General features: G+C 70.5%; 86 protein-coding genes and 8 pseudogenes (1 of these 94 running past the window's edge). 53 read left to right on the top strand and 41 right to left on the bottom strand.

What is annotated here, in order from left to right; genetic code table 11:
* The 8 genes and pseudogenes from ACIPSE_RS42975 to ACIPSE_RS43010 form a co-directional block, all read left to right on the top strand.
* Window positions 1–229: pseudogene (locus ACIPSE_RS42975) on the top strand (methylmalonyl Co-A mutase-associated GTPase MeaB); the annotation flags it as partial.
* A 443-nt stretch (window positions 230–672) separates the two neighbouring features.
* Window positions 673–1,974, top strand: a complete 1,302-nt coding sequence (locus ACIPSE_RS42980) for a hypothetical protein (RefSeq protein ID WP_401674603.1) — start codon at window positions 673–675, stop codon at window positions 1,972–1,974.
* Between the two features lie 148 nt (window positions 1,975–2,122).
* Window positions 2,123–2,468, top strand: a pseudogene (locus ACIPSE_RS42985) (hypothetical protein); the annotation flags it as partial.
* Between the two features lie 456 nt (window positions 2,469–2,924).
* Entirely contained in the window at window positions 2,925–3,392 is a 468-nt protein-coding gene (locus ACIPSE_RS42990; RefSeq protein ID WP_401674606.1) for a DUF1348 family protein, read from the top strand.
* Window positions 3,392–3,958 carry a TetR/AcrR family transcriptional regulator gene (locus ACIPSE_RS42995; RefSeq protein WP_401674609.1) on the top strand — a complete coding sequence of 189 codons (567 nt, stop codon included), beginning with the start codon at window positions 3,392–3,394 and terminating at the stop codon, window positions 3,956–3,958. Before ACIPSE_RS42990 ends, ACIPSE_RS42995 begins: the two co-directional genes overlap by 1 nt.
* 254 nt (window positions 3,959–4,212) lie before the next feature.
* Window positions 4,213–5,052: an alpha/beta fold hydrolase gene (locus ACIPSE_RS43000; protein WP_401674612.1), complete on the top strand. Its 840-nt coding sequence runs from the start codon at window positions 4,213–4,215 to the stop codon at window positions 5,050–5,052.
* Window positions 5,053–5,291: 239 nt separating this feature from the next.
* On the top strand, window positions 5,292–5,762 hold the full coding sequence (locus tag ACIPSE_RS43005; protein ID WP_401674615.1) for a hypothetical protein: 471 nt from the start codon (window positions 5,292–5,294) through the stop codon (window positions 5,760–5,762).
* 235 nt (window positions 5,763–5,997) lie between these two features.
* Window positions 5,998–6,921, top strand: coding sequence for an LLM class F420-dependent oxidoreductase (locus ACIPSE_RS43010; RefSeq protein ID WP_401674618.1), 924 nt, complete (start codon window positions 5,998–6,000; stop codon window positions 6,919–6,921).
* A 262-nt stretch (window positions 6,922–7,183) separates the two neighbouring features.
* Here the strand turns inward: ACIPSE_RS43010 and ACIPSE_RS43015 are convergent, their stop codons facing one another.
* From ACIPSE_RS43015 to ACIPSE_RS43045, 7 genes are all read right to left on the bottom strand, one after another.
* The gene (locus tag ACIPSE_RS43015; protein ID WP_401674620.1) at window positions 7,184–8,323 is read right to left on the bottom strand and encodes a phosphotransferase enzyme family protein; all 1,140 of its coding nucleotides are present in this window, start codon (window positions 8,321–8,323) and stop codon (window positions 7,184–7,186) included.
* The gene (locus ACIPSE_RS43020; RefSeq protein WP_401674623.1) at window positions 8,320–9,123 is read right to left on the bottom strand and encodes an ABC transporter ATP-binding protein; all 804 of its coding nucleotides are present in this window, start codon (window positions 9,121–9,123) and stop codon (window positions 8,320–8,322) included. Before ACIPSE_RS43020 ends, ACIPSE_RS43015 begins: the two co-directional genes overlap by 4 nt.
* Window positions 9,120–9,878: an ABC transporter permease gene (locus tag ACIPSE_RS43025; protein WP_401674626.1), complete on the bottom strand. Its 759-nt coding sequence runs from the start codon at window positions 9,876–9,878 to the stop codon at window positions 9,120–9,122. Before ACIPSE_RS43025 ends, ACIPSE_RS43020 begins: the two co-directional genes overlap by 4 nt.
* Window positions 9,879–10,054: 176 nt before the next feature.
* Window positions 10,055–11,125 carry an ABC transporter substrate-binding protein gene (locus ACIPSE_RS43030; RefSeq protein ID WP_401674629.1) on the bottom strand — a complete coding sequence of 357 codons (1,071 nt, stop codon included), beginning with the start codon at window positions 11,123–11,125 and terminating at the stop codon, window positions 10,055–10,057.
* A gap of 83 nt (window positions 11,126–11,208) precedes the next feature.
* Window positions 11,209–12,168, bottom strand: a complete 960-nt coding sequence (locus ACIPSE_RS43035) for an ABC transporter substrate-binding protein (RefSeq protein WP_401674632.1) — start codon at window positions 12,166–12,168, stop codon at window positions 11,209–11,211.
* 41 nt (window positions 12,169–12,209) lie between these two features.
* On the bottom strand, window positions 12,210–13,622 hold the full coding sequence (locus ACIPSE_RS43040) for an LLM class flavin-dependent oxidoreductase (RefSeq protein WP_401674635.1): 1,413 nt from the start codon (window positions 13,620–13,622) through the stop codon (window positions 12,210–12,212).
* 661 nt (window positions 13,623–14,283) lie between these two features.
* Entirely contained in the window at window positions 14,284–15,006 is a 723-nt protein-coding gene (locus ACIPSE_RS43045) for a GntR family transcriptional regulator (protein ID WP_401674638.1), read from the bottom strand.
* 196 nt (window positions 15,007–15,202) lie between these two features.
* Here ACIPSE_RS43045 and ACIPSE_RS43050 point away from each other — a divergent pair, with 196 nt between their 5' ends.
* A complete protein-coding gene (locus ACIPSE_RS43050; RefSeq protein ID WP_401674641.1) occupies window positions 15,203–16,192 on the top strand; it encodes a sulfurtransferase in 990 nt (329 codons plus the stop codon).
* Between the two features lie 207 nt (window positions 16,193–16,399).
* Here the strand turns inward: ACIPSE_RS43050 and ACIPSE_RS43055 are convergent, their stop codons facing one another.
* Entirely contained in the window at window positions 16,400–16,996 is a 597-nt protein-coding gene (locus ACIPSE_RS43055) for an NADPH-dependent FMN reductase (RefSeq protein ID WP_401674644.1), read from the bottom strand.
* A gap of 111 nt (window positions 16,997–17,107) precedes the next feature.
* On the opposite strand from ACIPSE_RS43055, the gene ACIPSE_RS43060 reads away from it, so the two are divergent.
* Window positions 17,108–17,947 carry a helix-turn-helix domain-containing protein gene (locus ACIPSE_RS43060; RefSeq protein ID WP_401674647.1) on the top strand — a complete coding sequence of 280 codons (840 nt, stop codon included), beginning with the start codon at window positions 17,108–17,110 and terminating at the stop codon, window positions 17,945–17,947.
* Window positions 17,948–18,048: 101 nt separating this feature from the next.
* Here ACIPSE_RS43060 and ACIPSE_RS43065 read toward each other — a convergent pair whose 3' ends face one another.
* From ACIPSE_RS43065 to ACIPSE_RS43085, 5 genes are read right to left on the bottom strand one after another with little or no spacing between them, the layout of a single operon-like run.
* Window positions 18,049–19,368 carry an NtaA/DmoA family FMN-dependent monooxygenase gene (locus ACIPSE_RS43065; protein ID WP_401674650.1) on the bottom strand — a complete coding sequence of 440 codons (1,320 nt, stop codon included), beginning with the start codon at window positions 19,366–19,368 and terminating at the stop codon, window positions 18,049–18,051.
* Window positions 19,365–20,036, bottom strand: coding sequence for an amino acid ABC transporter permease (locus ACIPSE_RS43070; protein ID WP_401674653.1), 672 nt, complete (start codon window positions 20,034–20,036; stop codon window positions 19,365–19,367). Before ACIPSE_RS43070 ends, ACIPSE_RS43065 begins: the two co-directional genes overlap by 4 nt.
* Complete coding sequence (locus ACIPSE_RS43075) at window positions 20,033–20,671, bottom strand: amino acid ABC transporter permease (RefSeq protein WP_401674656.1); 639 nt, start codon at window positions 20,669–20,671, stop codon at window positions 20,033–20,035. The genes ACIPSE_RS43070 and ACIPSE_RS43075 overlap by 4 nt, the downstream gene beginning before the upstream one ends.
* 2 nt (window positions 20,672–20,673) lie before the next feature.
* On the bottom strand, window positions 20,674–21,456 hold the full coding sequence (locus ACIPSE_RS43080; RefSeq protein WP_401674659.1) for an amino acid ABC transporter ATP-binding protein: 783 nt from the start codon (window positions 21,454–21,456) through the stop codon (window positions 20,674–20,676).
* Between the two features lies 1 nt (window position 21,457).
* Window positions 21,458–22,717, bottom strand: a complete 1,260-nt coding sequence (locus tag ACIPSE_RS43085) for a Zn-dependent hydrolase (RefSeq protein WP_401674661.1) — start codon at window positions 22,715–22,717, stop codon at window positions 21,458–21,460.
* Window positions 22,718–22,920: 203 nt separating this feature from the next.
* On the opposite strand from ACIPSE_RS43085, the gene ACIPSE_RS43090 reads away from it, so the two are divergent.
* Window positions 22,921–23,760 (top strand): ABC transporter substrate-binding protein, encoded by an 840-nt coding sequence (locus tag ACIPSE_RS43090; protein ID WP_401674664.1) that lies wholly within the window; start codon window positions 22,921–22,923, stop codon window positions 23,758–23,760.
* Window positions 23,757–24,497 carry an aspartate/glutamate racemase family protein gene (locus tag ACIPSE_RS43095; protein ID WP_401674666.1) on the top strand — a complete coding sequence of 247 codons (741 nt, stop codon included), beginning with the start codon at window positions 23,757–23,759 and terminating at the stop codon, window positions 24,495–24,497. The genes ACIPSE_RS43090 and ACIPSE_RS43095 overlap by 4 nt, the downstream gene beginning before the upstream one ends.
* Before the next feature lie 89 nt (window positions 24,498–24,586).
* Here ACIPSE_RS43095 and ACIPSE_RS43100 read toward each other — a convergent pair whose 3' ends face one another.
* The 3 genes from ACIPSE_RS43100 to ACIPSE_RS43110 form a co-directional block, all read right to left on the bottom strand.
* The gene (locus ACIPSE_RS43100) at window positions 24,587–25,747 is read right to left on the bottom strand and encodes a helix-turn-helix domain-containing protein (RefSeq protein WP_401674669.1); all 1,161 of its coding nucleotides are present in this window, start codon (window positions 25,745–25,747) and stop codon (window positions 24,587–24,589) included.
* A 75-nt stretch (window positions 25,748–25,822) separates the two neighbouring features.
* Window positions 25,823–25,939, bottom strand: coding sequence for a putative leader peptide (locus ACIPSE_RS43105; RefSeq protein ID WP_401674672.1), 117 nt, complete (start codon window positions 25,937–25,939; stop codon window positions 25,823–25,825).
* Window positions 25,940–26,190: 251 nt separating this feature from the next.
* Window positions 26,191–27,078 carry a LysR substrate-binding domain-containing protein gene (locus tag ACIPSE_RS43110; RefSeq protein ID WP_401674675.1) on the bottom strand — a complete coding sequence of 296 codons (888 nt, stop codon included), beginning with the start codon at window positions 27,076–27,078 and terminating at the stop codon, window positions 26,191–26,193.
* A gap of 232 nt (window positions 27,079–27,310) precedes the next feature.
* Between ACIPSE_RS43110 and ACIPSE_RS43115 the strand changes: the two genes are divergently transcribed.
* The 3 genes from ACIPSE_RS43115 (at window position 27,311) to ACIPSE_RS43125 (ending at window position 30,935) form a co-directional block, all read left to right on the top strand.
* On the top strand, window positions 27,311–28,651 hold the full coding sequence (locus ACIPSE_RS43115; RefSeq protein ID WP_401674678.1) for an MFS transporter: 1,341 nt from the start codon (window positions 27,311–27,313) through the stop codon (window positions 28,649–28,651).
* Window positions 28,652–28,722: 71 nt separating this feature from the next.
* On the top strand, window positions 28,723–29,832 hold the full coding sequence (locus ACIPSE_RS43120) for a RidA family protein (protein ID WP_401674681.1): 1,110 nt from the start codon (window positions 28,723–28,725) through the stop codon (window positions 29,830–29,832).
* Window positions 29,829–30,935 (top strand): C45 family autoproteolytic acyltransferase/hydolase, encoded by a 1,107-nt coding sequence (locus tag ACIPSE_RS43125; RefSeq protein ID WP_401674684.1) that lies wholly within the window; start codon window positions 29,829–29,831, stop codon window positions 30,933–30,935. The genes ACIPSE_RS43120 and ACIPSE_RS43125 overlap by 4 nt, the downstream gene beginning before the upstream one ends.
* Before the next feature lie 287 nt (window positions 30,936–31,222).
* Here ACIPSE_RS43125 and ACIPSE_RS43130 read toward each other — a convergent pair whose 3' ends face one another.
* Window positions 31,223–31,939, bottom strand: a complete 717-nt coding sequence (locus ACIPSE_RS43130) for a TAXI family TRAP transporter solute-binding subunit (RefSeq protein WP_401674687.1) — start codon at window positions 31,937–31,939, stop codon at window positions 31,223–31,225.
* Between the two features lie 227 nt (window positions 31,940–32,166).
* Here ACIPSE_RS43130 and ACIPSE_RS43135 point away from each other — a divergent pair.
* Window positions 32,167–32,426 (top strand): annotated as a pseudogene (locus tag ACIPSE_RS43135) (MFS transporter); the annotation flags it as partial.
* A 318-nt stretch (window positions 32,427–32,744) separates the two neighbouring features.
* On the opposite strand, the gene ACIPSE_RS43140 reads toward ACIPSE_RS43135, so the two are convergent.
* The gene (locus tag ACIPSE_RS43140) at window positions 32,745–33,617 is read right to left on the bottom strand and encodes a LysR family transcriptional regulator (RefSeq protein WP_401674690.1); all 873 of its coding nucleotides are present in this window, start codon (window positions 33,615–33,617) and stop codon (window positions 32,745–32,747) included.
* Between the two features lie 123 nt (window positions 33,618–33,740).
* On the opposite strand from ACIPSE_RS43140, the gene ACIPSE_RS43145 reads away from it, so the two are divergent.
* Together ACIPSE_RS43145 and ACIPSE_RS43150 are read left to right on the top strand one after the other, a co-directional pair.
* Window positions 33,741–34,739 (top strand): NADP-dependent oxidoreductase, encoded by a 999-nt coding sequence (locus tag ACIPSE_RS43145; protein ID WP_401674693.1) that lies wholly within the window; start codon window positions 33,741–33,743, stop codon window positions 34,737–34,739.
* Window positions 34,740–34,779: 40 nt separating this feature from the next.
* Window positions 34,780–35,055 carry a hypothetical protein gene (locus ACIPSE_RS43150; RefSeq protein ID WP_401674696.1) on the top strand — a complete coding sequence of 92 codons (276 nt, stop codon included), beginning with the start codon at window positions 34,780–34,782 and terminating at the stop codon, window positions 35,053–35,055.
* 83 nt (window positions 35,056–35,138) lie between these two features.
* Here ACIPSE_RS43150 and ACIPSE_RS43155 read toward each other — a convergent pair whose 3' ends face one another.
* Window positions 35,139–37,952: a PQQ-binding-like beta-propeller repeat protein gene (locus ACIPSE_RS43155; RefSeq protein ID WP_401674698.1), complete on the bottom strand. Its 2,814-nt coding sequence runs from the start codon at window positions 37,950–37,952 to the stop codon at window positions 35,139–35,141.
* Window positions 37,953–38,449: 497 nt separating this feature from the next.
* Window positions 38,450–39,139, bottom strand: a complete 690-nt coding sequence (locus tag ACIPSE_RS43160) for a DUF6338 family protein (protein WP_401674701.1) — start codon at window positions 39,137–39,139, stop codon at window positions 38,450–38,452.
* A 298-nt stretch (window positions 39,140–39,437) separates the two neighbouring features.
* Here ACIPSE_RS43160 and ACIPSE_RS43165 point away from each other — a divergent pair, with 298 nt between their 5' ends.
* Entirely contained in the window at window positions 39,438–40,430 is a 993-nt protein-coding gene (locus ACIPSE_RS43165; RefSeq protein WP_401674704.1) for a caspase domain-containing protein, read from the top strand.
* 38 nt (window positions 40,431–40,468) lie between these two features.
* Window positions 40,469–40,720 carry a hypothetical protein gene (locus tag ACIPSE_RS43170; RefSeq protein WP_401674706.1) on the top strand — a complete coding sequence of 84 codons (252 nt, stop codon included), beginning with the start codon at window positions 40,469–40,471 and terminating at the stop codon, window positions 40,718–40,720.
* A gap of 51 nt (window positions 40,721–40,771) precedes the next feature.
* On the opposite strand, the gene ACIPSE_RS43175 is transcribed toward ACIPSE_RS43170, so the two are convergent.
* The 4 genes and pseudogenes from ACIPSE_RS43175 to ACIPSE_RS43190 form a co-directional block, all read right to left on the bottom strand.
* Entirely contained in the window at window positions 40,772–42,616 is a 1,845-nt protein-coding gene (locus ACIPSE_RS43175; RefSeq protein ID WP_401674709.1) for a hypothetical protein, read from the bottom strand.
* 614 nt (window positions 42,617–43,230) lie between these two features.
* Window positions 43,231–44,283 carry a toll/interleukin-1 receptor domain-containing protein gene (locus ACIPSE_RS43180; protein ID WP_401674712.1) on the bottom strand — a complete coding sequence of 351 codons (1,053 nt, stop codon included), beginning with the start codon at window positions 44,281–44,283 and terminating at the stop codon, window positions 43,231–43,233.
* Window positions 44,284–44,687: 404 nt separating this feature from the next.
* Window positions 44,688–46,440 (bottom strand): annotated as a pseudogene (metE, locus tag ACIPSE_RS43185) (5-methyltetrahydropteroyltriglutamate--homocysteine S-methyltransferase); the annotation flags it as partial.
* 235 nt (window positions 46,441–46,675) lie between these two features.
* Window positions 46,676–46,887 (bottom strand): annotated as a pseudogene (locus ACIPSE_RS43190) (IS5/IS1182 family transposase); the annotation flags it as partial.
* A gap of 506 nt (window positions 46,888–47,393) precedes the next feature.
* Here ACIPSE_RS43190 and ACIPSE_RS43195 point away from each other — a divergent pair.
* The gene (locus ACIPSE_RS43195) at window positions 47,394–48,182 is read left to right on the top strand and encodes an alpha/beta hydrolase (protein WP_401674715.1); all 789 of its coding nucleotides are present in this window, start codon (window positions 47,394–47,396) and stop codon (window positions 48,180–48,182) included.
* On the opposite strand, the gene ACIPSE_RS43200 is transcribed toward ACIPSE_RS43195, so the two are convergent.
* Together ACIPSE_RS43200 and ACIPSE_RS43205 are read right to left on the bottom strand one after the other, a co-directional pair.
* Window positions 48,141–49,142 (bottom strand): alpha/beta hydrolase, encoded by a 1,002-nt coding sequence (locus ACIPSE_RS43200; RefSeq protein WP_401674718.1) that lies wholly within the window; start codon window positions 49,140–49,142, stop codon window positions 48,141–48,143. The two genes, ACIPSE_RS43195 and ACIPSE_RS43200, sit on opposite strands and share 42 nt — an antisense overlap.
* A gap of 94 nt (window positions 49,143–49,236) precedes the next feature.
* On the bottom strand, window positions 49,237–51,411 hold the full coding sequence (locus ACIPSE_RS43205; RefSeq protein WP_401674721.1) for a hypothetical protein: 2,175 nt from the start codon (window positions 51,409–51,411) through the stop codon (window positions 49,237–49,239).
* 383 nt (window positions 51,412–51,794) lie between these two features.
* Here ACIPSE_RS43205 and ACIPSE_RS43210 point away from each other — a divergent pair, with 383 nt between their 5' ends.
* Complete coding sequence (locus tag ACIPSE_RS43210; RefSeq protein ID WP_401674724.1) at window positions 51,795–52,871, top strand: rhamnogalacturonan acetylesterase; 1,077 nt, start codon at window positions 51,795–51,797, stop codon at window positions 52,869–52,871.
* A 65-nt stretch (window positions 52,872–52,936) separates the two neighbouring features.
* Here ACIPSE_RS43210 and ACIPSE_RS43215 read toward each other — a convergent pair whose 3' ends face one another.
* The 3 genes from ACIPSE_RS43215 to ACIPSE_RS43225 all read right to left on the bottom strand — a co-directional run bounded on the left by ACIPSE_RS43215 (window position 52,937) and on the right by ACIPSE_RS43225 (window position 58,974).
* Window positions 52,937–54,829: a hypothetical protein gene (locus ACIPSE_RS43215; protein ID WP_401674727.1), complete on the bottom strand. Its 1,893-nt coding sequence runs from the start codon at window positions 54,827–54,829 to the stop codon at window positions 52,937–52,939.
* 184 nt (window positions 54,830–55,013) lie between these two features.
* Window positions 55,014–56,126, bottom strand: a complete 1,113-nt coding sequence (locus ACIPSE_RS43220) for a substrate-binding domain-containing protein (protein WP_401674730.1) — start codon at window positions 56,124–56,126, stop codon at window positions 55,014–55,016.
* A 109-nt stretch (window positions 56,127–56,235) separates the two neighbouring features.
* Complete coding sequence (locus ACIPSE_RS43225) at window positions 56,236–58,974, bottom strand: Tat pathway signal sequence domain protein (RefSeq protein ID WP_401674733.1); 2,739 nt, start codon at window positions 58,972–58,974, stop codon at window positions 56,236–56,238.
* A 436-nt stretch (window positions 58,975–59,410) separates the two neighbouring features.
* On the opposite strand from ACIPSE_RS43225, the gene ACIPSE_RS43230 reads away from it, so the two are divergent.
* The 7 genes from ACIPSE_RS43230 to ACIPSE_RS43260 all read left to right on the top strand — a co-directional run bounded on the left by ACIPSE_RS43230 (window position 59,411) and on the right by ACIPSE_RS43260 (window position 67,866).
* A complete protein-coding gene (locus ACIPSE_RS43230) occupies window positions 59,411–60,037 on the top strand; it encodes an SGNH/GDSL hydrolase family protein (RefSeq protein WP_401674736.1) in 627 nt (208 codons plus the stop codon).
* A 98-nt stretch (window positions 60,038–60,135) separates the two neighbouring features.
* Window positions 60,136–61,086: a hydroxyacid dehydrogenase gene (locus ACIPSE_RS43235; protein ID WP_401674739.1), complete on the top strand. Its 951-nt coding sequence runs from the start codon at window positions 60,136–60,138 to the stop codon at window positions 61,084–61,086.
* Window positions 61,087–61,314: 228 nt separating this feature from the next.
* Window positions 61,315–62,169, top strand: a complete 855-nt coding sequence (locus ACIPSE_RS43240) for an ABC transporter permease (protein ID WP_401674742.1) — start codon at window positions 61,315–61,317, stop codon at window positions 62,167–62,169.
* The gene (locus ACIPSE_RS43245) at window positions 62,166–63,053 is read left to right on the top strand and encodes a carbohydrate ABC transporter permease (RefSeq protein WP_401674745.1); all 888 of its coding nucleotides are present in this window, start codon (window positions 62,166–62,168) and stop codon (window positions 63,051–63,053) included. The genes ACIPSE_RS43240 and ACIPSE_RS43245 overlap by 4 nt, the downstream gene beginning before the upstream one ends.
* A 91-nt stretch (window positions 63,054–63,144) precedes the next feature.
* A complete protein-coding gene (locus ACIPSE_RS43250; RefSeq protein ID WP_401674748.1) occupies window positions 63,145–64,794 on the top strand; it encodes an extracellular solute-binding protein in 1,650 nt (549 codons plus the stop codon).
* A 48-nt stretch (window positions 64,795–64,842) separates the two neighbouring features.
* A complete protein-coding gene (locus ACIPSE_RS43255; protein WP_401674751.1) occupies window positions 64,843–65,889 on the top strand; it encodes a LacI family DNA-binding transcriptional regulator in 1,047 nt (348 codons plus the stop codon).
* 18 nt (window positions 65,890–65,907) lie between these two features.
* The gene (locus ACIPSE_RS43260) at window positions 65,908–67,866 is read left to right on the top strand and encodes a DUF2264 domain-containing protein (protein ID WP_401674754.1); all 1,959 of its coding nucleotides are present in this window, start codon (window positions 65,908–65,910) and stop codon (window positions 67,864–67,866) included.
* Window positions 67,867–68,120: 254 nt separating this feature from the next.
* Here the strand turns inward: ACIPSE_RS43260 and ACIPSE_RS43265 are convergent, their stop codons facing one another.
* A complete protein-coding gene (locus tag ACIPSE_RS43265) occupies window positions 68,121–69,140 on the bottom strand; it encodes a zinc-binding dehydrogenase (RefSeq protein ID WP_401674757.1) in 1,020 nt (339 codons plus the stop codon).
* The gene (locus ACIPSE_RS43270; protein ID WP_401674760.1) at window positions 69,133–69,570 is read right to left on the bottom strand and encodes a 4-oxalocrotonate tautomerase family protein; all 438 of its coding nucleotides are present in this window, start codon (window positions 69,568–69,570) and stop codon (window positions 69,133–69,135) included. Before ACIPSE_RS43270 ends, ACIPSE_RS43265 begins: the two co-directional genes overlap by 8 nt.
* An 80-nt stretch (window positions 69,571–69,650) precedes the next feature.
* Between ACIPSE_RS43270 and ACIPSE_RS43275 the strand changes: the two genes are divergently transcribed.
* Window positions 69,651–70,232 carry a TetR/AcrR family transcriptional regulator gene (locus ACIPSE_RS43275; protein ID WP_401674763.1) on the top strand — a complete coding sequence of 194 codons (582 nt, stop codon included), beginning with the start codon at window positions 69,651–69,653 and terminating at the stop codon, window positions 70,230–70,232.
* Window positions 70,233–70,265: 33 nt separating this feature from the next.
* Here the strand turns inward: ACIPSE_RS43275 and ACIPSE_RS43280 are convergent, their stop codons facing one another.
* From ACIPSE_RS43280 to ACIPSE_RS43290, 3 genes are all read right to left on the bottom strand, one after another.
* Window positions 70,266–71,291, bottom strand: a complete 1,026-nt coding sequence (locus tag ACIPSE_RS43280) for a LacI family DNA-binding transcriptional regulator (RefSeq protein ID WP_401674837.1) — start codon at window positions 71,289–71,291, stop codon at window positions 70,266–70,268.
* 214 nt (window positions 71,292–71,505) lie between these two features.
* Window positions 71,506–74,193, bottom strand: a complete 2,688-nt coding sequence (locus tag ACIPSE_RS43285; protein ID WP_401674766.1) for a DUF4832 domain-containing protein — start codon at window positions 74,191–74,193, stop codon at window positions 71,506–71,508.
* Window positions 74,194–74,675: 482 nt separating this feature from the next.
* The gene (locus ACIPSE_RS43290) at window positions 74,676–75,701 is read right to left on the bottom strand and encodes a LacI family DNA-binding transcriptional regulator (protein ID WP_401674769.1); all 1,026 of its coding nucleotides are present in this window, start codon (window positions 75,699–75,701) and stop codon (window positions 74,676–74,678) included.
* Between the two features lie 684 nt (window positions 75,702–76,385).
* On the opposite strand from ACIPSE_RS43290, the gene ACIPSE_RS43295 reads away from it, so the two are divergent.
* The 6 genes from ACIPSE_RS43295 (at window position 76,386) to ACIPSE_RS43320 (ending at window position 86,375) form a co-directional block, all read left to right on the top strand.
* Window positions 76,386–79,151 carry a family 78 glycoside hydrolase catalytic domain gene (locus tag ACIPSE_RS43295; RefSeq protein WP_401674772.1) on the top strand — a complete coding sequence of 922 codons (2,766 nt, stop codon included), beginning with the start codon at window positions 76,386–76,388 and terminating at the stop codon, window positions 79,149–79,151.
* Window positions 79,148–80,464: an ABC transporter substrate-binding protein gene (locus tag ACIPSE_RS43300; RefSeq protein ID WP_401674775.1), complete on the top strand. Its 1,317-nt coding sequence runs from the start codon at window positions 79,148–79,150 to the stop codon at window positions 80,462–80,464. Before ACIPSE_RS43295 ends, ACIPSE_RS43300 begins: the two co-directional genes overlap by 4 nt.
* 70 nt (window positions 80,465–80,534) lie before the next feature.
* Complete coding sequence (locus ACIPSE_RS43305; RefSeq protein WP_401674777.1) at window positions 80,535–81,461, top strand: carbohydrate ABC transporter permease; 927 nt, start codon at window positions 80,535–80,537, stop codon at window positions 81,459–81,461.
* Entirely contained in the window at window positions 81,458–82,285 is an 828-nt protein-coding gene (locus ACIPSE_RS43310) for a carbohydrate ABC transporter permease (RefSeq protein WP_401674780.1), read from the top strand. Before ACIPSE_RS43305 ends, ACIPSE_RS43310 begins: the two co-directional genes overlap by 4 nt.
* Window positions 82,282–83,856, top strand: coding sequence for a glycoside hydrolase family 31 protein (locus tag ACIPSE_RS43315; RefSeq protein WP_401674783.1), 1,575 nt, complete (start codon window positions 82,282–82,284; stop codon window positions 83,854–83,856). Before ACIPSE_RS43310 ends, ACIPSE_RS43315 begins: the two co-directional genes overlap by 4 nt.
* 170 nt (window positions 83,857–84,026) lie before the next feature.
* Window positions 84,027–86,375 carry a glycoside hydrolase family 28 protein gene (locus tag ACIPSE_RS43320; RefSeq protein WP_401674786.1) on the top strand — a complete coding sequence of 783 codons (2,349 nt, stop codon included), beginning with the start codon at window positions 84,027–84,029 and terminating at the stop codon, window positions 86,373–86,375.
* A gap of 129 nt (window positions 86,376–86,504) precedes the next feature.
* On the opposite strand, the pseudogene ACIPSE_RS43325 reads toward ACIPSE_RS43320, so the two are convergent.
* A pseudogene (locus tag ACIPSE_RS43325) lies at window positions 86,505–86,747 on the bottom strand (DUF1566 domain-containing protein); the annotation flags it as partial.
* 221 nt (window positions 86,748–86,968) lie between these two features.
* Here ACIPSE_RS43325 and ACIPSE_RS43330 point away from each other — a divergent pair.
* The 5 genes from ACIPSE_RS43330 (at window position 86,969) to ACIPSE_RS43350 (ending at window position 96,536) form a co-directional block, all read left to right on the top strand.
* Complete coding sequence (locus ACIPSE_RS43330) at window positions 86,969–87,406, top strand: AbfB domain-containing protein (RefSeq protein ID WP_401674788.1); 438 nt, start codon at window positions 86,969–86,971, stop codon at window positions 87,404–87,406.
* Window positions 87,407–88,283: 877 nt separating this feature from the next.
* Window positions 88,284–91,526 (top strand): family 78 glycoside hydrolase catalytic domain, encoded by a 3,243-nt coding sequence (locus ACIPSE_RS43335; protein ID WP_401674791.1) that lies wholly within the window; start codon window positions 88,284–88,286, stop codon window positions 91,524–91,526.
* A gap of 497 nt (window positions 91,527–92,023) precedes the next feature.
* Window positions 92,024–94,042 (top strand): ABC transporter ATP-binding protein, encoded by a 2,019-nt coding sequence (locus ACIPSE_RS43340; RefSeq protein WP_401674794.1) that lies wholly within the window; start codon window positions 92,024–92,026, stop codon window positions 94,040–94,042.
* Window positions 94,039–95,778, top strand: a complete 1,740-nt coding sequence (locus tag ACIPSE_RS43345) for an ABC transporter ATP-binding protein (RefSeq protein ID WP_401674796.1) — start codon at window positions 94,039–94,041, stop codon at window positions 95,776–95,778. The genes ACIPSE_RS43340 and ACIPSE_RS43345 overlap by 4 nt, the downstream gene beginning before the upstream one ends.
* Before the next feature lie 32 nt (window positions 95,779–95,810).
* Window positions 95,811–96,536 carry a TetR/AcrR family transcriptional regulator gene (locus ACIPSE_RS43350; protein ID WP_401674799.1) on the top strand — a complete coding sequence of 242 codons (726 nt, stop codon included), beginning with the start codon at window positions 95,811–95,813 and terminating at the stop codon, window positions 96,534–96,536.
* A 192-nt stretch (window positions 96,537–96,728) separates the two neighbouring features.
* On the opposite strand, the gene ACIPSE_RS43355 is transcribed toward ACIPSE_RS43350, so the two are convergent.
* Window positions 96,729–98,192 carry a helix-turn-helix domain-containing protein gene (locus ACIPSE_RS43355; protein WP_401674802.1) on the bottom strand — a complete coding sequence of 488 codons (1,464 nt, stop codon included), beginning with the start codon at window positions 98,190–98,192 and terminating at the stop codon, window positions 96,729–96,731.
* A gap of 277 nt (window positions 98,193–98,469) precedes the next feature.
* Between ACIPSE_RS43355 and ACIPSE_RS43360 the strand changes: the two genes are divergently transcribed.
* From ACIPSE_RS43360 to ACIPSE_RS43400, 9 genes and pseudogenes are all read left to right on the top strand, one after another.
* On the top strand, window positions 98,470–100,335 hold the full coding sequence (locus tag ACIPSE_RS43360) for an SIP domain-containing protein (RefSeq protein WP_401674804.1): 1,866 nt from the start codon (window positions 98,470–98,472) through the stop codon (window positions 100,333–100,335).
* Window positions 100,336–100,365: 30 nt separating this feature from the next.
* Window positions 100,366–101,373 carry an ABC transporter substrate-binding protein gene (locus ACIPSE_RS43365; RefSeq protein ID WP_401674805.1) on the top strand — a complete coding sequence of 336 codons (1,008 nt, stop codon included), beginning with the start codon at window positions 100,366–100,368 and terminating at the stop codon, window positions 101,371–101,373.
* Window positions 101,370–102,413, top strand: coding sequence for a FecCD family ABC transporter permease (locus tag ACIPSE_RS43370; RefSeq protein WP_401674807.1), 1,044 nt, complete (start codon window positions 101,370–101,372; stop codon window positions 102,411–102,413). Before ACIPSE_RS43365 ends, ACIPSE_RS43370 begins: the two co-directional genes overlap by 4 nt.
* On the top strand, window positions 102,410–103,468 hold the full coding sequence (locus tag ACIPSE_RS43375) for a FecCD family ABC transporter permease (RefSeq protein ID WP_401674810.1): 1,059 nt from the start codon (window positions 102,410–102,412) through the stop codon (window positions 103,466–103,468). The genes ACIPSE_RS43370 and ACIPSE_RS43375 overlap by 4 nt, the downstream gene beginning before the upstream one ends.
* Window positions 103,465–104,319: an ABC transporter ATP-binding protein gene (locus tag ACIPSE_RS43380; protein ID WP_401674812.1), complete on the top strand. Its 855-nt coding sequence runs from the start codon at window positions 103,465–103,467 to the stop codon at window positions 104,317–104,319. The genes ACIPSE_RS43375 and ACIPSE_RS43380 overlap by 4 nt, the downstream gene beginning before the upstream one ends.
* Window positions 104,312–105,508, top strand: coding sequence for an alpha/beta hydrolase-fold protein (locus ACIPSE_RS43385; RefSeq protein ID WP_401674815.1), 1,197 nt, complete (start codon window positions 104,312–104,314; stop codon window positions 105,506–105,508). The genes ACIPSE_RS43380 and ACIPSE_RS43385 overlap by 8 nt, the downstream gene beginning before the upstream one ends.
* A complete protein-coding gene (locus ACIPSE_RS43390; protein ID WP_401674817.1) occupies window positions 105,505–107,265 on the top strand; it encodes an ABC transporter transmembrane domain-containing protein in 1,761 nt (586 codons plus the stop codon). Before ACIPSE_RS43385 ends, ACIPSE_RS43390 begins: the two co-directional genes overlap by 4 nt.
* Window positions 107,262–109,004 carry an ABC transporter ATP-binding protein gene (locus ACIPSE_RS43395; RefSeq protein ID WP_401674819.1) on the top strand — a complete coding sequence of 581 codons (1,743 nt, stop codon included), beginning with the start codon at window positions 107,262–107,264 and terminating at the stop codon, window positions 109,002–109,004. The genes ACIPSE_RS43390 and ACIPSE_RS43395 overlap by 4 nt, the downstream gene beginning before the upstream one ends.
* Before the next feature lie 85 nt (window positions 109,005–109,089).
* A pseudogene (locus ACIPSE_RS43400) lies at window positions 109,090–109,386 on the top strand (ISAzo13 family transposase); the annotation flags it as partial.
* A gap of 62 nt (window positions 109,387–109,448) precedes the next feature.
* Here ACIPSE_RS43400 and ACIPSE_RS43405 read toward each other — a convergent pair.
* Both ACIPSE_RS43405 and ACIPSE_RS43410 read right to left on the bottom strand, forming a co-directional pair.
* On the bottom strand, window positions 109,449–109,772 hold the full coding sequence (locus ACIPSE_RS43405) for an STAS domain-containing protein (protein WP_401674822.1): 324 nt from the start codon (window positions 109,770–109,772) through the stop codon (window positions 109,449–109,451).
* 296 nt (window positions 109,773–110,068) lie between these two features.
* Window positions 110,069–110,461, bottom strand: a complete 393-nt coding sequence (locus ACIPSE_RS43410; RefSeq protein WP_401674825.1) for a hypothetical protein — start codon at window positions 110,459–110,461, stop codon at window positions 110,069–110,071.
* 53 nt (window positions 110,462–110,514) lie between these two features.
* Here ACIPSE_RS43410 and ACIPSE_RS43415 point away from each other — a divergent pair, with 53 nt between their 5' ends.
* Window positions 110,515–110,850, top strand: coding sequence for an ArsR/SmtB family transcription factor (locus ACIPSE_RS43415; protein WP_401674828.1), 336 nt, complete (start codon window positions 110,515–110,517; stop codon window positions 110,848–110,850).
* Window positions 110,850–111,578, top strand: coding sequence for a cation transporter (locus tag ACIPSE_RS43420; RefSeq protein WP_401674830.1), 729 nt, complete (start codon window positions 110,850–110,852; stop codon window positions 111,576–111,578). The genes ACIPSE_RS43415 and ACIPSE_RS43420 overlap by 1 nt, the downstream gene beginning before the upstream one ends.
* Here ACIPSE_RS43420 and ACIPSE_RS43425 read toward each other — a convergent pair.
* The 3 genes and pseudogenes from ACIPSE_RS43425 to ACIPSE_RS43435 all read right to left on the bottom strand — a co-directional run bounded on the left by ACIPSE_RS43425 (window position 111,510) and on the right by ACIPSE_RS43435 (window position 113,657).
* Window positions 111,510–112,268: a hypothetical protein gene (locus ACIPSE_RS43425; RefSeq protein WP_401674840.1), complete on the bottom strand. Its 759-nt coding sequence runs from the start codon at window positions 112,266–112,268 to the stop codon at window positions 111,510–111,512. The two genes, ACIPSE_RS43420 and ACIPSE_RS43425, sit on opposite strands and share 69 nt — an antisense overlap.
* A 115-nt stretch (window positions 112,269–112,383) precedes the next feature.
* Window positions 112,384–112,623: pseudogene (locus ACIPSE_RS43430) on the bottom strand (ATP-dependent DNA ligase); the annotation flags it as partial.
* Window positions 112,624–112,691: 68 nt separating this feature from the next.
* Window positions 112,692–113,657, bottom strand: a complete 966-nt coding sequence (locus ACIPSE_RS43435; RefSeq protein WP_401674832.1) for a pentapeptide repeat-containing protein — start codon at window positions 113,655–113,657, stop codon at window positions 112,692–112,694.
* A gap of 533 nt (window positions 113,658–114,190) precedes the next feature.
* Between ACIPSE_RS43435 and fxsT the strand changes: the two genes are divergently transcribed.
* Window positions 114,191–115,343, top strand: partial view of an FxSxx-COOH system tetratricopeptide repeat protein gene (gene fxsT / locus ACIPSE_RS43440; protein ID WP_401674835.1) — the beginning only. The gene runs 1,391 nt beyond the window's last position; the window shows 1,153 of its 2,544 coding nt (coding positions 1–1,153); it begins with the start codon at window positions 114,191–114,193; the stop codon falls past the right edge of the window.

The following is a 115,343-nucleotide window of genomic DNA, read 5'->3' on the forward strand; positions in this document are numbered from 1 at the left end:
CCGCCTCGAACAACACCGCACCCTCCTCGACACCACCGGACGCCTCCAAGCCAGACGCCGCGACCAACAAGTCGACTGGACCTGGACCATGGTCCGCAACGCACTCCTCACCCGCCTCCACGCCGACCCCGAGGTACGCGCCCTCACCCCCGGCCTCGAACAGCAGGTCAGAGCAGGCGAGTTGACGGCCACCCTCGCGGCAGAACGCATCCTGAACGCCTTCGGGTGACCGGAGCGCGAACGGCCGGGGAAGGGCGGTCGAGTGCCCTGAACGGGTGCCAGGGGAGTCAGAGTCGGAGCGCGGTTCCGTGCACGGCGTGCTGGTCACCTCGGGGCGCCGTGGTACCCGTTGGAGCGCGAGTTGCGCGAGCGACTGCCCGCGCCCGAGGGCGATCTCGTTGAGGGCGGTGACGCGTCGGCGGTAGATGTTGCCGATGGCGTCGGGGGGCGACTGGCCCGATGCCTGGGCGGGCGTCCCGCAGTCGAGGGGCAGGAGACAGCCGCCGTCCGTGGTCGGTCCTCTCAAGGTGTGGCGAGAGCCTGAGCAGGGAGTGTCAGTGGCCTGCGGCATGATGCGGCGCATGTGACTGCCCGTCCGATCAAGGGTGTTCGAGGGCGTCGGCTGCAAAGGGGAGGAGCGCTGTGCGCAGGCCAGTCTCAGGTCAAGTTCACGTGCACTACAGGCAGATCTACGTCGAGAGCGATCCGGACATGGGCACCTCGGGCCTCTCCGAGGCGTTCGCAGGTCAGAGCGGAGGGTTGTGCGGGGCGGCGGTCCCGGGTGAGCTGTTCCTGGTCACCGGACTGCACACGGGCAGCGTCGGCTTCGTCGTGGAGGTCCACGACGAGGAACCTGCGCTGGACCCCGTCTGGGAAGACGTGGTGGAGGTGTCCTTCCAACCGGTATCGGACCGCACCCACTTGGTTCAGTGGGCGGGCGAGGCCGCGTGGGACTTGCACCTTGACCGCACCGACTACCGGGTGCGGTACTGCGCCCAGGGGATGGACGAGGGCCACGAACTCGACACCAGGGTGGCCGGGGAACCACAGACCGAACGCTATCTCCTGCAGTTCTGGCCGGCGCCGCCCGGCCCGGACCGTGTGATCCGTCAGACCTCGCAGAGCGCCGCCTACTGGCACCGCTTCGCGCGTGAGCTTCCCCCACCGCCGACACCGCAGCAGCGCGCCGAGACCGAACGCCTGGCCCGTCAGACGGAGGAGCGGGCCGCGGAGGAGCGGCGACTCGACGCCGAGAGATGGAAGTGGGGCGGCAGGCTGCCCAGTGAGAGGTTGCGCGGCGTCGGGGGCAATGTCCAAGGACTGCTCCGCTTCGACAGCGACCTGGTGCACACGCTCGATACAGCGGGATCCGAGGTCCAGCGGGCAGCAGCGTTGTTGGCCGCGCGGAGGGCCTGTGAGGCGGCGGGCTTGACCGGTGTTCTATGGGTCGACCAGGCGCTCGACGCCTTGACGCGGGGACATCCGCTGCCGCCGCCGTTCGACGACACGGATCGGATGTGGGCGGCCCTGGGCTGTGATCCACAGGTTCCGGAGCGGTCGGTGCCCGCGGCGGTACCTCCAGAGCAGCCGCCCTACCGTCCACCGACGGGTCCGGCGGAGGCAGGGGCGGTGTGGATCCCGGCTGAGGGGCCTGAGGACAGTGCGAGGAGTCGGCAGGGCCTCGGTCGGGTATTGGGTGCGCTGGTGGCAGCAGCGCCGGCCGAGAGGCTGACATCGAAGAGGGAAGTGCGGTGCGGCGCCGTCGCGGCGGAGCGCGTCGTCGGCGCTTCGCGTGGCCCTGAGCAGATCTCACAGCCGTACTTCGCGCTCCCCGCCGTACTCGCTGCCGCCGAGCCCGACCCGCTCAGGGCGTCACTGGACGCGGTATGGCACGCGGTCGCAACGTTCGGAGAGGACTACCCGGAGCTGCTGGAGGAAATCCGGTCGGTGTGCGTCGACAAGGTGGGGGAGTAGGCGGGAGCTGTTGTCCTGCCCCAGGTGCTTCCCCGAACGGGCTCAGGATCGCACGAACGAGGTCAGGCTCGTACAGCGGTGAGCCCCGAGCGGCGAGAGGTCGCCACCAGGGGTTTCCGTCCCGTCTATGCGGTGGGCCGTCGAGAGAGGGGAGGACCTGATCGACCTTGAGCTTCACGGGGCCGCTTCGCACCGGTCCCGGAGCTCGCCCGGTCGGCCTGGGAGAGGTGGCTCGCGGGACCACCGGCCGCCATGAACGCTTGGGCCGGCCTCGATACCCGCCGATAGAGGCCTGGCACGGTTTCGCGCGTGAGCGAGGCTGCCAGCGATCTCACTGCGACCAGCCGACCGGCCATGACTACGTACTTGACGGCCGATACGTCACCGATACACCGGGCCTGCACCTGGCACTCGGCGAGGCGGTCAACGGCCCCGGCGGCTGCCTCGCCGCCCTGGACGACTGCCGGGGCGGCATCGTCGGTTACTCCGCCCCGCCGCGCAAGCGTTCCAGTTGGCGAACGGGTGGACGCGCCGTCGCATGGTCGCGGTACCCGCCGATCCGCCTGCAACGGGCGTGAGCGCGTTGCCCGTCGAGCCGGGGGACACGCTCTGGCTAATTGTCCCACGGTCGCCGCCTGCGCCGTCCGGCAAGCCTTGCCGGACGGCGCCCCGATCTGATCCGCGGCCGGAAGTGTTCGCCGGGACCCCCTCGCGAGTCAGCGTCGAGTGTGGTGAGCCGACTGTCCTGCTGGGCAGGACGCCGACCGCCTGGGTGGGCGGAGCTCCCGGCGCGGGCGGCGGTGGAGACCTTGGGGGCGAGGCGAGGTGCGGGCATCTGTGACATCCGGTGTTGACGGTTCCACGAGCTCTCTGTACCGTTAGGTACACACTGTACCGAGCGATACACGCTGAACCTATCGGTACACTCCTTGCTCGTGAAAGGCGCAGAAATGTCTCGTCCTCCGCTTCCCCCGTTCACCGAGGCCACCGCGATCCAGAAGGTCCGCGCCGCCGAAGACGCGTGGAACACGCGTGACCCCGAGCGCATCTCCCTCGCGTACAGCGAGGACAGCTGGTGGCGTAACCGCTCGACCTTCGTGCAGGGCCGCGCCGCCATCGTCGACTTCCTCGCCGGCAAGTGGGACCGGGAACTCGACTACCGGCTCATCAAGGAGCTGTGGGCGTACACCGGCGACGTGATCGCCGTGCGCTTCGCCTACGAGTACCATGACGCTACTGGCCAGTGGTTCCGCGCCTACGGCAACGAGAACTGGCACTTTGACAAGGACGGCCTGATGACCCACCGCCACGCGAGCATCAACGACGTCGCCATCGATGAGTCCGAGCGCAAGTTCTTCTGGGACGCATCCGGCCCGCGCCCGGCGGACCACCCCGGCCTGAGCGAACTCGGACTGTAATGGCACGAACGGTCCTGGACCGCTCGGACGTCGTCCGAGCCCTCGCGGGCGTCTTCCGCAAGCGGGGTTTCGAAAGCGGCTCACTGTCGGTCATCCAGCAGGAGACCGGCGTCGGCCGGGGCAGCCTGTATCACTTCTTCCCCCAGGGGAAGACGGACATGGCCGCTGCCGTCCTCGAACAGGTCAGTGAGTGGTTCGAGGAACGGATCTTCACCCCCCTGCGCACCGCCCACGACGCCACCGAGGCGATCGAGGCGATGTCGCGGGAGGTGGGGCAGTACTTCACCTCGCGTGAGCGCGTGTGCCTGTTCGCCGCGATGACTTTGGGTGAAGAGCAGGACACGTTCGCCGACGCGGTGCGCACCTACTTCACCGACTGGGTCGACGCTCTCGCGGGAGCATTGCGCACCGGCGGTCTTTCACCGCAGGAAGCGGCGGACCGCGCGCTGGACGCGGTCGCGGCAATACAGGGCGGGCTGATCCTGGCCCGTGCATACGGCGACGACGCGACGTTCCTCGGAATCGTCGCCCGCACCGAGCAGCACCTGCTGGCTCCCGCTCGCTGAGCGGACACCCCGAACCGACGTCAGCCGGGCGATCGGTCCCGTCCGCCCCCCCCACGTAACAGCACCCGCATGCGGCTGATCGCTCGGCCGCTTGCCGCCTCCACCTCCGACCGGCCCCTACTTCCTGCCCGCCGGCTCCCCTGGCCGGCACACCTCGCCGCTGTCGTCCTACCGGCGAGGGTCACCGTCGCGGCGAAGTCGCCGAGACGCCATGCGTGCCGCCACATCCCTGCGGCACAGACAAGGAGCAGCACATGCCGTTCGTCACCACGCAAGATGGCACCGAGATCTTCTACAAGGACTGGGGCCCGCGCGACGCCCAGCCCATCATGTTCCACCACGGTTGGCCGCTGTCCTCGGACGACTGGGACGCGCAGATGCTGTACTTCCTCACCAATGGCTACCGCGTGGTCGCCAGCGATCGCCGCGGACACGGGCGTTCCTCCGACATCGGCTCCGGTCACGACATGGACCACTACGCCAGCGACGCCGACGCCGTCGTGCAGCACCTGGACCTGCGCAACGCTGTGCACATCGGTCACTCCACCGGCGGCGGACAGGTCGCGCGGTACGTGGCGAAGTTCGGCCAGCCCCAGGGCCGCGTCGCCAAGGCGGTACTCGTCGCAGCGGTACCCCCACTGATGGTGCAGACCGCCGATCACCCCGACGGTGTTCCCGTCTCGGTCTTCGACGGCTTCCGCGAGGCCCTCGCGGCCAACCGGGCAGAGTTCTTCCACGCGGTGGCCTCCGGCCCCTTCTACGGGTTCAACCGTGACGGCGTCACGCTCTCGCAGCAGGTCGTGGACAACTGGTGGCGCCAGGGGATGACCGGAAGCGCCCTTGCCCACTACGAGGGCATCAAGGCGTTCTCGGAGACCGACCAGACCGAAGACCTCAAGGCCATCACCGTGCCGGTGCTCGTCCTGCAGGGCGACGACGACCAGGTCGTTCCGTACCAGCAAGCCTCCCTCAAGCAGGCGGAGCTCCTGAAGGACGCGACCCTGAAGATCTACGAGGGCCTGTCGCACGGAATGCTCACCGTGAATGCCGGCGACATCAACCCTGACATCCTCGCCTTCATCCAGCAGCCCTGACCGCACCAGCGCCGAGACGTTCACGATCGTCACCCGCCAAGGGCCCGATGACCGTGAACGTCTCAGCTCAGCCGCCACCCCCAGGCACGTCCAAGCGGCTGCGTTCAGCTGGTTCCGGTTCGCGTCCCATCGGCGCCACGGGGACACGCCAAGTGCGCTTCCGGAAGCGGCTGTTCACCAGCTGGCTGGGCGGTACGTTCCCTAGCGGGATCGTGTGCCAGCACTGAGGGGGGATGCGTATGGACTGGAGTTCAGCGGTTTCGACGTCCATCGGCGCCGCGATCGGCATCGCGGCCACGCTCATCGCCGACCGCAATCGCTGGCGCCGGGATGCGTCCGACCGGGCACTCGAAGTGCGGCGGGAGGCGTACACGGAGTTCATGTCCGCCATGAACGAGGCCGGTGAGGCCATCCGCGCCGTCAGCCTCGGCGATCATCCGAGGGACGCTGCACTGGACTCCGTGGTTCGTGAGGCATTCCGGTCCTCCGGCGTTCACACCTCCCTTGAGCGCCTGCGGCTGGTGGCCCCGCCGGCAGTGGAGAGCGCTGCGGATGCCGCGTTCCGTTCCATGCGCCGCCTCCGCGATCACTATGCCGCAGGCAGAGCGCCCGACGAAGCCACGGCGCACTCCGCGCGCGGAGAGCTTGAACGGAACTTCCGGACCGCGCGCGACCTGATGCGCAAGGACTTGGGCGCGGCAACGGACTAGGCCTCGGCTGGAGAAGGCCTGCGGCCCGCGTCCGTTTGCAGGTTGCCGGCGCTCGGGATGGGCTTGGGCTTCGTCTCCTCCTGCCCTCAAGCGGGTTCATGCGACGGGGAGTTCCGTATGCGGTGCCGGTGTCGGTGGGCGCGCTCCTTTCAGGACGGCAGGTTGTGCACAAGACTGAAAGACAGCCGTAACACCCGAGGGAATGGGGCGTCCTGGGCCTCTGGTTCTCGCTGGTATGAGCATCGGAGTAGCACTCAACGCCAGCGACGCCGCCAACCAGGTCGATGCGACCGTTGTTCTGGCGCGGGAAGCCGCGGAAGCGGGGCTGCGGTCGGCGTGGTTCGGCCAGACCTTCGGCGCGGATTCGCCGCAGCTCGCCGCACTCGTCGGCAGGGAGGTCCCGGGCCTCCACGTGGGCACCTCGGCGATCCCCGTCTTCGGCCGCCATCCACTGCTGGTCTCCAGCCAGGCCCAGACCGCCCAGGCCGCCACCCACGGCCGCTACCATCTCGGACTGGCGCTCGGTACGAAACTCCTGACCGAGACCGCATTCGGAGTCCCCTTCGAGCGGCCGGTCCGGCGACTGCGTGAATTCCTCACCGCTTTGCGGCAACTGACCGAGACCGGAAGCGCCGACTTCCACGGCGAACTCCTCACCGCCACCACTCCCATCCCCGCCCGGGTTCCGGGCGCCGAGGGCGGTGTGCCGCTGCTGGTTGCCGCGATGGGTCCGCAAGCGCTGCGCGTCAGCGGTGAACTCGCCGACGGGATCCTGCCCTACCTGGCCGGTCCGCGCGCGCTGAGCGAACACATCGTCCCGGCCCTCACCGCGGCGGCCGAGGCCGCGGGCCGTCCCGCGCCCCGCGTGGTGGCCCTGGTGTACGGGGTGGTCACCGACGACGTCGACACCGTTCGTGAGAAGGCCGCCGAACAACTCGCCTTCTACGAGCAGTTCCCGTCCTACGCGCGGGCCATCGAGCTCTCCGGCGGGCAGCACGCCATCGACGTGGCAGTGATCGGTGACGAGCGGGTGGTGGCCGCCGAGGTGCAGCGCTACCGCGATGCCGGCGCGACCGAGGTGGTGTTCTCCGGCACCGACATCGCAGGCGAGGCCGACCGGCGCCGAACCTGGGCTCTCCTGGGAGAACTGGCGAACTGACCGGCATGCGGGCGCCCGCATGCCAGGCGGCCATCAGGCCACCGACACTCCGGTCCGCCCTGATCGAACAGGTCCCGGAACGTCTCGGTGTGCGCCAACGCCGGTGTCGACGGCACGAGCGTATGCGCGACCGTGATCGTTCGACTGGTCCCGCCGGCGGTGTGGATCGTGGCAGGCCGGTGCATCCCCACCCGCCCGTCGATCGGCAGGCCGCTCAGCCGGGGCGCCCGCGACCGTGCGCTCTGCCGGGGGTCGGGAGCGGTCATCGTGCGACCAGATCCCTTGCCGTCCGCCGTACATGCTCCAGCGCCCCACGCCCTTCCTCCGTGGTGAACCACCGTGTGTGTTCGGTGAAGTAGGCGCGCGCCAGCGCCGTGTTGGCCGTGGACCGGGTGACCTCGTGGAAGTAGTGCATCTCGGACAGGGCGAACTCGGCGTTGATCAGCGGGAGGAGAGCGGGCAGGGCTTCGGCCTGCGCGCTGGTGAGGGAACGCACGGACGCGTAACCCTCCAGCAGTGCGGTCATGTGTGCGCGCTGTGCGCGTACCTGGCCGTCAGGCAGATCGAGCCAGTTGAAGGTGTTGCGCTCCAGCGCCACCGCGAGGTCGTGTACGGCCGTGGTGCGGTCGCTCAGGTTGAAGTCCAGCACGGTGGAGACCGTGGACGTCTCGCCGCTTCCGTCCCACAGCAGGTTGGAGGCGTGCCAGTCGTTGTGGGTCCACAGGGGTTCCAACTCGCCCAGGTACGGCACGAGTTCCGCATGGAGGGGGAGGTGCCAGCGTTCCAGGTCGGGCTGGAGAGGCGCGGTTTCGAGGGCGTCGGCCAGGGCCGGGCGGTGTGCCGTGTAGGCGGCGAGGGCGGTCGCGGCGTCGCTCGAGTTGAAGATGGTGAAGGAGGCGACCAGGGGTTGCGGCCGGCGGACCGGGGCGTCGTAGCCCTGGGCGGCGAGGTGGCAGCGGGCGAGTGCTGCTCCGGCCTCGCGCGCGTGGGACGTGGAGGTGAACGGTGTCCAGGACAGGGCGTCCTGGTAGAGGTCGTGGCCCGCGCCGAGCGTGTGCACCTCGTAGGTCCACTCACCGCGCGCGGCGGTGGCGAGCACGTCGACCACCGGTGCGCCCCGGGAGCGCAGATGACGCAGGAAGCCGTGCTCCTCCCTGAGGCCGTCCAGGGTGCGGACGGTGACGTGGTGCCGTTTGAGGAAGACGCGTCGCCCGTCGTGCTCGACGACGGCCGCGGCGGAGAGCGGGCGGGGGCTGTGCCAGTGGAGGCGGGCGGGCCCGCCGAGGATGTCGGCTGCTTCCTCGGCGGTGATCGGCGCCCAGTCGGGTGCGACGCGTTCGTAGCCCAGTCCATGGGTTGCCGGCGGGGGAGGAGAGGGGGCCGGGGTGGAGGCGCGGGTCATGGCTGGGCTCCTGCGGGGGCGGCGAGTGCGGTCAGGACCTGTTCCTCGACCGCGGCGGCGGTGACCGGGTCCAGGGTGCGGGCGGCGCCGTCGGTGTGCGCGGGGCGGGGCACCTCGATGCGGGCGGTCACCGAGGCGGGGCGCGGGGACAGGACATGGATGGTGTCCGCGAGGAGTACGGCCTCGCGGATGTCGTGCGTGACCAGGACCACCGTCCAGCGGTATTCCTGCCACATGCGGGCCAGCCAGCGCTGGAGGTCGGAGCGGGTCAGCGAGTCCAGGGCGCCGAAGGGCTCGTCGAGCAGCAGGAGGGGGCGGTCGAGGACGACCGTGCGCAGGAGCGCGGCGCGCTGGCGCATACCGCCGCTGAGCTGGGAGGGGTAGCTCTTCTGGAACCCGTCGAGGCCGAACGCCTCGAACAGCGCGGCGGCACGGAGGCGCGCCTGCGCTCTGGGGACGCCCTCGGCCTCAAGTCCCAGAGAGGTGTTGGCGAGGACCGTGCGCCAGGGGAAGAGCAGATCCTTCTGCGGCATGTAGGCGACCCGGCCGGACCGGGTGCGCGGAGGCTCGCCGTCGATGAGGATCTGCCCGGAGGTGGGCTGCTCCAGCCCGGCGACGAGATTCAGGAGGGTGCTCTTGCCGCTGCCGCTGGGGCCGATCACGGCCGCGAACTCGCCTGCGGCGACGTTGAGTTCGAGTCCGCTGAGGACGTCGAGCCCGTCGTAGTCCTTGTCGACCCGGCGCAGGTGCAGCCGGGGGACGGGCGGTTCGGCGGCAGGACGGGGGCGGGTGTCGCTCATGAGTGGTGGTCCTTTCGCCGGGCGGTCCGTTCCCAGGGCAGCACCAGGCGCTGGAGGAGATAGGTGCTCGCGAACAGGGCGATGCTCAGGGCGGCGGTCACCGTGATCGAGGCGAAGACGAGGTCGGTGCGGAAGGCGCTCTTCTGCGCCTGCATGTAGATGCCGAGCCCGTTTTCGGCGCCTGCGTACTCGGCGAACACCGCGCCGATCACGGCATAGGTGACGCTGACGCGCAGCCCGGCGAAGAAGTACGGCATCGCGCTCGGCACCCGCACCATCGTGAACGCCCGGATCCGGCCCGCCCCGAGGGAGCGCAGCAGCCGCATCGCCTCGGGGTCGGCCGAGGCGAACCCGGCGGCGAGGTTGGCGGTGAGCGGGAAGAACGTGCAGAGGGTGACCACCAGCATCTTGGGGAACAGGCCGAAGCCGAACCAGATGATCAGCAGCGGGGCCACGGCGACGACGGGGATCGTCTGGGAGGCGACCAGGAGGGGGTACAGCCCGCGGCGGGCCCAGGTGGAGAAGTCGAGGAGGGTGGCGACCAGCCAGGCCGCCACGAACGACATGCCGAATCCGGCCGCGGTCTCCTGGAGCGTGGGCAGCGTCGCCGTCCACAGATCCTGGCGGTTCTCCCAGCCCTGCACGACGACGCGCCACGGGCTGGGCAGGACGGTCGGGTCGACGGCTGCCGCGGTGGTGTAGATCTGCCAGACGGCCAGCAGCACCGTCACCACGACGAGCGGGGGCAGGATCACGGCCGGGGAGCGGATCGCCCCGCGCCCGGCCGCGCGGCGTGCCGGTGCGGACGGTTCCGGCTTCGGGCCTTGGCCCGTTTCCGCGGCTGCGGTTTCGCCGGCGTGCTCGGCCGTCCCGGGATCTGCCGGCTGGGGCGCTGCCGTTACGGTCGGTGGCCGGGTGGCCGGGGCGCCGGTCACGACGACTCCGGCAGGTAGTCGTTGGTGAACCACGACGAGGTGTCGGGAGCGGAGGTGAGCTTCTTCCCGTTCGCGTCGCTCAGCAGGCCGGACTTGTACTCGAAGTCGGCGAAGGCCTGCCAGCGTTCGGCGCTTTGGGTCCCCAGCGTTCCGTCGGCCGTGCGGTAGTAGGAGTCGGCGAGCAACTGCTCGCTCTCGTGCACCAGTTCGGTGTTGGTCAGCACGCTCTTGTTCGCCTTGATGAGGAGATCGGCGGCCTTCGACGGGTTCTTCACGGCGTAGGCGTAGCCGCGCTCGACGACGGCGAGGAACTTCTTGGCGGTCGCGCCGTTCGCCTTGAGGTACTGGTCGGAGGAGGCGAGGAGGGTGGAGTAGATCTGCGGGAAGCCGTAGTCGGTGAGCTGGAAGTCCTTGAGCGGCTTGCCCGTCAGCTTCGCCTCCAGGCCCTCCCAGGTGGGCATCGGCATGGCGAAGTCCGCCTTGCCCGCGTAAAGGGCCGTGTAGGCGGCGGTGTTGAGCGCGACGGAGGTGAACTCTCCCTTGCCGCCGTCGTTCTTGATGACGGCCTGGAGCAGAGGCTTCTCGTAGGCGGCGCCGAATCCGGCGTACGTCTTGCCGTCGAGGTCCTTGGGAGAGCTGATGTCGTCCCGGTCGGCGGAGACGGAGATCGTGACGTTGGTCTTCTGCGTCACGGCATAGACCGAGGTGATGTCCTGTCCGGCCGAGCGGGCCGCGGTGATGCCCTCCTGGTAGGAGATGCCGAAGTCGGCCTTGTGGCTGGCGATCAGCGTCTCCGGTGACGTGCTGCCGTAGGGAAGGATCTTCAGGTCGATGCCCGCGTCCTTGAACCAGCCGAGCTGCTGGGCGACGTAGATGCCGGTGTGGTTGGTGTTCGGGGTCCAGTCGAGAGCGACGCTGACCTCCTTGAGGTTCTGCTTACCGTTCTCGGAGGCGGCCGTGCCGGAGCCGCACGCGGTGACGGTGAACAGGGCGCCGGCGGCGGACACGGCGAGGGCCAGACGGGTCGTGCGGCGCGATATGCGCCGGGCGGGCTCGGAGTTGTTCATGGGACGGGCTCGTTTCCGGGAGGGCGGGAGGGCGGGAGGGCGGGAGGGCGGGAGGGCGAAGAGGGGCAGGGGAGGAGGCGTGCTCAGCCGTGGGAGTGGGCTGTGATGGCCTGGCCGTCCAGTGGCTGGTCGGCGGCGGGCAGGAACTCGGTGGTGTAGGAGCCGCGCCAGCCGTCGGCGGAGGGCAGGATCCCGTGGGACGCCAGCCAGTCGGCGTAGGGGCCTGTGCGGTCCTCGCCGATGACGCCCCAGCGTCCGTCGGTGCCGGTCCAGGTGGGGGCGACGAGATCCAGGGAGCGGGCGATGAGGGGGCGCGGGAAATAGGGGATGACGCGTTCGAGGAGCGTCAGCGTGCCGGTCCGGTCCGAGGCGGCCGCGGCGAAACCCCGGGCCGTGGCGGCCAGGAACCGCTGGACGGCGCCCGGGTCGGCGGCGACGGTCGCCTCGTGCGCTCCGAGCAGGTAGCTGTGATAGCGGGGGGCGCCTATCTCGTCCACGGGCCATGTCACCCGGCGTTCCTCGGGCAGGTCGCCCCGTAGCGCGTCCCACGACCAGTACACGCCGAACGTGGCGTCGGCCTCGCCCGACTCCAGGTCGTCGACGGTCAGTTCACGGTGCCCGGCGTCCACGGTGATCACGGCGTCGGGGTCGCCGCCGTCGGCCGCGACCAGATGCCGCACCAGGGCGCGGCCCCGGGGGGTCGGGTTGTAGGCCAGGCGGCGCCCGGCCAGGTCGCGGGGGCGCTCGATACCACGGCCTGTGACGGTCTGTACGGCCTCCAGCGCCCGGTGGTTGACAGCGGCCAGACCGAGCAGGGGCTGCCCCTGCGCCCGGCGCACCAGCAGACGGTTCGGCGGGAAGAGTCCGAAGTCGGCCTGACGGGTGGCCAGATACTCCAGGGTGTCCCCGCGTCCGGGGTCCTGCACGGACAGTTCGACTTCCAGTCCGGCCTCGCGGTACCAGCCGCGTTCTCGCGCGACGAACAGACCTGCGGAGTTGGGCCAGGGGTGGAAGTAGTCGAGCATGACGCGGATGTGGGACATGATCTCGCTCCGGTTCGGGGGTGGGGCGGTCGCGGGGGTGGTCAGCTGTGCCGGTGGCGGACGCCGGGATGGTCCTCGGGCAGGCGCGTGCGCCCGGCGCCGTGTACGTGCTCGCGCAGAGTGGCGCCGTCGTACTCGGTCCACACCCGTCCACGGCGCTGGAGTTCGGGGACGACGAGGTCGACGAAGTCGCGCAGGGTGACGGGTGGCACCGGGTCGGCGATGTTGAAGCCGTCCAGGTCCGCTTCCTCCGCCCACCGCTCCAGCGCGTCGGCGACCGTCGCGGGGGAGCCGACGAAGACCGGGCCGCCGCCGCCCACGCCCACGAACTCGGCGATCTCACGGGGTGTCCAGGTGCGGTCGGGGTCCAGCCGGGTGAACACCTCCAGCAGTCCCCGGATGCCCTCGGTGTCCGCGTACTTCAGAGGTGTGTCCGGGTCCAGGGCGGAGAGGTCGATGCCGAGCAGCGCGCTGTAGCGGGCGAGGCTGCCCTCCAGGGAGGTGTAGGAGCGGTACTCCTCGTACTTGGCGGCGGCCTCGGCGTCCGTGGCGGCGACGATCACCGTGGCGATGGCGAAGAAGCGCAGCCCCCGCGGGTCGCGGCCGGCGTCCGCCGCTTCGGCGCGGACCGCGTCGACGAGTGTGCGGGCGAGGGCGGGACTGTAGGCGGACAGGAAGACACCCTCGGCGTGCCGTCCCGCGAAGCGCCGGCCGGCCGGTGAGGTCCCGGCCTGGTAGAGCACCGGTGTGCGCTGGAGGGACGGTTCCGACAACGCGATGTCGGGGACGGAGAAGTAGGTGCCCTCGTGGCGCACCGGACGGACCTTGGCGGGATCGGCGAAGACACCCGAGGCCGCGTCCCGCACGACCGCGTCGTCGTCCCAACTGTCCTCCCACAGCCGGTAGACGACATCCATGAACTCCTCGGCCACGGCGTAGCGTTCGTCGTGCGGGATCTGCTGCCGCAGACCGAGGTTGCGGGCCGCGCTGTCGAGCGCGGACGTGACGATGTTCCAGCCGATCCGCCCCTGCGTGAGATGGTCCAGCGTCGTCATCTTCCGGGCGAACGCGTACGGCAGCTCGTAGGTCGAGGAGACGGTGACCGCGAAGCCGAGGTGGGTGGTCGCGGCGGCCAGCGCGCTGACGAGGAGCAGCGGGTCGCCGCCGGGAGTGTTGATGCCGTCGCGCAGGGCGGCGTCCACGGACCCCTGGTAGACGTCGAGCGGACCGAGAGCGTCGGCGATGAACAGCGCGTCGAACCGGCCCCGTTCGAGGAGCCGGGCCGTCTCGGTCCAGTGCGCGAGCTCCCGGTAGCGGTGCGCCTCGCTGTCGGGATGACGCCACAGCCCCATCGCGGTGTGGCCGACGGTCGACTGACGGAGGCCGTTGAGACGTAGGCGGCGGGGAGCGTCGCCACCGGAGGCGTCCGGGGCGGCGGGGACTGCGGAAGGCATGAGGGTGCTCCGTATCAGGGCGGGTGCAGCGTGGGGCGCGGAGGAGAAGAGCGTCCGTGGCGGCCCGGACTACCGCCCGCAAGGCGGGGCGGTGTCGGGTACGGCTCTGGGGCGTGGGGATTCGGCCGAGTGATGGCGCGGAGCCACAGGCGTGCGGTGGCCGGGAGCCACGGCTCACCGGGGCGGCGGAAGAGGCCGTTCAGCCGGTGGTACAGCAGGAACTGGCGCAGCGCCCGAGATCGACGTGGCGGCGCACGGTGAGAAGCAGGGCGCGCCCGGGGACGGCAGAGCGGGTCAAGGGCGGGCGGACGACGGCGATCGGGTTCATCCGGGGGCTCCTTTCCCGCTGTGCGGTCGGTGGTGGTGGTCGTGCCGTGGGCTTACGGGAGGACGCGATGTCCGTCGGGTCCCGGGGCGGGGCGCGTGCGGCCGGTCACCTGGCCTTGTGCGCTGGGGTCGCGGCTGCGGTTGTGTGTCACACAGAGGTGACGAAATGCCTTATGGATCGGATTGTCACTAGATCATGCGATGTGGTGGCGGGAGCGTAACACCTTTCGGGAATCGGCCGGCCCGGTGTCCAGCCCGCGTCCCCTGCGCCTGCGCGCGGCTCCCTTGAGGGGCCCGCACTCCGTTCCGGCGCCCGGAGGGACGGTTGCGTGTGTCACGGCGAATCGCCTCCGTCCTGCTGGATCAGCACGTTGATCCGCTGCTCCAGGCTGCGGCGCAGATGCGTGCGGACGGCGGTGTGGGCCCGTTCGGGATCGTGGTCGTGCAGGGCGCCCAGAATCGCGTCGTGCTCCTCGCGCAGCGGCTCGATCCCACCGAAAGGCGACGGAGGCCCGCTGTCGTAGATCCGCAGCCGCGCGGTGAGCTTCACCAGCAGTTCGGTGATGGTGGCGTTGTGGCCCGCCTGCCAGAGCAGTTCGTGGAAGCGGAAACTCGCCGCCCGTGCCGCGGCCTCGCCACCGTCCTGGGAGGCCGCTTCGATGACGACGTCCTGCTGGCGGCGAAGGCGCGCCAGGTCCAGCTCAGTGGCCCGCAGGGCGGCCGAAGCGGCAGCCTCCGCCTCCAGGGCGATCCGGGCCTCGTAGATCTCCACGACGTCCTCCGCGGTACCGGACCGCACGCGGAAGCCGCGCTGCGCCCGTTCCAGCAGACCGTCGTGCTCCAGCAGCGCCAGCGCCTCGCGCATCGGCGTGCGGGAGACGCCGTACTGGCCGCTCAGCGCGGTCTCCATCAGGGACGACTCGGGCGGGAAGCGGCCGTCCATCACGTCACGGCGCAGCCGCCAGTACAGGTCCGACCCGACATCGGTCGGTGATCCCTGTGGTGCCGGATCGAGCTGAGGCGTCGGTTCGGGCGCAGTGGGCTTGGGCTTGGGCATGACGTCCCTCGGTCGCCCGCTCTGCGGCGACACGGCTGGATGGAGCGGATACGGACAACCCCACAGTACAGGACGCGTATACCTGCGTATACGCTGAGCGGGAACAGAGTGTTCACCGGACCACGGCAACATCGGGGCCGCCCGGCAGATCGCTTCCGGCCGGTCACGCGAGCCGGACACCACGAAAGGCGGGCCTGTGCCCTCACACGCTTCCGGTGCACCGCAGAGCGAGATCCTCATAGGCCCGGACGAACTCGCCGCACTGCTCGGCGCGCAGGGCCGTACGCCACTGCCGGGGGACTCCCACCTGTCCCGCCCCGCGCCGGTTCTCCTGCTGGACACCACCGTCGTCCTGGCGCCGCCCGAGCACGACGGCGACTACCGCTCACGCTCCGGGCAGGAGGGCTGGCGCGAGGTGCACATCCCGGGATCCCTGCACGTGGACCTCCTCACCCGCTTCACCGACCCCGGCGCGCCGTACCACTTCGCCCACCCCTCGCGGGACGCCGTCCGCCGGGAACTGGCCGCGCTGGGCGCCACCGAAGACACCGTCGTCGTCCTCTACGACCAAGGCGCCACGCAGTGGGCGGCCCGCCTGTGGTGGGTTCTGCGTGACGCGGGAATCCCCGCCCGGGTGCTGGACGGCGGCCTCCCCGCATGGACCCGGGCCGGACGTCCCACCGTCGCCGCCGAGGGGCGCGACCGCACCGAGGTGTCGCCGGGTCAACCCCCCTCTCACGCGCAGCGGGACCCCTTCCCGCGAGCCGCCGCGGCCGACGCCTCCCGGCAGTCCCTGTGGGCCGGCAAGCACGAGGTCTTGGCCATCAGCGAGGGGCGCGCCGTCGGCACCCTGGTGTGCGCGCTGGGGCCGGCACACTTCGACGGCACGGCTCCCACCCGGTACAGCAGGCGAGGCCGCATCCCGGCGAGTGTCAACCTGCCTGCCCACGACGCGACCGTCCCCGATGGACGCCTGCTGACCGGCGGCGCGCTCACGTCGTATGCCGACCGGCTGCGCGTCGACGATCGCGGCGGTCCGGTGGTCATCTACTGCGGCGGAGGAATCTCCGCCTCCCTGACCGCACTTGCCCTCACCCTCGCAGGAGCCGGTGAAGTCCTGCTCTACGACGGCTCGTTGGAGGAGTGGACGGCCGATGAGCGGCTTCCGCTCCTCACCGGTCCATGACGGGCACTGCCCTTCCGTGCACGGCATCGATCTCTGTGTCCCGATCCCCGGTCGGCCCGAGAACGCGAACGGCTCTGGTCCCGATCCGAGCATGCAGACCAAGGAGACTCTGGCCCGACCGGGGTGCTCGCTCCGCCGGATCCGTGCCCCGGCCGTCCGTCGGAAGGCCCGTCGTCTACCGCCCGGGGCAGGCCACGGAGACCGCTCTCACGCCGGGTAGGGGGCGGCCTCGCGTGCCGACTTGAGCGCGCCCGCCCACCAGGCCAACTGGTCGAGCACCGTTTTGGCGTACCCGGGGGCCTGGGGGTCGAGCGGACGGCCGTCCTGCCAGACCTTGTAGTAGTGGGGGAAGGCGAGACCGTCGCGGATGGTCACCGCATGCAGCTCGGTCAGTACGTTCTCCAGGTGCAGAACCGCGTGCCGGCCGCCCGCCGCGCCCCCGTAGCTGACGAAGGCGACGGGCTTGGCGGTCCACTGGGTGAAGTGCCAGTCGATGGCCGCTTTGAGGGAGGCGGGGTAGCTGTGGTTGTACTCGGGTGTGATCACGACGAACGCGTCCGCGCTCGCCAGCGCGGTCGTCAGCGGCCGCATCCCGGCCGGGCGGGGGTAGTCGTCCCCGGCGTACTTCGGCGATGCCGCGGGCAGTGACAGCGGGATCTCGAAGTCGGCCAGATCCACGATCTCCGCGTCGAAACCACCGTGCAGGCCCACCTGTTCGACGACCCAGGAGGCCACCACCGGGCCGAACCGTCCCTCCCGGACGCTTGCGACGATGACCACCAGCTTCAGCGTGTTGATGTCCATGCCCACACCCTTGCGGCGGCCCCCGGCCACAGCCAGACCGGGCTCAGGCTGGCCCCAGCAGGGCCACCGTGCGCCCGCCGTGAGCGGCCCGGACCGCCCTATTCTCAAGGGATGGGTACGCCGTTGGGGGACTTCATCCGGGCCAAGCGCGACAGCATCCAGCCGCAGACACTGGGTTTGCCGGACCGAGGCCGCCGACGCGCACCCGGGCTACGGCGCCAGGATCTCGCGGCGCGCGCCGGCATCAGCGTCGAATACCTGACCCGCATCGAACAGGGACGTGACCGCAACCCCTCGGTGGCGGTGGTCAACGCCCTTGCCGACGCCCTCAGTCTCTCCCCCTCGGAGCGCGACCACCTGCGTCACCTCACAAAGATCACGGGCGGGGAATGCACCGCTCATCCCTTGTCCCCGCTCTCGTCCCGGCATGTGCGAGCCGGCGTTGTGCAGACACTCCGTCTCCTCGAACCGGGCATGGCCGTGCTCACCAATCGGCTGGGCGACATCCTCGCCCACACCCGCGCATACGAGTCGGTGGTCGACGGGAGCGGACTGCTCGACGCCGAGGCCCCGAACCTCACCCGCTACGTCTTCACCGATGCCCGCGCCCGCAGCCTCTTCGCCGACTGGGAGGAGGTCGCCGACGAGCAGGCATTCGATCTACGGCTCTCCTACTCCGCCGAGAACGCCGAGCGGTTCACCGCGGAACTGGCATCCTTCGCCGGCTCCGACCTGACCCGCCGCCTGAACCGGCACGTCGTTCCGCCACGTGGCGTGCTCCGTCTCAGTCATCCAGCCGGATGCGAGCTCCGGCTGGAGCGTGAAACCCTTGAGCTCCCCGCGGAACAACAACAGTTGATCGTCTATCTCCCCGCGGATGACGCGACCGCCCAGGCGGTCGAACGGCTCCGCCACCTGCCTCGGCACGGCACGCTTCGAGTCATCTCCTGAGGCGTCACACCGACCTCCATGAGCGCAGGTGAGCGAGGGAGCCTTGAGATGGGGACGTCAGGCGTAAGGCCTCGCCGTCGGCGAGGACGACCCGCGCCAAGTCAGAACTCGCGGAGCGCGTCGCGGAGATGGCGGCCGGTGCGGTCGGTGCCTCGGTCGTCCCGGACCAGGCCGCGACGGCGTAGTTCCGGGACCAGCCCGTCGGTGACCTCGATGACGTACTTGCGGCTCACGCGCAGGCCCGGGGCGTGGAACAGGAAGCCGTCGCCGCCGACCGCTTCGGCGATCTCTTCCAACCGGTCGGCGACGGTGGCCGGGGAACCCACCAGGTCGCCCTTGCGTCGACCGACGTCGCCCGTGATGAGTTCGCGCAGCGTGCGGCCCCGTCCGCCCTCCACCATGGCGCGCAGCGTGCCGCGTTCGCCGTTGGTGACCAGGTCGTCGGGGAGCGGCTGGTCGAGATCGAAGGCGGAGAAGTCGATGTCCGTGACATCGGAGATGCCCACCAGGCTGCGTTCGATGAACAGCGGGTCCTCGACGCGGGCCTGGACGCGCTGCCAGGCGTGTTCGTCGGTGTCGCCCAGCGTCGGGGACACCAGGAACAGCACCTTCACGTCGTCGGGATCGCGGCCGGACTCGGCGGCGCCGCGGCGGATGTCGTCGCGGTAGGCGCGCATGTCCTCCACGGTGGAGGCGGGCGCCACGACGGTGTCGGCGTACTTGGCCCCGAGAGCCCGGCCCTTGGGGGAGCCGCCCGCCTGGGCGAGGACGGGGAAGTGCTGCGGGGAGGGCACGGTGTTGAGCGGACCGCGAGAGCGGTAGAAGCGGCCCTCGAAGTCGATGTCGTGCACCTTGGTGTGGTCGATGTAGGTCCGGGTGGTCCGGTCGCGGACCACGGCGCCGGGTTCCCAGGAACCCCACAACCGCCGTACGAGGTCGACGTATTCGTCGGCCTTCTCGTAGCGCAGGTCGTGCTCGGGGAGGGTGTCGTGGCCGAAGTTCTGGGCGGCGCGGTCCTCGGCGGAGGTGACGATGTTCCAGCCGACACGGCCCCGGGAGAGGTGGTCCAGCGTCGACACCAGCCGGGCCAGCAGATACGGCGGGTAGAACGAGGTGGACAGGGTGACGATGAAGCCGAGGCGGTCGGTGGCCTGCGCGAGCAGCGGGACCAGCGGGGCGGGGTCGAGCTTGGGTGAGTGCTGGGCGTGGCGCAGTTCGGCCTCGAAGGAGCCGCCGTAGGTGTCGGCGACCATGAGCTTGTCCTCCAACAGGACGTAGTCGAAGCCGGCGCGGTCGAGTTGGCGGGCGATGTCGACGTAGACCTCGCCGGACCAGTCGTGGCCTCCGTCGGACCATTGCTCGTCCCAGCCGTCGACGGTGTAGTTGAGGAACCAGCCCAGGTGGAAACGGCGGTCGGTCATCGGGGGCTTCCTTTCGTGCGGAGTCCGGCGGCGCCGGAGCGTCTCTCGAGGGTGGCGACCAGCCGCATCACGGGCAGCGCGACCACGGCGTAGAAGATGCCTGCGACGGCGAGGACTTCCACGTACTGGAAGGTGGTGGAGCCGATCGCGTAGGCGCGGCCGGTGAGTTCGGGTACGGAGACGGCGAAGGCCAGGGACGTCGCCTGGAACATCTGGACGGACAGCCCGAGCAGCGGGGGCAGCGCCACGCGCAGAGCCTGCGGGAGGATCACATGGCGTAGGGCGTCCGTACGGGTGAGGGCCAGCGCGTCGGCCGCCTCGCGCTGTCCGTGCGGGACGGACTGGAGGGCGGCGCGGATGATCTCGCTGGAGTAGGCGGCGACGCTGAAGCCGATCGCGAGCCAGACCGTGGGGACGGCGTCGAGGCGGACTCCGGCGCCGGGCAGCCCGTAGTAGACGAACTGGAGCGCCACCACGACGGGTGTGCCGCGGCCCGTCTCGACCAGGGCGATCGCGGGCCAGGCGACGGCCCGGCGGCGGGCCGAGGAGAGCAGGGCGAGCAGGAGCCCGGCGGGCAGGCCCCAGGCGAGGCTGACGCCGGTCAGCCGGAGAGTGACCCCGAGTCCGTCGAGGAGGTCGGGGAGCCAGTCGGTGACGCCGGTGTTCATCGCGCCACCTTCTTGCGCAGCCGGTGGTCGAGGTAGCGGGAGAGCAGGGCGACGGGGACGCTGATCGCGATGTAGAGGGCGACGGCGACGCCGTAGGCGGGCAGGCCGTGGCCGGTGGACCGGGCCTCCTCGACCGTGTGGAAGGCGATCTCCGTGACCCCGATGACGCTGGGGATGGAGGAGTCCTTGAGCAGGGTGAGGGCGAAAGTGGTGACGGAGGGCAGCGCGATCCGGGCCGCCTGCGGGGCGACAACGGTGACGAACGCCGCGGTGCGGGGCAGGGCGAGGGCGCGGGTCGCCTCCCACTGGCCGGGATCGACGGCGGCGACGGCTCCCCGGTAGGTCTCGGCGAGGTAGGCGGCCGACACACCCGCGAGCGTGAGGATCGCGGCCTGGACGGCGTCGAGGCGTATCTCTCCGACGGACAGACCGAAGTAGAGCAGGAACAGCCAGACCAGGATGGGTATGGCCCGCACCAGGTCGACGACGGCCCGCACGGGCAGGCGCGCGAGGGGGTGGCCGGCGCGCAGGCCCGCCGCGAGGGGTACGGCGAGCAGGGCGCCGAGGGTGAAGGAGGCGGCCGTGATGCCGAGGGTGAGCGGGACGCCCTGGAGGACGGCGGTGAACAGGTCCATGGTCAGCGGCTCTTGACGGAGGCGAGGAAGCGGCGGGCGCGGGCATGGGTGGGGGAGCCGAAGACCGCGCGGGGTGTGCCGGCCTCGACGACTCCTCCGTCCGCCATCACGACGACCTGTTCGGAGACCTCCTCGGCGAACCGCATCTCGTGGGTGACGACGAGCATCGTGCGGCCCTCGGCGGCGAGCGAGCGCATCACCGCCAGTACGTCCAGGGCGAGTTCGGGGTCGAGCGCGGAGGTGGGCTCGTCGAACAGGAGGACCCTCGGGTCCAGGGCGAGGGCGCGGGCGATGGCCACGCGCTGCTGCTGGCCGCCGGAGAGGGTGTGCGGAGGGGCGTCGGCCTTGTCGGACAGCCCTACCCGGGCGAGGAGTTCACGGGAGCGGTGTTCGGCGTCGGCGCGGGGGCGGCCCAGGGCGCGGCGCTGGGCGAGGGTGATGTTCCGTTCGGCGGTCAGGTGCGGGAAGAGGTTGAAGGACTGGAAGACCATGCCGACGGTCCGGTTCAGAGCGGTGCGCCGGGTCCGGTCCAGCCGGTCGTGCGCGGAGTAGTCGACGCCGTCGACGGTGACGGTGCCCGCGTCCGGGGTCTCCAGGCGGTTCACGCAGCGCAGCAGGGTGCTCTTGCCGGAGCCGCTCGGGCCGATCACGGCGGTGACGGTGCCGGGGCGGACGTCGAGGTCGATGTCCTCGAACACGGGTTGCCCGTGGAAGGACTTGGTGAGTCCGCGCAGGCGCAGGGAGGCACCGGTCTCCGTCGCGCCGTCCTTCGCGGGTGCGGTCATGTCAGTCCTCGCTCTCCTGGGCCGCGTCCAGCGCCGCGTGCAGCAGCGCGTTCGCGCCGTCGACGGCCCACTGGTGGCGGATGTCCTCGCTCTCGTGGTGGCTGATCCCGCCCACACAGGGGATGAAGATCATCGCGGTGGGCGTCACGCGCGCCAGGTGCACGGAGTCGTGTCCGGCGCCGGACACCAGGTCCCGGTTGCTGAGGCCGAGCCGCTCGGCGACCGCGCGGACGCCTGCGACGGCCCTGGGGTCGAACACCGTGGGCGGCTGGGAGAGGACCGGCTCGATGGTCACCTCGGTGCCCGTGGCGCGGGCGACGTCGGCCGTCAGCTCCTCCAGGGCCCGCTCGGCGCGGTCCAGGACGGCGTCCTCGGGATGGCGTACGTCGAGCGCGAGGCGTACCGAACCAGGTATGGAATTGCGGGAGTTGGGCGAGACGACGATCTCGCCGGTGGTGGCCCGCAGCTCCGGGGAGAGCCGGTCGGCGAGTTCGCTGACGGCCCGCACGACGGCACCGGCGGCCACCAGGGCGTCCCGGCGGAGCGCCATCGGGGTGGTGCCGCTGTGGCCGCCCTCGCCGCGCACCGACACGTCGTACCAGCGGATGCCGTACACCCCGGTGACGACGCCGATGTCGACGCCCTCGGCCTCCAGGACGGGCCCCTGTTCGATGTGCACCTCCAGGGCGCGGTGCAGCCGCCGGGGGACGCCGCCCCAGGCGCCGGCGTAGCCGATGCGGGCGAGCTCCCCGCCGAGAGTGGCTCCGGAGGTGTCCGTGCGGGCGAGAGCGGCGTCGAGGTCGTGGGCGCCGGAGTAGACGGCGGAGCCGAGCATGCTGGGGCTGAACCGCGATCCCTCCTCGTTGGTCCAGTCGGCCAGGACGAGGGAGCGACGGGTGGCCACCCCGGCGTCGTCGAGGGCACGCAGCACCTCCAGTCCCGCGTGGACGCCGTAGGTCCCGTCGTAACGGCCGCCGAGCGGCTGGGAGTCCAGATGGGAGCCGATCAGGACGGGCGGCAGGTCGGGTTCGGTGCCCTGCCGGGTGACGAAGACGTTGCCGACGGGATCCACGGCGACCGCCCAGCCGCGCTCGCGTGCCGCCGCGACGAGATGGTCGCGGGCCGCGCGGTCGTGGTCGCCGAGCGCGAGCCGGTCGAGGCCGCCGCCGGGGGTGGCGCCGAATGCGGACACCTCGCGCAGCGAATTCCACAGGCGCTCGGAATCGACGGCGAGCGCCGATTCACAGGTCTTCTCGGTCACGTGCCTGACTCTTTCCGGGGCGGATGCATGACATGGGGTACCCGAATGACACTACGGGCCCGTGCCGCTCTTTTTCCATGGACATTTGTTGAAAGATTGTGTCTTCGACGATTGTCTATTTACCTCTCCGTCGGCGGCGGGTCATGCTGCTCGTACAGCCGGTCGGACCGTCCGGTAGTGGAGCACTCGGAGAGAGCACGCACATGAGATCGAGAACGTCGTTCAGGGCCTTGGCCACCGCCGTCGGAGCGCTGCTCGTGGGGACGCTCACCGCGTGCGGCGGTGCCTCGTCCTCGGACTCCGCGAGCAGCTCCAACGCCCCCTTCGACACCATCAGCGCTGGTGAACTCACCGTCGGCGTACCGACGTTCCCGCCGTTCTCCAGCATCGAGGACGGCCGGATCGTCGGCCCGGACGGCGATGTCGTCTACCGGATCGCCAAGAAGTACGGACTGAAGGTGGTGGCCCGCCCGTACGAATTCTCCGCCCTCATTCCGGCCGTCCGGCAGAAGCGGATCGACATAGCGATCGGTTCCATTTTCCGGACGAAGGAACGCGCGAAAGTGGTCGACTTCACCGATCCCATCTACCTGGAACCGGGCTCCGTCATCTCGAAGACCGGAATCTCCACAGTGGCCGGACTGAAGGGGAAAAAGGTCGGCACGGTCCAGGGTTACAACTGGGTCGAGGACATCGACAACGAACTCGGCGGTGAATTGAAGCAGTATCCGTCGTCGGTGGAACTCAAGCAGGATCTGGAAGCCGGACGTCTCGACGCCGGTCTGGACAGCTACGGCACCGCCCTGCACCTGTACGGCGACTCCGGTCTCACGGTGAAGGCCCTGGAGAAGGACGACCGGCTGGCCGCGGCGACCACGCCCGGACAGGTCGCCTTCGTCCTCGCGAAGAACGACGCGGACCTCAAGGACGGCCTCGACAAGGTGATAGCCACCCTGCACGAGGACGGCGGGATCGCCGCCGCCCTGAAGAAGGCGGGCCTGGACCCGGCCAAGGCCGAGACCGGGAAGCCGGCGTACCTGTGAGCGATCCGTCGCGCGCATCGGGCCGGGCGGACGCCGCGCGGGGGGCGGCGTCCGCCCGGCCGGTCCCGGCCGAACCGCCGCGGGTCGCCGTCCTGGTCCCGGCCACGGACACCGCGGTCGAACTGGAGCTGCCGGGTCTGATCGAGGGCCGGGCGAGCCTGCACATCGCCCGGATGCGGTTGCCGTCGGTGACGCCCGCCGACCTGATCGCCATGGAGGAGGACGCGGTCCGCCAGGCGGAAGCGCTCGCACCGATCCGGCCCGTGCTGACCGTGTTCGCCTGCACGAGCGGCAGCTTCGTGCGGGGCCGGGCGGACGAGGCCCGGCTGGTCGACCGGCTGACGGAGGCCGCCGGAGCTCCCGTGATCACCGCCGCCGCAGCCATGGTGGCGGCGCTGCGGGCCCAGGGCGGCCGGGTCCGGCTGCGGGCGTCGTACACCGACGATCTGGTGACCGCCGAGCGCCGGTACCTGGAGGATCACGGACTCACGGTCACCGATGCGCGAGGGCTGGGTATCACCGAGGACGAGGAGACGGCGCGGGTCACCGCCGAGGAGCTCGTCCGGTTCGCCCGGGACGTGCCGGACGGGGACGACGCCACGGTGACCATGCTCAGCTGCACCAATCTGCGGACGGCGCGGGCCCACACGCAGCTGCGGCGCGGGATCGGGCTGCCGGTGGTGAGCAGCAACCTGGCGTTGGCGCAGGCGGTACTGGCCGCGCTGCCGCACGGGTGAGAGGGCCTGGTGCGGGCCGTGCCCGGCGACGGACGGGGCCCGGCGCGGCCCGCGCCGCAGAGCCGACCGGGCCCGGTGCGCGCCGCGGGTCACAGCTCACCCCGGAGCTCGGCGAAGGTGAGCCCCAGGTGGAGCCGGAGGCGGGCCACACCGTCGTGGAGCGAGAGACCCGTCAGCTCCGACGCCTGATCGAGCCGGTAGTAGAGCGTGCCCCGGTGGACGTTGAGGGACTCGGCGGTCCGCTTGTGGTTCCCTCCCGTGTCGAGGAACGCCTTCACCGTCCTTGCCAGGGCCAGGCCCCGGTCGTTGGCGAGCAGCGTCCTTACCTCGGAGGGCGGTTGGAGGTCCTGTCCGCCGAGGGAACGGCGTAGTTCTCCGAGGAGTTCGTAGGCGGGGACGTCGTCCGCGAACCGCACCGCGGGGCTGTCGGCGCGCTGCTCGGACACGGTCAGCAGGTCGCGCAGGGCGTCGACCGAGGGGCTCTCCGGTTCCTCCGGCAGGCAGCGGGGCGACACCGCGAGGCGAGGCACCAGATAGGCGGGCAGCGTGTCAGGTCCGAGTCCGGCCACGGCCCTGGTCAGTGCCGGGCCCAGCCGGTGCCGCTCCAAGGCGTCCGCACGTCCCGCGAGCGTGAGCACGACGTCGCCGTCCGAGCGGATCTCCGCGCTGACCCGGAGGCCGGGCGCGACCGCGCTCAAGGCGTCGGCGAGCGCGGCACCGAATCCCTGCTGTCCTGCGGCTGCCGGATCGATGACCCCGGTGGGCACCGCCCGGGCGACGGCCAACCGGTAAGGAGTGTCAGGCTTGAAGGGCTCGGGCCGGGTGCCGGCGCCGAGGTCGCCCGTGCGCCGGGCGTGGTCGGCGGCCGGTTCGGCGAGCAGGTTCCCGACGGTGCGACCGAAGGAACGCAGCCGGTCCCCGGTGAACGTCGCGTCCGGGTCGATCACCCACACGTGCCCCACCAAGGTGCTGTGCCGGTCCCGGACGGGCACGTACACCCGGCCCAGTTCGAGGCCGTCGAAGGGTGCGATCCGCTGGGGGTGCAGGGCCTCGTTGATGCGCTGGTCCCGCAGCAGCCGCGTCCGTACGTGGGGCGCGGCCGGGCGGCCGAGGAGCAGTTGCATCCGGCTGCTGTCGATGAGGCCGTGGTGCGGGGTGGAGGCGATCGGGATCATCCGGGCGTCGTCGAGCGCCACGGGGCGCCGGATCAGCCCGGCGAGCGTGTCCAGGGTGTGCGTGAGGTCAGCCATGTGCCTGAGGTTTCGGGGTTCATGTGAGGGATGAGGAGCAGCGCGGAGCGCTCCGTGGTGTGCCGGAAGCGGCGATCAACACATGGAGGAGGAGACACGCAGCAGGTCGACGTAGCGTCGGCCGTAGAACCCCTGTGGCATGAGCGGCACGATACCTCCCCTTTTCCGGCGGGCCGGGGGGCGTCCCAGCATCCGGGCGGGACACGTCGGACGCGGGCACCGCTGCGCAGGGATGGGACGCCTTCCCCGCCAGAGGCGCGAGGTCACCGCCGGCGGTCACCGTGGAGCAGGTCGGCGGACAGTTCCGGATGCCCCTGCACACCGAGGGGGCCCTCCTGCGGCAGAAGCCGCTCCTTGGAGAACCTCGCCCATGGAGCCGGACCTGACCTCTGCCCGTGAGGAGTGTCAGGGAGACCGGCGGCCTCCCGTGAGCCGCACGCGGCTCACGGGAGGATCTGCGGGCCGTAGCGGGCGACGCAGAAGGACCGCAGCCGCCGTGCCGTCTCCGCGAGCGCCTCGGCGGCGTGGTGACGGGGGTCCCAGGCGGCGAAGAGCCGGATGTCCAGGGGGTGGTTGCGCGCGGTCACCGGGATGCCCACCAGGTCGTAGCGGGGATCGTCCGAGACCACGGCCACACCCCGGCCCGCCGCCGCCAGCGCCTGCGCGACCTGCGCGTTGCCGCACTCGATCGCGTCGGTGACCACCAGCCCCTCCGCGGTGAGTGCCTCCTGGAGCAGCAGCCGGGGGCGGAAGGAGCGGTCGAGCAGGATCAGCGGCAGGTCCACCAGCTCGTCCAGACGCACCCCGGCCCGGTCCGCCAGGGGGTGCCCCCGGGGGATGTAGGCCAGCATCGGCAGCACGGCCAGCGCGAGGGTGTGCCACTCCGCCGCCGGTGTGTGGGTGACGATGGCCAGATCCGTACCCTTGCGCAGCGTCTCCAGCGCGCGTGGCCCGTCCGTCTCGACGACCTCGGGCAGCGGGTCGTCGGCCCCGAGCGTCGCGATGAACGGCGCCACGATGTCCGTGAGGGTCGTCGTCGGCGCGGCGATCGTGAGGGTGACGAGCCGTCCCGCCGCGATGGTCGCCGCCGCCGTGCGCGCGGCATCGGCGCTGTACAGGACGGCCCGCGCGTGCCCGAGGAACTGCTTGCCCGCCGCGGACAGGTGCAGCCGGCCCGCGCGGCGGTCGAAGAGACCCACGCCCAGTTCCCGTTCCAGCTCCTTGACCTGACGGGACAGCGCGGGCTGGGTGACCCTGACCCGCTCGGCCGCCGCGCTCACGGAACCCGCCTCGGCGACGGCCACGAAATACGTGAGGGTACGCAGTTCCATCCTCCGAGTATGCCGTGTGGGCATGGGGTGCAGAAAAAAACGGCACTGGTGTGCATAGATGAACGTGGGTCAACCTGTCCGTGCGGATCAGTTTCCGGCCATGTGAACCCACGGGTACCCGCGGCCGGTGACGGGATCCTCGGCACCCCGCGGCACCCCCGTGACCCGGTCCCGCCCCGTACGCCACGGCAGGCGTCCGCTGCGGGACCGCCCTCACAGAAAGCACACGACGGTGGAATCCTCCCTCGCCCCACCCCCCGCTGCCCGCCCCCGCAAAGTCGCTCTCGCCTCCCTCGTCGGCACCACCGTGGAGTGGTACGACTTCTTCATCTACGCCACAGCCGCCGCCCTGGTCTTCCGGGAGGTGTTCTTCCCCCAGGGCATGAACCCGGTCGTCGGCAGTGTCGTAGCCTTCGGCACGACCTCCTTCGGCTACGTGGGCCGGCCCATCGGCGCCCTCCTGTTCGGCCACTTCGGCGACCGCGTCGGACGCCGCACCACCCTGGTCATCACCATCCTGACGATGGGCGTCGCCACCTTCGGCATCGGACTGCTCCCCAGCTACGCCACCCTCGGCATCGCCGCCCCGCTGCTCCTGGTCACCCTGCGGCTCGTGCAGGGCATCGCGGTCGGCGGAGAGTGGGGCGGTGCCGCCCTGATGTCCGTCGAGCACGCCCCCGAGCACCGCAAGAGCTTCATGGGCTCCTTCACCCAGGTCGGCTCCGCGGTCGGTGCCCTCCTGTCGTCCCTGATGTTCGCGCTCTCCTCCGGAATCGCGGGCCCCATGGAAGACGGCAGCTGGCGCATCCCGTTCCTCTTCTCGGGCGTCCTCGTCGTCGTCGGACTGCTGATCAGGACCCGCGTCGAGGAGTCCCCGGTCTTCACCGAACTCGCCCGCACCGACGACCTGGCCGTGGCCCCGGTCAAGGAGGCCGTGCTCCGCCACCGCGGCGTCATCCTGCTGGCCGCGGGCGCCATGGTGGTCGCCACCGGCGGCTACTACGTCACCTCGTCCTTCTGGCTGGTCTACGCGACGGGCAGCGGCGGACTACCGGAGACCACCGCGCTCAACGTCCTCAGCGTCGAGGCGGCTTTCGAGATCCTGTGCACCGTCGGCGCCGGCTGGCTCGCCGACCGCCTCGGCACCAGCCGGGTGGTCGTCACCGGCCTCCTCTCGGCCGCCGTGATCGCCCCGGTGTGGTTCCTCGCCGCGCACAGCGGATCCCTGCTGTTCGTCCTGCTCGCCTCGGCCCTCATCGCGATTCCCACCGGACTGCACTACGGCCCCATGGCCCGCCTGCTCGTCGACCTCTTCCCGGGCCGGGTCCGCTACAGCGCCATGTCGATGGCCTACCAGCTCGCCGCGCTGACCGCGGGCACCCTCACCCCGGTCGCGGTATCCCTGCTGTACGGCTCCGGCGGCACCGGACCCGTCACCCTGGTCCTCCTCTACCTCGCCGTGCTCTGTGCCCTGTCCACCTGGTGCGTCCTGGCCCTCGGTCGCCGCACCCACGGCGCCGCGACCGGCAAGCCGGAACCGAGCGGCACCCGGCGCGCACCGGCCACGCCGTGACACCGCCGTCCGGCCCCTCGACCTCATCACCGCACCACGGAACCACCCTCGTTCGAAAGGACCGCAAGGCGATGACAGCCTCGCTGACCGAACCCACCCCCCAGTCCGTCTCCCGTGACCTCGCCGGACTCCTCTTCTTCGGCACCCTGCCCGCCCCCGACGCCGCGGAGGACGCCCTCGCGCCGGGGGAGCGCTGCCGCCTCGAAGTCGAACGCGTGGCGCGACACCTGGCCGGGAGCGACCGGACACCGGACTCCCTGCTCGTCCTCGACGCCGTCTACGACCCCTCGTACGCCGACGCCGGCCTCGTCGAGAAGGCCCTCGCGGACGCCCTCCCCGACGGCGCGCGCCCGTGTCTGACCCTGATCCCGGTCCTGCCCGGCGCGCTCGGCGAACGTGGCCTGGCCCTCCAGGGCGCCTCGGCCGTCGAGCCGGTCACCACCGTCGACACCGCGCGCTTCCCGAGGGCCGCGACGGCCGGGAACCTCGTCGCCGTGGCCGGGCACGCCGTCGACACCGACGACGACATGGTCACCCAGACCTCCACGGTCATGGACCAAGTCGCCGAACGCCTCGCCGAGTACGGCGCCGCCTGGGACGACGCCGTACGCTTCGACGTCTTCTACCGCGCCGAGGGCACCAAGGAGGGCTGGGCGGTCAACGCCCGGGAACGGGCCCGCCGCTTCACCGAACCCGGGCCCGCCACCACCGGCATCCCTGTCGGCCACCTGCCCGGCCGCGCCAAGATCCTGCTGCGCACCCTGGCCGTGCGCGGCGCCCGCCCGCTCGGGCTGCGCGCCGAGTCCTGGCCCGAGGGCCACTGGGACTGGCCGTTCCACCTGCCCTACAAGCACGGCATCGGCGCCGCCGACACCGCGTTCATCGGCGGCCAGGTCTCCCTGGGGCCCAGCGCCGAGGTCCTCGACCCGGACGACCTCGCCACCCAGACCGAGACCAGCATCCGCAACATCGTCAAGGTCGCCGCCGGACTCGACAAGGGCCCCGACTCCGTGCTGCGGCTCATGGCCTTCTACCAGCACCGGGGACCCGAGTCGGCGCGGACCGTCCGAGAGGCCGCCGACCGCGTCCTCGGCGACCACCCCTACGAGCTGAGCCTTATCGGCCTGCCCTACCTGGCCTACGAGCGGATGATCGTCGAGATCGAGGCTGAACTCCGATGACGACGACCGCCTCCCCGCCCGTCCTGGACTGCGCGGGCAGCGGCCTGGAGATCGGCCGGGCCCACGGAGAACAGGCACGGGACGCCGTACGGCAGGCACTGGAGCGCTGGCGGGAACGGACCGCCGGGCCCGCTGGACGATCATCCGCAGCCGCGCTCGTCGGCGCCTCCCCGCTGCTGGACACCGTACGGCGGCTCACCCCCGCGATCGCCGACGAACTGCGCGGAATCGCGGAGGGCGCGGGCGTGCCGTTCGCGGACGTCGTCGCCTACAACTGCATGGACGAACAGTGGTGGATGCAGCGCCACGACCGGCTGCACGGATGCAGTGTCATCGGCGCGTGGACGGCCGCAGGCGGCCACCTCACCCAGAACATGGACCTGCCGCCGTTCATGGACGGCTCCCAGGTGGTGCTGCGAGTGCGGCCGGACGACGGTCCCGCGCAACTCCTGCTCAGCGCGGCGGGACTGGTGGGCCTGACCGGGGTGAACGAACACGGGGTCGCCGTGTGCGTCAACACGCTCGGCATGCTGCGCACCGACCCGCGCGGACTGCCGGTCGCCGCCGTCATCCGCAGCGCGCTCGGCCATCGCACCCGTACGGAGGCGGTGGCGTTCCTGCACCGGGTCCCGCACGCCAGCGGGCAGCACTACGCGGTGGGCGACGGGGACGGCCTCGACTCCCTGGAGTGCTCGGCGGGCGGCACCGTCCAGGTGCCTGCCTCCGTCCCCGGCGGCGTACGCCTCGCGCACACCAACCATCCGCTCACGAGCGGAGACCTGGACCCGGACGCCCTGCGGGAGGTGGACCAGGAGGGCCGGCTGCGCGACTCACGGGCCCGGCTGCGGTTCCTGGCCGACCGGCTGGGGTCCACGACCACCCGCTCCGGCGCCGAGGCCCTGCTCGCCGACGACACCGTGCCCATCCGCATGCCGGGCACGGGTGGCCTCCCGCTGCGGACCTTCGGGACCGTCTCCTACCGGCTGGGCGAACACCCGCACGCCCGCTTCCGGCTCGGCGGCCCGGTCCCCGCAGGCGACGGCGGTCCCTGGCTGGTTCCCGGCTGGCACTTCGCCGACTCACCCGAGGCCGCGGTCCGCTGACCGCGCCGAGCGGCGGGAGTGGGCCACCGCGGCAGTGCGGTGGCCCACTTCCGCACCGTGACCACGCCGTGCGTGAGGGCGACCTGGGAGAGGGGGGTGCCCACGCTCTCGCCGCCCCGCCGAGGAAGCCGCCGGGGCGCGAAGTGCGCGTACTCGTTCCGCGGGATTGAGACCGGGTGCACCGCGTGGGCGCGGTGAGGCGCGTCCTCGTCGGCAGGGCAGGTGGCGACTTCGACGTCCGGCCGGACACAACAGCCTCCGCGCGCTTGCCCCGCACTGCTCGTGGCTCAGCCGCGCAGCCCTCGATACGCCGCCTGCGCCCCGGGGTGCAGGGCGATGCCTCCCATGCCGATCAGGCTGCAGACGTCGAGGAACTGGGTGCCGACGGCGTTGCCGGGGACGAGGGCCGAGGCACGCAGGACCAGCAGGTTGGACATGCCGGTGGTGCCGGCGCCGCCCGCGGTGCGGTAGGCGCCCTGCGGCAGGGAGACCTCCTCCAGGCCGGAGCCGGCCCGGGCGTCACGGTCGCCGAGCCGGGGCAGCAGGTCCGCGAGCGGCGGGAAGCGCAGCCCGGGACTGTCGTCGACGTCGGTCAGGGCGGGCAGCGGGACGCCGCCCGCGACCAGCCGGGAGCCGACCGTCCCGGCCTTGATCGCGTCGGCCGCCTCGGCGAGGGGGAGGTGGAGCACGGAGACGTCGCTGCCGGGGACGAGGCCCGCGGCGTGCAGGATGAGCTCGCCGAGTTCGGCCGCGCCCGATCCGGCCGCACCGAGGGACACGGTGTGAGCGGCCAGGTCGGACACCGTCCGCACGGACGAATCGGCGCGGACGACGAACTGGAGGTAGGTCTCGTACACCCGCCCGATCGCCCGCAGCGGAACCGGGCGCCGGAGCAGGGCGGTGCCCTGGGCGGCGCGCGCGGTGGCGGTGAGGACCAGGGCGAGATCGGCCTCGCCCTCACGCAGCATCTCGATGTTGGCGACGCTGCCCGCGGTGGTGTGCACACGGCAGTGCAGGGGGGATACGCCGGTTCGAGCTCGGCGGCGACGAGGCGGCCGAACACCTCGTAGAACGCCGTGGGCTCCCCGGTCGCGAACCGCAGGACCCCGCTCGGTTCGGGGCGCTGCCGGGAGACGTCCGCCGTGAGCGCCCCGCCGAGCACGGCGACGCCCGCCCCGGCGCGGGCGGCGCGCAGGGCGGTGCGACGCGAGAGGTTCAGCGGGTTGGTCATGCGGTACCGCCGGAGCTCTTCGACACCCGCAGCCGCTCCCTGGGTACGAGCGTCTCGTACGGCCTGGGCAGGCTGTCGAGCGCGGCAGGCCCGCTGATCGTCGCGTCCCTCTCCACCGGCCACGGTTACCGGAGCGTCTTCTGCTTCATCGCCGGTACTTGGCTGTTCGGCGCGATCGTCCTGGCGGTCTTCGGCACCCGGACCCGCTCGGCGCGCCTCGCGGAGGGGGGGAACGGCAGCAGGAGACGGTGCCGGCCTGACCAGGTGCTTCGCGGTCGGGCATCGGGTGAGGCGGCGGCGCGGACGAGGGGTGACACGCCCGTCGTCCGCGCCGCCGCGTCGATGAGTCCGTCGTTGCGCGCCGAGGCTCCCGAACCCCCAGGCGCCGCGCCGCACCTCATGTCAGAGGCTCGGAGAACTCCTGGGAAACCACGGAGAGAGCGGTCCGAGCGGGCGGATCGCGGGCCTGTCGGCCACGGCCGCGACGGCGGTCGGTGACCGAACCTCGACCAGGCCCGGCCTGGCCGGACTGGGGTGGACGGGGCTTTGGTCCTGCGCGGCGTGCGTGCCGCTCCCGGTCAGGCCGCGGGAGCGGTCAGGACGGTCTCGGCGGCCAGCCGGAGACCCCTGATCATCGGATTCGGGTCACCCTTGCGGCTGACCAGGACGACCTGGCTGGGAGGGGCGTCCTCGATCGGGACGGTGACGAGGTCGGGGCGCAGTGAGCTACGCCGGTCCCCGACCGGCAGTACGGCGATCGCCCTGCCGCTCGCAACGAGTTCGAGCTTGTCCTCATAACTCTCGATCGGCGGCACGTCGGCCCCGAGGAGCCGGTAGGAAGTCCAGTCCGCGGTCTCGAACGCGCACGGCGCCGACTCCTGGTCGGCCAGTTCTCCGGCGGTCACCGACACACGGTCGGCGAAGGCGTGGCCACGCGGAACCGCGAGCATCCGCGGCTCCTCGTACAGCGGGGTGGTGACCACGTCGTCGGCCGGCGGCAGCGGGGCCCGTGCGATCAGCGCGTCGACGCGCTCGTCTGACAGCGCCCCGACGTCGCGGCAGCTCAGGTGCCGCGTGGTGATCTCGGCGTCCGGGTGGCGCCGGCGCAGTTCCCGTACGGCGGCAGTGATCACCAGGTCTTCGACGTAGCCGATGGTGATGCGCTCGGTCCGCGCGTGTTCGCGGACGGCGAGTTCGGCTTGGCGGGCCGCATGCAGCAAGGCGTGGGCCCGGGGGAGGAACGTCTGGCCGGCCGCGGTGAGCCGAGCGCCCTGGGGCGTGCGGTCGAACAGGGGGGTGCCGAGACGTCTTTCGAGCCGTTGGATCTGGCGGCTCAGCGCCGGCTGGGCCACATGCAGTTCGGCGGCGGCCCGGCCGAAGTGCTGGTGTGCCGCGACCACGGTGAAGTAGCGCACCAGCCGCAGTTCCAGGTCCTGCCCGAGATCGTTCATCCGTGCAGCGTACGCGCCATGCCGTTTCGGAATGATCAGGTTGCCGAACCGGTCTTGGACGGCCGCGGCGTACCGGGACTTGACTGAGGGAGCCATGTTTCCCCCAGGAAAGCGACAGGCGCGATGAAGGCGATCCAGATCCACGAAGCGGGCGGCCCGGACGTTCTGCGATACGACGAGGTGCCGGTTCCCGGGATCGGTCCGGGCGAGGTCCTCGTGCAGGTGCGCGCGGTGGGGATCAACCCGCCGGACTGGTACCTGCGGGAGGGGATGAAGGTCTTGCCGGCCGAGATGAGGCCGACGCTGGAGTTCCCCCTGACCCCCGGAACGGACATGTCGGGCGTGGTGCGGGCCGTCGCTCCGGACGTGCGGGGGTTCGCCGTCGGCGACGAGGTCTTCGGCATGCTGAGGTTCCCCGGATTCGACGGCCGGACGTACGCCGAGTACGTGGCCGCCCCGGCCGCGGATCTGGCGCGCAAGCCGGCCGGCATCGACCACGTGCAGGCGGCCGGGGCGCCGATGGCTGTGCTGACGGCCTGGCAGTACCTGGTTGATCTCGGCCATGACGTTCCGTCTCCGTTCACCGGCCGGGTGCACCGGCCGGTGCCGATCACGCCAGGCATGACGGTGCTGGTGAACGGGGCGGCCGGCGGAGTGGGCCACTTCGCGGTGCAGCTGGCGAAGTGGAAGGGTGCGTACGTCATCGCGGTGGCCTCGGGCCGGCACGAGCAGTTCCTGCGCAGCATCGGCGCCGATGAGTTCATCGACTACACGGCAACGCGGGCCGCGGACGTGGTCAGTGATGTGGACCTGGTGATCGACACCGTCGGCGGCCCGGACAGCTCACGTTTCCTGACCGTGCTCAAGCGCGGCGGCACCATGCTTCCCGTGTTCTTCGCCGAGTACGACCCGGAAGAGACGGCGCGTCTGGGCATCACCGTCTCCACCATCCAGGTGCGGTCCCACGGTCCCCAGCTCGCCGAGATCGGGCGCCTGTTCGGCGAGGGCGCGCTCCGGACCGGGGTGGACAGCACTTATCGGCTGTCCGAAGCGGGCATGGCACACGCACGAGCAGCTCAGGGCCACATCCAGGGCAAGATCGTACTAAAGGTGGAACCGTGATCGCCGGACTCCGGCAGGCGGTGGTGGTGCCGGTGATGTCGTGCTCACTGCCGGCGGCGACGGCCTTGCCGTGGGACATCAGGACGAGGCGGTCGCGCTGCTGGGCATCCCGCATGGAGTGCGTGGTGACCAGGACACCGACGCCTCGGTCGGCCTGATCGTGGAGGGTGTCCCACAGCCGGGCACGGGGCAGGGGCTCGACGCCGAAGGCGAAGGAGAAGTTCTCGGTGACGGTCAGCGTGGGCCACCGGCCCAGGCCCGGGTCTCGCGCGTGCCGTACCCCCGCTCCACCTGGAATCGCGCGATCAAGGCGTGACCTGCTGCACGGCCGGGGCACGTGCCCCGGGTCGGGGCCGTCCGACCGGCCCCGACCCACGGGGTGCCCCCTCACGGCCCGCGTCAGGGATACCGGGTCACCCGTCCCGTCCCGAAGCCCACTATGACGGCGCCGTTCCGCTGCACGACCAGCGAGATGAAGGACGAGTCGGGCAGGGGGAGCCGGCGCAGTGTTCCGTCGGGCTTGATCACGGTGACGCGTTCCATGCCCTGGACGGCGAGCCAGCGTCCGTTCCCGGACAACTGGGCCGTCTGGTCGGACAGCAGCAGCCGGCGCCCGGCGGGGGAGCCCGGCCGGGGGTTCACCACCTGGAGGACGTGGTCCACACCCGAGCGCACCCACACCTGCCCGCCCCGGGAGGTCAACTGGAGCGGGCTGCGCGGAGCTTCGAGGCGAGCCAACGGGCGCAGGCCCTCGACCGCCAGCTCGACCACGCGGTCGCTCCCGGCGAGGCTGACGAAGACGTGTCCGCCGTCGGCGGTGATGCCGTACGGAGATCCTGCCAGCGCCCGGCGCGCGACGAGCCGACCCGCCCTCGCCGACAAGGAGTCGACCCGGCCGGCCGCCGGTGACGTCACCACCACCCTGTCGTTGACGAGCGCGAGTGCGCGTGCGCCGCCACCCGCCGACTGTCTCCACACGGTGCGGCCGGTGCGCAGATCGACGCGGCCCACGTGCCCCGAAAGCGTCGAGACGTAGTACGCCGCGGTGTCCCGTACGACCAGGTCGTCCACGAAGTCGTCGAACCTGGCGACGACGCGGTCACTGGGGTCGTCGAAGTCCAGACGCACCAGCGCGCGGCCACCCAGCACGGCGTAGGTCGCGTCCGAGGCCTGGTCCTGGACGACGCTCGTCACCGCGGCGCCGTACTGCACGGTCTGAGAGTCGCTGAAGGCGTCGCCGAGGACCGTGGTGATCGTTGCTGTCATCACGCCGAGGACCAGCCAGGGCAACAACCACTTCCGGCGCCACCACAGACGGTAGACGGGCGCCTCACCGGGCCGGTGGATCTTCACCTCGGGCATCCTGCGCCCGCTGCGGTCGGCGGGCCGGACGGTGCCGGCCGAAGGGGCGTGCGCAGAGGCGACGTAGGCCTCGACCGTCTGCCGTACGTCGGCCGAGTGGGCGCGTTCCGGCCCCGTGACGGCCAGCGCGGCGATCTCCACCGCTGCTTCGTAGGCGACGTCACTGGGTGCTCGCCCCACGATCACCACGGGGGTGCCGAAGGGAAGGGTCACGGCCAGCACCTCCGTGCCGGGGCGCGCGCGGCCCAGTACCGACCAGTCGATGCGCAGAGCGTGGGCGAGCACCGCGAGCCGCAGCCGCTGCTCACGGCGGCCGGTGGGTGGAAGCACGAAGATCGTGCGTCCGAGAGCGCCGGCTCGACGGATCTCCGCGATCTCCCACAGCAGCGACTGGGACCGACCGACCGTGACACAGATGAGCTGGGAGCGGGCGATCAGTTCGCGTACCCCGTCCTGCCAGTCGTCCATGGAGAAACTGCGCCGCGCGGCGCCCAGGGGAGGAGGCAGTTTCTCGCCCACCTGACTGAGTGTCTCCACCGGGCCGTGCACGGAGAGCGCGGAAGCCGCGACCTCCTCGAAGCGCTCGAAGCGGCGCATGCAGAGCCGTTCGACGATCGAGGCGCGATCCAGCCGTCGGGCCCTGAGCACGCGCCGGTCGTCGGCGAAGGAACGCAGCATCAGGGTGGGCGGGCGCCGGTCCTGCTCGGCCTGCTGACGCAGAGCCCGCATGCCCAGCCGCCGTGTCACGGTGAACGGCAGCAGGGCGAGCAGTACCACGAACACGCCCGCGACCCGGACGACGGTTCCGAAGCCCGTCGCGACGTAGTCGGACGACGCGGGGCTGGTGCCCATGGCCTGGAGGCCCGACCCCAGGACCACCATCAGGAGGCCGATCAGGGCCACCGCCACCGTGGCGGCCAGGCCGAACAACGCCAGGACCTGCCCCCATCCCCGGAAGACGGCCGGTCGCCACCGGCCGGAATGCCGTCTGCGCAGCAGCCGTTCGACGATCAGGACGCACGCCACGGCACCCAGTGCGACGGTCACCGTCGCCCAGACGCCCAGCGAGAGCTGCTCCGTGAGGCGCATCGTCCAGGCGTACACGCAGAACCTGACGACGACCGCCGCCGTGCTGCGCGCCAGGCGCAGGTTCACCAGCCGGTCCACACGGAAGACCCCGTCCGAGCGCGGTCGGGAGAAGACGGAGCGCAGCCGACGCCAGATCGCGGGGTCGAGGACCAGGATCAGCGCACCCAGTGCCAGGGGCAGGCCCAGCGCAGTGCTCATGGCCTGGGCGTTGAGCGCCGTGTGCGTGGTGCTCTCGCGCCACGGCCTCGACGGAAGGTCCGGCAGCGCCGTGATCCGCGGCCGTTGCGACCGGACCAGCTCGGTGATCAGCTGCCGCGTGGCCTGTGCGGCCGAACTCCCGTCGGATCGGGCGAAGACGGTCACCGCGGTGCGTCCTTCGACGAGGACCGCGCAGGCGGAGGCGTAGTGGTCCTCGGTCTTGGTGAATCCCGCCCGGTCGGCCCCCGGTGTGCTGAAGGACGTCGACGGGGAGCAGGAGTCGGCCGTCTGGGCCTGTGCGAAGTCGGACCGGATCATCTCAAGGGCTCTCACCCCGACGGCGGTTCTGGCGTCCGCGGTCTCCCAGGTGCGCTGCCAGGCGCCCACGACCGTCATGTCGCGCAGATCGGCCCGCAGCCTGCCGGTCCCGATGAACAGGCCGATGTCGGGTGGCCCGTCCTGCTTGCTCAGCCAGACGTCGCCCGGACGCAGGGGGAGATCCGCGTCCGTGAGGAGCCGCTGCGCGACGGCGGGTGTGGTGTATGGCGGAACGACGGTCTTCACCGGCGGCGGAGCCCAAGTGCGATTCCACAAGACCGCGGTGGCGGCCAGAAACAGACACAGCAGTGTCAGGGCTCTCCAACCCGCTCTGCGCAGCCGATACCGTCGCATGCCGCCCCCGATCGGATCCGGATCATTCGCACCATTCGCTGTCGAAGCGACTGTGGCAGGCGTGTCCCCGGCGGGAGGCCGGATCGGGCAAACCGGAGACGCCGTGTGCGACGGTTCGTACACGCGGCCGGATCGTGGAACGTCTGGACGGCATCGGACGGCATCGGACGGCATCGGACGGCATTGGATGGCGCTGCGGAGAGTGGCGAGCCGGCAGTAAACTGATCGCGTCGAGCGCGCGCTTGACGACCCGTCAGAGTGTGACTGCCCCTCAGGGAGGCCGTTGATGGCCCAGAGGCCGACCGTGGCCCAGGAAGACCATGCGGAGACGCCCCAGGAGGATCTCCGGCCCAGCCTTTCCGGATCCGGCGGAAGCCGGGGACACAAGACTACGAAGCAGCCGGGGCGGACCCCGGCGCCGCCGCCCCCTCCCCCGCCCTCGCCTGCTCCGGGGCAGGGGGGTAGCTGACGAACATCGAAACGATCCGCCGCGCCGAGACGCACACGGAGCCCCAGGGGAAGTCCAGCGTCTCCACCGCGCCGGGCGCCCGGTACTTCAACGGTTCGACCAACACCAGGTCCCGGTCCGGCAGGTCGTCGGAACTCACATTGAACGACGCGAGGTGGCCCTCGACATAGGAACCGTCCTCCAGGACGCAGCCCACGCGAGGGTTTTCTCCCGGGTACCACTTCTCGAACATCACCCACCACGCCGACATCGCCGAGGAATGCGGCACACCGGCCGTCAACAGCGCCACCACGGCCGCGAGGGCGCAGGCGGCGGACAGCAGACCGCCTGCCCACCACAGGAGTTCGGCGTAGTGCAGCTGCGCGTAGGGTGAGCCCTCCCGCACCAGCCGTCCGACATCCGGTGTGTGACGGGGCATCAGCCCACGCACCGCCGCGAAGACCACGAGCACGGCGAGCTCGGTGACCACGCTGCCGAAGACCACCGTGCCGGTCTCCCGGAACGGTGTGGGGCGGCGCTCGCTGCCTTGGCGTTCACGGACGAGGACGAACGTGAGGCCCGGCAGCAGGAGGACGACGAGGAGAACGAGACCCGTGATGGTCGTCGGCATGACAGATCCAGATGGCGGGGGAGGGGTGGGCGGGAAGGTCACGGTACCTTGCCGGCCCGGCCCGCCACCGGGGCTCACGGGGCAGCGCCGGTCGTCAGCGGGCGCTCACCGTGATGCCTTTGAGCGCTGTTGGGGCGAATGCCGATCCGGATCGGTGCAACCGCTAGTACCGTGAGTGGCCGGATCTTCGGTGACGGCGTGCATACACAACGTGATCACCGTCGTGTCCGCGGGCAGCGGGTGTCATATCAACCGGCCCGGAACATCCGCCGCTTCGTAGATCCGCTGGGGGAGTGCCATGCGCAAGGCGTTGATCGTCGGCATCGACCATTACGACCACCTGGACCGGCTCACAGGGTGTGTCAACGACGCCTTCGCGGTCCGAGGGGCCCTCGAACGCAACTCGGACGGGACGCTGAACTTCCCCTCCCCCGCGGTCCTGGCGGGCACCAGCGCCGACCAGCACGTTCTCAAAAGGGACTTGAAGGAGGCCGTGAGGAAACTGTTCGCGGACGACGCGGACATCGCCCTGTTCTACTTCGCGGGGCACGGATACATCGAGGACACCGGCGGGTTCCTGTGCGCCGGCGACTCCGAGACCGGTGACGACGGCCTGGCCCTGTCCGACCTCATGCAGATGGCGAACCGGTCCCGTGCCCGCAACAAGGTGATCGTGCTGGACAGTTGCCACAGCGGGGCCGCCGGGAACAGCGCAACGGCCGGGGGTATCGCCGAGATCTCGGACGGGGTCACCATCCTGACCGCCTCGACCGCGGACCAGGAGTCCTACGAGACGCCCGACGGCGGCGCGGGCGTTTTCACGAGCCTGTTCGTCGACGCGTTGAACGGCGCGGCGGCCAATCTCGTCGGCGACATCACGCCCGGCAGTGTCTACGCCCATATCGACCAGTCCCTCGGGCCGTGGGCGCAGAGGCCGGTGTTCAAGACGAACGTCAAGACCTTCGTGTCGTTGCGCAGGGCCGAGCCGCCAATCGCGCTGGCGGATCTCCAGGCCCTCACCAGGCACTTCCCCGCACCGGACGGCAGGTTCCCGCTGGACCCCTCGTACGAGCCGGAGCGTTCCGCGGGCGAGGAGAACGACACCTCGATCCTTCCGCCCGACCCCGCCCACACAGCCGCGTTCGCCGTGCTGCAGCGATACGTGAAGGTCAACCTCGTACGGCCGGTGGACGCCCCGCACATGTGGCATGCCGCGATGCAGAGCACGTCCTGCGAGTTGACCGTACTCGGACAGCATTACTGGGCCCTCGTGCACAAAGGGCTGATCTAATGCCGATACATTCCGAAGTCTCACCGGAGGTGCACGGTATGGACCAGCTGATGGAGGAACTGGCCGACGTCGAACACGAGCGGTGGTCGCACTGGCAGCGCTACGTGCACTCGCGGTGCGTGCGTCACAGCGACGGATCGCTGACCATCCCCGCCGAACTGGTCCAGCGGTGGGAATCGCAGATGGCCACGCCGTACGCCGAGCTGTCGGAATCGGAGAAGGAAAGCGACCGGGAACAGGTCCGCCGCTATCTTCCCCTCCTCGTCCGGGCGTTCGGACCCGGCGCCTGACCACGGTCGCCGGGTCGGCCGATCCGACCTCGGCGGCGGCTCGCGCGATGCTCATGTGACGCGCTGACGGTCCGCGCGGGTGAGCGCTTCCCGGGCCTCACCCCAGGCCGTCGCGTAGGTGAACTCCGTGCGTCTGCGCGCCCCCCACGCCTGCCATTCGGTTCCCCCCGTATTGAGCAGGACCAGCGCGCCGGTCACGTCGTCCCTGTGCTGACGCAGCCCTTCGAAGCGCGAGGGCTGCTGGGGCGAGGTGCCTTGGACGGTGAGGGCGGCGTCGATGAACGCGTGCCACCGTCTCGTCAACTCCCCCTGTGCCAGCGGCGAGAGGACGAGGGCGACGGGAACCGACGGATGCCTGCCGAGGATCTCCAGCTCCTGTGAGAGGCCCTCGTTGAGCGTCTCGGGGGTGGCGCCCACCACCACGAGCCGCGATTCCAGCGCCTTGGCCTCGATCTCCGACTGCCAGTCGTGTCCCAGCCGCATCCTGGCCGCGCCGATGTCGGATCTCTTCCTGGTGTCCGCCGGGTGGGAAGCAGCGATCACCGGTCCCAGCGCCCACACATGACGGACCGTGATCTCCTCGAAGGGCTGTCTCCAGGCGAAGAAGCTGGCGCGTTCCAGCACACTGGTCCGGGCGATGGCGCTCGACGGCATCGTGGCGGAGTCGTCGGTGAAGCTGCGCAGATAGAGCACCGGCGGCTCGGCGCTGTCCTGCTGGGCGGCTTCGGCGCTCTTCAACGCATAGGAGCGCCCCAGCCTGCGGAGCAGCACTCCGCCGACCATGAGCAGCCCGGACAGCACGATCACCGCATTGCTCGCCCCCACGCCGACCACGGCCAGCACCAGGAAGGCCATCAGGTGGCCGAAGGACTGAACTTGCAGATAGCGGGCGGTGGGCAGACCGCCGTCCATCAGCGGAGAGTTGCCGATCCCGGATAACTGGGCGACATAGAAGACGAAGAACAGGGCGATACCGGCCGCGTAGAGCAGGAGGCTCGCCACGCTGCAACCGCGCACGATCCAGGCGCGCCCGCCCCGCACATCCCAGCGACCCCGCACCGGACGCGGCTGCCACGCCCGCTTCACCAGGCGGCTTCGGCCGGGGACGAGCCAGCCCCCGACGAAGGCGACGGTCAGCATGACGACCGGCTCCATGGTCAGGTTGCGAGTCGTGACGAGGATGAACAGCACCAGGAAACCGAAGACGCGGAACGCCGCCCTGATGCGGACCAGCGCGCCGAGTTTGAGCGCCGCGCCGGACACGTTCCGCCAGGCCGGGTCCTTGCGCCGCACCCGGTAGGGCCGCCAGACGTGCCAGGTGCGGAACAACCGCCAGGGCAGGATGTAGAGGACGTACCCCAGCGCGGGCATCGTCAGCAGGGCCGCCATGCCGTGCGAGTAGTCGGGTTCTTTCAGTACGGCCCTCTCACCCGGGACGAGAGCGGTCTGCCGGGAGGCCATCGCGGTGACACGTTCGGTGAGCGCTCCGAGGCGCCCCTGCGCCGACGTCCGCAGGGACACCCGTACCGCCCGACTGCCCTGGGCGAACAGCGCCTTCTGGCTTCGTGCGCCGCTGACGTAGCGCACCTGGGGAGCGAGCCAGACGCCGGGCAGCGCGCGCAGGTTCGTGGAGTGCTGGAAGAAGTCCGGGTCGAAGGTGTCGAACCACACGAGGGTGGCCGCGTCCCTGTTGCCCGGGCAGCTCCACACCACCGCCTGCGCTTCGTCGCCGCCTGGGGTACGCCACGTGCGCTGCCAGCCCTCGCACACGGCCATCAGCCACTTCGTCTGCGTCGTTCCCTGCCATGGCCCGTCGGAGACCAGCCGCTGCGAGGACCCCAGCCCGGGGTCCGTGATGACCAGGGCGGCGAGAGACGAGGCGGCGTCACGTGCCACGGGGTCCGGGATCGCGGCCCGGGAACGGGATGGTCCGGCGGCATCGGCCAGGAGGAGCAGCATCACGAGTACGGGCAGCAGCACTTGTGTCGGCAGGCCGAAAGCTCGCCAGGAGCGCGGCGGGGTCCCGCGTGGCTCATGTGCTGTGTGCCGGGTCGGATGTGTCGTGGGGTGGGGACGCACCGTTCGCGCTCTTGCCTTCGCAGTGGACGACCGTAGGGGTGGGCTGAAGCGCACTCCCCTTGTGGGCACCGACGTTAGGCCCGGGCACGCGCCAAGCAGGGGCTTTGTCCCGGATCTCTGTCTGCCCTTGGGAAGAAGTACGTCAATGGGACGACATGCGGGCGGACACCGGAGCGAGCCGGGCCGCGGCTTGTCGTGAGCACCGTCCGTAAGGCAGCTACGGACTGGGCCTGCTCTTCGCCACGCAGGCCAGCGTCCTTGATGACCCGCAGCCTCGCAGCCTCGCAGACCCGATGCCCCGCAGACCCGCAGATCGTTCCTCCCCTGCCTGTGGGGCGGCCGGGAGGCAGCGGTCACCGGCCTTCGGATGGCACGCACTCAAGCGCGGTGCACGGGGGCGACCACCCCTGGCGTGCCTGCCGGGAGGCTGCTCATACTTCTCGGCGTCTGCTGCGCCATGCGTGGACACCTGGCAGCAGTGACGAGTCCTCACCGACTCCTCGCCCCTCCAGGACGCCCTCGACGTTGTCGAAGAAGCCGACGGCGAAGCGACGTTGCCATGCCAGATAGGCGGGCGTGGCCACCAGCGAGAGTCCGTTGGTCAGCGGCGCCAGCATGGCGGAAAAGCCTGCGACCGCCCCGGTCTTGACGGAGGGCAGCTTCAACAACACGGTCGAATAGCCCGGTTCGGCGTCGACGATGTCGGCGGAGACCGCTCCACCGCGACGAGCGTGGAAGCTCACCCTCGCTGCTTCCGGCCGTACCTCGATGATCGGGTATCGCAACAGTTCGACGGTCCCCGTCAGCGCGTCGAACGCCCGGCGTCGGGAAGCCTGGAGCCGACGCTCGTAGCGCCTCTTGGCCAGGAGCGTCGACTCACTCGGAGGTGCCGTGTCCGGTTCCGAAGCGGGAACCACCGCATGCCGTTCAAGGGTCTCCAGGAGCAGCCCGAAGTCGTACGGCCAGTCCGTGTCGTCGATCTTGACCGCTTGCAGGTGGGAGAGCGTCTCGATCGAGCGGGGCAGTTCATGCCCCGGTGGCATCGTCGCCCCACCCACGAGCACCGGTATGAGGGCTTTGCCGTGCCGCAGAGCGGTCTCCAGTTCGAGACGCACCAGGTCGTCCGGATCGTCCAGCCGCCGCTGTCCCTGGCCACCGGGGCTGATCAGCCATTGAGGTCCCAGGACCGCGATCACCACGCGAGACGAGAACAACGCCTGTTCCAGTTCCGCCACGTAGTCCCGGGCGGGCAGGTTCGAGTCGATGTCCAGGTAGACCCGTTCCTTCCCGAAGTATCTTCTCAGGTCGGAGGCCAACCGCCCGGTCCACGGAGACGAGTCGGAACGGCGGTAGGAGAGGAAGATCGCCCGTCGCTCCGGCGCGGGTGTCCGATCCTGAGATGCGTGCATACCTGTTCCCCCCTGTCCGTGCGGCTCATGTGGAGGGGACCACAAGGGCGCTGGAGGCAGCCTTCCGACAAGCATCCCGGGAAACAAGGGTTGCGAAGGAGCACGCGGACGGCGCGCTGTCGCTGCTTGCGCTCCTCACTCGACGGTGGGTCGACACGCGCGGTTCTCCGCCCTTTCGCGTTGAGCACGAGGTCGGTGCAGCCGGTCCGGTGGCCGTCGAGAGGGCGGTCCAGGCTTCGGACTCGGTGGCCGGGGTGCGGGACGGCGTGAGCTCGTGCGAGGTGGATCGGCCTCCTCGGTGAAGGAGGTCACGGACGGACCCCGCGCTGTCCGGTCCGGTGCCGGGCATTCCAACGGCCCTGGCTGATGCGTTCTCCGATGCCGATGCCGATGCCGATGCCGATGCCGATGCCGATGCCGATGCCGGGGACCGGGGAGGGGCGGCAGGTGCGGCCCTCCCCGGCCGGGCGGGCCTGGCGTCAGGACGAGGTGAGTTCCTCGCGGACCGTCCGGGCGGCGGCGACCAGGTTCTCCAGCGAGGTGCGGGTCTCCGGCCAGCCCCGGGTAATCAGTCCGCAGTCGGGGTTGACCCACAGCCGTTCGGCGGGAATCGCCTCAAGTCCGGTGCGCAGCAGGGCCGATGCTTCCGCAGCGCTGGGGACGCGAGGTGAGTGGATGTCGTACACGCCGGGTCCGGCTTCGCGCGGATAGCCCCGCGCGGCCAGTTCCCGGGCCACCTGCATGTGGGAGCGTGCGGCTTCCAGGCTGATGACGTCGGCGTCGAGGTCGTCGATGGCCTGGACGATGTCGCCGAAGTCGGCGTGGCACATGTGGGTGTGGATCTGGGTGTCCGGGCGGACTCCGCCGGTGGTGAGCCGGAACGCCTCGGTGGCCCACGCCAGGTATCCGGTGTGGTCGGCGGTGCGCAGGGAGCGTCTCGCGCAGCGCGCGCTCGTCTACCTGGATGACGGACGTCCCGGTGGCCTCCAGGTCGTTGACCTCGTCGCGCAGGGCGAGGGCGACCTGGCGTGCCGTCTCGGCGAAGGGCTGGTCGTCGCGGACGAAGGACCAGGCGAGCAGGGTGACCGGCGCAGTGAGCATCCCCTTGACGGGCCTGGCGGTGAGCGACTGCGCGTACGACGTCCAGCGCACCGTCATCGGTCCGGGGCGGGAGATGTCACCGGCGAGGACCGGCGGGCGGACGTACCGGGTGCCGTAGGACTGGACCCAGCTGTGGCGGGTGGCGAGGTAGCCGGTCAGCTGCTCGGCGAAGTACTGGACCATGTCGTTGCGTTCGGGCTCGCCGTGCACGAGGACGTCGATGCCGGTCTTCTCCTGGAAGGAGATGACCTCGCCGATCTCGGCCTTGATGCGTTCCTCGTAGCCGGCCGTGTCGATCCGTCCGGCCCGAAGGTCGGCGCGGGCGGTGCGCAGCGCCCCGGTCTGCGGGAAGGAGCCGATGGCCGTGGTCGGTAGCAGCGGCAGGCCGAGGCGGGCGCGATGGGCCGTGGAGCGCTGCGCATAGGGCTGGGAGCGGCGGGCGTCCGCCTCGGTGACGGCGGCGGTGCGGGCCCGGACAGCCGGGTCGCGGGTGATCGGTGAGTTCGCGCGGGAGGCCAGGTCGGCTCGGTTGGCGCCGAGTCCGGTGCCGATGGTGTCGGTGCCGCGGGCAAGTCCCTTGGCGAGGGTGGCGAGGGTGGCGAGGGTGGCGATCTCGGCGGTCTTCTGCCGGGCGAAGGCCGGCCAGCGCAGGATCTGCGGCGGGATCTCCCGCTCCCGCGCGGCGTCGAGCGGCACATGGAGGAGGGAGCAGGAGGCCGATACATCGACCTGTCCGGCCAGCCCGAGCAGGGTGGCGAGGATGGACAGGGACTGCTTGAGGTCGTTGACCCAGATGTTGCGGCCGTTGACGACCTCGGCGACCAGTCGCTTGCCGTGCAGCCCGCCGACGGCGGCCAGCGCGTCGAGGTTGGCGGCGCCGGAGCCGGTGAAGTCGAGGGCGAGACCTTCGACCGGGGCCTTGGCCAGCACGGGCAGGGCGTCGCCGAGCCGGTCGAAGCAGGAGGCGACCAGCAGCTTGGGTCGGTCCGTCGGGGCTCCGAGGACGTCATAGGCGCGCGCGGCGGCGTTCAGTTCGGTGGGGGTGCGGTCCTGGACCAGGGCAGGTTCGTCGAGCTGCACGCACTGCGCGCCGGCAGCGCGCAGGTCGGCCAGGACCTCGGTGTACACGGGATGGACCGCGGTCGCGGGTGACATCCCTAACGCCCTAGAGCAGTTTGAATCGGTTCTGACCGACTTCGAACGAACCCTGGGCCCAGCACACGAACTCACTGCCGAGTGCCGCGAACGTCTTGATCAGTGGCGAACTGTGACGTATTGAGGGGGTGTTCGAATCAAGGTCGAATGCTATATATCCCGCTGAGAGCTCGTAACACGATCATGACCGTGTCTTCTTCAGGCTTCACCAGCCTTGTAACTCACCATTTAGGTGGTGTGTGGAGCCGGGGTGGGCGCGGTCGACGGGTGAGGGGCCGACTTGGTCCCCCCGTTGAGGGCGCGCACGCGTGGTCCGTCTGCGGAGCAGTCGCCCAGGTCCAGCAGGTCGGCGCGGCGAAGCACGGTCAGCAGGGCGTGCAGGTGTGGCCAGACCCCTGCCTCGGTCCAGTCCGGCACACTTCGCGTCATCTTCTGAAGCCTCACACTGGCACTCGTGAACCGATCGAATGGCCACCCGCGGCTCGTCCTGCGCACACCGATGCACAGGTACTGCTCAGTCCCGTCCGTCCCGGAACGCAGCCACACCACGATTACCCCCTCCAGCAGGCTCCTCACCAAGACCCAGGCCCCCTCCCGCTCACACGTGCTCCTCGGAGGCGCCTCCCGGGGCAGAACTCGCGGAGCGCGTCGCGGGGATGGCGGCCGGCTCTGCGTTCTCGGTTGCCTCGACGAGGCCGTGCGCTACGAGGTCGCCGGGCTGATCGGCCCGGGCGCCACCTTCTCGTCGTCGCGGAAGACCGGACTATGCTTCGAATTGGTTCAGGCTGAGGCACCGGCGGGGACGGAGCGGTTGTGCGTGATCGTAGGACATCCATCGACCCGGGCGATCGGCCATGAGCGGTGAGGAGACGGTGACCGTTCGGCGGCCGCTCGATCGGAGCCTCGGTGAGGGTTGGGAATCGGTGAAGGTGGAGGACCGTCACGTCCCCGGACCGCACGGCCCGGTGCCGGTACGGCTGTACCGGCCCGCGACGGCTCCGCGTACCGCCCTGCTGTGGATGCACGGCGGAGGCTTCAGAGCCGGCTCGCTCGACATGCCCGAGGCCCATGACGTGAGCCTCGCCCTTGCCGCGCGTGCTCAGGCGCTCGTGGTCTCCGTCGGGTACCGGCTCGCCTCCGCGGACGTCGTCTACCCGGTGCCGCTGGACGACGTGTTCGCCGCATGGCGCTGGTTGTGCACGGATCCCGGTCACGGGCACCTCGCTGTCCGGGCCCTCGGGGGTGCCAGTGCCGGAGCCGCCCTTGCCCTGGGCGCGGCGATCCGGGGCCGGGACGACGGACTGCCCGCCCACCGCGTGCTCCTGGCCTATCCCTTCGCCCACTACCCCAACCCGGCGCTGGACGAGGCCACCGTGCTCGCGCTCGCCGAGCGGTCCGGGATCCCCCGCATTCTCCCGCCCACGGTCGAGTCGATGGTGGCCGAGTACGTCGGCCGGACCACCGATCTGCCCCGGCTCGCCCTGCCCGGCGCGGCGAGGCTTGACGGCCTCCCTCCCACCACGCTGCTGCTCTCCCAGTACGACGACCTCAGGCCGTCGGGTGAACTCCTTCACCGTCAGTTGGAGTCCGTCGGCGTACCAGTGGCCGCCCTGGTGGCGCTGGGCGCGGCCCACGGGCATCTCAACTCCGCTGACGAGCCGCCTGTGGTGGTCGACTCACTGCGGTTCCTCGCCGACGCGCTCGCCGGTTCGGGCTAGGGCCCGCAGGAGCCAGTCGAGCCGGGCGGCGCGGCAGGACCGGGACAAGGCGGCGTCGGGCGCGAAGTTCTCGAAACTGTGGAACCCGCCCGGCCAGACGTGGAGTTCGGCGGCCCCGCCGCTCTGCCAGATCCGGCCGGCGTACGCGACGACCTCGTCCCGGAACGTCTCCGCGGACCCCACGTCCAGGTACGCGGGCGGCAGGCCGGAGAGGTCGCCGGCACGCCCGGGTGCGGCCTGGGAGGGCGTTGCCGTGTCCGGGGTGGTGGAGCCCAAGTAGGCTGTCCAGCCAGTTGAGTTCGACGTACGGTCCCAGACGCCCATCCCGGCCATCTGCCGGCTGGACAGGCTCGTGCCACGGTCGTCCAGCATGGGTGCGAGCAGCATCTGTCCCGCGGGTTGCGGCTCCCCACGGTCACGGAGCGACTGCGTGAGCGCGGCGGCGAGCCCGCCTCCGGCGCTGCTGCCGCACACGATGGTCTGCGTGGGGTCGGCGTCGAGGTCCGGCGCGTGTTCCCTGGCCCACAGCAGACCGGCGTCCACGTCGTCCAGGGCCGCGGGATAGGGGTGTTCCGGGGCCAGCCGGTACTCCACGGACACCGCCACGGCGCCCGTGGCCTGTGCCCAGTCGAGGATCTTCGCCATGCCGGACCTGCGGTTGCCCATGATCAGGCCTCCGCCGTGGACGTGGTACAGCAGCGGCCGCGGCGTCGTGACGGGCCCCGTGGGGCGGCACACCAGCAGTCGGACCCCTGGCCGGCCCGCCCTGCCGGGCACGAGCGGCTCCTCGACCAAGAAGGCGCCGTCCCGGGTCAGTTCGGCGTCGGTGAGGGGGCGTGGGGCGAGGTCGGCCCGCATCCGGGCGAGGTCGGACAGGCGGTAGTCCGGACGTACGGTGGCAGCGGTCTGTCGGAGGACATCAGCGAGCTCGGGGTCGAAGGGTGGCGGGGTCAGTGGCACTCAGGGCTCCCTGCGGTGGTGCGGGCCGGTCTCGGGACGGATGGGGGCATGGCTGGGAGCGGGCTCTCTCGTGGAGTACGGGGGCGAGGTGCGTTCAGGCGACCGGTTCGACCTTGTGCCGCGGAGCGGCGGACACGACCGGCCCCCCGCGGGCGCGTTCCGCGCGCAGCCAGAGCACCAGGTGCCAGTCCTGGTCGTTGGCGAGTGGATCGGCTCTGTGGGCCGGACGGCCGTCCACCGTTGAGGGCATGACGAAGGCGCAGGTGGCGGAGCCGTCCGCACCGTAGTTCGCCATGTTCGCCCGGAGGACGGACTCGGCGAGGCGGTCCGTGTCGGGGGTGCGCAGATCGGGCGGCAGTCGCAGCAGGGTCGTCGCGGTGAGGGCACTCCAGTAGTGGGGGAAGACGTCACCCCACTGCCGGTTGGCGCCGAACCAGTAGCCGTCCCAGTGGCGCAGCGGCACGCCGTGCAGGCGGGCGTGCGGCTGGGGTCCACCGAAGGCCAGCAGCCAGGGCAGACGTTCGGCGAGGGCGTCATGGAAGAGCTGGTCGCCGGTGAGGGCGAAGGCATCGATCAGCAGGTCCAGGAGTGGGGCGACCATGGACTGCTCGTAGGACACCTCGTGTCCGGGCAGACGGCGGCCCAGGGACGTGAAGTGCCGCGCCGCGGTGACCACTTCCGCGCGCAGACGCCCGGCCCGGTCGTGCTCTCCCTCGGCGTCGAGGGCGGTGGCGATGGACACCGAGACCTCGGATGCCATCAGCGACAGATGCCGGCCCGAGCCCAGAGCGCCCGCACGCTCCATGATGCGGGCCGCCTGGTCGAGGTCGGCCGGGTCCCCGGTCAGCCGGTGCCGGTCGTCGAAGAACTGCGCCAGCCAGGGAGCGTCGTACAGGCGGGGCGCGAGATGGCGGTGGCCCGAACCGCGGCACGGAGCGCCGGTCGCGTCGAGCAGGTGGGTGCGGGCGAACGTGGCCCAGCCGTCCAGCAGCGGGCGGATCTCGTCCGGGTCCGTCCACCCCTGGGCCAGGGCGTGCTGGAGCAGCAGTGGCATCGCGATCCGTTCGGAACCGTCGCTCCAGTCGGCCCATCCATTGGTCGGCTGGGACAGCAGGGTGCGGGTGTCGACGGGTACGAAGGCGTGGCCGAGCAGGCCCGTGCGATGCCCTGCCCGGTGATGGCGCACGATGTAGGAGGCCCGGCGGCGGACCACCTCTTCCAGGGGCAGATGGAACAGCACCTCGGTGCGGGCCCGGCCGCCGTTCAGTTCCAGGGTGCGGGTGCCGTGTCCTGAGCACTCGACGCGGTGGTGCCCCCTGTCCTCGTCGATGACACGCACGTCGGGTTCCGGGCTGGTCACCTGTGCCGCGTCCACGTGGAGGGAACGGCCGGTCTCCGTGGCGTAGGCGGAGAGCGATGCCGGGGCATTGGTCGCCGCGAGGAAGTGTTCCTGGTCCGCGTACCAGCCCAACTCCCATTCCAGTACGGACGATTCGCCCGGGGCGAGGCGCAGTGACGGCTGGCCCCCGAATGCGCTGGGGTTGCGGGCGTGGTCCGTCACCAGCAGGGAGAGATGGCCGCGTGCGTCGGACAGGGAGTCCTTGTTCCGGGACTCGACCGCGTAGGCCCACAGGGCGCCCTGTCGAACGATCAGGCCGAGGCTGTCGCCCTCGCCCGACATCGGCACCGCCAGGGCCCAGGCCCAGGTCCCGCCGGTGAAGAGATGGGCGTGGACCTGCCGTCCCAGGCTCGACTCGGCGTCGGCGTACAGGTCGGCGAAGGGGGTCTGGATGCCGAAGCCCGTGACGGTGAGGGGCAGGCGACCGGTGTTGGTGAGGGTGTATGTCTCTCGCAGCGCGGACCCAGCCGTACCGCCCGACCCAGCCATACGGCCCGACCCAGCCGTACCGCCCTCACCAGCCGTGCCGCGCCGAACAACTGTCAGGCGCACACCCTCCAGCGGCGTGTGCACGGCCCGCACGCCGTCGTCCACGTCCGCGTGCAACTCGACCGGCGTGAGCCACCGGCCCGCACCTCGGTCGGTGACCAGATGGCCGGACCCCCACTGGTGTTCCTCGTGATGCCAGGGCACCTCGTCGTCCAGCAGGAAGCGGCGTTCCGGTGCCGCGTCATCGACGAACTGGACCGGGGCTCCGGTGACCGGGTCGAGGATCGCCGTGCCCTGCCCGAATCGCAGGTGTCGTGGAATGCCGGAAAAGGGCGTGTGAGGGGTGCCGCCGTAATCGGAGCGAGGTTGTGCGGTCGTCACCACGAGTTCCCTTCGGGGAGGACGGGCAGGGAACGTGCGCTGGGAGCGCTCCGTCGCGAACCGATATGGAGAATATGAATCAATCAGTTGGGGTGTCAATGACCGTGCAACCGTCCTGAACTAGCTACTGAGCGACTCCGACAAGGAGAATCGCGTCAATCATCAAGCGCAGTCGGCGAGTGGATGAGTGAAGCATTATGAAGAGTATGGACGCTCTCTGTCCGAACCGTTGACGCGGCATCCCGGTTGCTCCACAGTGCAGTTGCGCGGATCGCCGCAGGCGTCCGCCCGGTCGAGCCGCCCGGGCCGCGAGATCGCTGTCCGCTCTCGCCGACGGCCGACCGCCCTCTTCTGACGCTCCAGTACGGGAAGGGACTTCCGTCATGCGCTCACACCCCCTGCCTCACAGACGCACAGGCGGCATCGCGCTGCTGACCGCTCTGACCGCCCTGTCGGGAGTGCTCGCCACCCCGGCCTCCGCCCACGGCCGCGGCGAACACCCGGTACCGGGGGCGACGCTCCCCTCGGCCTGCTCCGGCACCGCGCCGATCGTGTGCCACTTCGACGTGCCCCCGGGAAACTACGACGTCACCGCGTTGCTCGGCGGCGCCACGACGGCGGCGACCGACGTGACCGCCGAGCAGCGTCGTACCGTGCTCGCCGAGACGGCGACGGAAGCGGGACACCCGGTCCGGCGTGGCTTCACCGTCAACGTCCGTGCGGTGGAGGGCGAGCCGACCGGCGACGTCGGCAGCGAGGGACTCGACCTCGTCTTCGGAGGGTCGGCACCCCTGCTGTCCGGGCTGCGGGTCACCCCCGCCCGGCACACCCCGCAGATCCTCCTCGTCGGGGACTCGACCGTGTGCGACCAGCCCGCCGATCCGTACGTCGGGTGGGGTCAGGAGCTGCCCCAACGGCTGCGCCGCGGCGTGGCGGTGGCCAACTACGCGGATTCGGGGGAGAGCACGGTCTCCTTCCTCGACAACCCGCTTCTCTTCGATCAGGTGGAGTCGAAGATCCGACGCGGCGACCTGGTCCTCGTCCAGCTCGCCCACAACGACAAGACGACCACCGCCGAGGAGTACCGCGCGAACCTGACGGAGATGGCGCAGCGGGTGCGGGCGCACGGCGGCGAACCCGTCTTCGTCACCCCGATGGTGCGCCGGCGGTTCAACTCCGACGGCACGCTCAACTCCGTCGCCCTGCACGTCATGGCGGCGAACCTGCCGGTGGAGATGCGGGCACTGGCGGCCGAGCTGGAGGTGCCGCTGGTCGATCTCACGCAGTTGTCGAAGGATCTCGTCGAGGGCCTCGGTGTGGAGAAGTCCAAGGACATCTACCTGACCGACATCAACGGCGACAACACCCATCTGTCCGCCTACGGCGCGACCACGTACGCGGAGCTGGTGCTGGGCTCCCTGCGGGACCAGGGGCTGGTGTCCGAGCGGCTGGTGCGCTGACCTCACGCGTTCTGTGGGCCGCCCCGCCGAGCAGCGGGGCGGCCCACGGGCGTTCTTCGCGTAGGTCAGTCGGCGTACACGATGTCGGGCACGGGTGGAGTAGTCATGTCCCTGCCAAGGTAGTAGTCGAGTTCATGGGACTGCAGGTAGCCCTTGACGGTCATGTCGTTGCGGTAGGCGGGGTTCTGGGCGAGCGTGTAGATGCGGTGCTCGGTGGCGGTCCCCGTGGTGAAGACGATGAGTTCGTCGTTGTCGGCGTCCGGGTAGACGGCCTCCTCTCGCCAGTCGCCGAGGATGTCGCCGAAGAAGGCGGGGTTCTTGGGGCTGCCTGTGCCGACCGCTCCGTACTTCCACGTGGACACCAGGCGCGGCTGGCTGGAGCTGTCGGCGGGGTTCTCGAAGTCCCACTTCTCGATGCGGCCGCTGTTGAGGAGTTCCATGCCGCGGTCGCCGTCCCACCACAGGCCGATCGCAGGCCAGGGGCTCTTGGTGGTGTCGGCCTCGACGAGCTTGTTCGTGGCCGCGTGGTGGATGCCGTAGAAGGACCAGGCTTCCATGCCGCGGTGCCGGGGATCGATGTCCCCCACCAGGCCGCGTCCGACGTCGGTCACCGTGTCAGAGGTGTGCTGCCACAGGATGGTGCCGTCGGTGGCGTCGTAGTAGTACTCCAGCAGGCCGCTCGGGTTGTCCTGCTGGATCCCGTAGCCCTGGAGCCCTGGCCGGTCGGGGTCCATCTTGGCGATGTAGTAGCGGTCGCCGTGCACGATGCCCTTCTCGCCGAGGCTGTAGCGCAGGGTGCCGTCGCCGTTGAGCACGAACCCGATCTCGACGACCTCGTCCTTGCCGTCACCGTCGACGTCGATGATCCGTGACTGGTGTCCGTCCGGCGCGTTCTGATCGCCGCGCAGCCACTTCCACTGCCGGCTCAGGGTGGTGCCGTCGAACCGCCAGGCCGTCATCATCAGGTTGAAGTTCCCGTCACCCACCCGGTTCTTCATGTAGGCGACCAGGCTGGGCGTCCTGCCGTTGAGGTAGCCGACCTCGAAGCGGGCGTGCATCGGGCCGTCGGCGATGTAGTCGTCCGGAACGGCCGAGGTCGCCCGCTCCGCACCCGTCATGCCGTCGACGACGGTGATGAACTGGTGGTCGTCGTCGGAGGAGGTGAACGTCCTCCCGTTGCCGAAGGTGACGCCGTTGGCGATGCGCACGGCGACCTCGGAACGGCCGTCGCCGTCCAGGTCGTAGACGGTGACACCGTCCACGGAGCCGACGTCGATGGCGGAGGAGCCGCCCTCGATGTTGTCCTGGTCCTCGCTGTTGGGTCCGAGGTCCATCGACCACAGGAACGTGCCGTCGCTGAGATAGGCCTCCAGTGACTGCTGGGTGCTGTGCCGGTCGACGACGTAGTCGTACTCCCCGTCACCGTCGAGGTCGCCGACCCAGACGTACTTGATGGCCGCGCCCGCGCGCAGAGGGATCCGCACCACGGGTTCCGTGGCGTGGTCCGCGGAGAGGGCGAAGGCCCCGCTGGCGGCCTGTTCGGTGCCGTTCACCACCGGACGTACCCGGTAGGTGTTCGTCTCGGTCGGATCGGCGGTCGTGTCGGTGTAGTTGGTGCCGGCCATGAGCACGGCGCTGTTCAGTTTCTGGTAGCCGCCGCCCGCGGTGGAGCGGTAGACGTTGAAGCCGATCCCCTGCGGGTCCAGGGCGAGCAGTCGCCAGGAGACGAAGACCGAGGAGTCTCCCGTGCGGACGGCCACCACGCCCCGGCCGAGGCGTTCCATCTCCCGGGGGCCGTTCGCGGCGGCGGCCACGGCACGCGACGATCCGAGGGCTATGGCGCCGGGTCTGTCCGGTGAGGGAAGTCCGGTCAGCAGGGCGGCCGTCAGGGCGAGCCCCGCCAGGAGGGCGAGGGGGGATGTGCGGAGTGCGGTCTTGTGACGATGCGGAATGTGCATGAAGACCTCCGTCCCGTTGGTTCAACATGCATCGTTTCGGCGCATCGTGCAGCGATTGGAATCATGTGTCAATGGATTGCGCATCGCGCGCACGGATCGCTCACAAACGGCCGGCACCTGTACGTGCCGGCAGAGCGCCATGGGTGGGACCGCGGTCTTCCGCAGCGTCCGTCCCGCCGACGGGTCAGTTCCGGACGGCCTCGGTCGAGCCGCGCAGGACCAGCCTGGGCTGGAGGTAGGTCTGCCGCACGGGCAGACCGCTTCCGCGTTCGGAGAGCCGGTCCAGCAGCATGTGGGCGGCCTGCTCACCGAGTTCCTGCTTGGGGGGCGCCACAGCCGTCAGCGGCACGTCGGCGAGGCCCGCGATCTCGTCGTCGTACGCGATCAGGGCCATGTCCTCCGGCACTCGCAGACCGCGGGTGCGCAGCTGGCGCAGCACCTCGATGGCGTCGTGGTCGGAGTGGATCAGGGCGGCGGTCACTCCCTGCGCCAGACACGCGTCGACGAACCGGGTGTAGTGCGCCTCGGCGCTCGTCCGGTCCTGGGAGGGGCGTCCGCTGTCCACGACCGGCACGGGGCGGCCCGCGCACAGTTGCTCCACGGCGGCCTGGTGGCCTTGGGCGACGAGATCGGCCGTGGGGCTGCCGTTGGTGAAGAGCGCCACCCGCTCGTGCCCCAGCCCGACCAGATGCCGCACCGCCGCGTACGCGCCCTGCTGGTGGTCGGTGACGACGAACTCGCAGGCGGAGTAGGGGTCCTGGGGCTGGCGTTCCATCAGTACGAAGGGCAGGCCGGAGCTCTCGAAGGAGCGGATCGCCGCGTCCGGCAGATCGTGGCCGCCGGGGGAGGCGATGAGCAGGCCGGCCACGCCCGATTCGGCGAGTTCCTCGATGCGCCGGGCGTCCTCGTCCTGGGTGTAGTCGCTGAGACTGATGATGATGCGGGCACCGCGCCGGGCCGCGGCGGCCTGGACCCCGGCGACCACCCGCGGGTAGTAGTAGGTCGCCGACGGGACCAGCAGGCCCAGCGACTGCTCGCCCTCGACCGGGAAGGCGACCGGCGCGCTCCGCACCGCGGGCTCGCCCGCAGCCTGCGGGGCGTCGGCCTCGGTGGAGAGCAGGGCGCCTCCGCGCACCCGGGAGATCCGGCCCTCGGCCTCCAGGTCCAGCAGGTCCCGGCGGACGGTGGCCCGCGAGACCCGCAGGCGGGAGGCGAGCTCCGTGACCTTCAGTCCTCCCGCGGACTTGAGCTCGCCGATCAGCTTCTCGCGCCGCTGGGTGACGAGCATGTCGGTCATGGAACCCCTCCGTCTGCTGATGCTGAAGCATCCTAAAGGAAGGTGACGCGTTGTGCTCGTACGGTGCCGGGGGAGCCGCTCACCGGCACCGTACGAGCTGATCGCGGTGCTATTGGATCCGGTCACCGACCAGGGCCAGGCACTGGATGACGGCCAGCCCGTACTGGGCGCTGGCGTTGGCGCTCAGCGGAGCCTCGTCGACCGCGTTGAGCACGGCCGGGGGTTCGACGCGCTGGGCGGTGAACGAGAGGGAGTCCGGGTATCCGGCCGCCCCGGCGCGCAGTTCGGTCCAGGCGCGTGCGGCGAGGGCCGCGTCGTCGAGGTGCTCGGCGGCCAGCGCGGTGGCCCGTGCGTAGGCCTGGCGCAGGTTGAGATTGCCCCAGTCGGTTCCGGTGGCGGCCCGCTGTTCGGCCTTGGTCGCGTTGTAGAGGCGGCAGAAGGTGATCCACTGGTCGGTGACCGCGGGCTCGTCGATCAGGCCGATCAGTTCCGTCATCACCTCGATGAGCCCGAACACCGAGCTGAGCGAGCCGACCGACACGCTGGGTTCGCTGGGCCCGGTGAACTTTCCGCTGGCCAGCTCGTAGGAGATGGTGCCGCCCTGTGCCCAGCCGTTGGGCAGCGCGGCGATCGTTCTCGCGCCGTTGAGCAGTTTGGTGCGGGCCACGGCCCGGCCGTCGCGCTCCCACTCCGCGAGCCAAGCCATGGCCAGGGCGCCCCAGTCGGTGGTGGTGCTGACGCCGAGGGCTTTGGGGTCGGGCTCCCAGGCGCCGCCCTCGCGGATCTTGCGGCCGGGGTCCAGGACGAGGAAGCTGCGGTCGGCGTCGACGAGTTCGCGCAGCAGGTCGCCGGAGCGCTCGTCCCCGGTGAGGAAGTAGTGGAAGCGCCGGTAGCCGGCGTTGCTGATCCGGACCTGCTTGGCGCTGTCGCCCCAGTGCATGACGCCGTGCCGGGTGCCCAGGCCCTGGTACTTGCCCAGGTGGTAGACGTCGACCTCGCCGGTGTGCCGGCACATCGCCTCGACGAACCGGAACGCGGAGGCGTCGCCGGTGCGCAGGTAGTGGTACCAGAGCCACAGGTCGCTGGAGAGTTCGGAGTTGTCCCAGGCGTAGCCGCCCACGTCGTAGCACCACACGTGCCGGGTTCCGTCGTAGCTGTGCATGATGTCGCCGTAGTCCCAGAAGCCGTACCAGGACCGCTGGTCGCGCTGGTCGCGGTGGTAGGCGTGCATGGTGTCGAGGCGGTCCTCCAGCGCTGCCTTCTTCGCGTTCGAGCGGTCCACCGGCGACCAGGAGCCGAAGACGCCCGCCGCGTGGAGGTGGGCGGGGGAGGAGGCCAGGGTCGGAGGGGTCGCGTTGGCCGCGGCGAGGTCGGCGAAGCGGCGCGCTGTGGGGGTCGACTCCAGGGCCCAGAAGGTGAGTTCGGTGGTGCGGGCGACGCCGTAGGGGCTGCCGAAACCGGGCTCGTAGTCCTCGTAGGTGATCTCCAGGCCCTCCAGCTGCTCGGGGTAGGTGTCCTGGCCGAGGCCGTCGTGGTAGAAGCGCAGGTCCATGGCGGGCGCCCGGGGCGACCACATCCACACGGTGGCCTCCGCCTGGTCGCCGGCGGCGCCGGTGATCGCCAGCTCGGTGGGGTGCAGCTGCCAGAAGTTGCGCATGCCGAAGGCGAGGCCGCCGGTCGGGGAGCCGACGTAGCCGAGGCCGTTGGCCCGCTTGCCGCCGTCCACGCGGACCCAGGAGTGGCCGCGCTTGGTGCGTTTGTGGATCTCGTAGCCGTGGGCGTTGAGCGGGGCCAGGCTGTAGTCGCCGAACGCCGGGATGTACGGCAGCCGGGAGGTCACCCGTGTGTCCCAGGTGCTGGTGTCGGCGGTCGCCCGTCCCTCGTACTGGGCCTGCCGGACGGTGGCGCCGGGGTCGCGGCGCAGTCCGGAGATGCCGCGCACCGCTTCGGCGAGCACACCGTCGCCGTCGCCCCCGAGGCGCACGTGCCGGTCGTGCAGCTCGCCGCGCATGGGTACGGCGAATCTGACGCCGAGCCCGTTGATGAAGTCCTTGTTCTCGTTGCCGTCGAAGACGAAGGTGTGCACGAGACGGATGGCGTCCGAGCCCGCGTAGAGGTAGAAGCGGACCGTGAACGGCAGCCAGGCGCGGCGCCCCTTGCGGTGCTTGCCCTCGACCTTGACGACCACGCGTACGTGCCCGTCCTGCTCGACCGTCACCGAGCCGACGAAACCGACGAAGTTGTCGCTGCGTACGACGGGGGCGCCGTCGGTGCCTGGCCGGTCCTGGGTGGAGGCGAGCAGGCGGCCGTCCTTGGCGATGACGGTGTCGCCGCGGGTGATGGAGGCGATGAGCCGGTCGCCGCCGCGGGCGAAGGCGACGTCGACGACGCCGGTGGAGACGGTGATGGTGTCCCGGCCCCGGTGCACCGTCAGCGGTGTCGCGGAGCCGGCGGGCGTGCCGGCCGACAACTGGTAGGTCTCGTCCCGTGGCGCGTCCGCGCTGACGGCGTGCGCGGTCCACTTCAGGGAACCGTCCGGCCACCAGGCCGTCGGCCACGACTGGACCGGTACGTCCTTGCCGTCGGCCGTGGTCAGCGCGAAGGGCTGGCCGGTCGCGAACGCGCCGCGGGGCCAGGGAACACCCCAGGTGGCACCACCCGTGAGTGCGGCAGGGGTGTCCCCTTCCAGCCAGTGCAGGGGGACCGGGTCGTGGCCCTGGGCGTCGACGGGGGTGTCCTTGACCGAGGGTGCGGCGTGCGCGGTGCCGGCTGCGGAGGACGCGACGAACGCGGCCGCGGTGCCGGTCGCCGCGGTGGTCAGCAAGGAGCGGCGGCTGAGGTTGGCCATGTGATCGAACTCCCGGGTGTGATGGGGCCCGTGCCGTACACGAGGCGGTGCGGGGTCCGCGAGTGAACGGCTCTGGCGGCTCAAGAAGGGCGCGGCACCTGGACTTTGGGATCGGTGCCGCGGCAGGGAATGCGGGAAGGGCATGGCGATGACAGCCGTGCCGAGAACGCGGGAACGGGAGAGCTCTGGCGGAGCGCCCACATGCTTACACCTCGCGCGGTGCGCGAACCAGAGCCCGCGCAGCAATTCTTCATTTGATTCATAGTGCTTCATGGCATCCAGGAAGCTGTTTTAACGCCCCTGAGCTGCTGTGATGAGGGTCGCGGCCCGTCAATCTCGCTGCAACAAATGCACAATCATTGCGCAACATGATTAGATCTGGCCTCGACTTGCCGCCCGGAACGCGTGACCGGGTTCCCGTACCGGAGGGAGATCCATGCCCCACACCCCAACTGAGCTTCCCTGTCTGCTGTTCCAGGGCGACAGCATCACCGCCGCAGGCCGCGCCCCGGACGACCCCGAAGGGCTGGGGGAGGGCTACGTGCAGGTGATTCACCAGCGCCTGGAAGCCGTCGGGAAGCCCGCCCGGCTCCTCAACCGAGGGGTCAACGGTCACGGCAGCGCCGAACTGCCGGCCCGATGGCAGCGCGACACCCTCGCGTCGGGACCGCACGTGGTGACCCTGCTGGTCGGGATCAACGACGTCTGGCGTCGCGCGACCGGCCTGCGCCGACTCCCCGTGGACGCCTACGAACGGTCCCTGCGCGCCCTGATCGAGCAGACCCGTGATGTGGGCGCGCGACTCGTCCTGCTCGAACCGTTCCTGGTCCCCGTACGCGCGGAGCAGTGGCTGTGGCGCGCCGATCTCGACGCCCGCATCCAGGTGGTGCGGCGGCTGGCCGCGGAGTACGGGGCCGCGCTGATCGCTCTGGACGGCATGCTCAACCAGGCCGCGTCCGCGGCGGGCGGGGCGGAGAAGATCACCGAGGACGGCATCCATCCGACGCCGCTGGGGCACACGCTGATCGCCGAGGCCTGGCTGGACGCGCAGGTCGCCGTATGACGGGTGCCATGCTGCCCATGACCTCGGATCCCGCACGGGATACCGGGCCCAGGAATCCTCCCGCCGCTTCACTGCTTCCCGGGGAACTGCGGCATCGCGTGTTCGGCGACGAGGCGTGGAACGCGCTGGGACTCGTCGTGGACGTGGTCGCCGAGTGCGCGGACGTCTCCCGCCTGCTGGAGCATCCCCGTGCCGCGCAGATCGAGGTCCTCCTCACCTCCTGGGGGTCGCCGCGGCTCGATGCCGAGGTCCTGCACCGCCTGCCCGCTTTGCGGCTGGTGGCCCATGTGGCGGGATCGGTGCGCCGTGTCGTCACCGACGCGGTGTGGGAGCGGGGCATCACGGTGCTGTCCGCCGCCGACGCCAACAACGAGCCGGTCGCCGAGTACGTCTGCGCCCAGACCGTCCTCGCCCTCAAGGACGTCCACCGGCGTACCCGCCGCATCACCGCCGAGCGCACCGTGCCGGGGATCACCGGGATTCCCGGCATCGGCGGCGGTGCCGTGGGTCTGGTCTCCTTCGGATCCATCGCCCGCAAGGTGGCCCGCAGACTGCGCAGGCTGGGCGTCGAGGTACTGGCCTGGGATCCCTATCAGCCGGCCGAGACCTTCGCCGCGGACGGCGCCGTCCAGGTTGCCGGCCTGCCTGAACTCGTCTCCCGGTCCCGCGTGTTGAGCATCCATACGCCGTTGATCGCGGGACGGACCGACGGCCTTCTCGGCGGTGACCTGCTGCGTCTGTTGCCGCCGGGCGCGACGGTCCTGAACACCGCTCGCGGGGCCGTCGTCGACGAGGCGGGACTGATCGACGTCCTGCGGGAACGCCCCGACGTGTTCGCGGTGCTCGACGTGACCACCGAGGAGCCGCCCCTGCCCGACTCGCCGTTGTACACGCTGCCCAACTGCCAGCTCACCGGCCATGTCGCGGGAGCGGTCGGCGCCGAGCAACTGGCCCTGGGACGCCTCGTCGTGGACGACCTGAGGCGGTACGCCGCCGGGCGTGCGCCCGAGCACGCCGTCTCCCGCCAGGACGCGCCGCTGAGGGCCTGAACGCCCGGAGCGGCGCTTGTGCCCAGTCGTGTCAGGTGTATTGACCGCTCTCTGAAAACGTTTTAACTTCACCTCACTCCAACCCGCAGTGAAGGAGGCTCCGTGGCAGCGTTGCTGCGTGAGAGTCCAGGTAAAAGGGGACAGAAGGACAACGCTGCCCCTCCTGCTGACCCTTCGACCAAGCGAAGAGGTTTTCACCGAAGCCGCAGCCGGACCCTGTTCCTGCTGATGCTGCCGGGTCTGCTCTACTTCCTGGTCTTCCACTACGGCGCGATGCTCGGCAACGTCATCGCCTTCAAGGACTACGTCCCCTTCGACGGCCTGTGGGGGAGTCCCTGGACCGGGGTCGACAACTTCCGCGAAATGTTCGTGGACAGCGAGTTCTGGCACGCCGTGCTGAACACGCTGTGGATCTCACTGCTCCAGATTGTCTTCTTCTTCCCCGTCCCCCTGGCCCTCGCGCTCCTGCTGCACAGCCTGACCTGGTCCACGGTGCGGCGGTTCGTGCAGTCGGTCGCCTACCTCCCGCACTTCATCTCCTGGGTCATCGTCGTCGCGCTCTTCCAGCAGGTCCTCGGCGACACCGGCATGCTCAACGGCATCCTCGACGGCGCGGGTCTGCACACCGTCAACATCATCGGCAACCCCGACGCCTTCAAGCCGCTCGTCGTCGCCCAGGTCATCTGGAAGGACGCTGGCTGGGGCACGATCATCTTCCTTGCCGCGCTCGCCCAGGTCGACGAGCAGCAGTACGAGGCCGCCGCGATCGACGGAGCCGGACCCTGGCGGCGCTTCTGGCACGTCACCCTGCCCGCCATCCGCCCCGTGATCGTGCTCCTTCTGATCATGCGGCTCGGCGAGATCCTCTCGGTCGGCTTCGAGCAGATGCTGCTCCAGCGCGACGCCGTCGGCCCCCAGGCCGCCGAGATCATCGACACGTTCGTCTACTACCGGGGCATCGTCGCCGGCGACTACGGATACGGCGCCGCCGCGGGTCTGTTCAAGGGCGTCATCGGTGCCCTCCTGGTCTACGCCGCCAACAAGGTCGCCCACCGCCTCGGGGAACAGGGGGTCTACCGATGAGCACCCGGACACGTCCCGGCTGGCTGGAGAAGCCCAAGCCGGTCACCCAGGCGGGGAAGGCGCTCGCCCTGGCCACCGTCGTGCTGCTGGTCTGCGTGCCGTTCCTGGTGATCGTGTCGACCTCGCTGGCCTCGCAGCGCGAGGTGGTCGACAACGGCGGCTGGGTGCTGTGGCCCCAGGAACCCACCCTCAAGGCCTACCGCGACATCCTCGACGGCGGCATTGTCACCCACGCCCTCGGCGTCAGCGTCGTGGTCACCGTGATCGGCACCCTGCTCAGCCTCTCCTGCACGGCCCTGCTCGCCTACGCCCTGGCCCGGCCGCACGTGGTCGGCGGCAGGCCGGCACTGCTGCTGATCCTCTTCACCTTCCTCTTCCCGCCCGGGATCATCCCCAACTTCCTTCTGGTCAAGGAACTCGGGCTGCTCAACAGCTACGCCTCACTGGTCCTCCCCGTGATGATCAACGTGTTCAACCTCGTCGTGCTGCGCGGCTTCTTCCAGGGCATCCCCGAGGAACTCCACGAGGCCGCCAAACTCGACGGCGCGGGGGACTGGCGCGTGCTGTGGACCGTGGTCCTGCCGCTGTCGAAGGCGGCCCTCGCGGTGGTCGGCCTGTTCTACGCGGTGGCCTACTGGAACTCCTGGTTCTACGCCTCGCTCTACCTGGAGAGCGACCGCTGGCCGCTCCAACAGGTCCTGCGCACCTACGTCGTGGCCGGATCCGGACTCACCGACACCACGGCCGGCGACGGCGCGGTCACCGCACCGCAGACCATCCAGATGGCCGTGCTGGTGATCGCCACCGTGCCGATCCTCATGGTCTACCCCTTCCTCCAGAAGTACTTCACCAAGGGCGTGCTGACCGGCGCCATCAAGAGCTGAGCCGAGCTCAGCCGAGTCGAGCCGTCCCTCCCGCACTTCGCCACCCCCCGTGCACCACCGGCCTTCCCATCACCCGAAGGGTTCCCTCGTCATGCCCAGAATGTCCCGGCGCACCCTCCTCCAGTCCGCCCTCGCGGTCGGCTCCGCCGCCGCCGTCCCCACCCTCCTGACCGGATGCTCCACCGGCTCCGGAGGCGGCGACACCAGCAACGCGGGCAAGAAGCTGGCCCCCTGGCCCACCTACAAGGCCGCCTCGGGCGCCAAGCCCGACCTGGCGCCCACCGACGGCGGAGTCCAGCCCGGCTACACCAGCTACCCGAGCGACCTCACCTCCTCGGTCGCCCGCACCCCCGGAGACGGCACCACCATCCGCGTCATGTCGGTCTCCTTCGGCGTCCCGCCCAAGGGCCGCGCAGACAACCAGTACTGGCGCGCGGTGGAGAAGGCACTCGGCGTCAAGATCGAGTACACGGTGATCCCCACCGACGACTACCTCAAGAAGATGGCCACCGTCATGGCCGACGACCCGGACTCCCTGCCCGACATCATCAACATGTTCTCCGGGTTCGTCGTCCCCCGCGAAGCACAGTTCGTCCAGCGCCGGGCGGAGGACCTCACCCCGCACCTCTCCGGCGACGCGGTCCTCGACTACCCCAACCTCGCCAACATCCCCACCCACGCCTGGCGCGACATGGGACGCAACGGCGGCAAGCTCTACGGCATCCCGCTGGAGCGCCCGCTGCCCGGTTCCACGCTCTGGCTCAACCAGGAGAAGTTCAGCGGCGCGGGAATGCAGGAGGGCTGGACCTCCGACGACTTCACGACCGTCGCCGGCAAGATCACCCAGGGCAAGACCTACGCCCTCGGCGCCGGTATCGGATCCCTGTACGGCAACGCCGTGCATTCCGCCGCGCACAACGCGCCGACCGGCTGGGCCGTCGACAAGAACGGCACCTTCAGCCCGAACTTCCGCGACGACCGGTTCCGCGCCGCCATCGACTTCCAGGCACAGCTGCGCAAGAAGGGCCTCTACCACCCCGACTCCGCCTCCATGGCGACCCCGCAGCTCCAGACCTACTACCTCAACGGGACCGTCGCCTCCATGCAGAACGGCTTCGGCGCCTACTCCACCCTCTACCCCGACTCCAAGGGCCTGCTCACCCCCGTCCCCGCCCTGCCCTACAGCGTCGACGGCACACCGGGCGGAATCGTCGCCGCCCGCCGCTCGTTCGGCTACACCATCCTCAAGAAGGCGAAGAAGGAGCGCATCCAGCTGCTCCTGCGCGTCCTCGACTACCTTGCCGCCCCCTTCGGCACCAAGGAATGGGAACTGGTCCACTACGGCCTGGAGGGAACCCACTTCACCCGCGGCAAGGACGGCTCACCCGAGTACACCAAGCTCGGCGAGGTCGAGAACATCACCAACCTGCCCTTCCGCTACCTCGCGGAGGGCCCCCAGGTCCTCTTCGTCCCCGGCCGGCCCGAAGCCGTACGAGCCGTGCACGCCTGGCAGACCAAGGCCGTCCCGCTGGCCATCCGCGACGCCTCCTACGGCCTCCAGTCGCCCACCAACACCACCGACGGCACCACGCTGAAGGCGATCATGGACGATGCGATCACCTCGGTCGTCGCCGGCCGCTCGTCGCTGACGGACTTCGATTCCGCCGTGAAGAAGTGGCGCGGCCAGGGCGGCGACAGAATTGCCGAGGAGTACGGCAAGGAGTACGCGGCCAATTCATGAGCCGCAGCTCATCGACAGCACATCGCGACAGCACGGAGGACATGCCTGATGGCGGGCAAGGAACGAGTCACGATCCGCGAAGTGGCCGCACGCGCAGGGGTCTCGGTGGCCACCGTCTCCCGGGTCATGAGCGGCAACTACCCGGTGCCCGCCGCCACCAGGACCCGTGTCCTCCGTGCCGCCAAGGCACTCGACTACGTCGCCAACTCCCACGCCCGCGCCCTGCACGGCGCGGGACGCAAGATGGTCGCCGTGGTGATGCGTCAGGTCACCAGCCCCTTCTACGCGCACGTCGCCGAAGGCGTGGAGGCGGAAGCCGCCGCCAACGGATGGCTCTGCCTGATCAACACCACCGGTGGAGACCCCCAACGCGAGATGGACTTCGTCCAGCTCATGCGGGAGGAAGGTGCCCGCGTCGTCATCCTGGTGGGCGGCGTCGTCGAGGACGACGCCTACCGGGAACGCGTGGCCCACTACGCCCAGGCCCTGGACGGCGTCGGCGCGCGGCTCGTGCTGTGCGGACGCCCGTCCCCCCAGCCCGGACTGCCCGCCCTCGTCGTCGAGTTCGACAACCAGGCCGGAGCCCATGCCCTGACCTCCCATCTGCTGACGGCGGGACACCGGCGCATCGCCTTCGTCGGAGCCCTGCCCGGGAACACCGCCCTGGACGCGCGCGTCGCCGGTTACGACAGCGCCCTCACGGAACACGGCCTCCCGGCCGACGCACGCACGGTCGTGGCCTGCGGCCTGGGACGCGCGGCGGGATACCAGGCCGTGACGCGCCTCCTGGACGAAGCGCCCGACATCACCGCGGTGTTCGCCGGTGACGACATGGTCGCCGCGGGCGCCCTGCGTGCCATCGCCGACCGGGGACTGCGGGTCCCGGACGACCTGTCCGTCGTCGGCTACAACGACATCCCTCTCGCCGAGGACTTCAACCCCCCGCTCACCACCGTCCGAACCCCCGCCGAGGAACTCGGCCGCGCCGCCGTCCGGTTGGCACTGCGCGAGCCCGGGCCCTCCGAGAGCTCACTCCTGCTCGGCACCCACATCGTTGTCCGCAAGAGCGTCGGCCCACCTCCGACCCGACACTGACAGAGGACTCACGACGGCATGACCGCGCCGCATCTCTCGCTCACCCCAGGCCCTCCCGTCGACGACCCGTACCTGTCGCCCCACACGGGCTACACCCGCGCCCACTGGGAAGCGACAGCCGACCGCCTCCTCGCTTCCCTGACCCCCCACGCCACACCCGGCCTCGCCCAGTACCGGCTCCCCGGCCGCACCGGACACGCAGGCCCCCAGTCGGACGGCCTCGAAGGCTACGCCCGCAGCTTCCTCCTTGCGGCCTTCCGCATCGCCGGAGCCCACGGCACCGACCTGCCGGGCTCCACCCACATCGCCGATCTGCTGGAGCGCTACACGGCAGGCCTCACCGCCGGAACGGACCCGGACCACCCCGAGCACTGGCCCCCCATCACCGACCGGGGCCAGCCCATCGTGGAAGCGGCGTCCATCGCCATCGCCCTGCACGAGACCCGCCCCTGGCTGTGGGACACCCTGCCCGACAGAGTCCGCCAACACACCGCCGCATGGCTCGGCGGCATGGTCGGCGTCACCACCAACGACTCCAACTGGCGCCTGTTCCAGGTCATCACCGAGGAGTTCCTCGCGTCCGTGGGCGCACCCCACGAACGGGCCGAGATCGAGGCGGGGTTGACCCGACTGGACGACTGGTACCGGGGCGACGGCTGGTACACCGACGGCGACGGCCGCAAGTTCGACTACTACAACGCATGGGCACTGCACCTGTATCCGGCGCTGTGGGCCCGGATCGCCGGCCCCCGGGCCGACCCGTCGCTCGTCGCGCGGCACCAGAACCGGCTGCGCGAGTTTCTCACCGTCCACCAGTACTTCTTCGGAGCGGACGGCGCCCCGGTGCACCAGGGCCGCTCCCTCACCTACCGCTACGCCACCGCGGCACCGCTGTGGGCCGCCGTCCTCAACGGGGCGAACCCGCTCCCGCCCGGCCGGGTCAGGCGCCTGGCGTCCGGCGCGCTGCGGCACTTCGACGAGCGCGGAGTGCCGGACCGTGACGGTCTGCTCAGCCTCGGCTGGTACCGGACATTCCTGCCCGCCACCCAGAGCTACTCCGGTCCCGCCTCGCCGTATTGGGCGTCGAAGGCCTTTCTCGGTCTGCTCGTCCCCGCCGAACACCCTGTCTGGACGGCGCGCGAGGAACCGGGACCCACCGAAGTGGCCGACACCGTACTGGCATTGCCCGCGCCGGGCTGGCTGTTGCACTCCACGGCCACCGACGGCGTGGTGCGCCTGGTCAACCACGGCTGCGACCGGCTACCGCCGCCTCCGGCACCGGAGTTGAGCCAGGACAACCCGCACTACACACGGTTCGCCTACTCGACCGCCACCGCACCCGAGACACCGGCCGAGGACGACCTCATCGGGGCGGACAACCAGATCACGTTGCTCACCCCGCAGGGCCCGGCGATCCGGGGACGCATCATGCCGGACGGCAGCCCCGACGGACGCACCGCGGGCTCCTGGCACATCCCGCGCACATCGTCCGGCACGGCTCATGGACGGATCGACTCGGCCAGCGCGGTGCACGGACCTTGGGAGGTACGGGTGCACTGGGTGGAAGCCCTCGCGGGCACCCCGGTGCGTGTGGGCGGCTGGGCCGTGGCCGACGACGAAGGACCGTTGCCGGGAGCGTCCGGACCGGGCTGGGCCATGACCCGCCGCCCCGGCGACGGCCTGACGAGCGTGCTGGTCGCGTTGCGCGGTGGGGAGGTGCAGGTGGAACGGTCGGTCGGCCGCAACGCCTACGGCGAGCACTCCGCCGTCCCGGTGCTGACCGTCGACCACCCAGGGGGCACCCTCGTGCTCGCCGCACTGGTCGTCCTGACGGCCGACCCCACGGTCCAGGAGGACCTGACAGCACCTCCCGCCCGGGCCCGGGCGGTCGTCGAGGCGGACGGGGCGATCGTCGTGACGTTCCCCGACGGCAGACAGGAGCGCTTGCCGGTCCCGGAGAAGCCGGTACAAGGTTGAGTTAGGTGTCCGCCGGCTGCGACCACCCTCCGCGTATCGCTTGGGTGGTCGCTTCGGCATCGGTGTGATCGACCAGGAGCTCTTCTGGCCGCGCGGCTGATGGATCGTCGCACCGAAGGCGAGGGCTTACGTTCTGGGCCGGCGCCTCGCGTCGTGCGGGGAACGTTTTCCTTCCCGCAGGGTGCACCACCACCTCCCTACGGGCACCGTGCTCGCTCAGCGTCCCGTTGGCGCCCTGCCCCAGGAGCGCAAGCTCAGTGGTCACGGCGGACTTCGCGGACGAACACCGGTTTCAGGTGTCCTTCCGGCAGCGCGTCGGGGAGGTCTTCCCAGTCGAGTGTGTGGGAGACGACGCGCTCCGGGGTGACCGTCCCGGACGCCGCCAGGGCGAGGGCGTCCGGGATGTGGGCCCGGACGTTGTCGCGGGCGATACGCAGGGTGACGCCGGTGAGATACATGTCGAGGAGGGGCAGTTCGCCGGGGCGGAAGTGGTTGCCTGCCGACTCGCAGATGCCTTCGGGGGCGAGAGAGGAGACGGCCAGGGCGAGTTGGTCGACGCGGCCTGTCGCCTCGACGGCGAGGTCGAAGCCGTGCTTGGCCGGCTCCAAGACCTCGGCGGTACGGGCGCCGAAGCCTTCGGCGAGTTTGCGGTGCTCGGCGTCGGGGTCGACGTACAGGATGTCGGAGGCGCCGAGTGCGCGGGCGATGTCGCAGACGTACAGGCCGATGCTGCCGCGAGCGATGACCAGGACCCGAGCGCCGGGGCGGGCTCTGAGATGGGGTGCGACGAGCCGCCAGGACAGTGACCAGTTGTCGCTCGCGGAGGCCATCACGACGGGGTCGAGCCCTCCGGGGAGGGGGACCAGCATGGCGTCGGCGTAGGGGACACGGACCAGGTCGGAGAAGAGTCCGCCCCAACTGCCGCCGATGGGCGCGCCGTACATCGCCATGTGCGGGACGGCGGTGCAGTGGGCGGTGAGCTTGTTGCGGCAGTTCTCACAGGTGCCGCAGTTGACGGACCAGGGGACGACGACGAGGTCTCCGGGGGCGACCGTGGTCACCTCCGTGCCGACGTCGGTGACCTGGGCGACGCACTCGTGGCCGAGGGCGAAGGGCGGGTCGATGAAGCCGTGTCCGGCGAGGATCGCCGAGTCCACGTCGCATGTGGTCGCGGCGACCGGCGCGACGATCGCCTCCTGGGCGGACCGGACCGCGGGGTCCGCGGCCTCGCGCCACTCGACCTTGCGGCGGCCGGTGTAGGTCAGCTCACGCACCGGCCTGCTCCTTGTCCTGCTTCGCCAGCGCGACCAGGTCGGCGTAGCGGACGACGGCGCCGCCCGCACCCCAGGTGCCGTCCGGCTGCTCGTTCACGAGCACCCACACGCGCAGCGAGTCGTCCGTGGTGAGGTTGGCCGCCGAGAGAACCGTCCGGGTCACGTCCTGGACCAGTCCGGCTGTGCGCCGCTCCGACAACGCGCCCTGCGGCACCGTCACCTCCACGAGGAACCGGGGCTCTTCGTCCTGCGCGGTCGTCTGGGCGTTCTCGGGCAGTTCGATCAGGTAGCTCCACGCCTGGGCGCGGAAGAAGGCGGTGTCGGGTGCTCCTTCCCAGCGCAGCAGGACGGCCGCGAGGTCGCGCTGGACGGTTGTACGGCCCTGCTCGGTGAGGGCGCGGGCGGGCGTGGTCAGCCGGATCATGGGCACGGCAGCTCCTATGACGAGTGTTATAAACCGTGGTCACGGTAGACTAAGACGACTGTTATAGCCAGAGGGGGAGTGCGCAGATGCCCGAGAGCGGCAGGCCTTCACGCGAGCGGATCGTGGCCGGCGCGGCGGACATGATCAGCCGGCGCGGGCTGAACGCCACGAGCATCCGGGACACGGCCAAGCACGCGCGGGCGCCGCTCGGCTCGACGTACCACTATTTCCCCGAAGGCAAGCAGCAACTGGCCGCGGAAGCCGTGCGGTACGCGGGCGAGTGGGTTGCCCGCGTCATGCGCACAGAGCTGGAAGCTGGCCCGGTCGCGGGCCTGCGGGCTTTCCTCGACCTGTGGCGCAAGACCGTCCTGGACAGCGACTTCCATGCAGGCTGTCCTGTGCTGGCCGTGGCGATCGAGGAACCCCCAGGCGATGACACCCCGCCCGCGCTGGCGGCTGCCGCAGCGGTCTTCGAACGCTGGGAGACCCTGCTGGCCGACTCACTCCGGGCACACGGCGCCGACCCCGAACAGGCGGCGGAAGTCGCCACGCTCGTCGTGGCGGCAGTCGAGGGCACCGTTGCCATGTGCCGAGCGCAGCGCAGCACCCTGCCTCTCGACCGTGCCGCCGCCCAGCTTCAGCGGCTTGTCGCCGCCGCGATTGCGTGAATCGAGTACTGCCCACAGGTGGCTGTGGCCCGGTCAGCCCTGTCCCGGGCGAACCCGCACAGGCGATGTCACCAGGCTCGACCGGCGGACGACGAGCTCTGGTCGGAGCATGAGATGCGAGTGCTCATGGGCCAGTCCGGGAGTCGTGTCCGTGATCAGCATCCGCCCGCAGTGGCTTCCCATGTCGGCGGCCGGGCGCCGCACCGAGGTGAGCGGCACCACGGCCGAGGCGGCGAACTCGATGTCGTCGTAGCCGACTACGGCGAGGTCGTCGGGTACGCGCAGCCCCGCCTCGTACAGCGCCTGGAGCAGACCGAGCGCGAGGAGGTCGTTCGCGCAGAAGACGGCGGTCGGCCGGGTGGACAGCCCGAGGAGACGATGCCCGGCGTCCTTGCCCGCGCCGACGGTCATGTCCGTGCACGGCAACGCGGTCAGCGCCGTCGACGGGATGCCTGCCTGCCGGAGCGCACTGAGAGCCCCTTGTCGTCGGTCTTGGACCTGGCGCAGGGAGTCGGGACCGGCGACGTAGGCGATATGACGGTGGCCTTGTTCGAGGAGATGCCGTACCGCGGACTGCCCGCCGCTGACGTCGTCGATTCCCACGGAGCAGGCCTGCGGGTGCGAGGTGTGATGATCCGCCAGGACGAAGGGGACCGCTTTGCGGCCGAACTCCGTCACGGTGTGCTCGATGTCCTCGCCCGAGGCGAGGACGGCTCCCCGGATCCGATGGGAGGTGATGAGGGACAGATGGCGTTCGGTCTCGGCGGCACGGTGGCCGCCGGTGCACACCAGGACCCCGAGGTCGGCCTCGCGCGCGGCCTGTTCCACACCGGATGCGAGTGCGGTGAAGAAGGGATTGGAGAGGTCGAGGACCATGACAGCCATCATGCGCGAGGCCCAGCCGCGCAGTTGCCGAGCTCCTTCCACACGCACGTATCCCAGGGAACGGATGACTTCCAGGACACGTGCGCGGGTGTCGGTGGCGACGATCTCCGGTTGATTCAGCACATTGGAGACGGTGCCCAGGGACACTCCGGCGAGCCGCGCCACCTCTTTCATGCCCACCCGCTGGTGTCCCGCTCCCTTCGGGGCGGAGGTCGGCCGGGCCGTGGGCGGTGTCCGTGCGGGTGTGGGACCGGGCTCGGGCTGTTGGGATGTCATCTCGGTTCTCGGTGGAGTACTGGAACAGGCTGCGGAGCTGTACGGGTGGGCCGTGCTCGTGGCGGGCGCGACCTGCGCCGCGCCTGCCACGCACAGGCGCTGTGCTCGCGTGTTACGCCTCGGTGATCCGCACGTTGTCGAAGCCCCACTTGGCGCCCGAGGCGCCGACTCCGGCGTAGCCGTAGAGCGAGGTCGAGTCGTCGACGTCGATGACCGCGCTCGTCCCGCCGTCGACGTACACCTTGATGTTGCTTCCCTGGGTGACGATGCGCAGATGATGCGCGGTGCTCCAGTCCGTGGTGACCTGCGCGGTGGCGAGGACCGTGACGGTGGCGCCCGCCCGGCCGAGTTCGATCTTTCCGCTGTACTGCCAGTCGACGAAGTAGCCGCCGGTGTTGATGGTGTCGCTCTGAGCGGGCTTCCTGAACAGCAGCGCCGCCCAGTTCTGTCCGCTGCCGTCGTAGCTGATGTCCGCCTCGTAGGTGGCGTCCTGCCAGACCTTGCCCGTGATGGTGGACGCGTAGCGCCAGGAGTTGCTGCCGCCGACGGTGGTCTGGTGGTAGATACCGTCGCTGACCGACCAGGCGCCGGTGCCGGCGGTCCAGTTGCCGGCGCCGCTGCTGAAGTCGTCGAAGAAGGCGCCGCCGGTGACCAGTTCGAGGACCAGGTCGGCGGTCGTGGTGGCCCCCTTGGTCACGACGACGTCCTCGGTGACGGTGTCCGTGTATCCCGACTCGGTGGCCGTGACCGTGTACGTGTCGGCGAAGATGTTGTCGACGGTGAAGGCACCGGCGGTGTCGGTGCTCGCGGTGTACGTCCGTGTCTCGGAGGCGATGGTGAGGGCGACCCCCGCCAGAAGGCCGCCGTAACCGGCGGTCACGGTGCCGGTGAGGCTGCCCAGCTTGTCGGACACCTCGAAGGCGTACGGCTCGCTGGTCACCCCGTTGAGGACGGCGACGACGGTGCCCGTGCCGACCGAGCTCGGGACGAGGCGGCTGCCCGACAGCGAGGCGCGAGTGGCCCCGGAGGCGATGCGCCACGTGACGGTCGCCGCGTCGAGGCCGTGCGGGTACGTCCGTGTGTCGGTGCCGCTGAGCAGCAGGTTCTCCAGGTCGTAGCCGTCACCGTTCTGGGCGATCAGGACGGGCGATCCGGAGATCTCGAGTGTGCTCAGCGTCGCGGGAGACGCGGCTACGTCCTGGTCCGGTCGGTAGTAGCGCAGTCCGACGTCCACGGCCGGGTTGTCGAAGTTCGACGGGTCGATCGTGGTGCGTGAGGGAGTCTTGCCGACGCCGATCTGCCCCATCGGGTGGTAGCCGCCCTCGGTGTAGTTCTGCACGGCGAAGCGCAGGCTGGGCACGTTGCCGCCGGGGTCGAGCACCGCCAGCTGGATGAGGTAGGTCTTGTTCTTGGTCACGGTGCTCGGGACGGTGAACGTACCGGTCTCGGTGTGTTCCGCGGGCGCGGTGGTGTAACTGCCCACCGACGTGCTCCAGTTGCCGCTCTTGGTCTTGTCGAAGGTCGAGTAGCCGCTGCCCGGCTGCCAGGTGGTGATGTCCGTGTCGGCGAACGTGTCGCTCCACACGATCGCGCCCGTGCTCGGGTCCTTGAGGCTGACCTGGACGGGCCAGTTGTAGTACATCGGCGCGGAGCCGGTGTTCTTCACCGTGAACGACACGTCGAACGCCACACCCGGGTCGATCCTCGCCGGGTAGCGGAACGAGGAGATGACGTAGCGGTAGCCCAGCTCCTTCTGCAGCTTCTCGGCGCCGCTGTCGATGGCCGCCTTGTCGGCGAGGTACGCCTCGCGGCCGCCCTCGGCGTCCGTGGCGGTCCACCGCGAGCCGTAGCTGTAGTCGCCCGCCCAGGTCAGATAGACGGCGTGGGCCGAACGGACCAGGTTCGCGGTGTTGTTGGTGTAGTCCTCGTCGAGGTAGGTCTCGCGGGTGCTGTGCCCGTGGACGGCGAAACCGTTGTAGTCGTAGGCGGGTTCGCCGCCGATGGGCTTGGTGGCCCAGTTCGGTGCGGTGACCAGGTCGCCGATGCTGTCGTTGTAGTGCCCGAACTTCGTGTAGTCCGTCCACTGGGACTTGTTGTAGTACCGGATCTGGACGTGCTTGTCGGTGAAGTACTGGTTGAAGTAGGTCTCCAGGTTGGCCGGCTGGGCCGTCCCGTGCTGCTCGCCCCAGGTGCCGAAGACGCCCATCTGGACGTAGGCCACGCGGGGATCGTCGTCCCAGAGCGTGCCGAGCCGCTCGATCATCCTGTCGAGGCGTGCGTCGAAGGCCGAGCTGGTGAAGTCGCCGGCGCTGAGGTCGGCCGGCCAGTGGTCACCGCCCAGACCGTAGAAGGTGCCCGTGTTGCCGGAGGTGGAGGTCGGGAAACGCAGATACAGCCGGGGGATCACCTTGATCCCGTACTCCTCGTAGGGACGCCACACGCCGCCCGAGTCCTTGCCGCGCCACCGCTGGTCCAGGTAGGCGGAGATCTTCTCGGTCGAGTCGTCGGCGTCGTCCTCCAGGTGGTCCCACGGGATGTAGGTCATCACCATGGTCGCCCACGGCATGTAGTCCAGCGGCTGGTCCTCCAGGCATGCCTCGTCGGTGGTGTTGACGAAGAAGTCCTTGGCCGCGAGGCCCATCAGCGGGTTCTTGAGCGCGCCGGTGTACTCCGTGGGGACGATCTCGGTGAGTGCGGTGTCGGCGGCGTAGGCCCGGGGGGAGGAGATGCCGAGGCCGGCGGCGGCCAGGGAAGCGGCTGCGAGTCGTCCGAGGGAGCGTCTGCTGATGCTGGATGCCATGTCAAGCGCCTTAGATCGACGGCTGCGGCGCATGCCGCAGGGGAGGGGGAGGAACGGTCACGGGCCTTGGGGCGCATGAGGGGCCACGGTGATCGAGACGTGTCAGGGTGTGCGTCGGCCCCGGCTGCTGACGAGCCGTGCGGGTGGTCAGGCGTTCGTCTGGACGTCACAGGACCGCGATCCTGGACGTGAACCGTTCCACGGCGTGACTGTAGGTATCGGCGAGATTTCGTGTCAAGGGGTGTGCGCTCCTCGTGCGTATGGGGAGGCGGCGCAATGAATCAAGCCATGCTGGGCGTTGAGAACGCTGTGCTGGAGCCGCTGTTGCGGAGTCTGCGCCCCAGGCGTGGCTACGGGCGTGAGGGGCGACTGCACACGTTATGAGAATGCTTGTTGCGTGAACCGGTCCACGTTCTCTGGTGCGAGTGTCGCGTGCTGGTGCTCTGCGGTCCGACCCGAGGCGGCCCGGACTTGGCCGCCGGTCAGGCCGGCGGCGCGCTCGACGTGTGCCGCGCCACGAGGGTGGGGGTGATCGAGAAGAGAACCGGACTGGTGCGGCCCGAGATGCGTTCGTGGAGCAGACGGGCACTGGTGGCCCCCGTCATGCTTCCCGACTGGTCGACCGATGTCAGGCTGATCTGGGGAAGGTTGCTGAGGCGGGTGTTGTCGTAGCCCACCACGGCGAGATCCTCGGGAACACGCAGGCCGAGTTCGTGCGCGGCCCTGAGGACGCCGAGGGCGGCGACGTCGGCACCGGCGAAGATCGCTGTCGGCCGACGGGGGCGGCTGAGCGCGGTCTGGGCGCCCTGGTAGCCACCGTCCTCGGTGAAGGCGGTGTACACCACGTCCGGTTCGAGGCCGCGAGAGCGCATTGCGGTCACGTAACCGTCGGTGCGGGCGGCGTGAGCCATGATCTGCGGTCGCTTCAGCGGACCGGCGGGCGGAGCGATGTGGCAGATGTCGCGATGCCCGAGAGCCGTGAGGTGCTCGACGACCAACTCCGCGCCGACGACATCGTCGTCGACCACGGTGTCGTAGTTCGGGCCGCCTCCATGCCGTGCGATGACGATCGTCGGCACCTGGGAGGCGATCTTGACCAGCCAGTCCTGGCTCACCTCGGGGGCGACCATGATGAGTCCGTCGACCTGGCGGTCGATGAGGGTCTCCACCGACCGGCGCTGGCGCTGCTCGTCCCCCGTGCTCGCGGCGAAGATGACCTCGAAGGGAGTCGCCTCCAGTTCCTCCTGGATGCCCTCGACGATCACCGGGGCGAAGGGGGAGTGGACGTCGACCAGGAGGACACCGACGGTGTAGGTCCGTCCGCGCATGGCCCGGGCGCCCGCCTTCGGGCGGTACCCCAGCTCCTCGATGGCCCGGTTGACCTTGGCGCGCATCTCCGGACTGACGCCGTAGGCGTCGTTGAGGACCTTGGACACCGCGGATTTGGAGACTCCCGCTGCGCCGGCCACGTCGTCGATGGTCGCCCGCTGCGGCCTCGTCGGCTTCACTTCCCCACCCCGTTCTCGAACCTTCAGCTTGTGCGAGGGCGGTACCTCACAGGTCCACCGCCCCGGCCGAACCTTCGTACGACCGGCAAGGATCCACCCGCACGTCGTAGACTATTCCACAACTTGTTCATGCCTGGCGCCTGGATCAGCGCCGGTTTCATCGTCGGTCGTACGTTCCCGGCCGTCGTGTGCGGCGGTACCGGCGGCTGTCGCCCGGGTGCCTTTCGCGGAACCGCGAACCGCCTTGCCGGAGCGCCGTGCGCACGGCCTGCTGCACAGTCTGGCCTTCTGGGCCCGTCGGGTCCATTCACCCTCGTCACCTGCTGCTGAAGCTCCTGGATCCCTGCTTGGACGGCCGGCGGTCGATCGGATCGGTGGCGCGGAACGGCACCCTGCGGCGTTGCGCGGGCGTCCTGAGGGACGCCGACCGCGCACATTTGTCCATTCGGACCCCTTGACGTGCGTCCCGCGACCCGTCTAGCGTCCCGCCGCGTAAACCATTCCACACGTTCTGGAAACTCCTGAGCAACGTTCCCACCCCGAAGGACCGGTGTGCACACATCCCCGGAGCCGGCGGCGTCTCCCGCTGCCGCAATCCCTGCCCCACAAGCGCCGCGTCTCGACCACGGCGCCGTTCAGGGGGGAGCCGTCCTCACCGGCTCGACGCCGCGCCTTTCGTGGACGGTGAGCGCGGCTCCGGCCGACTACCGCCAGCTGGGATACGAAGTCGAGATCAGCCGCGCCCAGGGCACCGAGCGATTCGCGGTGGAGGGGCCGGAGCAGGTTCTGGTGCCGTGGCCGGACACACCGCTGCGGTCGCGTGAGCGTTTCAGCGTCCGGCTGCGGGTCCGCGCGGCGGAGGGTTGGGGGCCGTGGGGACCACCCGCGCACGGCGAGCTCGGTCTGTCTGCCCCCGAGGACTGGACAGCCTGTCTGATCAGTCCTCGCACGCTCGGCCGCCCCGGAGCGCCGGCCCCCGTGCTCGGCACCCGCTTCGCCCTGCCCAGCGCACCCGTCGACGCTCGGCTCTACCTCACCGCGCACGGCCTCTTCGTTCCCTACGTCAACGGACAGCGGGCGGGCGACCTCGAACTCGCGCCGGGCTGGACCTCGTACCACCACCGCCTGCGCTACCACGTCCTGGATGTCACCGACCTCCTGCGTGCGGGCACCAATACGCTCTCGGTCCTGCTGGGAGACGGCTGGTACCGCGGCCGTCTCGGCGTCGACGGGAGTGCCGTGTACGGGGAGCGGCTGGCGCTGCTCGCACAGCTGGAGGTCACTCTCGAAGACGGCACCCGCACCGTGCTCGCCAGCGACTCCTCCTGGACGGCGGGCGACAGCGGGATCCTCGCGGCCGACCTCTACGACGGCCAGACGACAGACCTGCGCCGGCCGTCTGCCGGGGAGGTCGGCCTCGACCGGCCCGCGGACGTCCTGGACTTCGACCCCGGCACGCTGGTGCCAGAGGAGGGGCCACCGGTACGGGCCGTACAGGTGCTGCCCGCCCGCCGTACGTGGCAGACGGCCACCGGCACACTGGTCGACTTCGGCCAGAACCTCACCGGACGGCTGCGGATCCGCCACGAGCCGACGTATGAGGACACCACGGTCACGGTCAGGCACGCCGAGGTCCTCGAAGACGGCGACCTGGCCCTGCGCCCGCTGCGCTCCGCTCGCGCGACGGACACCTTCCACCTCCCGGCCGGACACATCGGCCCCCTTGAGCCCGAGCTCACCTTCCACGGGTTCCGCTACGCCAGGATCGACGGCCTCGGTGAGGTGGCTGCTGATGAGGTGGACGCGGTGGTGCTGGCCTCGGACCTGCCGCGGACGGGCTGGTTCAGCTGCTCGGACCCGCTGCTGGAGCGGCTGCACGAGAACGTCGTCTGGGGCACCCGCGGCAACTTCGTCTCCATCCCCACCGACTGTCCCCAGCGGGACGAGAGGCTCGGCTGGACCGGTGACATCCAGGTCTTCGCACCTGCCGCGCTCTTCCTCTTCGACTGCTCCGCCTTCCTGTCCTCCTGGCTGCGCGACCTGAGCGCGGAACAGCTGCCCGACGGCTCCGTGCCGCTGGTCGTGCCCGACATCTGGGGCGACACGACACCCGCGGCCGGCTGGGGGGACGCAGCCGTGGTCGTACCGTGGACGCTCTACCAGCGCACCGGTGATGCCGAGATCCTGCGGCGGCAGTTCCCCAGCATGCGCGGATGGGTCGAGCGCGTCCTTGCAGCCGCCGGACCCGGGCGGCTGTGGGAGGAGGGATTCCAGTTCGGCGACTGGCTCGACCCGACGGCACCGGCCGACAACCCCTTCCAGGCCCAGACCCCTCCCGGGCTCGTCGCCACCGCCTGTCTCGCGCGCTCGGTGGCCCTGCTGGCCGACTCGGCGGCCGTCATCGGCCTGGCGGACGACGCCGAGCACTACGCCTGGGTCGCCGCAGAGGTCCGGCAGTCGTTCCGCACCGCCTATCTGACGCCCGGCGGCCGTCTGGTGGGTGAGTCGCAGACGGCCTATGCCATGGCACTGGTCTGGGACCTGCTGGAGGACGACCACCTCACCGGCATCGCCGGCCGACGGCTGGCCGATCTCGTCCGCACCTCGGGCTTCCGCATCGCCACCGGTTTCCTGGGCACCCCGCTCGTGGCCGACGCCCTGACCCGCACCGGGCATGCGGAGGTGGCCTACCGGCTGCTCCTGCAGACCGGCTGCCCATCCTGGCTCTACCCGGTCACCCAGGGGGCCACCACGATCTGGGAACGCTGGGACAGCCTGCTGCCGGACGGCAGGGTCAACCCCGGTGAGATGACCTCGTTCAACCACTACGCGCTCGGTGCGATCGCCGACTGGCTGCACCGCACGGTGGCCGGTCTGGCCCCGGCGGCCCCCGGCTACCGGCGGATCCGCGTAGAACCCCGCCCCGACGCCGCCCTCACCCACGCCACCGCCCGTCACCTCACCCCTTATGGTGAGGCAGCGGTTGCGTGGCGGCGGCAGGACGGCACCCTGCACGTGACCGCGATCGTCCCGGCCGGCACCGAGGCGGAGATCCATCTTCCCGGCGCGGAACACAGCTTCTTCGTCGGCCAGGGCGAGCACACCTGGAGCCTGCCCGACCCGGTGAACACCACCCGGGCGATACGGACTGTCCGTGACGTCATGGACGACAAGAACCTCTGGGACCGCCTGGTCGCCTTGGTGGCCGACCTCACCGGCAATCCCGCCGACGAGGCAGGTGTGGCCGCACAACTGGCCCCCTGGCTCAACGCCCCGGCCCACGAGCTCACCAGTGCTCTGGGCGCCCGCGACGCCATCGACTCCGAACCCCTGCGTCATGGCATCACCCTTCTGCTCGGCCCGCACCACGGCCTCGGCACGTCAGCGACCGCCGACATCACGCCCTCCACACTTCCCTTCGAAAGAACCTTGCAAGGAGAACTCACGTGACCACTTCGTTCCGCCGGTCGGCCGCGCTGCTGACCGCCTCGGCCCTCGCCTCCGGCCTCCTCGCCGGCTGCGCCTCGCCCTCCGGCAGCAGCGACAGCGACGGCAGCTCGCTGAGCTTCCTGATCGGCAACGACGCCAGCGAGATGGCCATGGCCAAGTCCGAGGTCGCCGCGTTCGAGGCCGCCAACCCGGACATCACCATCGACATCCAGACCCGCCCGGCCGGCACCGAGGGCGACAACGCGGTCAAGACGAAGCTGTCCACCGGTGACATGGCCGACGTCTTCACCTACAACACCGGCTCCCTGCTCCAGTCCCTCAAGCCCGCACAGACCATGACCCCCATCGAGGACACGAGCATCGGCTCGGCCCTCGCCGACAACTTCGTGACCGCCGCGACCAGCGACGGCAAGCTCTACGGAGTGCCCTTCGGCCTCGCCTCGGGCGGTGGCATTCTCTACAACACCAAGGTCTACAAGCGCCTCGGTCTGGAGATCCCCAAGACCTGGTCCGAGTTCATGGCGAACAACGCCAAGATCAAGAAGGAGGGCCTGGCCCCGGTCGTCCAGACCTACGGCGAGACCTGGACCTCCCAGGTGATGGTCCTCGGCGACTATCACAACGTCGAAGCCGCAGACCCCGACTTCGCGACCAGCTACACCGACGGCAAGGTCAAGTACGCCACCAACAAGGCCGCCCTGGCCGGGTTCCAGCACATCGAGGACCTCAACAAAGCCGGATACCTCAACTCGGACTACCGTTCCGCCACCCTCAACGACGGCCTGAAGATGCTGGCGGAGGGCAAGGGCGTGCAGTTCCCGATGGTGGGCGCCTCGGCCGCCGCACTGTCCACGGTCGCCCCCGACCAGGCAGGCGACGTCGGCATCTTCCCCATCCCCGGCACGGACGCCGCGTCCTTCGGACTGACCATGTGGGCGCCCAGCGGCCTGTTCATCCCCAAGACGGTCAAGGGCGCCAAGCTGGAAGCCGCGCGGAAGTTCCAGGCCTTCGTCGCCTCCAAGAAGGGCTGTGAGGCCCTGACCAAGGACGTCGCGCCGACCGGCCCGTACATGGTCAACGCCTGTACCCTCCCGGACGACGCCAGCCAGGTCGCCAAGGACACCCAGAGCTACATCCTCTCCGACAAGGCGTCCCTCGCCCTGGAGTTCAGCTCCCCCGTCAAGGGCCCGAACCTGGAGCAGATTTGCATCCAGGTCGGCACCGGCATCGAGTCCGCGAAGGAAGGCGCCGAGGACTACGACAAGGACGTCCGCAAGCAGGCCGACCAGCTGGGCCTGAACTGGACTTCCTGAACCACCGACCGCCGCCGCCGGCCCGCTCTCCCGGGCCGGCGGCGCGCCCCCCGAAAGGCCCCTCACCCTCATGACACAGACCCTGCCGAGCCCCGCCGTCCGTGAAACGGCGTCCCCGCCGTCGAGGAAAAGGGCCCGACGGTCGGCGAGTCCTTATCCGACCTGGTTCTATCTCGTCCCGGCCGTCATCTACATCGGGTTCTTCCTCGTCCCCACGTTGCTGTCGTTCTACTTCGCCTTCACCCGGTGGGACCTGTTCACCTCCGAGTGGGTGGGCCTGGACAACTTCCGCACCTTCTTCGACCAGCAGGAATTCTCCATCGGTCTGAAGAACACCGTCATCTACGCGCTGATCACCTGCACGCTGAAGGTCGTCCTCGGGCTCGCCATCGCCATGGTGCTCACCTCGGCCATCTTCGCCCGCGGCTACCTGCGGTCCGTGATCTTCTTCCCGACCCTGGTCAGCACCATCGGTATCGGGCTCGCCTTCACCGTCCTGCTCAACCCGGAGAAGGGCCTGGTCAACAACCTCCTCGGCAGCGTCGGCGTCGACGGTCCCGCATGGCTCGTCGACCCCAGCTGGGCGCTGGTCTCCGTCGCGTTCGTCGACGTGTGGAAGGGCCTGGGCCTGGCCACGGTCATCTACATCGCCGGTCTGGTCTCCATCCCCGCCGAGTACAAGGAAGCCGCGCGGGTGGACGGCGCGTCGGCCTGGCACACCTTCCGCCATGTCACCCTGCCGCTGCTGAAGCCCGCGACGAGCACCGTCATCCTGCTGTCGTTCATCGGCGGCCTGCGCTCCTTCGACCTCATCTGGGCCATGACCAAGGGCGGCCCCGGATTCACCTCCGACGTCATCTCCTCGGTGATCTACAAGCAGTACCAGGCCGGCTACTTCGGCCTGTCCGCAGCCGGCAACGTCGTGCTGTTCCTCGTTGTGACCGCGCTCGCGGTCCCGCTGTCGTGGTACCTGAACCGCGGTGAGGTGGAGTCGTGAACCGGATCAAGTCCTTCAGCGCCGGTCTGGCCGCCATCATCGTGAGCGGGGCGTTCTTCCTCGTGCCGTTCGCGTTCATCGCCGTGACCGCGAGCAAGACCAGTCAGGACTCCGCCACCCTGGACTTCTCCTGGCCCACCGACTTCGTGCTGTGGCAGAACCTGAAGACGGTCGTCGCCAGCCGCGACTACATGCTCATCCGGGCCTTCGTGAACAGCATCCTGCTCACCGTCGTGTCCGTGGCGGTCATCGTCGTGCTCGGCGCGATGGTCGCCTACGTCTGGCAGCGCCGTCGCAGCCGCTGGAACTGGGTCATCAACCTCGTGGTGCTGTCCGGCCTGATCGTGCCGCCCGCGGTGGTCACGACCATCTGGGTGCTCCAGGAGATGCACCTGTTCAAGACGATCCAGGGCCTGATCCTGGTCGAGGTCGCCTACGGTCTGCCCTTCTCCATCCTGCTCTTCCGCGCCTTCATCGCGACGGTGCCTCTCGAACTGGACCAGGCCGCCATGCTCGACGGCGCGGGCCCGCTGCGCACCTTCTTCCAGGTCATCTTCCCGATCCTGCGCTCGGTCATCGTGACCGTGATCGTGCTCCAGACCGTCACCATCTACAACGACTTCGCCAACCCGCTCTACTTCCTGCCCGGCGACCAGTACCCCACCGTCCAGCTCACCCTGTTCAACTTCCAGAGCCAGTACCTGACCGAGTACAACCTCCTGTTCACCGACATCCTGCTGGTCACCATCCCGCCGTTGATCATGTTCGTCTTCTTCAACCGCAAGATCGTCGAAGGCATGGCGGCCGGGGCGGTGAAGGGATGACCGGTCCCGCCCTCGACGTGACCCTCGCGGCGGAGTCCGTCGCGGGCCGGCACGACATCGCCCTGCTGCCGGGGGAGCGGTGGTGGGGTGGAGCCGTCGCCGACGGCGGGCTCATGCCCTTCGGCCGCCATGCCCACAACCGTGATCTCGCGCACTCGGCCGGACCGTCCGACGATCCGTTCGCCGGGAACCAGAGTGCGCCGCTGCTGCTCTCATCCCACGGGCGACTCGTGTGGTCACCGCACCCCTTCGCCTTCGCCATCGACGACACCCGGCTGCGGCTGGACGGGCAGGACATCACGGTGGCCCGCGCTGGGACGAGTCTGCGCGAGGCCTACCTCGCGGCGAGCGCCCGCTGGTTCCCGCCCACCAACAGGACCCCCGCCCGCAGGCTCTTCAGCGGCCCGCAGTACAACACCTGGATCGACAGCCCCTACACCCCGACACAGCACTCGGTCACCGAGTACGCGCACCGCATCCAGGCCCTCGGGATGCCCCCTGGCGTCATCATGATCGACGACTCGTGGTCCCCGGCCTACGGCACGTGGACGTTCGACCAGGCGAGGTTCCCCTACCCGGCCGCCATGGTCAACCGCCTGCACGGAGCCGGGTTCGCCGTGATGCTCTGGGTCGTTCCCTTCGTCAGCCCCGACACGGCGGTCTTCCGCGAGCTGGAGAGCCGCCGGATGCTGGTCCGCACCCGGGACGGCGACACCAAGCTCCAGAGGTGGTGGAACGGCGTCAGCGCGGTGCTGGACCTCACCCACCCGGACACCGTGGCCTGGCTGAAGGAACGTCTCGACGACCTGCGCCGCGAGACCGGCGTCGACGGGTTCAAGCTGGACGGCGGCGACCTGTGGGCCTACAGCGACGACGACGTCACCCACGCGCCGACGACCCCGGTCGAGCACTGCCGGCGCTGGGCCGAGACCGGCCTCGACCATCCCTACAACGAACTGCGCGCCTGTTGGGGCCTCGGCGGCGCCCCGCTCGCCCAACGTCTACGTGACAAGCCGCCCACCTGGGGGGAGGACGGACTGCGGTCCCTCGTCCCCGAGTTGGTCGCGCAGGGACTCCTGGGACACCCCTACGTCTGCCCGGACATGATCGGCGGTGGTGAGATCAACGCCGTCACCGCCCAAGGCTTCGACCAGGAACTCTTCGTCCGCCACGCCCAACTGGCGGCGACAGCACCGATGATGCAGTTCTCCGCGCTGCCGGACCGGGTCCTGGACGAGGAGCACCGCGCCGCCGTCCTGGAGGCGACCGAGACGCGGGGCGAGCTCTGGCCGCTCCTGGACACCCTGATCGACCACGCCGCGACGACCGGCGAACCGATTCTCCGTCCACTCGCCTACCACTACGGCGAGTTGACCGACGTCACCGACCAGTTCCTGCTCGGCCCGGACCTCATGGTCGCCCCCGTTCTGGACGCGGGAGCCACCGTCCGCCGGGTCGTGGTCCCCGCCGGGGACTGGGCCGACGCGGAAGGACACATCACCCGCGGGCCGGCCGTGGTCGATGTGCCGGTCACCCTGCGCAGCATTCCGCTCTTCTTCCGGGCCGTCTGACCGCATTCCTCGCAACCAGCGCCGCCCGCCCGTCCGGCTGGACGGGCGGGCGGGGATCCCTTCCTGTTCCGTCGTTCTTTGGAGCCGCAGTCATGTTCCTCCCGAGATCTCCGCACAGGCTTCGCCGGACGTTCGTCGCCGGCCTCCTGACCCTGGGCTGCCTTTCCGGCGTGACCTCCGTCCCCGCCGTGGCGGCGGGCACCGTCGTGCAGTCCACCGGCGAAGCGCAGTCCGACGGCACGGTGCGCTCCACCGGCGTGGTGGTCGTGGCCCGAGCCGTGCCCGATCCCGTCGTCTACAACGTCGGCACCACCACCATCGAGTTCTGGTCCGGTGCCACCGCCTCCGAACTGCTGGCTGAACTCACATCTCCCGACGGCGCGGCACAGACGCGCCGGGTCGTCGACAGCGAGGGCGTCCCGAAGACCGAGGCCACCGTGAACTCCGGTGACCGACTCGAAGTGGTGGCCGAGGACGGCATCACCTCAGGTGACTACGGACTGACGATTCACGACTCCAAAGCCCGCAAGCGCGACGGCGTCTACTGGAACAAACCCCTGTACGACAAGACCGACAGCAAGGTGAACGCCCACACCCCGGTCTTTCCCGACCGCCTCTGCGACGTGAGCAGTTCGGCGTATCAGCCACTCGTCCGCCAAGCCACGGAGACCTACGCCACGGGCAACGAGGCGGGCGCTGCATCGAACACCTCCTCACCGCTGGTCTACGCGTCCCAGGAGGTCTGGTACTACGGCGACGCCATCAACGCCGCGATCAAGGACTGCCACAACGCCGGCGGAGGCGTCGTCACCGTTCCGGCAGGCGCCTCCCTCAACACCGACGGCGCCTACTACTCCGGTGCGATCAACCTGCTGAGCAACGTGAACCTGCGCATCGACGACGGCGCGGTCGTGAAGTTCATGCGGAACAAGACCAACGAGTACTACCCCGTCGTACCCACCAGCTACGAGGGCACCGACCTGTACAACTACTCGCCGTTCGTCTACGCCCTGCACCAGCACGACATCGCCGTGTCCGGCGGCGGCACCCTCGACGGCCAGGAGGACATGTGGAACTGGCGCCCCTGGAAGAAGGGCTACTGGGGTGAGCCGTCCGTCGAGAACACCAGCACCACCGCGTCGTACGGCCAGAACGGCATCCTGAATCAGATGAACTTCGACGACGTCCCCGTCGAGGAGCGCATCTTCACCGACGACGGTCGACTTCCCGACACCATCCCGGTCGTGGACGGCGACACGGTGCGTCAGGTGGCGCCGCCCGTGGGGGCGACGGCCCTGAAGTCGACCTTCCGCCCCAACTTCATCGAGACCAACGACTCCTCCGACGTCCTGATCGAGGGAGTGAAGATCCGCAACACCCCGTTCTGGATCGTCCACCCGCTCAGCTCCGCCAACGTCCTGATCAGAGATCTCGACATCTACAGCAACAAGACACTCGGCTACGAACGCACCGGCTGGAACAACGACGACGGCATCGACCCGGAGTCGAGCCGCAACGTCGTCATGGAGAACAACGACGTCACCGTCAGCGACGACGGTGCCGCCATCAAGGCCGGGCGCAACGTCAACGGCCGTGAACACCGCGGTCCCAGCGAGAACATCATCATCCGTGACTCCGCGTACCGAAACGACGGCGGCGGATCCGCGGCCGTCTCCATGGGCAGCGAGATGTCCGGGAGCATCCGCAACGTGTTCATCCACGACACCGTGTTCGGCGGGGCCGGCCTGGTCATGGCACTGAAGATCAAGACGAACGCGGTGCGCGGCGGCGCCGTCGAGAACGTCTACCTGCGCGACTGCGTGCTGGAGCAGGCCTCGTACGGCCTGGCGCAGATCGACAGCGACTACCCCGAGACCGTGCCGATCCCGAACGCGGACGTCTTCAACCCGACCGTCCGCGGCGTCTACATCGACAACGTCGACACCGCGCCGACGATGACAGCGGGCAAGACCACCTTCATCTTCAGCAGCGCCGCCTCGCGCTCACCGGTGGAGAACGTCTACTACCGCAACTCGGTGTTCCACACCACCAGTACGCTCGCCGCCGGATTCGCCAAGAGCAAGAACATCAAGAACTTCGTCGTCCAGAACGTCGACTACATCAACCCCTCCACCGGAGCCACCACCCAGTACGACACGACCCCGCTGAACCTGCTGGACGCGACCACGGCCCAGCACGCGGACGGTACGAGCACGCCCCTCACCGCGGCCTCCGCCGGGCAACCGGACGTGGTGACCGACCTGCCGTCCGGGGAGTTCCGGATCTCCGGACAGATCGACCTCTCGCTGTATCCGACGTTCCTCACCGGGGGAGTGGTGCGGCTCTTCGTCGACCGCTCCACCACCCCGGTCGCGGCCACCGTACAGAGCGACGGCACCTTCACCAGCGGCCCGATCACCCTCGACGACGACCAGAGCTGGTACGTCGACCGGCACTACGTGGCCGTCAGCCTCTCCAACGGGATCAACATGAACACCGTGGTCTACCAGGTCAGCTGACGCAGCGTACCCAGGCGCCGGTGAGGGGACGGTGGCTGGTGATGCTGTCGTTGTAGCTGAGGAACCACCGCTGGGCCGGATCCGGGGTGAAGGTGCTGGACGACCAGTACGCGCCGGTACCGGGGTGTCGGGGAACGCCGCGAGGTCGATGGCCGGAGTGACACGGCCGTCGTCGACGAGGGGCGCGAGCTCCTTCGACGTGGGCAGCCGCCAGGCTCGACCGTCGAGGGAGAGGCCTGCGCAGTTTGTGTCGGCCGCGGTGGGGGTCATGGTGCTCGGCGCGGTCGCCCGCTGCCATGTCAGCCCGGTGGCCGGGTCGGTGACCTGGCCATCGGAGATCCGGTAGGAGGGCCGACCTTCGCCGCCGCGCACCTGGCTGGCGTCGGCGCCTGGTACGGGCTCGCCGGACCGTCGGACACCCGCCCGCCCGTGAAGGGCGTAGACCGGCGACGGCTGTGGAGCCGGCGCCCTCGGCGCCCGTGACTCCGCCGGAGCCTTCCGGCTCCACCACCAGCGCGACGCCGTCCACGAGCACGACGGCCACGCCCTCGGCTTTACCCACGCGTGCCTCGCCTTCCCCGTCGGCCTCGGGGGTGCTGGAGCCGCACGCGCTGCGCGGCGCCGCGCAGCCTGGCCGGTACATCGGCGTCAGTGAAGGCCGGGCGGTCATGGTGGACGCCCTTGACGGCACCACGCTCACCGCGCGTCGGCTGGTCTTCACCGTCACGCCGGGGCTGATGGGTACTGGCTGCTATTCCTTCCGGCATGCCAGCGGTGGCGATCTGGGGCACGTCGGCCATCACGAGGGAGCCGTTGGACTCGGGACCAACGACGACAGCGTGCTCTTCCGCGCCGACGCCACCTACTGCCTGCGCCAGGGCGTGATACCGGACTCCAAGTCCCTGTTCGCCTTCAAGAGCCCTCGCTCGCACCTGTGTTACCGCGAGAACGGGCAACTGTGGCTCGAACCCGAAGAGGGCGCGGACTCGTCGTACGGGAGCAGCACGTCCTTTGAGTTCGTGGAGCCCTGAGGCAAGGCAGGTGCTGCCCGCCGACCGCCGCGCATGCCCAGAGCGCCATGCGGTGCGGGTGCGGAGACGTTCAAGGAGGACGCCGAGGTAGCGATGGGCGGTGGCCACACGGTCCTCACCGGATGCCGCAGGCCCGACCCGTCGCCGCGTACACCACTCCGCACTGTGTGGCGCCATGTCGGCCTGTGTCACGCGGGGGTCAGCCACACCGGCCGCATGAGCCCGGTCGAGAAGCAGACCGAACAGCGTGACGAGCCGTTGCTTGGACTCCGTCGTGTGCGCGAGGGCGTTCACCGGTGCGGCGAATACGGGCGACAGCGAGAGGTCGGTCAGCAGCATGCCGGTGGCTGCGAAAAGGAAGTCCCGCAGCGCTGCCCACGCGTCCTCGTCCGAAAGCGCCTCCTCCGCATGTGAGACGAGCGCGCCGAGGCCGGGCGTTGCGATGGTTTCGAGCAGCGCCTCTGGTGTGGGGAAGTGACGTCAAGTGTCGGCGGGCGCGCTCCTGTGGGTCCTGTGGGCCTACCGACCACCTGATCCGCAAGCAGGTGCCGGACGAGAGAGCGCCTTGATGCCGGTCCATCGGCCGCGTCGGCAACGCAGCTGATGGACCGGCATCGGGTCCGTGGCCGTCAGCCCGCTGCCGCGGCGGTCGACCTGCCTGCCGAGGGCTGCACTTCGTACCCCTTCGGCGGCGCCGCGGGGCCGAGTTCCGGAGCGATGGCGAGGGGTGCCCGGCGACGGCGGTCAGGCGTCGGTCCGGCTGGAGGTAAATCGTTTCAATCAGGTTCCCCACAGTTTTGTCCTACCCGTTGACGTTCTTTCGGGCAGGAACTTAGCCTCCGGGCAATCTGATTGAAACCTTTCACCTGGAGAAGTCATGTCCAGACCCCTGTCACGCCGCAGAATCCTCCAGGCGAGCGGGGCCGTCGCCGCGTCCGTCGTCCTCACTGGGACGCCGGCAGCGGCGGCGGCCCCCACCGGGCACTCTTCGGGTGCGAGCGGCGCACCCTCCGGTCTGCTGACCGACCTTTTGCCGCAAGGGCTGGGCACTGCCGCCGCGCAGGGCCCCCGCTTCAGCTGGCAGGTACCCGACGCCGGCTCCGCGACGGTCCAGCGCGCCTACCAGGTGCAACTTGCCACCACCCCGAACGACTTCAGCAAGAGGCATCTGGTCTGGGACAGCCGTACGGTCGCGTCGGCCCAGTCGACCGCCCTGCCCTACGGCGGCCCGGCCCTTGAGCCCCGCACCGCCTACTGGTGGCGCGTCAGAACCCTGGCGCAGGGCTGGTCTGCCTGGTCGGACCCGGTCCTGATGGCCACCTCGGTGGAGGACCAGTGGACGGCCGCACCCATCTGGGCCCCGGCCGGACCCACCATGGCCGACGGCACCTTCACCGCCCGCCTCAAGATCACCACGGTGGCCGCAGGGTTCTGGTTCCGAGCCACCGACACCTCCAACAACTACATGTGGCAGCTGCGGGCCGGCACCACCGCCGGAGTGCTTCGCAAACATGTGTGCGTCAACGGCACGTACACCGTGCTCGGCGAGGTCACCCTGCCCTTCCCGGTCACCACCGGCACCTGGCTGGACCTCTCCATCACCATGACCGGCTCCACCTTCACCACCGCCGTCGGCGGCACCGTCGTCGACACCACCACCCACACCCGCTACACGACCGGCAACATTGGCCTGCGCAACGGCCTCACCGAGTCCCAGGTCTACGACAGCGTCCGTTTCACCACTGCCGACGGCACCGTGCTCCTCCAGGACGACTTCACCGCCGACGAGGGCACCTTCGCCGCGGGGACCGTCGCGGACGGCACACTCACCTTCCCCACCGGCGCGACCTCCCTGTCCTCCTACGGCACCGACGACACCTGGGCGCTGTTGCGCCACGAGTACCGCCTGAAGAAGGGCAAGGAGGTCGCCGCCGCGGTCCTCCATGTCGCCGCGGCCTCCGCGACACCCACCCGCCAGTACGTGGCCAAGGTGTGGAGCAACGGCGATGTCATCGGCTACGCGTCCGTCCGCTCCGGCACCGGCACGGCGTACCAGTCCTTCGACATCACCCCCACGCTGCGCACCGGCGGCGCCAACGCGCTGGCCGCGCTCTGCCACACCACCTCGGACCGGAAGTTCCTGGCCCAGCTGGAGATCACCTACGCCGACGGCAGCCGGGAGACCGTCGGTTCCGGAGACACCTGGAAGGCCCGCCGCCAGGCCGGACTGCTGACCGCCCGGGGCAGCGCGGGCACCAGCTACTTCACCGTCCCTCAGGAGTACTGGGACCTGCGCAAGGAACCCGTCGGCTGGACCGCGCCCGGCTTCGACGACAGCGACTGGTACACCCCCGCCGCCCGCGAGACCATCACCGACCTGGTCCCGGCCCCCGTCGAAGCCGTACGGCTGCACGACGTCACCCCCGTTGCGGTCACCGAGGTAGCGGACGGCCGCTGGCTCGTGGATCTCGGCCGGGAGGTCGTCGGCGGACTCGCCCTGGAGGTCACCGGCATCGCCGGCGACACCATCGAGGTCCGACTGGGTGAAGAACTGAACGACGACGGCACCGTCCGCTACGCCCTGCGCACCGGCAACACCTACCGGGAGGTGTGGACCCTGCGCGACGGCGCGCAGCGCTTCGAGCACTGGGGCTACCGGGGTTTCCGCTGGGCCGAACTGCGCACCACCGTCGATCTGACCGGTGCGACGCTCAAGGGCCGCGCCTGGAAGGCGGACTGGGACGAGACGCACTCCTCCTTCAGCAGCTCCGACTCCGACCTCGACCGGGTCTGGGAGCTGTGCCGCTACTCCATCGAGGCCACCCGCGCCGACCTCTACCAGGACACCCCGACCCGTGAACGCGGCCCCTACGAGGGCGACGCGCTGATCAACCAGCTCTCCGAGTACGCCGTCCAGCGCTCCTACGCCCTCGCCCGTTGGTCCGACGACTACCTCGTCCGCCGCGGCACCTGGCCCACCGAGTACCGGCTGATGTGCGCGATCTCCGCCTGGGAGGACTACCTCGCCACCGGTGACGACCGGCAGCTCGCCAAGGACTACGACCTGCTCGCGACGAAGAACCTCACCACCTACCTGCGCGCGGACGGCCTCGTCTCCAAGGACCCCGGCAAGAGCAGTCAGGATCTAGGCGACCTCGTCGACTGGCCCACCGCCAGCCGTGACGGTTATGTCTTCACCTCCGTCAACACCGTGGTCAACGCCTTCCAGTACGCCGCCTTCGACGCCCTCGCCAAGTGCGCCGAAGTCCTTGGCAAGCAGAGCGAGGCGGACACCCTGCGCGGCCAGGCCGACACTCTGGCCGCCGCCATGCGCACCACCCTCCTCGACAGCGCCGCCGGCCGTTTCCTCGACGGCGCCGGCACCGACCACAGCGCCCAGCACGCCACCACCTTCCCGGTCGCGCTCGGCGTCGCCGACCCGCTCGACGACACCGTGCTCACCAGGCTCGGGGAAACCCTCGCGGCCGGTGGCATGAAGGTCAGCGTGTACGGCGCCCAGTTCCTCCTCGACGCCCTCTTCCGGCTCGGCCGTGCCGACGCCGCACTCGCCCTGATGACGTCGAAGGCCACCAACTCCTGGCTGCACATGATCGACGACCTCAAGGCCACGATCGTCACGGAAGCCTGGGACCCCGCTCTGAAGTCGAACATGACCTTCTCGCACGCGTGGGCCTCCGCCCCCGCCAACGCGGTCGCCCGCCATGTGCTGGGCGTCCAGGTCACCGAAGCGGGCGCGGCCGGGTTCCGTATCCGGCCGCGCACCGGCGCGCTGACCCGCGTGGAGGGGACGGTGCCGTCGCTGCGCGGCCCGGTGAAGGTGTCCGTGAGGCGCGCGGAGGGCACGCACTCCGTCCAGGTGACCCTGCCGCCGAACACCCAGGCGGTGATCGAGGTCGAGATCGGCGACGCCCGCCCGTCGGCGTACAAGGTGACACCCAGCGCCACCGCGTTCCCCTCGCTGCGGGGCATCTGTGATGTGCCGTGGTCCGGTGCCACGGCCGAGCGGAAGGTCCAGGCGACGGCGTTCACCGACCTCACCGGAACGGTTCTGCGCGTCGGCCCGATCGGCTCCGGCACGACCACGATCTCCCTCAAGTAGGACGGGACGAGGGGCAGGGGCCGGGATCCTGCCGTCGGGTGGCCGATCCTGGGGGAGCGGCGCGACAGCGCGTCGCGCCGCTCCCGGCAGGTGACAGCCACCCCGTCCCGTTGCCTTCCGTTCCGAGGCCGGCGATGGGCACCGCTGGGGTTTCGCCGGATTCGGTCGGCTGGCCGGGGAGGAGTTCCTGGCCTCACCGTGAGGCGTCTTGCGGTTGTGGCGGCGCCCCTGACGGCCGGTGCGGCCGGGCGGGCTGGGTCGCCGGATCCAGGTCGTCGGCTCTGTTCCTCGCGCCTTCCTTTGCTCTTCTCCGCTCTCGTTCGCCTTCGGCGGCCTCTGGCGCCTCCGCGTTCTCCATCGCGCCTCGCCTTCGGCATCCCGTCTATTGGACAGTGTCCAATTAGGTTAGCCTTACCTCAATCGAGGAGGGTCGCGTAGGCGACCCTCCCGCTGTCCGGCATGCCGAATAACCGAGAAACCTGTTGAGGAGAGCTGCCATGACCACATCCGCCCAGCCGGCCCCAGCCGCCGAAGAGTCGGCGGCCGACGTGCCAGGCGAGGCCGTGCCACCCGGCCCGCCCGATCCCGGTGGGCCCGGTGGACCCGGTGGTTCCGGCGGCGCTTCGGGGACCTCTGGGACCGGCGCTGCCGGAGGGGCCGCGCTGAGCACGCTGATCGCTCCGGTGCGGGGCCGGATCGTCGTCGGCGCGGTCTGCCAGGGACTTGGCGCGCTGGCCGCGGTGGTGCCGTACATCTGCATCGGTGAGCTGGCGCGGACCCTGCTGCACGCCGAGGTCGACCGGGACCGGGTGTGGACGATCGTGACGGTCGCGGCGGTCGCCTTCCTGGCCCGGTTCGTCCTGATCGGCGCCGCCGGCTCGATCAGCCACTACGCCGACGCGGATCTCAGCCACGACATCCGGACCCGGCTCGCCCGCCGCCTGGGCAGGGTGCCCCTCGGCTGGTTCGGCGACCGGGCCAGCGGCCAGGTCAAGACCGCTGTGCAGGACGAGGTTTCCGCGCTGCACACCCTGGTCGCACACGCGGCCAACGACTTCGTCGGCGCCGCCGTCACCCCGGTCGCGGTGCTCGTCTACCTGTTCTCGCAGGACTGGCGGCTCACTCTGATCACACTGGTGCCGGTGGTCTTCTTCGCCGCCGCCTACGCCCGCATCACCAGCGGCTACGGCGAGCAGATGGGCACCTATGTGACGGCGCTCGGCCGGATCAACGCCGCCGCGGTGGAGTTCGTGCGCGGCATCGCCGTGGTGAAGGCGTTCGGGCAGGCGCGGCGGGCACACGCCCGGTTCCTGCGGGAGACCGACGCCTTCGCGGACGCCTTCCACGCCTGGACCCGGCCCATGCTGCGGCCGTTCGCCATCGCCATGGCGGCGGTCTCCGGGCCGACGATGCTGCTGGTCCTGCTCGGCGCCGGGATCGTCTTCGTCGACCAGGGGTGGACCGCCCCGGTGGACCTGGTGCCCTTCCTGGTACTGGGCATCGGGCTCGCCGGGCCCCTGCTCAACCTGGAGCACTCGGCCACCGCGATGCAGCTGGCCCGCGGCGCCGCGAAGAACATCACCGGCCTGCTGGACACCCCGGTGATCAGCGAGGCGGCCGCACCGCGGGAGCCCGCCGGGCACCGGGTGGAGCTGCGCGGTGTGTCGTTCAGCTACGACGGGCGCACTCCGGTCCTCGACGGGGTGGACGCGGTGCTGGAACCGGGCACGGTGACCGCGCTGGTCGGCCCCTCGGGGTCGGGCAAGTCAACCCTGGCCGGGCTGCTGCCACGGTTCGCCGACCCGGACGCGGGCGCGGTCCTGCTCGGCGGCACCGACCTGCGGGAGATCCCCGCCGACGCGCTCTACCGGCACGTCGGGTTCGTCCTCCAGGACGTCGGACTGCTGCGCGCGAGCGTGCACGACAACATCGCCCTCGCCCGTCCCGGAGCCACCCGGGAGGAGGTGATCGAGGCGGCGCGGGCCGCCCACATCCACGACGTCATCAGCGCCCGGCCGGGCGGCTACGACGGGGTGGTCGGCGAGGACGCGCACTTCTCCGGCGGTGAGGCGCAACGCGTCACCATCGCCCGCGCGCTGCTGGCCGACACTCCGGTGCTGGTCCTGGACGAGGCGACCTCGTGGGCCGACCCGGAGTCGGAGGCCGCGATCCAGGACGCGCTGTCCCGGCTGGCAGCCGGCCGCACCGTGCTGGTCATCGCCCACCGGCTGTCCACCGTCACCGGGGCCGACCAGATCCTGGTCCTGGACGGCAACCGGATCGTGGAACGCGGCCGGCACCCCGAACTCCTGGCCCGGCAGGGCCGCTACGCCCAGCTGTGGGCCGCACAGTCCGAGGGCGCGGACACCGGGGACGCGGAGGTCGCCCCCGGCTCCGGGAGCGTTGATGCCACCACCGCCACCGGCAGCACGACGTCCATGACCGCCCCCGAGACCGAGTCCGGGACCGGGACCGGCACCGAGACCGGGATCGACGCCGAGGAGGCAACGTCATGATCCGTCAACTGGGAACCCTGCTCGGCCCCGAGCACCGCACCGCCTACCGGCGCTACGTCGTCTCGCTGGCCGCGTACAGCGTGCTCCAGGGCATCGCCTACGTCCTGCTGGTACCGGTCCTGCGGGACCTGCTGGCCGGGGACATCGGCGGGGCCGGCCGCTGGTTCGGGCTCCTCGCCTTGGTCGTGGTGGCAGGCTGGCTGGTCTCGTACGCGAGCCAGCAACTGGGCTTCCGGCTCGGCCACCTGATCTCCCGCACCCTGCACCACCGGCTCGGCGACCATCTCGCCGAGCTGCCGATCGGCTGGTTCCGCGGCGACCGGATCGGCAGCATCGGCCAGCTGACCAGCAAGGGCGTCGTCGACATCATGGGGCTGCCCGCCCACCTGTTCCAGCCGCTGGTCTCCGCCGCCGTCACCCCGCTCACCGTGGTGGCCGGGATGCTGGTCATCGACTGGCGGCTCGGACTGTGCGCGCTGGTCGCGGTGCCGCTCGTGTTCACGGTGTTCCGGTGGGCCGCGGCCCGCGCCGCCGGTGTCGACGAGGAACTGCACCACACCTCCGCCGAGGCCGCCGACCGTGTGGTGGAGTACGCCCGGCTCCAGCCGGTGCTCCGCGCGGCCGGCCGCACCGGCGACGGCTACACCCAGCTCGCCGAGGCGCTGGCGGTCCAGCACACCGTGCAGCGGCGGCAGTTGCGCCGTACGCTCCCGGCGCTCGGCGGCAACGCGCTGACCGTTCAGCTGGTGTTCACTGCGCTGATAGTGGTCGGGGCCGCGCTGGCGCTGCACGATCCGGACCGCACCCCGCAGGTGATCGCCCTGCTCACGCTGCTGGCCCGGTTCGCCGAACCGCTGGCAGAGTCTGCCGAGTACGGGGCCCAGTTGCGGGTCGCCCGCAACAGTCTGGGCCGGATCAACGAGGTGCTGGCCACCCCGCCGTTGCCGGAGCCCGCCACCCCGGTGGCGCTGACCGGGCACCGGATCGACGTCGACCGGGTCACCTTCGGCCACACCCCGGACCGTACGGTGTTGCGGGAGGTCTCCTTCAGTGCCGAGGCGGGCACCACCACAGCCGTCGTGGGCCCCTCCGGAGCCGGTAAGACGACGTTGCTGTGGCTGCTGGCCCGGTTCCTGGACGTGGAGCGGGGCAACGGCGCCATTCGCATCGGCGGGACCGATCTGCGCGAGCTGACCACCGAGCAGCGCGCCGGGCTGATCACCCCGGTCTTCCAGGACGTCTACCTCTTCGAGGGGACCATCGCGGACAACATCCGGCTGGCCCGCCCGGACGCCACCGACGCCGAACTGGCCGAGGCCGCCCGGCTGGCCCGGGTGGACGAGATCGTGGACCGGCTGCCCGACGGCTGGGACACCCAGGTCGGTGAGGGCGGCACAGCACTGTCCGGCGGCGAACGACAGCGGGTCTCGGTGGCCCGCGCGCTGCTCAAGGAGGCGCCGATCGTGCTGCTCGACGAGGCCACGGCCGCGGTCGATCCGGAGAACGAGGCGGCGATCACCGCTGCGCTGGCCGCGCTCACCGCCGACCGCACCGTCCTGGTCGTCGCCCACCGGCTGACCACGGTGACCCGCGCCGACCAGATCCTGGTGCTGGACGAGGGCCGGATCGCCGAGCACGGCACCCATCCGGAACTGCTGGCCGCGGACGGCCGCTACGCCGCGTTCTGGCGGGAGCGCCGCCGCGCCCAGGGCTGGCACCTTGATCCCGTCGGCTGAGCCGTGGGGGAGGGTGTGAGACGGTGGCGGGCATGGCAACGCACCCCGGTAGGCCGGGTACCGGCAAGGAGGCCCGGCCGCGCCGGGGCACCAAACCCAAGCTCACACCCGCTCAGGTGGTCTACGCGGCGCTGGAACTGACCCGCGAGCACGGCCTCGACGGCTGGACGGTCCGGCAGTTGGCGCAGGAGCTGGACACCTGGCCCAACACCATCGCCCACCACGTCGGTGACCGCGAGGCGGTGGTGCACGCGGTCGTGGAGCGGGTGGTGGCCATGATGCCGAACCCGCCGGCCGACCTGGGCTGGCAGGACTGGTTCCGGGCGCTGCTGTACCCGAGCCGCGGCATCATCGGCCGCTACCCCGGGGTGGCCCGGCGGCTGGCCCGGGACGGGGCGACCGTGCCCGCCGCGCTGCCGGTCATGGACCGCGGCATCGGGTTGCTGACCGCGGCGGGCTTCGGCGAGCGGGCGCCGCGCGCCTACGCGGTGCTGCTCAACACCGCGGTGCTGCTGGTGGCGCTGGACGACGACCGCAGGCTCCTCGGACTCGGCGACGCGGCCGCCGTACTCATGGCGATGGCGCCGCCACCCCACGCGGGCATCGGCTGGGCCACGATGCAGCCCTGGTTGCAGCAGTGGTCGGAGGACCCCGACACCAGCCGAGAGACGCTGTTCCGCTACACGGTGGAGACACTGCTCGCGGGCCTGGAGGCCGACCTCGCCGGCTCGCGAGCGTCGGGTTCCGCCGACGGCTGAGCGGCGTTCACCGGGCCGAGGGCCCTGGTCCGGTGAACGCCGGGTCGACATGGACCGGACCGACTTGGACCGGACCGACACGGACGGGGTCTGCGGCCGCCGGTTCAGGAGGCGGGCGCAGACGCCGGGCTCTCGCTCAGCGGGCTCCGATCGAAGCGGCACAACCGCCGCACGCGACACGGACGGTGCCGACTACTTCTGCTCGGACTCGCGCCGCTGGTAGTCGCGCGGAGAGAGGCCGTGGAAGCGGGAGAAGGCGGCGCTGAAGGTGGGGAGGTGGGCGTATCCGATCCGGCGCGCGACGGCGCTGGGCTGCGCGCCCCCTGCGAGCAGGTCGCGCGCGATGCGCATGCGGGCGGCATAGCGCCAGCGCCCCAGTGTCATACCGGTTTCGTCGCGGAAGGCCTGGTGGATCTCGGCACCGACATCGACAGGGTGCGTTCCGCCGGGCTCGCCGATGCGGCGCAGGCACTCCATGGCGACGGCACGCGCGCGCGGATGCGTGGGCATCGGGACCGACAGTGCTCGCTGCGCGGCAACCTGTTCCGTGAACAGGTCGAGGATGTGGCGGGGGTCGTGGTGGTCGGGACGCAGTCCGGACCGGGCGCTGATCGAGCAGAACATCAAGTAGTCGTCCCAGGCAGGGGAGAACCGCACCTGTAGCGGCACCGGCAGTTGGAGGTCGCCGGTGCTGGCGTTGCCCAGGGGCAGGGAGACGGAGTTCTCGCGGAGTCCGGTGACGTGCTCCTTGTCCGCGGGAATCCAGGTCGCCACTCCTCGCTCCCGCTCGTAGCGTTGGTCACCGATGTCCAGATACCCGCTGCCCCGGTACATCCAGCTGAGGACGTGGACGTCGTTGGTGTGCGACGGCGTGCTGGCCGCGGGCAGCATCTCAGGTGCCGCGGGAGTGTCCGTCTTGCGCATCATCCGGACCAGGTCGTCGGTCTGCCGTGCCGCTGCCGCCCGGTACGTCAGTCCTGCAGGGCCAGGGCCAGGGCGGGCGGAGACCTCCCGTCCGAACTCGCGGGGAGTGAGCCCGAACCGTCCTTTGAAGGCCCGTGTGAGGCCGTTGCGGCTGGCGAAACCCACTCGTGCGGTGACCTGGTCCACGTCGTAACCGGCAGCGAGGAACTCCACGGCGGCGCCGAGCCGGCAGAGCAGCCGCCACTGTTCGAACGTGAGCCCGGTGTCGGCAAGGAAGTCGCGGCGCAGGGTGCGTGCGCTGGAGAGCACTCGCGAAGCCCATTGCTCGACCGTGAGCTCGAGCGCGGGGTCGCGAATCAGTTCCTCGGCGACCGCTCTGGCGCCGAGGGCTCGCGGCATCGCCGGTGAGGTGACTTCTTCCGGGCTCGGACTCCGTCCGGCTTCGGGGGGCGTCGCCGAGCGCGCGCCAGGACGCCGTAGCAACTCCTCGATGGCCGCGGGGGAGTACCCGCGGCCCCGGTAAGGGGTGACCTGGAGGTTGAAGAGCTGGATCAGCCAGTCCTGCCAGCCACTGGGAACGTCGAATCGCGTCAGTTCCGACAGCCCCCAAGCATCGGCGCCGGCGTGGGGCCACAGGGGGAAGGCAACCGTGCCCGGGTCCGTGACGATCGCCCGTTCCGGCCGGTCGTCCGCTGGAATCCAGGCGCCCTCGCCGGTTGTGAGGTGGAGCACCGACCCGCGGTCGAGGGGGAGATGAGCTACGCCGGTGCGAACCCAGAGCAGCAGCGGTCGAGCCGGGGTCTCCGCCGCACCCAACCGCGCGGCCGGAATCGGCGGCGGGCTGCCGGCACCTGCGGTGAGCGGCGGAGAGGGTTCCACGATGTCCTAACCATGTGGCAGTCTGCGCACACCATTGTAGGTAAGGTTTGCCTAACTTTATCAGTGCGTGCCGACCCGACGCCGGTGCGCGACTCCAGACTTCACAACGACCGGAAAGGTCAGCTGCCGCATGCCCAGAACCTCGCGCCGACTCACCGTGCGCCCGCCGACCCTGCGTGAGGTCCAGGTCGTCCGGACCCTCGACATCACCCCGGGAATGCGACGAGTCACGCTGGGCGGCGCACAGTTGCGTGCGTTCACCACTGCGGACGGCATCGTACGGCCGGCCTTCGAGTCCCCGGGCTTCGACGACGACCTCGCGCTCTACTTCCCCTACCCGGGCCGGCGCGATGCGGTGCTCCCGGTCCAGGGCGAGGCCAGGTTGATCGTGCCCAAGGATCCCCGACCGCTGTCGAGGGCCTACACGGTCCGCCGGTGGGATCCCGAGGCCGGCGAGCTGGACGTGGACTTCGTCAGACACGGGGTGGGCGCGGGAACGACGTGGGCTCATCGAACCCGGCCGGGCAACAGGATCCACCTCAGCGGCCCGAGCACGTCCAAGGCGTTGCCGTCCGGCGCCGACTGGTGGCTGGTGGCGGGCGACGACACCGCACTGCCCGCGATCGGCCGCCTCCTCGACGAACTCCCGTCCGACGCGCGGGCGCAGGTGTTCATCGAGATCTCCGAGGACGCTCATCGCCAGCAACTGCGCGAGCTGCCCGGGGTCGACGTGACGTGGCTGGTCCGCTCCGGCGCGGCGGCTGGGACCGTGTCGCCGCTCACCGAGGCCGTACGCGGCGCGCGGTGGTGGTCCGGCCAGGCATTCGTGTGGCTGGCAGGCGAGCACAAGGCCGTCCGGGACATCCGCCGCCACCTGGTCGAGGACCGTGGCGTGCCCAAGGAGGACATCGACTTCGCCGGCTACTGGCGTCATTCCGACGTCGTCGCCCTGGACTCCGACGGGGCGGTACCCGACCCGGAGCGGACGGTCACCCCCTTCCAGAAGCTCCATGACCTGACCGAGCTCGTCGCGCCGATCGCGATCCGCACCGCCGTCGAGCTGGGCGTCCCCGATCTGCTCTCCCGCAGGGCGACCAGCGTCAGCGAGCTGGCCGCCGAAGTCGGCGCCGACGAGCGCGCGTTGGGCAAACTGCTGCGATACCTGCACACCCTGGACGTGGTGAGCGAGACGGAGCCGTACCACTACGCCCTGACCCCGGTCGGTGACGTCCTCACGCTCGAGTTCATCGCCGACCGGCTCCACCCCGGCGGGGTGGTCGGTCGCGAGATGCTCGGGATCCACGGCCTCACGGAGTCGATCCGTACCGGACGGCCCGCCTACGCCACCGTCACCGGCCAGACCTACGCCGACGTACGGACCGAGCAGGACTACGAGGACCGGCACCTGGAGCGCCTGGCCAGGTTCCAGCCCGCACTCGCCGAACCGATCGCCACGTCCGGCCTGCTCACCGGAGTCCAGCACCTGGTGATCCACTCCGGTGGTGCCGGCGCCCACGCCCGCGAGTACGTCGCAGCCGACGCACGCCTGCGCGTGACGATCTGCGCCCTGCCCGCCCAGGCCGACTGGCTGCGCCGCGACCTGCCCGCCACGATTCCGGACGAACGGCAACGCGCGCGGGTCAGCGTGCTGGAGCAGTCCGTCTTCGAGCCCAGCCCAGCAGCCGACGCCGTACTCGTCAGCCGGGCCTTCAAGACCCTGCCCGACGCCGATGCCGCTCACGCACTGCGCCGTGCAGCCCAGAACCTCCTCCCTGACGGACGGCTGCTGCTGATCGAGGAGGTCTTCGACACCGACGAACTCGACGAGCACGACGGCGAGGCAGACCTGATCGGACTGGTCTGCCACGGCTCCGGCCTTCGCACCGCGGCGGAGCTGGACGCCGTCATCGCCCGGGCCGGCCTCACCCGCACGGCGGCGCACACCGTCGGCCTGGGCGTCACCGTGCACGAGCTCCTCCGCGCCACCACCGACTGAACCCCACCACCCGAGAAGAAGAGAACGCCCATGAGCAACATCTCCCTGATCAGACGCGGCGCGGCCGTCGCTGCCGCACTGTTGAGCGCATCGCTCGTCCTCACCGCCTGCGGCGACAGCGGCGACAGCGGTGACAAGGCCGCCGATTCCGGCAGCGACAAGGCCGCCGGGACCCGCAGCGTCAAGGCCGAGAACGGCACCGTCGAGATTCCCGTCGACCCCCGGCGCGTCGTCACGATCGGCAACACGAACCTCCCCTTCATCGATCTGGGCGGCAAGCCGGTGGGCGTCACCGAGGCGTCCGAATCCGAACTCGACGTGCTGCCGAAGGAACAGCGGTCCGCGTACGAGGCCGCCGAGGTCGTCGGCAGCAACGGTGGCGAGGTGGACCTGGAGAAGCTCGCCGCCCTCAAGCCGGACCTCATCCTGGTCCAGTTCCACTCCAGTGACTGGGACAAGGTCGGCAAGCAGCTCGAGACCGTCGCCCCGACCGTGTACTGGGGGCTCGACACCGAGTGGAAGGACTTCGCCGACGCCATCGCGGAGGCCGGGAACGTCACCGACGCGCTCGGCCGGCAGAAGGCGGAGTTCAAGGCGAAGGTCACCAAGATCCAGAAGACCTACGGCAAGACCATCGAGGGCACCTCGTTCGTCGACGTCTCGCGCGGGGACTGGAGCGATCCCGGAACGTTCTACATCGCGGACATCGGCTGCTCCGAGATCGCCCGGGACGACATCGGCCTGGACCTGCCCGAGGCGGCCGAGGGCAAGGACCCCCTGGCCTACGAGTCCCTGCCGTTCGAGCAGATCGGTGAGCTGTCCGAGTACGACGTGATCACCTACCCCATAGGTGCCGACGGCCGGCCGACAAAGCCCTTCGAGCCGGTGATCGGGACCAACACCTGGAAGTCCCTGCCCGCCGTGACCTCCGGCCGAGCGCTGGGCGTCTTCTGCCCCGGCAACAACTCCTACGGCCCTGTCATCCAGTACCTGGACTCGCTCGACAGCGCGCTGGCGACCCTGCCGGCCAAGCAGTGACCCTCCTCGCCGCGCGACAGGACGGTCCGGGTGCCGAGAAGGCGCCCGGACCGCCGCACCATCTGCTCGGCCTGGTCGTCGCCCTGGTGGTACTGGCGGTCCTGCTGGTGCTGAGCGTCATGATCGGTTCGACGGCGATCGCACCGTCGGTGGTGTGGGACGCGCTGTTCCACCCCTCCGCCGGCACCGACCAGTTCGCGATCCGCGACTTCCGGCTGCCCCGCACGCTGGTGGGCCTGACCGTCGGCCTCGCCCTGGGACTGTCGGGCGCGTTGATCCAGGCACTCACCCGCAACCCCCTGGCCGATCCGGGCGTCCTCGGAGTCCACGCCGGCGCGTCCTTCGCGGTGACGCTCGCCGTGGGCGTGCTCGGGGTCCACGACATTCAGGGCTACATGTGGTTCGCGTTCGGGGGAGCACTGCTCACCACGCTCCTGGTGCTCGCCCTCGGCTCGACGCGCCAGGGCTCCACACCCGTGGTCATGGTGCTCGCCGGGGTCTGCGTCGGCGCCGTGCTCGGCGGCGCCAGAGAGGCACTCCAGCTGAGTGACCCGGCGGCCTTCGACGCGATGCGGAACTGGAACGCCGGGTCGATCGCGGGTCGCCCGCTCGAGGTCGTGTGGCCCGTCCTGCCGTTCTTCGCGGTGGCACTCGTCCTGGCTCTCGCGGTGACGGGCCCGCTCAACGCCTTGGCACTGGGGGACGAGGTGGCGGTCGCCCAAGGAGTTCGGCTGGGACGCACCCGCGTGCTCGCGGTGATCGCACTCACGCTCCTCGCCGGTGGCGCCACCGCGATCGCCGGACCCATCGGATTCGTCGGACTCATGGTGCCGCACGTGGCCCGCTGGATCGCCGGCCCGCACCAACGCTGGATCTTCGCCTACAGCGTCCTCCTCGCACCGAGCCTGCTGATCGTCTCCGACATCCTCGGCCGCGTCGTGATGAGACCCGGCGAGATCCCCGTGGGTGTCGTCACCGCCTTCGTCGGCGCCCCCGTTCTCGTCGCGCTGGTGCGGCGGAAGAGAGCGAGCGGACTGTGAACACGCACATCGCGCCGGTGGACTTCGGGCGGCGGGTACTGGTGCTGCGGCACCGGCGGATCGCGGTACGGCTCCAGTGGCGTTCGGTCGTCGTCTGCGCGGCGCTCGCCGCCGCACTCGCCGGTACGGCGGTCCTCGCGCTGATGACCGGCTCGTACGCGCTGAGCCCCGGACAGGTGCTTGCCGCCTTGACCGGCCGGGAGACCGGCATCGTCCACGACATCGTGGTCGAGTGGCGGCTGCCCCGGGTGACCGCGGCGCTGGTGTTCGGCGCCGCCCTGGGCGTGAGCGGGGCGGTCTTCCAGTCCCTGCTGCGCAACCCGCTCGCCGACCCCGGCATCGTCGGGTTCTCCCAGGGCTCCTACACCGGCGCACTGATCGTGATCCTCGTCGTCAACGGCACCTATGTGCAGCTGGTCGGCGGGGCGTTGCTGGGCGGGATGGCCACTGCCGTGGCCGTGTACCTGCTCGCCCACCGACGGGGCGTGCAGGGCTTCCGGCTGATCATCGTCGGCATCGGCGTCTCGGCGATGCTCGGGTCGCTCAACACCTGGCTGATCCTCAAGGCGGACCTGGACGAGGCGATGTCCGCGGCCGCCTGGGGTGCCGGCTCGCTCAACGGAGTGTCCTGGGACCAGGTCGCCGTCGGCGGCGCCTGCATCGCCGGACTCCTGCTGCTGACCGCGATGCTCAGCCGGCCGATGCGGCAGATGGAGCTGGGCGACGACGTGGCCGCCTCACAAGGGGTACGGGTCGCGCCCGTACGCCTCGCCCTGATCCTGGTGGGAGTGGCGCTGACGGCGACGGTCACGGCCGCGTCGGGGCCGATCGCGTTCCTCTCCCTGGTCGCCCCGCAGATCGGACGCAGACTCGCCCGCACCGCCGGGATCACTATGGCCCCCGCCGCCTTCGTCGGCGCGCTGCTGTGTCTGGCGTCGGACTACCTCGCCCAGCACGTTGCCCCCACCCCGCTGCCGGTCGGCATCATCACCGTCGTGCTCGGCGGCGGATACCTCGGATACCTGCTGTTCACCGAAGCCAGGAGACGTCTGTGACCGTGCCCCCGCCCTGCACCGCGCGACTGCGGGTGGAGTCGGCGACGATCGGCTACGACCGGTGGATCATCTCCGAGGACCTCTCGGTGGCGATTCCCGACGAGTCGTTCACGGTCATCGTCGGCCCCAACGCGTGCGGCAAGTCCACCCTGCTGCGCAGACTGTCACGCCTGCGCAAGCCGTCGACCGGGCAGGTCGTCCTCGACGGTGCCGACATCAACTCCTACCGGACCAAAGAGGTGGCGCGGCGGGTTGGGCTGCTGCCGCAGACCGCGATCGCCCCTGACGGGACGACCGTCGCCGACCTCGTGGCCCGGGGACGCCACCCCCACCAGGGATTCGTCCGGCAGTGGACCGAGGACGACGAGCGGGCCGTGCCCAGGGCGATGCACCGGACCTCGGTCGCCGACCTGGCCGGCCGCCCGGTGGACGAACTGTCGGGCGGTCAGCGCCAGCGCGTGTGGGTGGCCATGGCGCTCGCGCAGCACACGGGCATCATGCTCCTCGACGAACCGACCACCTTCCTCGACATCACCCACGAGATCGAGCTGATGGAGCTGTTCACCGGCCTGTACCACTCGGGCCACACCCTGGTCGCCGTCCTGCACGACCTGAACCACGCCGCCCGCCACGGCACCCACTTGGTCGCCATGAAGGACGGCGCCGTGGTCGCCGAGGGCACTCCGGAGCAGGTCGTCACGGCCGAACTGGTCGAGGAGGTGTTCGGCCTGCGCTGCCCGGTGGTGCCCGACCCCGTGGCCGGCAGCCCCCAGGTGGTGCCGCTCGGCCGCGAACGAATCCGACGAGGGTCCACCGACAACACCGACGTGGAGAGCGCGAGAAATGGCTGATCCGTCCATCGAGAAGCTGTCGACCGGCCAGTGGAGCCCGGAGACGTTCCGGCATCACCTCAAGCAGGTGGGTGCACCGCTGGTCCAGCGGGTCTCCGCGGACGAGGTGGACGTGACGTTCGTCGACGAGCCCGCAGACGGCACGACGGTCACCCTTTCGGTGGTGATCGGACCCAGGATCGGCTTCAACCCGATCGACACGCAGTTCACTCCGCTACCGGGGACGCCGTTCCGCGTGCTCACCCTGCGGATACGTTCCGACCTGCGCTTCTCGTACGTGTTCACGCGGCGTGGGCCGACGGGTGAGGGCGAACGGGTCGCGGACCCCTTCAACCCGCCGCCGAGGTTCTCGCAGTGCTCGGTGGAGCGGTTCTCCGGGGCCTCGGTGGCAGTGCTGCCCGACGCGGTGCCCTTGCCCTGGCTCGCTCAGGCCGAAGCGCGGCCGGCCCCGGCAGCGGAAGCAGCCGTGCTGGCGAGCGACCTCCTGGGAGACGAACGCCGCATCTGGGTCTCGATGCCGCCGGGAGAGTTCTCGCAGGACAGCGCACTGCCCTTCGTGATCCACCTGGACGGAACTCCGGACCACAGCGCGCCGAGCGTGCGCGACGCCCTGGTCCGGGCGGGACTGATCCGACCCTGCGCGGTGGTCCTCGTGGAACAGCCCGCACCGCAGCGGGACGAAGAGCTGCTCTGCAACCCGGCCTTCTCCCGGATGCTGGTCCAGGAACTGCTGCCGTGGCTCCACCACCGGTACCCGCTCTCACACGATCCCGGCGATGTCGCGCTGGCCGGCGAGAGCTTCGGCGGTCTGTGCGCCGGCTGGACGGCACTCCACCATCCGACGACCTTCGGCAACGCCATACTCCAGTCCCCGTCGTGCGGGTACCACCCCGACCTCAGGTGGGGCAGCGGGGCGGGCGAACTGCTGCGCCGCACCCCCGTACCGGCCCTGATCGCCGACTACCTGGCCGCGCCGAAGGCACCGATCCGCATCTTCCACGATGTCGGTGAGCTGGAGAGCTCCAATACCCACAGCCGCTGGCTGGACCACGTCCTCACCGCAAAGGGCTACGACACCCTCTACCGGGAGTTCGCCGGCGGACACGACTACGCGTGGTGGCGGGGAATCCTCGCCGACGCCCTGCTCTGGTGCTTCCCGCTCAGCAGCCCGGATCGGAGCCAGGCGTGAGGAAGTCCGTATGCTCCCCGGGCGCCGACACCGCGGGGCTGGGGCGGGGACCACTGACCCGCCTGCTGCCCGTGCTCCTGCTCGCTCCCGCCGAGCCGCTCGATGCCCCGCCGTTCGCGTGCGGGCCGGGAACCACCCCGGGCCGGTTCCTGCTGCGTGTGATCTTCTCGGTCAGGCGGATCAGCGTTCCCGCGATGCTGCTGGCGCTCGTGTGGCAGGTGGGGGAGTCCGCGGTCCCGGTGGTGACGGGACTCGCGATCGACCGGGCCGTCGCGACCGGGGACGAGGAACAACTGGTCCTGTGGCTCGGCGTGCTGGGAGCCCTCTACGCCGTGCTCACGTCGGCCGCGCGGTTCTCGCTGCGGCTGACCGCCTACGCGGTCCAGACGGTGCAGCACCGGCTCCGCGCCACCCTGTCGACGGGCGTCCTGCACCCGGTCGGTGGCACCGGCCGTGCGCCGGGGGGCAACGTGGTCTCCGTGATGACGAACGACGTCGCGCGCCTGTCCAACGCGGTGATCCTGACGATCATCCCGGTCTCGAGGATCACGGCCATCGGATTCATCGCGGTCTCGCTGCTGGCGACGCACTGGCTGCTCGGACTCGTGGTGCTGTGCGGGGCGCCGGTCGCGGTCTGGTCGATGGGCTTGCTCAGCGCGCGGCTTTCCCGCGACACCCGCGCGTACCAGGAGTTGCTGGCCTCCACGGTCGGACAGGCCACGGACCTGGTCGCCGGCTACCGAGTGATCAAAGGGATGCGCGCCGAGGCCGAGGCGACCCGCCGCTACCGGCAGGAGAGCCAACAGACCCTTGTCGGAGCCGAACGCAACGCGGGCCTGCTGGGCAGGTTCCTGCTCAGCTCCGGCGCGGTGAGCGGCACGTTCGCCGCCGCCGTGGTGGCTCTGGCGGGCTGGTTCGCCGTGGCAGGACAGCTCAGCATCGGCGAGCTGATCACCGCCGTCGGCCTGGCTCAGGCACTGCTGCCGCAGATCCAGGCGATCGCCGGCACCTCCATCCCCAACCTCGCCGGCGCCCGCGCCTCGTCCGTGCGCGTCGTCGACGTGCTGCGGGACAACGCCACCTCACCGGCCGGATTCGACGACGCGCCCCCGCGGGAGGTCTCCGCGCTGCCGGAACTGGACGTGATCGTGCCGAGCGGCTCCGGGCCCGGCACGAGGATCCAGGTCGAGCCCGGCGAACTCGTGGGCGTGCGCGCCGACGACCGGACCGCCGCCCGCGTCGTCGCGGCGCTGCTGGACCCGCGAGCCGAAGAAGAGATCGAGGCGCGCCTGGACGGGATCACGGCGCAGACACTGTCCCCGCTCCAGTACCGCTCCCGGGTCACCGTCGCCCCGCACCGCGCCACGCTGTTCAGCGGCACCCTCCGCGACAACGTCGCCGTGACCGCGGGCACGCCCCTGCGGGTGGACGCCGCACTGCGGGCCGCCGCCTGCGACGACTTCGCCGCCGACCTGGACGTCCCGGTCGGCGAGGACGGCAACCGGCTCTCGGGCGGCCAACGCCAGCGAGTCGCGCTCGCCCGCGCCCTGGCGAGCGACGCGCCGGTGCTCGTGCTGCACGACCCGACCACCGCCGTCGACTCGGTCACCGAGCACACGATCGGCGGCCGGCTGCGCGGGGTCCGGGCAGGCCGCTCGACGCTGCTGATCGCCTCGTCCCCGGCGCTGCTCGCGGCCTGCGACCGCGTCGTCGAGCTGCCTGACGACGTATCAGCGGCCCTGAGGGCGCGAGCGTGAACGGCACCTGCGCCGCGCTCGACAGCGCGGCTGGCGACCCCGGACTGCCCGTCGCGGGCGGCCGTGAGACAGCCAGGGAGGTGTGGCGACTCAGCCGCGGACACCGGCTCCGGCTGGTCGCGACCGGGGTGCTGGGGGTCGTCAGCACGGGCGTCGACCTGATCGTCTCCGTGGCGATCGGACTCCTCGTCGACCGCGTACAGGCCGGCACCGCGGACCTCGCCACGGTCCTGACGGTCACGGCCGTCATGGTGCTCTCGGCCGTCCTCGGCGCTGCGGGCACCGCGCTCACGATCGTGCTCGCCACCCGCGTCTACCACCGCGTCCTGGCCGCGCTGCGCGAGCGACTCGTGCACCGCGCCATGACCCTTCCGCAGCACCTCGTCGAGAGCGCCGGCACCGGAGACCTGATCTCGCGCTCCAGCGACGACGTCACCGCCGTCGCCGACGCCGCCCCCACCGTGATCCCGGTACTCACCGTCACCGCCTTCACCATCGTCGTGTCCCTGGGCGGGCTGGCGGCACTGGAATGGCCCTACGCAGCCGCCTTCGCCGTCGTACTGCCGCTCTACGCGCTGGCCGTGCGCTGGTACCTGCGCATCGGACTGGGCGTCTACCGCGCCGAGCGCACCGCGATGAGCGCGCGAGCCCAGCAGATCCTCGAGTCCCAGCGCGGCCACGCCACCGTCCTCGGCTTCGGGCTCGCCCAGCAACGACACCAGGCCGTGATGACGGACTCCTGGCGCGTCGCGAGGCAGTCGCTGCGCGCACGCACCGTGCTGAGCATGCTCAACGCCCGGTTGAACCTGGGGGAGTGCCTGAGCCTGGCCGCCGTACTCGTCGTCGGCTTCGTCCTCATCGAACACGACGCGTCGACCCTCGGCGGCGCCACCACCGCCATGCTGCTCGTGCTGCGCGTTCTCGGACCGGTCAACCAACTGCTGCTCGTCATCGACACCCTCCAGTCCGCCTTCGCGTCGCTGAGCCGCATGATCGGCGTCGTCACGATTCCGCTCAGCTCCCCGGATGCCTCAACACGGGCCACGAGCAGTGCCGTACAGCTCGACGCGATCTCGTTCCGCTACGACGCGGGGCCACGGGTCCTCAACGGCATCACCCTCGACATCCCCTCCGGCCGGCGTGTGGCCGTCGTCGGCGCGTCCGGGGCAGGCAAGACCACGCTCGCGGGCGTGGTCGCCGGCACCCACCTGCCTGAAGCCGGCACGGTGACCCGCCCCCGCCGTACCGCGATGATCACCCAGGAGATCCACGTCTTCGCGTGCACCCTGCGCGACAACCTCACCCTTGCGGCGCCCGGGGCCAGTGACCGCGACCTTCATGAAGCGCTTCAGGCGACCGGCGCCGCAGCGTTCCTCGATGTTCTCCCCGAGCGGTTGGACACCCTCCTGGGCGTCGGCGGACACCCGCTCACCGACGCACAGGCACAGCGACTCGCCCTGACCCGCCTGCTGCTCACCGACGCTGATCTGGTGATCCTTGACGAAGCCACCGCCGAGGCCGGCTCCACCGATGCCGGACAGCTCGACCGCGCTGCTGACGCCGTCCTTGCCGGGCGCACCGCAGTTGTTGTCGCGCACCGCCTCTCCCAAGCAGCGGCCTGCGACCGGATCGTGGTGATGGAACGCGGCGCGATCATCGAAACCGGCACCCACGCAGAGCTGGTCGATGCCGGAGGTGTGTACGCCGGACTGTGGGCGGCCTGGGAGGCGGCTCGATGACAACAGCAACACGGAGCCGGCATTCGCCGCAGCACGCCGAGGCCTGTTGAAGCCTGAGGAGCGTCTGTTGGGCAGCCGATGCACGGCCGGCTGGCTGCTGATCATCGCCGACGCGGGCGGTTCCAAGGGGTACCGCACCCGCACCTGGAAGTCCGAACTAGCCCGGTTCGCAGCCGAGTCCGGCCTGGCGGTCACCGTCTGCCACCAGCCTCCCGGAACATCGAAGTGGCACAGAATCGAGCACCAGCTCTTGTCCCACATCACCATGAACTGGTGCGGCAGGCCCTTGACCAGCCACGAAGCTATCGTCGAGAGCATCGCCGCGACCACCACCAAGACCAGCTTGACGGTGCACGCCGAACCCGACACCGGTCGACATCCCCACCGGCAACAATCAACGCCAGAACCCCGCCCCGGAGATCGCACGCACCCTGAGCGGGCTGCTCAGGCGGCATGGTGCAGGGGCGGGAGCAGGGTGAACAGGCCGCGGGTGCCGGTGAGTTCCAGGACGCGCAGAGCCGGGCCGCGGACCCCGCGCAGTTCGAGGGTCCCGCCCGCGGTCTCCGTGCGGCGGCGCAGTTCCAGGAGCAGGTACAGGCCGCTGGAGTCCATGAAGGTGAGACCGGACAGGTCGAGGGTGAGATGCCTGCTGCCGTCCAGGCGGTCGGTGATCTCGGAGATCTGCTCCAGAGCCTGCCGGTCGAGCTCTCCGGTCAAGTTCACCAGGGTGTCGCCCGGGTGTGTCGAGACGCCGAGGTAGAGGTTCATGCGCGGGGCCTCCGTCCGAGGAGGAGCCCATCACGGTCGGCTGCCTGCGGTCCCAAGCGAGGAGTCCGTCATGTGCCGGCACAGGGGCCGGGCGTAGCCGAGCAAGACCACCCGTACCCACCACCGGTCATCTCGATGACCGCTCAGCAGCGCGGGGACCCTCACCAGACCAGGCTGGTTAGTCCTCCGAGCCTGTCACCTCCGCCCCGGTTTGGCCAGAGCACCCCGGCCGCGCCCGGCCGGGGTGCAGCAACAGTTCTTGCATGGTGGGGGTCACAGCCGGCACACCTCCCGCCTCACTCACTAGGGCGTCCCGAACCACGACACGTCGTTGACCTCCATCTCGGTGCGGATCCGGGCGAGGCGCACCGGGTGGCACCACCGTCCCGGGCGACGTCCACAGCCACCTCGGCCGCGGCGTCCGGCACGACCCGGTACACCGCGAGTTGCTGCCGGGAGCCCCACCCCGCCGTGAAGGTCGGTCCGGTCCACGAGCGACGGGCCCCCGCGGCACGGAGCCCCTCGGCCAGGGCGCGGCGAAGAGTGGTGTGCAGCGTCCTGGTCCGGCCGACGTAGCGCAGCCGCCCGCCCTCGTCGAAGCGGCCCAGCAGCGCGCTGGTGGGCGCGGCGAGACTCCCGGCGACGGCACCCACGACCGCCTCCTCGGTGGCCCGAGCCTGTGCCGCCACCCCGCGGATGATCCAGCATTTCCTGAATTCAGGACAACGTGTACTGTCATGATGTGCTGACGGTTGCTTCCGACATCGACGTGCTGGCCCGTTTCGGCCGCGCGCTCGCCGATCCGATCCGCTGCCGGATCCTGCTCGCCCTGCGCCAGGCGCCGGCCTACCCGGCCGATCTCGCCGACGCGCTCGGCATCTCCCGTACCCGGCTGTCGAATCACCTGGCCTGCCTGCGGGACTGCGGCCTGGTCGTGACCGCGCCCGACGGGCGCCGTACCCGCTACGAGCTCGCCGACGAACGCCTCGGCCACGCCCTGGACCACCTGTTGGCCGCCGTGGTCGCGGTCGAGTCCGACCAGACCTGTCCGTCCGCCGCCACGAAGGACTGCTGCTGATGACCGCGATATCGCTCGGCACGTCCCCGGCCCGCCGCGAGGTGCTCACCCGCCGGATACGGCTGCTGGTCGCCGCGACCATCACCTACAACGTCATCGAGGCTGTCGTCGCCCTCACCGTCGGCACCCTGGCCTCCTCCACCGCCCTGGTCGGCTTCGGACTGGACTCGGTCATCGAGGTGTCCTCCGCCGCCGCGGTCGCCTGGCAGTTCTCCGCCCGCGAGCACGCGGTCCGTGACGCGCGGGAGCAGACCACCCTGCGGATCATCTCCCTCTCCTTCTTCACGCTCGCCGCCTACGTCAGCGTCGACGCCGTGCGCGCGCTGGCCGGGAGCGCCGAGGCCGACCGCTCGATCCCCGGCATCGTGCTGGCCGCCCTCTCCCTGGCCGTCATGCCGTTCCTGTCCGCCGCCCAGCGCAGGGCCGGACGGGAACTCGGCTCCGCGAGCGCGGTCGCCGACTCCAAGCAGACCCTGCTGTGCACCTACCTCTCCGCCGTCCTGCTGGCCGGCCTGATCCTTAACGCCGTGCTCGGCTGGTCCTGGGCCGACCCGATCGCCGCCCTCGTGATCGCCGCCATCGCCGTCAAGGAAGGCCGCGACGCCTGGCAGGGCAAGGGCTGCTGCGCACCTGCCGCCCAGCCGGTCGCCGCCAGCCGCTCACACGGACCGGTCCCGGACTCGGAGGATGCGTGCGGGTGCGGCGCGGGCTGCTCCTGCTGTTCGTGAACATCTCGTTGCCATCCCGCTCTGCCAGCGTGCGGGCCGTTGATGCTGGCCGGGTGATCGAGGGGCAGGGACAGCGGTGGAGTGGACGATCTGGACGGGGCTGGCCGCCGGGCTGCTGATCTCGACGGTGACCGCGCCGTCGCGGGCGACGTCGGCGGAGACTTCGATCACGGTGTCCGGCACGACCAGGTGCACCGCGAGTTGCTGCCGGGAGCCCCACCCCGCTGTGAAAGACCGTCCGGCCCACGGGTGGCCGGCCCCCGCGGCACGGAGCCGGTCGCCCGGGGCGCGGCGGACGGTGGTGTGCAGGGTCGTGGTACGGCCGACGTAGCGCAGCTGCCCGCCCGCGTTGAAGCGGCCCAGCAGCGCGCTGGTGGGCGCGGCGAGACTCCCGGTGACCGCACCCACGAGAGCTTCCTCGGTGTGCCGCGCCTTGCACTTCGTCCACCCCCGCCCGCCCGGCACGTACCGGCTCGCCACGGGCCGCAGGACCAGGCCCTCGATGCCGACGGTCGGATAGTCGGCCAGCCACGCGGAAGCCTGCTCGGGATCGGTGGTGGCCGGACACAACGACCACGGCGCCACCAGGCCATGCTCCGCGAACAGGCCCTGAAGGGCGGCGTAGCGGTCGCCGAAGGAGCGGCCGGTCAGGTCCCGGTCGTCCAGCCGCAGCAGGTCGAACGCAACCAGGTGCGCCGGATGCTCGACAGCCGCCCGGGCCGCGCTCGCACCACGGCGGTGGCATCCGCTGCTGAAGACGCTCGAACACGAGCCGACCCTCTTCCCACACCACCAGCTCGCAGTCCACCGCCGTGTCCACCGGCAGCCGCCGCACCGCTTCCTCGATCTCCGGGAACGCGGCGGCCAGGTCGCCGCCGTTACGGCTCCGCACCGCGACCCGCCCCTCCGACCACCGGCCCACCAGCGCGCGGTAGCCGTCCCACTTCGGCTGCGCCGCCCACCCCACCGCCAGCACCGGATCACTGACCGGCACAGCACGCATCGGCTCAGGCAACAACCACACAGACGACGACGGCGAAGGCATGCCCAACGCCTTCCACCCTCAAGAACACTTGCGGCACACACCTCCCCAGATGGCCGCGTCCGCGCTCATCACGTTTCCGGTTCACCGGCCTTCCCGGTGCGCGGATAGAACCAGTCAGGCAGCTTGGTTTTCCCATCGGTTCGCACGGAAGCAAGCTGCGACAGGAGCAAACCGACAGCGCCCGACACATCAGCCCCGGACAGGTGGACGTTGGTGAGGTTCGCCCCGGTCAGGCCGATGTCGGTGAGGTTCGCCTCATACAGGTCGACGTTGGTGAGGTTCGCCCCGTGCAGGTTGACGTTGGTGAGGGTCGCCCCGTACAGGCCGACGTCGGTGAGGTTCGCCACGGTCAGGGTGACGTTGGTGAGGGTCGCCCTGGTCAGGGTGACGTTGGTGAGGTTCGCCCCGGACAGGTTGGCTCTGGTGAGGTCGGCTCCGGTGAGGTTGGCGCCGGCGAGGTGGAGACCGTGGAGGTTGAGGGGTTCGCGGGGGTCGACGTGGGTGCGTGATTCGGGGCGGGTGAGAGCGGTGAGAGCGGCTTGGACATCGGCTTCAGGGCTGTCAGGCAGCGGATCACCCGGCGCAGCACCAGGCTCTTCGGGCCCCTGAACGGCGGGGCGCGCGGCGGGCGCGCGGTGGCGGATGAAGTGGCCCAGGACGCGGGCTGCATCGGTGGCGGCCTGCTCGGGGGCGTCCTGGACGATCTGCTCCAGCGCGAGGATCCCGCCGATACGCACGTAGATCTCGGGTGAGCCGAGGCGCTCCAGGGCCTTGGTGAACCGGTCGGTGATCTGCCCCCGCCGCGTCAACCGGTACGTGCGCGCGGTGTAGAGCAGCGCGATCCCCGCACCGAGCGCAGCGGTGAACGCCACCACCGCCGTCCGCAACCCGGTCACCAGCGCACCGGACTGCTCCTTCAGCTTCGCCTCGTCAGATGATCCCTGTCGATCACGAACGGGCCCTTCCAGACCAACCACGGCAGCACCACGAACAGCACGAACGCCCCCACCAAAATCAGCGCGTACATGCCCCACCGCCGGGTGCGCTGCCAGCGCCGAACCCGTCTCCGACGCCGATCCAACGCGGTCACACGCGGGCCTAGCTGCCGGAACTGCCGATACTGCTGACGGAAAGCGCGCAGGGCGCGGACGGGGTGCGGTGTCCTCATGCCTCGTACATGCCGACACACCCACCCCCAGTTGCACCACCCCGAGATCAACATCCCCCCGTGCCGCACCCGGGCAGACACCACCGCGGGCGCAGCAACCCCCCTTGCAGGGTGGGGTTCTGGCGCGGTGCCACGGTGCCACACCGCGCCCCGGGCACGCCTGCGGCGCCGGACCCGCTGCGCGGCCCGGTCAAGGGCCGTCTGGGGTGTCCTGCCGGTCTCTGCGGGTCGTGCCAGCGTTGGGGCGGGGATCAGCGCCCGTCAAGGTGCAGGCTTCCTACCGGGCGAAGTCCGAGACCGCGCGGCCGCCGGAGCCCTACTCTGGTTGATTCGGTTCGGGTGCGGTGTCGGGGGACTGGGATGAGTGCGAACGGGGCGTCCAGCGACGCTTCTGACGGCATGTCGAAGCGGACGTGGTTTGTCAGTTACGCGGGTCCGGACCGTGCGTGGGCGGAATGGATTGGCTGGCATCTCCTGGACGCCGGTTATCAGGTCGAGTTGGACTACTGGAGCTGGGGCGCGGGCGACAATTTCATTCTGAAGATGAATGCCGCGCTGGAGCAGGGCCGGTTCCTTGCCCTGTTCTCCCCGGCCTATTTTGAGCCGGAGCGGTATACGACTCCGGAGTGGACTGCGGTGCTGGCCATGAAGGGGAAGATCACTCCGGTCCGTGTGGCGGAGGTTGTTCCTCCGGCCATCCTGGGCCCGGTGATTGCGCCTGCTCTGTTCGGTCTGGATGACCTGGCCGCGCGTGAGGAGTTGCTGCGGGCGGTGAGGGGCCCGTCCCGGCCAGATCGGGTGCCGGCCCGACCGCCTGGGATGCTGTCCCGGCTCGGCGCCACCGGCCCCCGCCTGCCCGGCAGCCTGCCGAGGGTACGGAACCTGCCGGCCCGCAATGCCGTGTTCACGGGCCGGGACGGCATGCTGGTCCACTTGCGCGAGGCGCTGGCCTCCGGCCGCCGGGTGGCGGTGCAGGCTCTGTACGGCCGCGGTGGGGTCGGTAAGACACAGCTCGCCCTTGAGTACGTCTACCGGTTCGCGGGGGAGTACGAGATCGCCTGGTGGATCGCGTCCGAAGACCCTGCCCTGATCCCCGAGCAGCTCACCCAACTCGCCGTCCGTACCGGCATTGTCCCCACGGGCACCCCACCGGCCGCCGCGGTCGAATTGCTGCTGGCCGATCTGGGGGAGCGCTCACGCTGGCTCCTGGTGTTCGACAACGCCGAAGACCCCACCACCCTCGCCGCGTTCCTGCCCGGCGGCCCCGGCCATGTGCTGATCACCTCCCGTAACCCGCACTGGAACAGCCACGCCGTTCCCCTCGACGTCGACACCCTCTCCCGCACCGAATCCATCGCCCTGCTCCGCGCTCAGGGCGCGCAGTTGTCCGACGCGGACGCCGACCACATTGCTGCCGCGCTGGACGACCTGCCCCTCGCCCTCGCCCAGGCAGCAGCCCTGCTGACCGGGAGTCTGTCGGCTGCGGACCTGAAGGAGGAACTGGCCGCGAACACGGCTGCAGTCCTCGCCGCGGGCCCCCCGCCCGCGCACT

It is taken from the genome of Streptomyces sp. NPDC090106 (assembly GCF_044747265.1).
Taxonomy (GTDB): Bacteria; Actinomycetota; Actinomycetes; order Streptomycetales; family Streptomycetaceae; genus Streptomyces.

Bases quoted from the DNA above. Each gene is read 5' to 3' on its own strand.
- ACIPSE_RS43140 (WP_401674690.1), bottom strand. From the start codon at position 33,617: ATGAACGATCTCGGGCAGGACCTGGAACTGCGGCTGGTGCGCTACTTC.
- ACIPSE_RS42995 (WP_401674609.1), top strand. From the start codon at position 3,392: ATGGCACGAACGGTCCTGGACCGCTCGGACGTCGTCCGAGCCCTCGCG.
- ACIPSE_RS43365 (WP_401674805.1), top strand. From the start codon at position 100,366: ATGAGCAACATCTCCCTGATCAGACGCGGCGCGGCCGTCGCTGCCGCA.
- ACIPSE_RS43165 (WP_401674704.1), top strand. From the start codon at position 39,438: ATGCGCAAGGCGTTGATCGTCGGCATCGACCATTACGACCACCTGGAC.
- ACIPSE_RS43255 (WP_401674751.1), top strand. From the start codon at position 64,843: ATGGCGGGCAAGGAACGAGTCACGATCCGCGAAGTGGCCGCACGCGCA.
- ACIPSE_RS43090 (WP_401674664.1), top strand. From the start codon at position 22,921: ATGAGATCGAGAACGTCGTTCAGGGCCTTGGCCACCGCCGTCGGAGCG.
- ACIPSE_RS43075 (WP_401674656.1), bottom strand. From the start codon at position 20,671: ATGGACCTGTTCACCGCCGTCCTCCAGGGCGTCCCGCTCACCCTCGGC.
- ACIPSE_RS43070 (WP_401674653.1), bottom strand. From the start codon at position 20,036: ATGAACACCGGCGTCACCGACTGGCTCCCCGACCTCCTCGACGGACTC.
- ACIPSE_RS43125 (WP_401674684.1), top strand. From the start codon at position 29,829: ATGACGACGACCGCCTCCCCGCCCGTCCTGGACTGCGCGGGCAGCGGC.
- ACIPSE_RS43180 (WP_401674712.1), bottom strand. From the start codon at position 44,283: ATGCTTGTCGGAAGGCTGCCTCCAGCGCCCTTGTGGTCCCCTCCACAT.
- ACIPSE_RS43285 (WP_401674766.1), bottom strand. From the start codon at position 74,193: ATGGCATCCAGCATCAGCAGACGCTCCCTCGGACGACTCGCAGCCGCT.
- ACIPSE_RS43250 (WP_401674748.1), top strand. From the start codon at position 63,145: ATGCCCAGAATGTCCCGGCGCACCCTCCTCCAGTCCGCCCTCGCGGTC.
- ACIPSE_RS43035 (WP_401674632.1), bottom strand. From the start codon at position 12,168: ATGTCCCACATCCGCGTCATGCTCGACTACTTCCACCCCTGGCCCAAC.
- ACIPSE_RS42990 (WP_401674606.1), top strand. From the start codon at position 2,925: ATGTCTCGTCCTCCGCTTCCCCCGTTCACCGAGGCCACCGCGATCCAG.
- ACIPSE_RS43120 (WP_401674681.1), top strand. From the start codon at position 28,723: ATGACAGCCTCGCTGACCGAACCCACCCCCCAGTCCGTCTCCCGTGAC.
- ACIPSE_RS43260 (WP_401674754.1), top strand. From the start codon at position 65,908: ATGACCGCGCCGCATCTCTCGCTCACCCCAGGCCCTCCCGTCGACGAC.
- ACIPSE_RS43030 (WP_401674629.1), bottom strand. From the start codon at position 11,125: ATGAACAACTCCGAGCCCGCCCGGCGCATATCGCGCCGCACGACCCGT.
- ACIPSE_RS43350 (WP_401674799.1), top strand. From the start codon at position 95,811: ATGGCAACGCACCCCGGTAGGCCGGGTACCGGCAAGGAGGCCCGGCCG.
- ACIPSE_RS43015 (WP_401674620.1), bottom strand. From the start codon at position 8,323: ATGACCCGCGCCTCCACCCCGGCCCCCTCTCCTCCCCCGCCGGCAACC.
- ACIPSE_RS43045 (WP_401674638.1), bottom strand. From the start codon at position 15,006: ATGCCCAAGCCCAAGCCCACTGCGCCCGAACCGACGCCTCAGCTCGAT.
- ACIPSE_RS43360 (WP_401674804.1), top strand. From the start codon at position 98,470: ATGCCCAGAACCTCGCGCCGACTCACCGTGCGCCCGCCGACCCTGCGT.
- ACIPSE_RS43160 (WP_401674701.1), bottom strand. From the start codon at position 39,139: ATGCCGACGACCATCACGGGTCTCGTTCTCCTCGTCGTCCTCCTGCTG.
- ACIPSE_RS43315 (WP_401674783.1), top strand. From the start codon at position 82,282: ATGACCGGTCCCGCCCTCGACGTGACCCTCGCGGCGGAGTCCGTCGCG.
- ACIPSE_RS43145 (WP_401674693.1), top strand. From the start codon at position 33,741: ATGAAGGCGATCCAGATCCACGAAGCGGGCGGCCCGGACGTTCTGCGA.
- ACIPSE_RS43065 (WP_401674650.1), bottom strand. From the start codon at position 19,368: ATGACCGACCGCCGTTTCCACCTGGGCTGGTTCCTCAACTACACCGTC.
- ACIPSE_RS43340 (WP_401674794.1), top strand. From the start codon at position 92,024: ATGACCACATCCGCCCAGCCGGCCCCAGCCGCCGAAGAGTCGGCGGCC.
- ACIPSE_RS43240 (WP_401674742.1), top strand. From the start codon at position 61,315: ATGCTGCCGGGTCTGCTCTACTTCCTGGTCTTCCACTACGGCGCGATG.
- ACIPSE_RS43080 (WP_401674659.1), bottom strand. From the start codon at position 21,456: ATGACCGCACCCGCGAAGGACGGCGCGACGGAGACCGGTGCCTCCCTG.
- ACIPSE_RS43305 (WP_401674777.1), top strand. From the start codon at position 80,535: ATGACACAGACCCTGCCGAGCCCCGCCGTCCGTGAAACGGCGTCCCCG.
- ACIPSE_RS43105 (WP_401674672.1), bottom strand. From the start codon at position 25,939: ATGCTGGGACGCCCCCCGGCCCGCCGGAAAAGGGGAGGTATCGTGCCG.
- ACIPSE_RS43100 (WP_401674669.1), bottom strand. From the start codon at position 25,747: ATGGCTGACCTCACGCACACCCTGGACACGCTCGCCGGGCTGATCCGG.
- ACIPSE_RS43280 (WP_401674837.1), bottom strand. From the start codon at position 71,291: ATGAAAGAGGTGGCGCGGCTCGCCGGAGTGTCCCTGGGCACCGTCTCC.
- ACIPSE_RS43345 (WP_401674796.1), top strand. From the start codon at position 94,039: ATGATCCGTCAACTGGGAACCCTGCTCGGCCCCGAGCACCGCACCGCC.
- ACIPSE_RS43110 (WP_401674675.1), bottom strand. From the start codon at position 27,078: ATGGAACTGCGTACCCTCACGTATTTCGTGGCCGTCGCCGAGGCGGGT.
- ACIPSE_RS43245 (WP_401674745.1), top strand. From the start codon at position 62,166: ATGAGCACCCGGACACGTCCCGGCTGGCTGGAGAAGCCCAAGCCGGTC.
- ACIPSE_RS43420 (WP_401674830.1), top strand. From the start codon at position 110,850: ATGACCGCGATATCGCTCGGCACGTCCCCGGCCCGCCGCGAGGTGCTC.
- ACIPSE_RS43020 (WP_401674623.1), bottom strand. From the start codon at position 9,123: ATGAGCGACACCCGCCCCCGTCCTGCCGCCGAACCGCCCGTCCCCCGG.
- ACIPSE_RS43275 (WP_401674763.1), top strand. From the start codon at position 69,651: ATGCCCGAGAGCGGCAGGCCTTCACGCGAGCGGATCGTGGCCGGCGCG.
- ACIPSE_RS43060 (WP_401674647.1), top strand. From the start codon at position 17,108: ATGGGTACGCCGTTGGGGGACTTCATCCGGGCCAAGCGCGACAGCATC.
- ACIPSE_RS43220 (WP_401674730.1), bottom strand. From the start codon at position 56,126: ATGACCGACATGCTCGTCACCCAGCGGCGCGAGAAGCTGATCGGCGAG.
- ACIPSE_RS43385 (WP_401674815.1), top strand. From the start codon at position 104,312: ATGGCTGATCCGTCCATCGAGAAGCTGTCGACCGGCCAGTGGAGCCCG.
- ACIPSE_RS43405 (WP_401674822.1), bottom strand. From the start codon at position 109,772: ATGAACCTCTACCTCGGCGTCTCGACACACCCGGGCGACACCCTGGTG.
- ACIPSE_RS43215 (WP_401674727.1), bottom strand. From the start codon at position 54,829: ATGCACATTCCGCATCGTCACAAGACCGCACTCCGCACATCCCCCCTC.
- ACIPSE_RS43005 (WP_401674615.1), top strand. From the start codon at position 5,292: ATGGACTGGAGTTCAGCGGTTTCGACGTCCATCGGCGCCGCGATCGGC.
- ACIPSE_RS43170 (WP_401674706.1), top strand. From the start codon at position 40,469: ATGGACCAGCTGATGGAGGAACTGGCCGACGTCGAACACGAGCGGTGG.
- ACIPSE_RS43230 (WP_401674736.1), top strand. From the start codon at position 59,411: ATGCCCCACACCCCAACTGAGCTTCCCTGTCTGCTGTTCCAGGGCGAC.
- ACIPSE_RS43055 (WP_401674644.1), bottom strand. From the start codon at position 16,996: ATGGACATCAACACGCTGAAGCTGGTGGTCATCGTCGCAAGCGTCCGG.
- ACIPSE_RS43000 (WP_401674612.1), top strand. From the start codon at position 4,213: ATGCCGTTCGTCACCACGCAAGATGGCACCGAGATCTTCTACAAGGAC.
- ACIPSE_RS43010 (WP_401674618.1), top strand. From the start codon at position 5,998: ATGAGCATCGGAGTAGCACTCAACGCCAGCGACGCCGCCAACCAGGTC.
- ACIPSE_RS43210 (WP_401674724.1), top strand. From the start codon at position 51,795: ATGCGCTCACACCCCCTGCCTCACAGACGCACAGGCGGCATCGCGCTG.
- ACIPSE_RS43040 (WP_401674635.1), bottom strand. From the start codon at position 13,622: ATGCCTTCCGCAGTCCCCGCCGCCCCGGACGCCTCCGGTGGCGACGCT.
- ACIPSE_RS43335 (WP_401674791.1), top strand. From the start codon at position 88,284: ATGTCCAGACCCCTGTCACGCCGCAGAATCCTCCAGGCGAGCGGGGCC.
- ACIPSE_RS43225 (WP_401674733.1), bottom strand. From the start codon at position 58,974: ATGGCCAACCTCAGCCGCCGCTCCTTGCTGACCACCGCGGCGACCGGC.